Raw genomic sequence first — 112,118 nt, 5'->3', positions numbered from 1 at the left:
AGACAACAGATGGCAACAAGGCTGTTTTCTCGTTTATTCATCGGCAAGGAGTCATTCATGACCATGTGGACCGGTATCGTGCTGATCGTCTTCATCAGCGCACTGTTCGGCTTTCTCAGCAAGCGGGCCCGCTACCAGTTGGGGGATGCCCGCATCACCGATCGTCTCGGCAAACAGGACATGCTCATCAACGAACTGCAGGAGCGCATCGCCAATCTGGAGGCCATCGTCATCGAGGAGGAGAAGCGCCGCCCGTTCAAGGAGCTCTGATCCGGCAAGCCGGGCGGCAAACCGCCAGCCCCCGGGCTGCAAGGGTTTGCCGCCGCCCTCTCTCGCACTCGCCCGCCCTCTGCCTGGCAAAAACTAAATTCACAGCAGGATCAGTCCCCTGCCACTCTAAGACTAAATTTTCGCCAAATTGGCCCGTTCCCTGCTCCGTCATGACATCAGTAGTACGGAGAGTGACATCATGATCGCCATCGGCACCCTGCTTCCCCTCGCCTCCCTCGCCCTCAAGCTCGGCAGCAAGCTGCTTGGGGACAGCACGCCACCGGCCCAGACCGAGCCCCCCGTGCAGGAAGAGCGGCTCGCCCCCACGGTGCAGAGCCTGTTCCAGCGGCTCGGCGTCAAGGAGGCAAACAGCGAGCAGAACCGCCCCGCCATCAACCACTTCATGGGGGCGCTGATGCAGACCCTGGGCCAAGAGTACTCGGGCCAGTCGCTGCCCCAGGCCATCGACGCCGCCCGCACCCAGCTGGCCGACGGCACCCAGAGCACCCGCCTCGACGCGCTGCAGGGCGAGCTCGACACTCTCAAGGGCTCCCTTGGCAACAGCGACCTCAGCCTCGATCAGCTGCTCTTCGCCTTCAAGCAGACCCTGCCCAATGGCAAGGGGGAAGGCGTCGGCAAGCTGCTCAATGCCAGCGCGTGAGTTAAAAATGGCTATTAAAAATGCGATAATTCCAGCGGGTAGTTTTAGTTATCAAACCAAATGTAGTAATGCTGAGTAGGGGCGCTGATATGACTGTTAACCGAAGCTGTGTAGAGATAAGGGAATATAAGGCTGGTGATGAAACTCGATTATTTAGTGTTTTTTTATCGGCAGTGCATGATATAGCATCGCGTGACTATACCGCTGAACAGATTCAAGCATGGGCTCCTGATGATATATCTCCAACACTGTGGGCTAACCACATAAGAACTCTGCGGCCTTTTGTAGCCGAAATTGATGGTGACATTGCCGGGTATGCAGATATTCAGCCAAATGGTTATATTGATCATTTCTTTGTGACTGGACATTACGCTAGGCAGGGTGTGGGAACCAAGTTGATGACGCGCATTCATGAAAGCGCCAAGGAGCAAGGTATTTTAGAATTAACGGCTGATGTAAGCAAAACCGCTGAACCTTTTTTTTCATATCATGGTTTTCAGGTGGAAGAACGGCGATTTCCTGTTCGTCGTGGCGTGACATTGCAAAATGCATTGATGCGGAAAAAACTATTACCAACAGACTAGCTTGGTGAAACTGAAAAGTATCATAAAAATGAATTATCCAATCTAATCTCTCCATTACTTATCCTGAATCGCATACGTTATTTACCATAAAAATGGCAACCATTGGTTGCCATTTTTTGTTCAATGTCAGGTAACGATAATAGTGGCTTAACCCGCCCGCTTGGCCAGCCAGGCTTCGGCGGCGACCAGTGCGCTTTCGATCTGCTCGCGGGCGACGCCGCCTTTGGCAACCCGTTTGGCGAGGGTCGCTTCCAGCTCCAGATTGGGGTAGACATCGAACTCGATCACCGGGCTGAAACGCTGGAACTCGCCGATGGTCAGCTCCTCCAGCGGCTTCTTCACCTGGATCGCGTAGACCACGGTCTCGCCGACGATATGGTGCGCCTCGCGGAACGGAATGCCCTTGGCCACCAGATAGTCCGCCAGCTCGGTGGCGTTGGCGTAGCCGCCCTGCGCCGCCGCCATGGTGCGCTCGCCATTGACCTTCAGATCGATCAACACCAGCGCCGCCATGTCGAGGCAGTCGTGCCAGGTGTCGAGGGCATCGAACAGCCCCTCTTTGTCTTCCTGCATGTCCTTGTTGTAGGCCAGCGGCAGCGCCTTCAGGCTCATCAGCATGCCCAGCTGGGCACCGACCACCCGGCCGGTCTTGCCACGAATAAGTTCCAGCGCATCCGGGTTCTTCTTCTGCGGCATCAGCGACGAGCCAGAGGTGACCGCATCGGAGAGCTCGACAAAGCCCGCCTCGCCGGTGTTGTAGAAGATAAGGTCTTCGGCAAAGCGCGACAGGTGGGTCATGGACAGCGACGCCACGTGCATAAGCTCCACCACGTGATCCCGATCGGAGACCGAATCCAGACTGTTGCGGGTGGCGCCGGCAAAACCCATGTCGAGCGCCAAGGCTTCTCGGTCGATGGCGTAGGCGGTGCCTGCCAGCGCGCCGCAGCCGAGCGGGCTGGTGTCGAGGCGCTTGAGGGCATCCTGCAGCCGGGAGTAATCCCGCTCCAGCATCTCCACATAGGCCAGCGCCCAGTGGGCGTAGGTGACCGGCTGGGCCCGCTGCAGATGGGTGTAGCCCGGCAGCACGGCGGCCTGATTGGCGCGGGCGGAGGCCACCAGCCCCTGTTGCAGGGCGGTGATGGAGCCGAGCAGCAGCTCACCCTGCGCCTTGCACCAGAGTTTGAGGTCGGTGGCGACCTGATCATTGCGCGAGCGGCCGGTGTGCAGCTTCTTGCCAAGATCGCCGACGGCGGCGATAAGCTGGCTCTCGACCCAGGAGTGGATATCTTCAGCGTCCGATCTCAGGATCTGCTGGGGATCCTGCTGCACAGAGGCGAGCAGTACTTCCATCGCCTGCTGCAGCTTGCCCTGTTCACCCTCGGTTAACACGCCCACCTTCACCAGCGCTTTGGCCCAGGCCATGGAGCCCTGAATATCCTGCTCCGCCAGCCGGTAATCGAACCGCAGCGAATCGTTGAACTGCTTGAACCGGCTATCGGCTCCCTGACTGAAGCGTCCACCCCAAAGTGCCATACTGCTCTCCTTGAATGCGAAAAACTCTCCTACCAGAAGAGCCCAAAATTCTTCCAATTAAAAAATTCAATGCAGCAAACTAGCATGAGCCTGCTCAGACATATGTTGCCACTACTGACATTTTGCCGCTTCCAATGCCTGCAATTGTGTCAGACGATCATTTGCCTTCTGCCGTGCTTCGCTCTTTGCCATGCCATTACCGATACCAAAGTCACCTAATGCACCAAGCACTGTCTTGCCATCAAATTCTCCAGTACGTTCGATCTCAGCTTGAACACTATGTGTTTTGGCAATCTCAATCTTGATCGCCTGACAGTCAAATGCAGCTGATTCCTCGGCACTAACCAAAGGAGCCTGGGGGTATTGTTTGGTGGCACACGCAGCGAGAAAAAACGTTGAAAATACAGCCATCCATAGCTTCGAATTCATAGATCTTCATCCTGTGATTAGTCAGCCAATCAGGTACCTTACTGATTGGCTGACAACAAATATCAACCGTGGGTGTGATCACCACCGATGGCCTGATGCTGCTCCTTCATGGCGCGGATCCGGCTGGCCAGGGTGTAGAGACGGATAAAGCCTTCGGCATGGCTCTGGTCGTACACTTCGTCGGAACCGAAGGTGGCGAAGTCTTCGGAGTAGAGGCTGTTCGGCGACTTCTTCTGCACCGCGGTGACCTGACCCTTGTACATCTTCAGCACCACTTCACCGTCGAGATCTTCGGCGATGGCGTTGGCGGAGGCGACAATGGCCTTGCACAGCGGGGTGAACCAGCGACCGTCATAGACCAGGTGGGAGAACTCGGCACCCAGCTTTTCCCGCCAGGCGCGGGTCGGGCGATCCAAGACCAGCTCTTCTACCGCGCGCAGCGCAGCGACCATCACGGTACCGCCCGGGGTCTCGTAGCAGCCGCGGGACTTCATGCCCACCATCCGGTTTTCGGTGATGTCGATACGGCCCACGCCGTGCTTGCCAGCACGCTCGTTCAGGGTCATCAGGATCTGGTGCGGGCTGAGCGGCTGGTCGTCAACGGCCACCACTTCACCCTGGGCCACGGTCAGCTTGACGTACTCCGGCTGATCCGGTGCCTGTTCGGCGGAAACGGTCCACTGCCAGACCGCTTCGGACGGCTCGTTCCAGGTGCTCTCCAGCTCGCCACCCTCGGTGGAGATGTGCCAGGCGTTGGCATCGCGACTGTAGATCTTCTTCAGGGTCGCCTTGCAGGGGATCTGACGGGCTTCCAGGTAGGCCAGCAGATCTTCCCGGGAGCGCATGTCCCACAGACGCCAGGGGGCGATCACTTTCAGCTGGGGCGCCAGTGCGGCGACCGCACCCTCGAAACGCACCTGGTCGTTGCCCTTGCCGGTGCAACCGTGGGAGATGGCGTCGGCCCCTTCCGCCAGCGCGGCTTCGACCATCGCCTTGGCGATCACCGGACGGGCCATGGAGGTACCCAGCAGGTAGGTGCCCTCATAGACGGCGCCGGTCTTCAGGGTCGGGTAGACGTACTCTTTGACGAACTCTTCCCGCAGATCCTTGACGATGCACTTGGTGGCGCCGGAGGCGATGGCTTTTTGCTCGATCCCTTCCAGATCGTCACGCTCCTGACCCACGTCGGCGACGAAGGCGATGATCTCCGCGTCATAGTTTTCCTTCAGCCAGGGAATGATGGCCGAGGTATCCAGTCCGCCCGAGTAAGCCAGTACGATCTTGTTGATTCCGCTCATTTACTTCTCTCCATGATGATTCGATAAAAGGGTGTGATTTGGGGTCGGTTGCCGTTATTTGTGCCCCTGACCATGTCCAAGCAAGGTCAGCAGTACGGCGTTCTGGATATGCATCCGGTTTTCAGCCTCGTCCATGATGAGGGAGCCAGGCCCGTCCATGACCTGAGAGGTGATCTCCAGCTCCCGGTGCGCCGGCTGGCAGTGCAGCACGTGCTGGATGCCGGTGCGGTCGAGCAGGGCCTGGTTGATCTGATAAGGCATAAAGATATCTTTTACCTGCTCCATTGGCGTGTTGTCACCCATGGAGACCCAGGTATCCGTGTAGGCCACGTCAAACCCTTCGATGGCCGCCACGTCGTCGCTGATGTGGATGGTCGCACCGGACTGGGCCGCCAGCGCCTGAGCCTGCAGGAAGATCTGGGTATCCGGGCCGTGGCCTTTCGGGCAGACCAGGGTCACGTCGGTGCCCAGAGTCGCCCCCAGCAGCAGCAATGAGTGGCTGACGTTGTTGCCATCGCCGAGATAGGCCAGCTTCACCTTGGACAGATCCCCGTAGTGCTCGCTGATGGTCATGAAGTCCGCCAGCCCCTGACAGGGGTGGTAGAGGTTGCACAGGCTGTTCACCACCGGCACAGTGCCGTGCTCCGCCAGCTCGACCAGGGTCTGGTGATCGAACACCCGGGCGACGATGGCGTCGCACCAGCGCGACAGGTTGGCGGCGAAATCCTTCACCGATTCGCGCTTGCCGAGCGCGCCGTTCTGCTGATCCAGATAGACGCTGTGGCCGCCCAGTTTGGCGATGCCGATGTCGAAGGTGACCCGGGTGCGCAGGGAGGGTTTCTCGAACAGGGTCACCACGCTCTTGCCCGCCAGTGCCTGGCCGTACTTTTTCGGATCGGCCTTGACTGATTTGCCCAGGGCGATCAGCACCTCGATCTGGGCCTTGCTCAAGTCGCTGTCTTTCAGAAGATGTTGCATCGGATGTTCCTTGTTCCGGTGGAGATCAGAGAGAGACCTGGGTGCCAACCGCACCGCCAGCCAGCAGCTTGAGCAGCTGATCCGGGTAGCGCCAGCTGGCGACACAGACCGGTTTGCCCAGGGTCTCGGCGGCATGCAGGGCGGCTTTCACCTTGACCGCCATGCCGTCGCTGATCACCCCCTTCTCCATCAGATCCAGCGCAGTCACTTTGTCGAGCTGGGGCACCAGCTTGCCCTTGCCATCCAGGATGCCGCTCACGTCGGAGAGCATCACCAGATCGGCGCCGAGCGCCTCGGCAATGGCGGTGGCCGCCTGATCCGCGTTGACGTTCATCAGCTGCCCGTCGGCGGTGATGCCGATGGAGCTCACCACCGGCAGGAAGCCCTGAGCGAGGATCCCTGCTACCAGCGCCGGGTTGCCCGGCTGGCAGTCACCGACCGCGCCGAGTGCCGGGTCGAGCTGGGTCACCTGGCACAGACCGCCGTCCGCCAGACAGAGCCCCACCGCCGGAATGCCGGTGGCGATGGCCTTGGCCATCATCTGCTTGTTGGCGGTACCGGCCAGCGCGCCGGCAATGAACGGGATCTGCTCGAACGGGGTTACCCGCAGACCGTTCTTCTTGGTGGAGGTGAGACCCAGCCCCTTGAGCAAGTCATCCACCAGGCAGCCACCGCCGTGCACCAGCACCAGGGGTCTGTGCTGCTCGTCCAGAAAGCTTTTGAGGGTGGCGAACAGGGCGGTCAGCGCCTCGTCGTTCTCGATCAGTGCGCCGCCCAGCTTGATTACCAGAGTCTGCTTGTTCATCGTTGCGATCCTTCCTTGAGTCCTTAAATCAGGCCGGTGGCCGGTTCAAATCCGAATTTGATATTTATGCACTGCATGGCCTGGGAGGCGGCGCCCTTGAGCAGGTTGTCGATGGCGGATACCACCACCAGCATGTTGCCCTGCTGTTGCCAGGCGAGGTCGCAGTAAGGGGTGCCCGCGACACCGCGGATGGAGGGCATCTGACCGGTCAGACGCACCAGCGGCTTGCCCTCGTAGGCCTTGAGGTAGGCCTGATCCACCTGGGTCGGCGTCACGCCGTCCGCCAACTGCACATAAATGGTGGCCAGGATGCCGCGCACGTAGTTGCCAAGGTGAGGCTGGAACAGCACCTCCTTGCCCAGGTGGTGGCTGATCTCCGGCTGGTGCCTGTGATTGAAGGTGCCGTAGGGGTTGAGGCTCACTTCGCAGAAGCTGGTGTTGATGGCCGCCTTGCGACCGGCACCGGAGACCCCGGAGATGGCGTTGATGATGGGCTGCCACCCCTTGGCGATGAGACCGGCCAGCTGCAGCGGCTTGAGGGCGCAGAGGGAGGCGGTCGGGTAGCAACCTGGCACGGCAATCAGCTGGGCCGCCTTGACCGCTTCGGCATTCCACTCGGCCAGGCCGTAGGCGGCCTGATCCAGCCACTGCTCGCTCTCATGGGTGAAGCCGTAGTAGGAGGCGTAGAACTGCTGATCCCTGACCCGGAAGGCACCGGAGAGATCGAACACCGGCAGCCCCTTGGCGAGAAACTTGGGTGCAAGTTCGGCACTCACCTCATGGGCGGTGGCCAGCAGCACCAGGTCGGCCTGGGTCAGGATCCGGGTCATGCCATCTTCGTCCAGCGGCAGCAGCGGCTGATCCAGCGCGCCAACCCACTGGGGATGCAGAGCAGAGAAACGCTTGTGGGCGTCCTGGCTGCCGGCGGAAACATAGAGGCCGAACAGCTTGAGTTGTGGATGGTTCTGGACCAGGGCGGCCAGCTCGGCTCCCGCGTAGCCACTGGCACCGACGATAACGGTGTTAAGCATGTTGAGTATTCCAAGTCAGAGTTCGAGATTCACAGCATGGTGCTGCGGTGCACAAGGGGGTTCGATGCCCCATGCACAAGTGCGGAGGGGCAATTCAGGCGGGTGTGTGTCGTCGGTTATAGATCAGGTGACAGAACATTAACTTTCCCTTACAACTAGAAGCCTTGTCGATGAGCCACGTATTCAGGCAAACTCACAGAATATTCATGCACTCACTTTGCATTTGTATTTTCTAACAGAAACATTCCGGGGAAGCAAGGAGGAGCAGGTGGCCAATCTGGATTTTTTTTCACTCTACAAGAATATTATTGCGATTCCGTCCATCAGCAGCACGGATCCCCGCTGGGATCAGAGCAATGAGGCGGTGATCCGGCTGCTGGCCGACTGGTTCGGTCAGCTCGGCTTTCAATGCGAGGTGACCGCCCTGCCCGATCTGCCGGGCAAGTTCAATCTGGTGGCGACGATAGGTCAAGGCGAAGGGGGGCTGCTGCTGGCGGGCCACACAGATACGGTGCCGTTCGACGAGGGCGCCTGGCGCAAGGATCCCTTCAAGGTGACCGAAGAGGGCAACCGCCTATATGGCCTCGGTACCATCGATATGAAGGGCTTCTTCGCCTTTATCGTCGAGGCGCTCAAGGAGATCGACCTCAAGACCCTCAACAAGCCGCTGCGGATCCTGGCTACCGCCGATGAAGAGACCACCATGGCGGGCGCGCGCGCCATCGCGGCGGCGGCCGAGCTCAAGCCGGACTACGCGGTGATTGGCGAGCCGACCGGACTGGTGCCTGTGGTGGCCCACAAGGGACACATGTCGGAAGCCATCCGCATCACAGGCAAGAGCGGTCACAGCTCGGATCCCGCCAACGGCGTCAACGCGCTGGAGATCATGCACCAGGCCATGGGTCAGGTACTCAAGCTGCAGCACAGCCTGAAGGAGAAGTACGCCGACCACAGATTCGCCGTGCCGCAACCGACCCTGAACCTCGGCTACATCCAGGGGGGCGACAGCCCGAACCGCATCTGCGGTTGCTGCGAACTGCACATCGACATGCGTCCCACCCCACAGGTCGGCCCCGACGAGCTGATGGGCATGCTCAAAGAAGCGCTCTCCCCCATCGAGATTCACCAGCCTGGCTGCCTGCACCTGCAACACCTGCACGAGCCGATCCCGGCCTATGCCTGCGCAGATGACTCGGAGCTGGTGCGCGAGGCCGAGAGGGCCAGCGGCCGGGCCGCCGAATCCGTGAACTATTGCACCGAGGCCCCCTTCATCCAGCAGCTCGGTTGTGAAACCATAGTGCTGGGCCCCGGCCACATCGCTCAGGCCCACCAGCCGGACGAATATCTCGATCTGTCGTTCGTCAAACCGACCACCAGCGTATTGCAGCACCTGATCCGCCGTTTCTGCCTCTGAACTGACGGGAATGTAAGTAAGTTACATGACATCGCACCTCGGGACAGGTGATGGAAATACATGTTCTGAATCGGCCTGTTATTTGACCTTGCGCAGACAATCTGGGTAGATTGTCACCCTAAGATGACGGAGCATATGTTGTAATCGCACAACAATAAGTGAGGTCGTCTCGCACCCCGGATGGGTGTCAGGCACCAACAAGATAAGGATGTGGAATGAACGAAAAGTACGCCGCACTACGCGCCAACGTAGGCATGCTGGGTCAACTGCTGGGCAAGTCCATCAAGGATCATCAGGGACAGGCCTTCCTCGACAAGATCGAAACCATTCGCCAGCTGGCCAAATCCTCCCGCAAAGGCAATGAGACGGACCGGGAACGTCTGCTCGACACCCTGCGCAACCTGAGCGACGACGAGCTGCTGCCGGTTGCCCGCGCCTTCAGCCAGTTCCTCAACCTGGCCAACGTGGCCGAACAGTTCCACACCATCTCCCGTCGCTGCGAAGAGCAGGTCTGCACCCCGGATCCGCTCGAGCAGATGTTCGACAAGCTGAAAGCCTCCAACCTGTCGCAGGAGGCCATCATCCAGGCCGTGCGCGAGCTGGACATCGATCTGGTGCTGACCGCCCACCCCACCGAGGTGACCCGTCGCACCCTGATCCACAAGCATGTGCAGCTCAACGACTGCCTCGAGGCCCTGGAGCTCTCCGATCTGCTGCCCCGCGAGCGGGACAAGATCCTCAATCGCATCGAACAGCTGGTCAACCAGGCCTGGCACACCAACGAGATCCGCGAACAGCGCCCGACCCCGGTGGACGAGGCCAAGTGGGGCTTCGCCGTGGTGGAAAACAGCCTGTGGCCGGCCATTCCCGAATTCATGCGCAATCTGGACGAGCGGCTGCAACACCACCTGGGTGTGCGGCTGCCGCTGGATGCCGCGCCGGTCAAGTTCACCTCCTGGATGGGCGGTGACCGCGACGGCAACCCCTTCGTCACAGCCAAGGTGACCGCCGAAGTGCTGGAGCTGGGCCGCTGGATGGCGGTGAGCCTGTTCTACAAGGACATCAAGGAGCTCACCTCCGAGCTCTCCATGTCCGACTGCACCGACGCCGTGCGCGAGCGGGTCGGCGATCACCCTGAGCCCTACCGCGCCCTGGTACGCGAGCTGCGCGAACAGCTGCGCGAGACCCAGGAGTTCCTCACCGCCAAGGTGCAGGGCCAGGCGAGCGAGAGCCGGGATCTGGTCAAGACCACCGCCCAGCTGCGCGAGCCACTGGAGCTCTGCTACCACTCTCTGCACGCCTGCGGCATGGGCAACATCGCCGATGGCATGCTGCTGGACGTGCTGCGCAAGCTGGCCTGTTTCGGCATCCACCTGGTCAAGCTGGACATCCGCCAGGATGGCGAGCGCCACGGCCAGGTCTTCTCCGAGCTGACCCGCTACCTCGGCATGGGCGACTACGCCGAGTGGAGCGAGGACGACAAGCAGGCCTTCCTGCTCAACGAGCTGAACTCCCGCCGCCCGCTCATCCCGACCGACTGGGCGCCGAGCGACGAGACCCGCGAGACCCTGGACACCTGCAAGGTCATCGCCCAGCACGATCCCGATGCCTTCGGCATCTACATCATCTCCATGGCTGGCGCGCCGTCCGACGTGCTGGCGGTGCAGCTGTTGCTGAAGGAAGCCGGCTGCAAGTTCCGCATGCCGGTCGCCCCGCTGTTCGAGACCCAGGAAGACCTGATGGCGGGTACCGCCGTGATGGAGCGCCTGCTGTCGGTGGACTGGTATCGCGGCTACATCCAGGGCCGTCAGTACGTGATGATCGGCTACTCCGACTCCGCCAAGGACGCGGGCATGATGGCCGCCGGCTGGGCCCAGTACGCCGCCATGGAATCCCTGGTGGCACTGGCCGAGGCCAACAACCTGCGCCTCACCCTGTTCCATGGCCGTGGCGGTACCGTCGGTCGTGGTGGCGCGCCTGCCCATCAGGCGATCCTGTCGCAACCGCCGGGATCCCTGCGCGGTGGCCTGCGGGTGACCGAACAGGGCGAGATGATCCGCTTCAAGTTCGGCCTGCCGAAGGTGGCCATCCAGAGCCTCAACCTCTACACCAGCGCCGTGCTGGAGGGGAACCTGCTGCCGCCGCCCAAGCCCAAGGAGTGCTGGCGCGCCGTGATGGAGCAGCTGGCGTCCGTCTCCTGCGATCACTACCGCAGTATCGTGCGCGGTCATCCGGACTTCGTGCCCTACTTCCGCGCCGCCACCCCGGAGATGGAGCTCGGCAAGCTGCCGCTCGGTTCGCGCCCCTCCAAGCGCAAACCCAACGGCGGGGTCGAGAGCCTGCGCGCCATCCCCTGGATCTTCGCCTGGACCCAGAACCGGCTGATGCTGCCGGCCTGGCTCGGTGCCCACAAGGGACTGCAGCAAGCCATCGCCGACGGCCAGAAGGGCGTGCTGGAAGAGATGAGCCGCCAATGGCCCTTCTTCCGCACCCGCCTCGAGATGCTGGAGATGGTGTTCCTCAAGGCTGACGTCTGGCTGGCCGAGTACTATGACACCCGGCTGGTGCCCAAAGAGCTGTGGGGCCTCGGCAAACAGCTGCGTCAGGAGCTTGCCGACTCCATCCAGGTGGTGCTGGAGCTGCGCCCGCAGGGCGACTTGCTCGACGACCAGCCCTGGATCAAGGAGTCCATCAAGCTGCGCAACCCCTACACAGACCCGCTCAACGTGCTGCAGGTCGAGTTGCTGGGCCGCTCGCGCAACCATGCCGAAACTCTGCATCCCGAGCTGGATCAGGCGCTGATGGTCACCATCGCCGGCATCGCCGCAGGCATGCGCAACACGGGTTGATAGTCGGGGCTATCAAGCTCCCCTCCATGACAAAGGGCGCCTCGGCGCCCTTTGTCATATCTACAAGGCCCGCTGGAGCCATGTTGCCGGAGAATCCTTGGTCGTTAGGCGTTGCCATGGAATCGCAGGGTCGATTAACTATCAGGGGCAATCGCCCGCTTTACAGCTTTATAGGATGGTGGATGCAAGCCTGCTGGTCTTGAAGGGGTTTCGCCCGCCCTTCGGGCTGGGACGAGTGACTTTGGAAAGACCCAAAGTCACCAAAGGTCTTCTCCCCCGCTTTTTCGCCCGACTACGTCGGGTACCTTCGTCTCACCCTCTTGTCCGACGGCACGCGCCGACGGGCCATCCATGGCCCGGCGCCACTCGCTCGACATCCTGTCTCGCGACCTGGACAAGCGTACTCGCCTCAGCGAATAAGAGGGGGAGCCAATACCGTGCCCGCTCTTGACCAGTCTGTGCGGAAGCAATGCCCGATCATGCTACCTGTGCAAGTCCGGTTATTACCTGACTCCTGCCAGCAACCTGTTGAAGAAGCTAAAAACAGGCCGCTTACGGGATAGGGAAATCAGCCCGTAGACCTAAAAACCTGCCGCTAAACAATAAAAAGAGGCGCCACTGGCGCCTCTTTGACTGAACGGCTTGTCCGCTGTTACAGGCTGGCACAGATCTGCCAGAGGTCGTACTGGATGGCGGCGGCCGTCACTTCCCGGCCGGCCCCCGGGCCCTGAATGACCAGCGGGTTGGTGCGATAGCTGTCGCTCTCGATGGCAAACACGTTGTCGCACGGCAGCAGGTTGGCGAACGGGTGGTGGGGCTCCAGCGCCTCCAGCCCGACCCGCGCCTTGCCGTCGTGCTCGAAGCGGGCGACATAACGCAGCACCTTGCCGACCCGGCGCGCCCCCTCGAAGGCGGTCTGGATCGGGTCATCCAGCTCCTTGAGCCTGTCCATGAACTGATCCGTGCTCACCTTGCGCAGGGAGACGGGCACCAGGTTCTCCAGCTCGATGTCGGCGGAGTCGAGCTCGAAACCCGCCTCCCGCGCCAGAATAAGCAGCTTGCGGCGCACATCCTGGCCGGAGAGATCCTCGCGGGGATCCGGCTCGGTCAGGCCGTGTTGCCACGCCTCGTCCACCAGCTCGGAGAAGGGGCGACTGCCGTCATACTGCTGGAACAGCCAGGAGAGAGTGCCGGAGAAGATGCCGGAGACCCCCTGGATGCGATCGCCGCTCTGGCGCAGCATCTGGATGCTGGACTGGATCGGCAGCCCGGCGCCGACGGTGGCGTTGTAGCGCCACTGCACCTGATGGTCGCGGCAGGTCTGCTTGATGCGCTGGTAGAACTCGCTGTCGGCGGCGCCGGCAAACTTGTTGGCGGCGATGATGTGAATGCCGAGCTGGGCAAAGTCCGGGTAGTAGCGGCTCACCGTCTCGCTGGCGGTCATGTCCAGCGCAATCAGGGTATCGAAGCCGTGCTGCTCCAGCTGGGCCAGCAGCTCGGGCCAGATCAGCGGCTTGGGATTGAAGTTGTCCTGTACCTTGAGGGGATCCAGCCCCTCTTCATCCAGCAGGCCCCCTTCCGAGCTGAACACACCGTAGAGGGTGAGCGCCAGGTTCAGTTCATGCTCGAGCCGCGCCTTCTCGCGGGCATAGAGGTTCAGCCAGTGGCCGCCGATGTTGCCCTTGCCGAACACCACCAGCCCGACCCGGTTCGGGCGGCTGAACAGGGCGCTGTGCAGGGCGATCAGCAGTGGCTCCAGCACCACCTGGCGCAGCACGGCCACCAGGCTCAGGCCATCTTTGGCCACCTGCACGAACTCCAGCGGCTGATCCGCCAGCAGCTGGTAGAAGCGGTGACACTGCTCGGCGTTGTCGGTGACGCCGGCCCCCACCAGCGCCACCAGGCTGTAGCCTTCACGCTGGATAAGACCGGTAAAACTGCCCTGCAGCTGGAAGTCGCGCAGCAGCTCGAACGCCCCCTGCGCCACCTCGAGGGTGTAGGCGAGGCGCAGGATCCGGCGATCCGGCTGGCGCTGCAAGGTGAGCGGGTTGAGGCGATGGCGGGCCAGATAAGCCTCGATGGCCGCCACTGTCTGCTCAAAATCAGTCTGCGGCAGCACCTTGAGTTCGATGAGGGCGATCTGATCCACCGAGGAGACGATGCGGGCGCCGCCGGAGCGCGGTGCACGGCGCAGAATGTGGGTGCAGCCTTCATCCGGGTTGTAGCTGCAGCGCAGGGTGAGGCGCTGGCGGCTGTCGGCCACCGGCTGCAGGGTGCGCGAGTGCAATACCGAAGAGCCTAGGCGAGCCAGCTCGTTGGCTTCGGCCAGGCTCAGGCGCTCCAGCAGGCGCGCTTCCTTCACCCGGCGCGGGTCGGCGCTGTAGACCCCGGCCACGTCGCTCCAGATGGTGGTGGATTCGCCGTCCGCCAGCAGGGCCAACAGGCTGGCGCTGTAGTCGGAGCCGTTGCGGCCGAGCAGCAGAGAGCGTCCCTCCATGTCGGCGGCGATAAAGCCGGTCACCACGATGCGCCCGGCGTGTTCCGCCAGCCGCGCCTTGAGCAGTTCGCTGGAGAGTGCGGTATCCACCTTGATCAGGGCGCCATCCTCGGCGCGCAGGAAACTGCGGGCATCGAGCCAGATGGCCTTGTCACCGCGACTGGTGAGCAGGGCCGCCAGCAGGCGCGCCGACCACACCTCGCCAAAGGCGAGCAGGCCGTTGCGCTCGAAGCGGTCAAACTGCCCCTCCAGGGTCTTGGCGATGAGCTGCATGTCGTCGGCCAGCTGCTGGCTCAGTTCGAGGTGAAGCCCTCCTTCCAACAGACCGTCGATCAGGCTCTGCTGATAGGCCTGCAGGGCCGAGATGGCCTCGCCGGCGGCTTCATCCCCGGCTTCGGCCAGCTCCACCAGCTGGATCAGCCGGTTGGTGGTCTTGCCGGCGGCGGAGACCACCACCAGCTCTCGCCCGCCCCCCTGCTGCTCGGCTTGTTGTTCGAGAATGCTGGCGACCCGGCGGTAACAGACCGGATCCGCCAGGCTGCTGCCACCGAATTTGTGGACGTGACGTCGCTTCAAGCCTGCTTCTGTTGCCACCGCGATCTCTCCTTGTTGCTGCTGTTCCATTACTTCGCCACCTGCTGTGCCTGCTGTGCTTGTGCAAACGCCTGGGCCAGATCGGCCACCAGATCCTCACCGTGTTCGATACCGACCGACAGGCGCAGCAGCTGGCTGCTGATGCCTGCCGCCTGCTGGGCGGCCGGGGTCATGGCCCTGTGGGTCATGCTGGCCGGATGGGCCACCAGACTCTCCACCCCGCCGAGGGATTCGGCCACCGAGAAGAGGGTGAGGGCCGCCAGGAAGGCGCGAATGCTCGCCTCGCCGCAATCGAGCTCAAAACTTAGCATGGCGCCGAAACCGGACTGTTGACGGCGCGCAATATCGTGGCCCGGATGGCTCGGCAGGCTGGGGTGATAGATGCGTTTGACCAGCGGTTGCTGCTGCAGGAAGGCGAGGATGCGGTCGGTGTTCTCCTGATGGGCGCGCAACCTGGGGGCCAGGGTGCGCAGACCGCGCAGGGTGAGGTAGGAGTCGAACGCCCCGGAGGTGAGCCCCAGACAGTTGGCCCACCACACCAGCGACTCGGCCAGCTCGGGTTCCTTGGCGATCGCCACCCCGCCCACCACGTCCGAGTGGCCGTTGATGTACTTGGTGGTGGAATGCACCACCAGATCGGCCCCCAGCGCCAGCGGCTGTTGCAGCAACGGCGACAGGAAGGTGTTGTCCACCGCTACCTTGGCCCCCGCCGCGTGGGACGCCTCGGCGATGGCGGCGATGTCCACCACCCGCAGCAGCGGGTTGGAGGGGGTCTCCACCCAGACCAGCGCCGGTTTTTGCGAGAGCGCCTCGGCCAGTGCCGCCGCATCCCCCTGATCGACGAACTGCACCCGGTAATGGCCCTTGGCCGCCAGGTACTCGAACAGGCGCCAGGTGCCGCCGTAGCAGTCGTGGGGGGCGATCAGCAGATCCCCCGCCTTGAGCAGGGCGGTGGTGACCAGATGAACGGCCCCCATGCCGGTGCCGGTCACCACGGCGCCAGCGCCCCCTTCCAGGGCCGCCAGGGCGTCCGCCAGATTGGTGCGGGTCGGGTTGCCGGAGCGGGCATAATCGTATTGACGGGGCTCGCCAAAGTCGGCAAAGGTGTAGTTGCTGGAGAGGTAGATGGGCGGCACCACGGCACCGTGTTGCTGGTCAGTCTCAATCCCGGTGCGCACTGCCTGGGTGGCCTTGTGGGTCATGTCACTCTCCTTGATGTCTCTTCACACGCTGGCATGCTGTTTCTGCCACGCGCCATCCCGCCATTGCAGGCTCATGGTGACCCACACTACGCCAGCTTAAAAAGGCCGTCAACACTTCTAGACGTCTAAATGGCTTTGCTGTTGGATTGCCATTGATTTCCTTAAGGGTTAAAATCCGCGCTCACGGCTAAACGAGAACAGGTGGATCATGGGTACAGAGTGGAACGGCGACTACGTCAGCCCCTACGCGGAGCACGGCAAGAAGAGCGAACAGGTCAAGAAGATTACCGTCTCGATCCCGCTCAAGGTGCTGAAGGTGTTGACCGATGAGCGCACCCGCCGTCAGGTGAACAACCTGCGTCATGCGACCAACAGCGAGCTGCTCTGCGAAGCCTTCCTGCACGCCTTCACCGGTCAGCCGCTGCCCTGCGACGAAGATCTGCGCAAGGATCATCCGGACAGCGTCCCTGCCGAGGCGCGTGCCATCATGGAAGCGCTGGGCAAAGAGATCGAAGATTTCGACGCCGAGTAATCTGCAGCAGATGCCAGACAGCAAACCCCCTTCGATGACGCGGCCCCAGGCCGCGTCATCGCTATCCGCCCCTTTCAGCCTGCGTCGCTACCAGAGCGACGTCTGCAGCCACAGCCACGACCATGCCCAGCTGGTGATCCCCCTCGACGGTCCCATCGAGATCGAGGTGCAGGGCCAGGGGCGGCGGCTTGCGCCCGGCTTTGCCTGCATCATCGCCCCCGGTGAGCGGCACGACTACGCTGCCGATCCGGCGCTCTCGTTTCTGGTGCAGGAGAGTCACTGGCTGCCCGGCGAGCTGGGCGAGCGCCCCTTCATCGAGCTGGACGAGGCTCAGCGCCACTACCTCGCCTTCCTGCACCGCATGGTGGCCGAGGGGCGCCACGTGGCCGGCATGGAGCAGGTGTGGCTGGGTCTGCTGGCAGAGGCGCAGCAGGTAGGCTCGCGCGGCCGAGCCCGCCTCGCCCCGCGCATCGGAAAGGTGCAGCGCCATATCGAGGCCCATCTCGCCGAGCCCCTCAGCAACGAGCGGCTGGCCGCCATCGCCTGCCTCGGCCAGAGCCAGTTCAAGCACGCCTTCCAGCAGCAGGTGGGGATGAGCGTCTCCCACTACATCCGGGCGCGGCGCATGGCATTGGCGCGTACCCTGCTCGCCCACACCGCCCTGCCCGTCGGCGACGTGGCCAGCCGCTGCGGTTACCAGAATCAGGGGGCCTTCGGCGAGCGCTTCCTGGCCGAAACCGGAGTGACCCCTTCCCTCTGGCGCCAACAAAACGGCCGCTTGCCGTAACCGGGCGGCCGTTTGCCGAAGACGGCGCTGGTGGTTTCGAGGCATGCTGAGGCTCATGCAAGGTATGGGCAACGAGGAGCCAAGATGCAGACCATAAGCTGGCAGGATTTCGAGATGGTGGAGCTCAGGGTGGGCACCCTGGTGCGGGTCGAGCCCTTCCCCGAGGCGCGCCGCCCGGCCTACAAGGTGTGGGCGGATTTCGGCCCCGAGCTCGGGGTGCGCAAGAGCAGCGCCCAGATCACCGACCTCTATCGACCGGAGGAGCTGGTAGGTCGCCAGATCGTCGCCGTGGTGAACTTCCCCCCCAAGCAGATAGGCCCGATCCAGTCGGAGTTTCTGCTGACCGGCTTCTACCGGCCGGATGGCGCCGTGGTGATCGCCATCCCCGAGCAGGCGGTGCAAAACGGCGCCAAGCTCGGCTGAGGCCACCACCGGACGGATACAAGAGAGGCGACCCTGGGGTCGCCTCTCTCTTTTGCGGCTGGTTGCTCGCCGTTACTTCAGCAGGCTGAAGATCAGCGCCGACACCGCCAGCGAGCCGGTCAGCAGGATGAAGCCGTTGGCCCAGCGCTGGCGGAAGCGCGCCAGCGCCTCCACCTTGTAGATGGCCACCACCGGCATGATGAACAGGATCATGGCGATCACCGGACCGGAGAGGGTCTCCATCAGCCCCAGGATCCCCGGGTTGATGATGGCGGCGCCCCAGATGGAGAAGAACATCAGGGCGATGCCGAGCTTGTCCGCCTTGGCCAGCGACAGACCGGTGGGCTTGGCGATCAGGCTTTTCAGGCTCTCGCGGGCCCCGAGGAAGTGACCGAGGAAGGAGGAGCTGATGGCGATGAAGGCGATGAGCGGCCCCAGGGTCACGATCACCGGGTTGTCGGTGATGTTGGCAAGATAGGAGAGTACCGAGACGTTCTGGGCCTTGGCCTCGGCCAGCTGGGCCGGCGAGAGGCTCAGCACGCAGGAGAAGACGAAGAACAGCACGAAGCCCACCAGCATGACGGTGGTGTTGCGCAGGATCAGACTGCTCTTGGCTTCCGCCTGCTCGCCGTACTCCCGGCGCTGCACGTTGGCAAAACCGGAGATGGCGGCGGCGTGGCTGAAGGCGAACACGGTGACCGGCAGCGCCAGCCAGACGGTGTTGAGGAAGCTGCCTCCCTCCAGGCTGCCCAGCTGTGGCCACTGCCACTGGGGAATGAGGTAGCAGGAGAGGGCCGCCAGGATGGCCGCCAGTGGATAGACCATGACGGCAAAGGCGCGCAGCATCGCCTTCTCACCGGCCAGCATCACGGCGATCATGGCGAACACCAGCATGCCGGAGAGCATCACCCGGTTCGGGGTCGCCATGCCGAGCTGATTGATCATGAAGCTCTCCACCGTGTTGGTCAGCCCGACCCCGTAGATGAGCAGGATCGGGAAGATGGAGAGGAAATAGAGCGCCGAGATGAGGCGGCCGGCCATCTTGCCGAAGTGCTCCTGGGCCACCTCGGTGAAGTCGGCGTGGGGGAGCGAAGAGGAAAGCACGAAGCGCGCCAGCCCGCGGTGCGCCAGGAAGGTCATGGGGCCGGCCAGCACGGCGACTATGATGAGGGGCCAGATCCCGCCCAGACCCAGGTTGATGGGCAGGAACAGGATGCCGGCACCGACGGCGGTACCAAACAGGCTGATGACCCAGTGGGTGTCGTGGCGGCGCCAGGGGGTGGCGCTGACGGTGGTGGAGCGGGAACCGGACAGCTCCCCTGTGACGTCTACAGATAAACTCATTACTAATTCACTTTTTGTCAGTATTTTAATCTGAGTTCATTGTGGTTTATCGGGATTTAATTCTCAAAAATCCCCCCTGAAACATATCACTACCATTACGGGCTTCAGCCAGTGAGATTGGGAATGGAATCGGGATCACATAAATGAGTAAAACTAAATTCAGTCAATTTAGTGAAATTTAAAACCAAATTTTCATTCATGGTCAATTTTTTATTTTGACCAAATGATCGTTTACAGAATTACCTGAAAAATCGTGCCATTCCGCCGCCCTCTCTTGTGATGATTCACTGTCATTCCCGCGCTTTGCCAGCGGATATTCCTGTTCATCCCCGATAAAACCAGCGGATCACACCATGCAATCAGGCGGCCATGGGGCCGCCTGATTGCCGTCAACGATAAGATATTCACCCGCTCAGTGAGCCAGAATGCTGCCCCAGGCGAGATCCGGATCCCCCATCACGATGAAGTCCGGGTTCTCCAGCGACTCCGTCTCGTTGTAACGCAGCGGCTGCAGCGCCAGGCTGAGGATGCGACCACCGGCCGCCTCGACGATGCACTGGGCGGCGGCGGTGTCCCACTCGCCGGTGGGGCCGAGCCGCACGTAGCAGTCGGCCGCCCCTTCCGCCACCAGACAGGACTTGAGGGAGCTGGAGCCGAGCGGGATCAGCTCGTAGTTGATGGCCGGGTTGAGGCGGCGGGTCAGGTTCTCCAGCTTCTGGCGGCGACTGATGGCCACCACCAGCGAATCGGGCTGATCGTGTTCGTGGTGCATGGCGCTGATGGGGTGCACCTCGCCGTTCGCCTCCTTGAAGGCGCCATGGCCGCGCACCGCCCAGTAGAGCACGTCCGACTCGGGGGCATAGATGACGCCGAGTACCGGCACGTTATCCTGTACCAGGGCGATCAGGGTGGCGAAGTCACCGCTGCCGGCGATGAACTCGCCGGTGCCGTCGAGGGGATCCACCAGCCAGTACTGACGCCAGTTGGCGCGCTGACTGAAGGGGATGTCGGCCGCCTCTTCGGTCAGCACGGGAACATGGGGAGTGAGCGCCGACAGCGCCTGTTTGAGGTAGGCATCGGCAGCAAGATCGGCACTGGTGACCGGGGTCGCATCCTCCTTCAGCTGACGCTCGAACTGACCGCCGTGATAGATTTCGTGAAGGATCCTGCCCGCTTCGCGCGCGATCTCCTTGACCCCCGGCACCCAGGCCAACAACTCCTGCATCTTGTTATCCTCTGTATTCAAACTGCCCCTGCGGGCTACTCTGCCTGCTCCGCCAGCCAGCGTTGGGCCAGCAGCAGCGCACTGATGCTGCGCGACTCCGTGAAGTCGGGTCGCGCCAGCAATTCGTCGATCCGGTTCAGCGGCCAGGGGATCACCTCGAGGGGCTCGGGCTCGTCACCCACCCGCTGCTCGGGGAAGAGATCCCGCGCCAGCAAGATGTCCATCCGGCTGGAGAAGTAGCCCGGCGCCAGCGACACCTGCTTGAGCAGGGTCAGGCTGTTGGCCCCGAAGCCCGCCTCCTCCATCAGCTCCCGGTTGCCCGCCTCGAAGGCATCTTCGCCCGGGTCGATCAGTCCCTTGGGAAAGCCCAGCTCGTAGGAGTGGGTGCCCGCCGCGTACTCGCGCACCAGCAGCAGGGTGTGGGCATCAAACAGCGGCACCACCATGACGGCGCCCCGGTTGCCGCCACGCATCCGCTCGTAGACCCGCTCCTCGCCGTTGGAAAACTTGAGGTGAAGCGACTCCACCTTGAACAGCCGGCTCTCGGCCACTATCTCGGCATTGAGGATCTCCGGCTTGCTCTTGTCGTGCGCCATGGTGTCGACGCTGAGGTGGACGGGTTTGCGTTGGTGGTGATCACTCATCGGGGCTGGCTGCTCGTTAAAAAATCGTGTTTCAAGAGTAAACGACTCCCCTCTCGAACACCACGGGGCAAGGGTGGGAAAGCGGCGGGAAAAATCCGTTATAATGCCCGCCCGTTTCGACCCGACCACCGAGGCCCCATGCCGACCCCACTGCCCTGGCACCAGATAGACACTGTCCTGCTCGATATGGATGGCACCCTGATCGATCTCCATTTTGACAACCACCTCTGGCAGCAGCTGGTCCCCGAGCGCTATGCCGAGCGACTCGGCCTGCCGCTGGCCGAGGCCAGAGTGCAGATCGAGGCGCACTACCAGGCCGTCAGCGGCACCCTCGACTGGTACTGCGTAGATTACTGGAGCGAGACGCTCGGGCTCGACATCCGCGCCTTCAAGCAGGAGATCCTGGAGAAGATCCAGTGGCGCCCCAACGTCATCCCCTTCCTGGCCGCGCTCAAGGCCGCCGGCAAGCAGCTGGTGCTCTTCACCAATGCCCACCCCGCCAGCCTGTCGGTCAAGGATGCGCACCTCGGCCTCGCCGAGCACCTCGATCTGATGGTGAGCACCCACGAGCTGGGCTGGTCGAAGGAGAGCCAGCACTGCTGGCAGGCACTGGCCGAGCGGCTGGCGTTCGACCCGGCTCGCACCCTGTTCGTGGATGACAGCGAGCGGATCCTGCGCGCCGCCGCCGATTACGGGATCGGCTACCAGCTCGCCATCCAGAACCCGGACAGCCGGCAGCCCGAGCAGCGCATCACCGCCTTTCCGGCGATCCGCGACTACGCCGAGCTGTTGCCCCTCGGCACCTGATACGCTCAAGGCCCTCATCGCGAGGGCCTTGTCATATCGGCTCAGCAGCCAGTCCGCTGATTAAAGCCCTCAGGCCGCATCGCGCGGGACCAGCACCCCCATGCCGGCCAGGTAGTCGAGGGCGCTCGGGGTGAAGCCGATCTCTGCGAGGTGCGCCGCCGTGAAGGGGGCGCGCTGCAGCGGCAGGCCGCGGCTCACCCGTTCCATCCAGTCCGGATTTCCGATCGCCGCCGTGCCCACCGCTACCAGGTCGGCGCCGCCGGCCAGGGCCAGCTCGGCCGAGGCTGCATCGTGGATCTTGCCCGCCACCATGAGCGGCACCCGCCCGGCCAACCCGACCCGCACCGCCTCCAGCAGGGCGCCGCCGTCGGGGTCCCCCGCCACCGCCTTGAAGCTGTCCCCCATGGAGAAGTGCAGGTAGTCGATCCCCTCGTCCGCCAGCAGGTGCGCCACCGCCAGCTGATGGGGCAGCTCTATGCCCTGGATATGGGCATAGCTCTCGGGGGAGAGGCGCACCCCGACCAGAAAGTCCCGGGGCAGGCGGGCGCGGATGCCGCGCACTATCTCCACCAGGATCCGCGCCCGGTTGGCGATGCTGCCACCCCAGCGGTCGGTGCGCCGGTTGTGCAGGGGGTTGAGGAAGTTGCAGAGCAGGAAGTTGTGGGCCCCGTGCAGCTCGACCCCGTGCAGGCCGGCACCATGGGCCCGCTCGGCGGCGCCCACGAAGGCCTCGATCAGCGTAAGAATCCCCTCCTCGCTCAGCCCCTTGACCCCGAGCGGGTAGCGCCCGCCCGGCGCCAGCGCGCACGGACCGACCGGCGCCCCGTCGTTCAGTTCGGGCAAGGCCCGCATCCCGCCGTGATGCAGCTGCACCACCGCCAGTGCCCCGGCCTGCCGCGTACTGTCGGCCAGGGCCGTGAAGGCCTGCTGCTGGGTGTCGGTCATCAGGGCCGGCTGCCCCGCCCAGCAGCGTCCGCCGGGCTGTACCTGGGTAGCGGCGGCGATGAGCAGGCCGAAGCCGCCGCGAGCACAGCGTGCCAGCCAGTCGAGCTCGGCCTGAGCGGGATCGCCGCCTGCACCGCTCATGTTGTGGGTCAAAGGGGCCAGCACGGCCCGGTTTTTGAGCCGCAATCCGGCCCGTTCGAAGTGGAAGCTGTCGCCAAGTGCCTTGTTCATCGCCCTCTCCCGGGATCGCAATGGAATGGCCGCCACTATAAACCGGGACAATCAGGATATAATCAGGCACACAAGCAAGGCATTCATTCCCAGCAAGACACAATAGGTCACCCCTCATGCGTCACCACAAGCTCGACACCCTCTACCTGATGCGCCTGCTGGTCGCCATCGTCCGCTGCGGATCCTTCGCCGCGGCGGCGGCCCAGCTCGGCATCACCCCGAGCAAGGCCTCCAAGGATCTGCGCCACCTGGAGCAGAGCCTCGGCAACACGCTCTTGAGCCGCACCACCCGCCGGGTGCAACTAACCGATGCGGGGGAGCTCGCCTACCGCCAGGCCGACCAGATGATCGCCCTGCACGAGCAGTTGCTGGACGGCCTGCAGCGCCGCCGCTCGGCCCTGTGCGGGGAGCTGCGCATCACGGCGCCGGATCTGTGGGGCGAGGTGGTGCTGACCCCGGTGCTGCTGCGCTTTCGCGCCGACCACCCCGAGGTGCGGATCATCGCCGACTTCAGCAATACCCCGGCCGACCTGCTGCGCGACAACCTGCACGTGGCGTTTCGCAGCACCGAGCTTGGCAGCCAGCCCTATCTGGCGCGCCCCATCGCGGTGGACGATCTGGTGCTCTGCGCCAGCGCCGACTACCTGGACCGCCACCCGCCCTTGAGCGAGCCGCAGGATCTGCAGCAGCACCCCCTCATCACCCGCTGCCAGGAGTACAGCCGTCACGAGTGCTGGACCCTGCTTGCCCAGGGGCGCGAGATCCCGCTGGAAGTGGCGGGCGAGCTGGCCTTCAGCAGCAAGAAGGCGATTCACCAGGCGATGCGCCAGGGGCTGGGGATCGCCCGCCTGCCGCGCTACCTGGTGGCGGCCGAGCTGGCCGAGGGAGTGGTGCGCGAGGTGCTGCCCGACTACCGTCCCAAGGGAACCGGCTTCTACGCCCTCTACACCCAGCGCCGGGCCGAGTCGGCCCTGGTCGGCCACTTCCTCGACTACGTCATCGAGGCGCTCACCCCCTCATGAGCGGATCACCAGGTGGTACTGCTTCTTGCCCCGGCGCAGCAGCAGGTAGCGGCCGAACAACCAGTCGCCGTCGGTCACTGGCCCATCCTGGCGGATTGCACCGTTGAGGCTGACCGCCCCCGCCGCCAGCAGCTCGCGAGCGATGCGCCTGGAGTTCGCCAGGCCGCACTCCACCAGCAGGGTCACCAGATCCGTTTCCCCCTCGATGGGACTGCTCGACAGGCCATCCTGGGCCAGCTGGGCCAGATCGCTCTCGCCAAGGCGGGCCACGTCACCGCTGAACAAGAGCTCGCTGATGCGCCGCGCCGCCGCCAGCGCCCCCTTGCCGTGCACCAGCTCGGTCAGCTCGTCCGCCAGCACCTGCTGGGCCAGCTTGCGCCCCTGCCGCGTGGCATCCTCCACTTCCAGCGCCTCAATCTCGGTCAGCGCCATAAAGCTGTAGTAGCGCAGGAAGCGGTAGACATCCTCGTCCGCGGTGCCGAGCCAGAACTGGTAGAAGGCGTAGGGCGAGGTGAGCGCCGGATCGAGCCAGATTGCGCCCCCCTCGGTCTTGCCGAACTTGGTGCCATCGGCCTTGGTGATGAGCGGCAGGGTCATGCCATAGACCTGGGCCTGATTGAGCCGGCGGGTGAGGTCCATGCCGCTGGTGATGTTGCCCCACTGGTCGTTGCCACCTATCTGCAGGGTGCAGCCGAGGCGTTGGTTGAGCACCGCGAAGTCCTGGGATTGCAGCAGGGTGTAGGAGAACTCGGTGAACGAGATGCCCTGATCCGGTCGGGCGAGGCGCTGGCGCACCGACTCGCGGGCCAGCATGGCGTTGACCGAGAAGTGCTTGCCGATGTCCCGCAAAAAAGCGAGGGCGGACATCTGCCCCATCCAGTCGGCGTTGTTGACCAGCAGCGGCGCCGCCAGCCCGTCGCTCGCCGGTAGCAGGGCACTTATCTGGGCAGACAGGCTGGCTACCCAGCCCTGCACCGTCTCGGCGCTGTTGAGGCTGCGCTCGCTTGCCTTGAAGCTGGGATCGCCGATAAGGCCAGTGGCACCACCCACCAGCGCCACCGGGGTGTGGCCGGCGAGCTGGAAGCGGCGCAGCATCAGCAGCGGCACCAGATGGCCGATATGCAGGCTGCCGGCGGTGGGATCGAAGCCGCAGTAGACGATGCGCGGGGTGGCGAGGTGATCGGCCAGCGCCGCCGGGTCGGAATTCTGGGCCACCAGGCCGCGTTTGGTCAGCTCATCGAGCAGGTGGGGGTTGATCATGGGTACTCCAACAGCAGAGGGAAAAGGCTACATCCTCGCCGCTCCGGCCCGCGCCGAATATGTCCCCCAGGGGACAGTTTTGCCACTCCCGTGCTAGCATCCGGCCATAGTGTGACCATCGCACGACCATCGCGGGGAGCCTGCCCGCCACCCGGAACTTATTGCCATGACCCAACCCCTCACCGCAGATTCGCTGACCACGAACCTCACCGCCGTCGTCGATGCCCTGCATGGCAGCGGCTTCCCGGCAGCCCTAGTGCGCCTTATCCAGCAGCAGGTGGCGTTCGACTGCGCCCTGCTGCTCGGGGTGGGACAGCGCCCCGTCTACCTCTATGACAACCTGCACCACCAGCGGGCGCTGCTGTTCGATCGCTACCTCACCCGCCACTTCAGCCAGGATCCCTTTATGCAGGCGCTGGAACGGGGGCTGGGGGCCGGAGTCTGGACCCTGGCGCAGGTGTCGCGCGGACGGCTCGACCCCGAGTATCGCCACCACTTCTATCAGGCCACCGGCTGGCAGGAGGAGGTGGGGCTGATCCTGCCGGTGCGCGACGGCCTCACCCTGATGCTGTTTCTGGGCCGCCTCGACAAGCGCAGCTCCCTCAGTCGTGACGAACTGGCCCGGCTGGAGGCGCTGTTTCCGCTGGTGCATTCGCTGTGCCGCCAGCACTGGCGGGAGGGAGCCGCGTTGCTGGCCCAGAACCCGATGCTACCGGGTGGCGCCGATCTCAAGGCGACGGTGGAGCAGGCCATCGCCAGCGTGGGGGGCGCAAGCCTCACCCGCCGCGAGCGTCAGGTGGCGGGATTGCTGTTGCAGGGGCTGGATACCGAGGCCATTGCCGGAGCGCTTGGCATCGGCAGCGGCACGGTGAAGAATCATCGCAAGCACCTCTACGCCAAGCTGCACCTGCGCTCACGGGCCGAGCTGTTCCGCTTCTTCCTCAATCACCTCATCACGGCGCCGGCCGGCACCTCCCCATAACGACACCACCCCGCCGAGGCGGGGTGGTGTTGATGCATGCCAGATCAAACGGCAAGACCGTCAGATGCGGCCCTGGTAGCGCAGCGGGAAGCGCCCCTGCCCATCGGGCTGGCCGAGGAAGGGAAGTCCCTGCTTCATCTGCTCCGGCAGATCGGGCCCGGGTTTGAGGGTGCCCTGGAACAGGTACTGGCGATTGGCCTGCAGCTCCAGCTTGCCCTGCACCTGTACCGCCTCCGAGCCCTGCTTGAGCTCGGCCACCAGCCGGGAGTCGATGCAGGTCAGCTTGATCTCGGGATCCCCCAGCACCAGCTTGCCGGCCGGGGTATCGGCATCGGCCCCGTACCAGTAGAGGTTGCCGTAGAGGTTGTCGCACCAGGGGTTGCCCTGGGCAAACTGATCGAGCTTGAGCTGCAACTGGCCAGCCACCGTCACCGGCACGGGCAGTTGCATCGGCACCCGCGCCAGCAGCCAGGGGGCCGGCACGTTGAGGGTGATGTCGCGGCCGAAGGCGGCGCCGCTCCAGCCGACCACCCCCTGCCCGTTGAGGCCGCTGCGCTCGCCAAAGCGCAGGGACACCTCAGGGGCAAAACGCAGCAGCGACCAGCCGTTGAGCTCCCAGCGCAGCTGGGTCAACGACTCGCTGGCGTATTGCAAGCGGGCGACCTGGCCGTTCCAGAGGGTGCCGCTCACCCCTTCCAGCTGCACCAGGGGCGGTAGCGGCAGGTAGCGCACCACCAGAGAGGCCGGCAGCTTGGCCAGCAGGAAAACCAGATAGGCCGCCAGAAACAGCACGGCAATCAGCACTCTTTGCTTCATAGAAAACGACTCGACTGCAAACGCCCGTTCAGGCGCGAGGCCCTGCTCGGGACGCGTTGTTTCATTGGGGACGGCTCAGCTGCAAGCGGCGTACCTTGACCAGACCGGGCGCCAGATTCTCGCTGGCCAGCTCGATCACCTGTACCTGCACGCCATGGCGATCCGCCAGGGTCGCCAGCCAGATCAGCAGATCATCGAACGCTACCGTGTCGATCCACACCTGCAGCTCCTGGCCTTGGGGCTGCAGCCGGGCAATCTTGATCTTCTGGTTGAAGGCGGTGCGGTTGACCACCCCTTCCAGGGTGCCGCTGGTATCGAGCTGGCGGCCCTGGCCACCCTGCAGCGCCAGCACCTCTTCACCCTTCTCTTTCAGCCAGGCGAGGGTCTGCTGCTGGCTCAATACCTGCCGCTCGCGCTCGTCGATGCGGTTGCCGATGGGCTGCCAGATGACCCAGTAGCAGAAGCCGATCAACAGTACGCTGCCACCCACCGCCACCAGCCGCTGCTCGCGGGCGCTGATGCTCCGCCACCAGCCTTGTAGTTTGTCCATCATGATGATTTACCCTTCAGCACCAGTGCCCCTTCGACCTTGCCTTCGGTGCTGCGCACCTCCCCCTGCTGCACCTCGAAGCGCTTGCCGGCCAGCTCGCGAAAACGCTCGATCTCGGCAAAACCGGGGGCCGTCACCTGCAGCCTGAGCTCGCCGCGAGCCGCGTCAAAACGCAGCACCTCGGGCTTGAGGCCAGGTACTTCGGCAAAGGTGGGCGCCAGCTCGGTCAGCACCATCAACACCCCGTCCTGGGGCGTTTGCCCCAGCTGCTGGAGGTGCTGGGTCATCTGGCTGCGCACGTTGACGATGCGGCTCTCCCCCGGGAAGATCCGGGTGTAGACCTGCCGGATCTCCGCCTTGAGCGCCTTGTCCTGCTCCGCCAGCTGATAGAGCTGTACGCCGCGCTGGGCGAACGCCACCACCAGCAGCGCCCCGGCCACCACCGCCACCTTGCGCCACTGCTGCCAGTAGCGGGAGTATTCGGTCTGCGGCCGGTATGGCCCCTGCAGCAGGTTGGCCTGACTGGCGAGCGCGCCCCGGGCCAGCAGCAGCATGGGCAGTTCGGGATCGGCCGCCTGCCAGCTGGCCGCCGCAATGGCCGGCGGCGGGGTATGGCAGTGAATGGTCACCGGCGCCGGCTCCGCCGCCAGCAGCATGGCCAGCAGCGGCTCGTCGGCGACGATGCCCTGACAGGGCCCCTGGCGCAGCAGCCACTCCTTGCCCAGCTGCAGCGCCGACCAGCCCTCGCTCGCCTGCGGCAGCGCCAGCACGTCCGGCAGCAGTTGCCGGCTCTTGAGACCGGCCTGCTCCAGCCAGCCGAGCCAGGTCTGCATCTTCTCCTTGTCGACCGCCATCAGGTCCACCTCGTGACCCTGATGGCCCAGCACCACCAGGTGCAGCTCATCCACGTCGGAGGCGATTTGCTCCTCCAGCAGATAGGGAAGCGCGGCCGCACTCTGGCGGCTGTATTTGCCCGGCAGGCTCACCCGCCGGAAGATAAGATCGCTGCCGGGCACCAGCACCACCGCCGGGCGGCCGCCGGCCCGCTCCTGCAGCTCGCCCAGGGCATGGGCCGAGGCCAGGGTACCGGAGGCAATCACCTCCTCCTCCCCGCCCGACCACACCAGCCACTCGACCGGCTGCTGCGCATTGGTCCCCAGACGGATGACCAGACTCTCGCTCACTAATGTCTCTCCTGCCATGCTCGCTCGCACCCCTCGGGATGGGCGGGCGCGCAGCCATGGGCTGCAGTCCAATCGGGGGATGGCGCGGGCCGGCCAACGACCGTCACCCGCCTCCCTTGTTATTCGGCGCCGCCGTTCAGACGGCGCAGCATCACCAGCTTGTTGTCCTTGCCGCGCACGAAGACGCTCTCCAGCCTGGCCCGGGTGTCACCCACCTCGGCAAGCAGCCTGGCTTCGAAATAGCTGCTCTTGACGTCCAGCGCCGCATCCAGCCCCGGAATGGAGCTCACCTGCAGCGGCATCTGGTCCGTCATCTCCTTCTTGTTCTTCCACCCCTTCTGGGGACGGCTGGTCAGCACCCGCTTGGCATCGTCCAACCCCACCTTGTCCAGATAGAGCGCCACCAGCAGGGCCGACTGCTCCGGCCGGATGGTGTTGACGTTCACCACCAGCTTGTCGTTGGGCAGGGCGCACACATAGGGGGCCAGCCGGGCGTACAGTTTGGCGCTCACCCCGCGCACCGCCCGCAGCTCGTCGGTGCCGAGCATCCACTGGTTGGCGGTCAGATAAGGGGGGGTGAGCCCTTCGTAATAGGCATCCTCGGCGCCGTAGCTCGACACCAGCACGGTATCCTTGTCGGTCCAGTCGCGGATGGCATCGGTCAGCTGCACCGCCTCGTAATCTTCCACCTCGAGCTGCTTGAGCAGCGCCTTGAACACCTTGACCGGATAGGGCTGCTTCTCCAGATCGTCGCCGCTGATCCCGTCCTTCAACGGCACGCTCAGGCTGTTGAGGTTGAAGCAGGATTGCAGGTCTCGCACCCGGCCGGTGAGCTTGCCGTCATCCACCGGGAAGACCGCGTCCTGGCGCGCCCAGTTCTGCCCCAGGCTGACCACGTTGGGGTCGTCCTTGAAATCCTGGGCCAGCACCTTGCTCACCAGCGCCTCCGCCGACATGGCATACCACCAGGCCTGCTTGCCGGCGGTGAGGTTGGCGGTACGACGCAGCTCCAGCTGCAACCGGCCGCTCATGTTGCTGGCGATGATCACCATCACCGACAGGATGAGCAGCACCACCAGCAGGGCCATGCCCCCCTGGCGGCGCGGTGTGGTGCGGGATCGGCCCCGGCCGCGCTTAATTGCCATTGTCCGCTCGCTGGCCGCCGGCGCCGATCAGGAACTGGCGGCGAATGGTGCCGTAGTCTTCAAGATCCAGCTCCACCGCCAGCCCGTAGGGCAGCACGTTGCGCTGGGTCCACTCCTCTTTCCAACTGCCCTTGTCGTAGAAGTAGAGCCGCAGCGCCGTCACCCGATCCAGCATCGGCTGAATGCGCGGCTCGGTGCCGATCACCGGATCCGGGTAGAGGTAGCTCAGCCGCTCCAGCTTGTGATCCTTGAGCCGCCAACCGACCCGCTGCAGGCCGGAGCGCGGCAGCATGCCGTCCGGGTTGAGCCAGCCGCCGCGCATGAAGGCCATGCCCCAGTCGTCGCTCTGCTGGCCGAAGCGGGAGGCCGCCAGCAGCACCTTGTTGCTCTCGCCGTCGATGCGGCCGCTGCGCGGCACCATCTGGGTGACGTCCCGCTCCAGCACGGAGAAGGCCAGCTGCAGCTCGGAGAGACGCGCCTCCTTGCGCTTGGCCACCTCGTCGCTGGTGAGCACCCCTTGCAGCACCTGATAGGCGCCCAGGCTCAGGCCGGCGAAGATGGCGATGGCCACCAGCATCTCCAGCAGGGTAAACCCCGTCTGACGCCGGCTAATGGAGAGACGTTGGTGAATGTTCATCGGCTGATGCCGGCTCCGGCTTATGGAGACACCTTGATGCAGGTTCATCGGCTGATATAGGTCCGGATCATGGCCACCGGGCTGTCGGCCTTGGGCGCAGTGCGCACTTCCATGTCCAGCGCCTTGAAGTTGCTGTCGGCGGTGGCGACGCCGCGATAGCGCCAGTACCAGGTCTGGCCCGCCATCTGCTCGTCCCCCTCCACCCAGCTGTCACCGGGCCACTTGGCTTCGAGCTTCTGCTGCACCAGCTGGTTCTCCACCACCCAGGTTGCCAGGGTCTTCTGTTCCAGATAGTTGAGGCCGGAGAGGTGCTCGCTGGCGGTCTTCATCACCGCCAGCCCGGCGATGGCGAACACCGCCAGCGCCACCATGACTTCCAGCAGGGTCATGCCGCGGGCGTTCATTCCTCTTCCTCCTCGTCCTGCAGCAGGCGCAGGCGGCCGAACTCGTCCGCCTTGACGGTGCGCACATAGCGCTGATCGTCGTCCTGCTGGGTCAGGGTCAGCACGAAGGGGGTCAGCTCGCCACCGGGAAAGATGAACACCTGGGGCGTGCGATCCTTCTCTTCGCGCCCCTTCTCGTACTTCTCGTCGGAGTCGGTCCGCCAGCTGAAGCCCTCGAGCTCGATGGCCAGCTGCATGTTGTCTGGCAGCTCGACCCGATCCAGCAGCTTGTCGCCGCTCATCACCTGCCACTTGCGATCCTTGGCCGCGCGCTGCATGAACTGCCAGCCGTTGTCCTCCACCCGCAGGCCCACCAGCCGGCCATCCATCACCGAGTACTCCTGCGCCTGCTGCAGCACGGCCATGAAGCGGCGCGCCTGCTTGTCGAGCTCTCTATCCCCTCTTGCGCCACCCATGCTGAGGGTGACGGCAGTGGCCACCAGACCCATCAACATGGCCACCAGCAACACTTCCAGCAGGGTAAAACCGGCCTGGCGACGGGCAGAAGAGGCCGCCTTCATTCAGGCAGCCTCGGGATGACTCGGTGAGCGCGGCGCGGCGGGATCACTTATTGGAAGTCCTTCAGGTTCCAGTTGCCGATGTCGTCATCGGTACCGGCTTCGCCATCCAGCCCCATGGAGAAGATGTCGATCTTGCCGAACTGGCCCGGGCTCAGCATCTGGTACGGGTTGCCCCAGGGATCCTGCGGCAGGCGCTTGATGTAACCCCCTTCCCGGTAGCTGCGCGGCTCAGGTGCGGCGGTCGGCTTGTTGACCAGCGCGTCCAGCCCCTGCTCGGTAGTCGGGTAGCGGTTGTTGTCCAGCTTGTACATGTCGAGGGCGTTTTCCAGCGCCACTATGTCGGAGACCGCTTTCTGCTGGTCGGCCTTCTCCTTGTTGCCCATCAGGTTGGGCACCACCAGGCTGGCCAGGATCCCCAGGATCACGATGACCACCATCACTTCCAGCAGGGTAAAACCCGATTGACGACGCTTTTGCATGACTTACTCCCTCACGAAATGAGATGGCATGAACCATCAACGATTAACTGTTAAACCACGATCGTTCGATGACGCCTGTCGGCTAATCGAACCTACGGAGTTGATTGGACTGGTAGGTTCGAATAGCGAAGCATATTCGAACGTCCGAACCTTACAAATTCACCATATTGTTGAGCTCCAGGATCGGCTGCAGGATCGACATCACGATGAACAGCACCACCCCGGCCATGGAGACCACCAGCATGGGTTCGAACACCCCGAGGGCGATGTTCACCTGGGTTTCGAACTCCCGATCCTGGTTGTCCGCCGCCCGCTCCAGCATGTTGTCGAGCTCGCCGCTCTGCTCGCCGGAGGCGATCATGTGCAGCATCATGGGCGGAAAAATTTTGGTTTCATCCAGCGACTTGCGCAGGCTGGTCCCCTCCCGCACCCGCTCGGTGGCCTCACCGATACGCATGCGGGCAAAGTCGTTGGAGAGCACTTCGCCGGAGATCTTCATCCCCTCCAGCAGCGGCACGGCGCTGGCGTTGAGGATGCTTAAGGTGCGGGCGAAACGGGCAGTGTTGAGACCGCGGCTGACCCGGCCGATCACCGGCAGACGCAGGATCAGCTGGTGCCAGTGACGACGACGCTTGTCGTCGGTCAGCCACCAGCGCCAGACAAAGCCGCCCACCAGCAGCAGCAACAGGAACCAGAGGCCGTAGTGCTGCATCAGCTCGCTGGTACCGATAAGGAAGCGGGTGGTGGCCGGCAGTTGCTGGCCCATGTGTTCGAACTGGGCCACCACCTTGGGCACCACGGCGGTGAGCAGGATGGAGATCACGCCGATGGCGACGCAGGTCAATACGATGGGGTAGATCATCGCCTGCAGCAGCTTGGTGCGCATGTGCTGACGCTGCTCTGTGTAGTCGGCGAGGCGGTTGAGCACCTTCTCCAGGTGACCGGACTTCTCGCCGGCCGCCACCATGGAGCGGAACAGCTGATCGAACACATGGGGGAAAGCCCCCAGCGAATCGGCCAGCGAATAGCCCTCCACCACCTTGCTGCGCACCGTGGCCACCATGCTGCGCAGGTGGGCCTTCTCGCACTGCTCGGCGACGGCCTTGAGTGCCTCTTCGATGGTGAGGCCGGCCCCCACCAGGGTCGCCAGCTGGCGGGTGATCATCGCAAGCTCGGCGGTGCTGGCACCACGGCGGAACAACACGAAGCGGTTCGCCTCGCGCTTGGCCTTCTCGGTGGTCTCGTTCACCTCGAGCGGGGTCAGCCCCTGCTCGCGCAACAGCTGGCGTACCTGACGGGCGGAATCCCCCTCCAGTACGCCGCTCTTGTTGCGACCCTTGCCGTCGAGGGCCTTGTATTCAAATGCCGCCATCTCAGTCTTCCCGGGTCACGCGCAGCACCTCTTCGAGGCTGGTCTGCCCCTTGAGCACCTTGTCGATGCCGTCGCGGCGGATGCTGGGGGTATGGCCCCGGATCAACCGCTCGATGGCCAGCTCGCCGCTGGCGCTGTGGATCGCCTCGCGTACCGCCTCGTCCACCACCACCAGCTCGTGGATGCCGGTCCGGCCGCGATAGCCGGTGTGGTTGCACTGCTCGCAGCCCACCGGGCGCCACACCTGCTGATCAGGCGCCAGTTCGATGCCCATGGCAATGCGCTCCTGCTCGGTGATGGGGCGCGGGGCGCGGCAATCGGGGCAGAGGGTGCGCACCAGCCGCTGGGCCAGTACCGCCAGCAGTGACGAGGAGAGCAGGAAGGGCTCGATGCCCATGTCCCGCATCCGGGTGATGGCACCGATGGCGGTGTTGGTGTGCAGGGTCGACATCACCAGGTGACCGGTCAGCGACGCCTGCACCGCAATCTGGGCGGTCTCTAGGTCACGGATTTCCCCCACCATCACCACGTCCGGATCCTGACGCAGGATGGCGCGCAGGCCGCGGGCGAAGGTCATGTCCACCTTGCTGTTGACCTGGGTCTGGCCCACCCCTTCGAGGTCATATTCGATGGGGTCTTCGACGGTCAGGATGTTGCGATCCCGCGAGTTGATCTCGGAGAGGGCTGCGTAGAGGGTGGTCGACTTGCCCGAACCGGTCGGGCCCGTCACCAGAATGATGCCGTGAGGCTTGCGAATGAGTTCGCTGATGATGTTGCGGTTGGCCAGCGTCATGCCGAGCTGCTTGAGCTCCAGCCGCACGTTGTTCTTGTCGAGCAGACGCAACACCACCCGCTCGCCATAGCTGGACGGCATGGTGGAGACCCGCACGTCCACCGCCCGGCCGCCGATGCGCAACGAGATGCGACCATCCTGCGGCACCCGCTTCTCGGCGATGTCCATGCGCGACATCACCTTGATGCGCGACACCAGCAGGGAGGCGAGCTTGCGATGGGGGCGCAGGATCTCCCGCAGCACCCCATCGATGCGAAACCGGATCACCAGGGCCCGCTCGAAGGTCTCGATGTGGATGTCGGACGCCTCTTCTTTTATCGCCTCACTCAACATGGCGTTGATGAGGCGAATGATGGGGGCATCGTCGTCGGCGTCCAGCAGGTCTTCGCTCTGGGGCAGCTCTTCGGCCAGCGCGAAGAAGTCCATCTCGTTGCCGAGGTCCTCCATCAGCTGGCGCGCCTCGGAGGAGTCGCGCTGGTAGTGGGCCATCAGCAGCTCTTCGAAGGCCTCGCCGTCCATCTGCTCCACCGTGAAGGCGCAGCCCGCCACCCGCCGCACTTCCAGTAGGGTTTGCGGCGTCACGCCCTGGCGGCAGAGCAGCACCGGGGCCCCCTGCCGCTCGGTCAGGATCACGCCGAAGTTGCGGGCGAAGGCAAACGGCAGCTCGGGTAGGGCTGCCGGCATGTCGACGCCATCCAGCTGGTATGCCGCCATTACTTGTTACCCACGAATGGCTGCACCGAGTCGATTGTCGTCTGCTGGTGCTGCTTCATCTGTTCAATCTGCTTTTGTGCCTCGGGCGATGTTGTCACACCCTGGCTGTACTCGGGCAGCACCTGGCGCTTGGGCGAGGTGAGGTAGCCCTCCTGCGCCGCCGCCTCCTGCTGCTCGGAGCGGAACTCGGTGTACTTGTTGCTGGAAACACCTGTGTAGATGTTGGCATCCCGCAAAATGGTGGGCCGGATAAAGACCATCAGGTTGCGCTTGGAGGTGCTGTTATTGGTCGAACGGAACAGATAGCCCAGCACCGGGATGTCGCCGAGCAGCGGCACCTTGGAGACGGTTTCGCTGGTTTTCTCATCCATCAAGCCGCCCAGCACCACTGTCTCGCCGCTCTTCACCAGCACGGCGTTCTTGATGGTGCGGGTATCGAAGGTCGGGCCAAGTGTTGCCGTTCCCTCGGCAGGTTTGTTCGCTACGCTGGAGACCTCCTGCTCGATGTTGAGCAGCACGGAATCCCCCTCGTTGATCTGCGGCGTCACCACCAGCTTAGTGCCCACCGTCTTGCGCTCGATGGTGTTGAACACCTGATCGCTGGTGGTGGAGCTCTGGGAGCCGCTCTGCACCGGCACTTCCTGGCCGACGTTGAAGGAGGCTTCCTTGTTGTCCATGGTGACGATACTCGGGGTGGAGAGAATATCGCTCTTGGAGTTGGTCGACAGGGCCGTCACCAGCGCGGCCCAGTTGCCGTGATAGAAACCGGCCGCCATACCGTTGAACTCTTTGGCCAGCGAGGCCAGGCCGGTGGTGGTCCCGTTATCCTTGTAATCCTTGGCCGCGATGGCCACCGAACCTATCGGCAAACCGGTATTGGTGAACTGGGTGCCGCCGCCATTGGTGTTGGCCCACTGCACCCCGAGGTTGAGGCCGTCGCCATCGGCGATCTCGACGATGATCGCCTCCACCAGCACCTGGGCACGGCGGATGTCGAGCTTGGCGACCACCTGCTCCAGCTCGGCCATCACGTCCGGCTGGGCGGTGATCACCAGCGCATTGGTGGTCTCGTCGGCGGAGATGGCCAGCTTGCCACCGCCGATGCTGGCACCGCCACCGCCTGTGGTGGTAGCCGCGCCGCCCTTCTTGTCGGCCTCGATGCTGGAGCTGACGCCCTTGAGCACCTCCACCAGATCCTTGGCCTTGCCGTATTTCAGATAGAAGACCCGGGTGTTGCCCTGGCTCTGCAGGTCACGGTCGAGCTGGTGCACCATCTGGATGATGCGGGCGCGCGCCTTGGGCTCGCCGCTCACCACCACGGAGTTGGTGCGCTCGTCGGCCACCACCTTGGGGGCCAGCAGCAGGGAGGTGTTGGCCCCCTGGTTGTTGCCGTCCTTGTTGAGGTTGGTCACCAGCCGCACCATTTCACCGGCGGAGGCGTACTTCAGCTTGACGATGTCCACTTCCTGGTCGCCCGCCTTGTCGACCCGGCGCACTACTTCCACCAGCCGGTTGACCACGGCGGCGCGGCCGGTAATCAGCAGCACGTTGGAGGGGTCGTAATGGACCACGTTGCCGCCGCCGGCGTTGTCGTTGAGCTGGCGCAGCAGCGGCGCCAGCTCGCGCACCGAGACGTTGCGCACCGGCACGACCCGGGTCACCATCTCGTCGCCGCTACCGGGGTTGCTCTCGTCCACCACCGGGATGGCGGAGGTCTTGGCATCCTTGGAGCGCACCACCTTGAGCACGCCGTTGTCCATCGGGACCACGGCGAAGCCATAGACGTCGAGCACGCTCAGGAAGAACTGGTAGTACTGGTCTTCGTTGAGCAGGTCATAGCTGCGGACGTTGATCTTGCCCCGTACCGACGGCTCTATGATGATGGTCTTGTTCAGGTTCTTGCCGACCGTGTTGATGAACTCTTCGATGTCGGCATTCTTGAAGCTGGCGGAGTATTCGGTGGCCCAGGCTGAGCCTGCCATCATCAACGCCGCGGCCACGGTGGCCAGACGCCAGCCCTTCCCTTTATTTGTCATTCTTGGTGCTACTCCAATTCATTATTCTGACAAGCCGACATAAACGTCGTAGAGCTGTCCTTGCCGCTCGACGGTGACGGTCATTTCCGTTGCGCCAGCCACCTGCTGCATCGCCTGCATGGCCTGAGCGTTATCCCGCAGATCCAGCCCGTTGATGCTGACCGCCATGTCGTTGGCGACCAGCCCGAGTTGATTGAACAGTTCCGGATTGCGACCCGGATTGAGGCGATAGCCGACCATGCGACCATCGACCCGGACCGGGGAAATATTGAGGTAATCGGTGATCTTGCCGGGGTTGCCCATCAGTTCGTTGCGCACCGAGGAGAGCTTGTCGTCCTGCTTGCCCTGCTGGGGCAGCGGCTTGCCGTACTCCTCCCCGTCCAGCATCAGGGTCTCGTCGCGCCCGTCCCGCTCGATGATGACACGGTCGGCAAATACCTGGCGGATCTTGGCCTGGGTGCCGTCGATGAGGTCACCGATGCCATAGGAGTTCTGCAGCCCGTTGTGGGCGATGATGGCGATGGACTTGGCGGGATCCGAGCTCGCCAGCACGCCATTGAGCTGGGCGTTGAGCTGGGTCTTGGGAGCATCGGCTGCGACAACATCGGCCGCCTGGGCCTGCTGCTTGGCCTTGCCGAACAGCGCCAGCCGGCTGACGCCGCTCAGATCGAGGCGGTTTGAACCCTGGCCCTGACTGGCGACCACCGACGGCTGCCAGGGCTGACTGACGGGGCGGCTGCCGAGATCCAGCAGACGCCAGGTGAGACCGGCACACTGGTGGGCCAGCAACAGCAGCAGAAGCCAGAACAGAGGCTGGCTGAAACGGGAGAGTGGCACGGTTTTACAACGGGCCAGAAGGGAGCTCAACAAGTCATCCCTGAACGGTAGCGTCATGTTTATCAATATTTTCTGGCATCCAAATCGGTTGGCTATTGTGTACGGCAATGGACCCAGAGACAACCGACCGGATGGGAGTAAGCTGCGAAAATTGACATTCCGTCACACCCTTGGGCCCCCTGTTTCTATCCCGGGGCCTGCCTCTGGTATAATCAGGCACCCCTTTCAGCCATTCCGGAGTCGATTCATGCCGAACCCCGCAGAAATCCCAACCCGGGTCCGTCTCGACAAGTGGTTGTGGGCGGCACGTTTTTACAAGACCCGCAGCCTGGCCCGCGACCAGATTGAAGGGGGCAAGGTGCACTACAACGGCCAGCGCAGCAAGCCGGGCAAGCATGTCGAGGTCGGCGCCCTCATTCGTTTCTGGCAGGGCCAGGACGAGCGGGAAGTGCGGGTGCTCGAGGTGAGCGAGCAGCGCAAATCCGCCCCGCTGGCCCAGCAGCTCTATGAAGAGACCGAGGCCAGCCTGAAACGACGGGCGGAAAACAGCGAGGCACGCCGCTTCAACAGCCAGTTTGCCCCGAGCCCCGAGCGTCGCCCCGACAAGCAGGAGCGGCGCCAGCTGATCAAGGTCAAGCAATATTGACCCGCCAAGATGGCCCTTTTATGACGACAGATGGCGGAATAAGTTCCTAACCACCTGTTTATTAATGTTTTTATCTATTTACCCCACCGAAGAACCCAGGAATGCATGATGAGTAACCAAGATCTCCTGTATCGCTATCTGTTCGAAGAGTACGAAGTCCGGGGCGAGCTGGTCCAGCTGGACCACACCTACCGCCACGTGGTGGAGGCTCAGAACTACCCGGTACAGGTGCAAAAACTGCTGGGTGAACTGCTGGTCGCCACCAGCCTGCTGACCGCCACCCTCAAGTTCGAAGGCTCCATCACGGTACAGCTGCAGGGCAACGGCCCGGTACGGCTGGCCGTCATCAACGGCGACAACAACCAGCAGCTGCGCGGCGTGGCCCGCTACGAGGGTGAGCTGCCAAGCGACGGCAAGCTGCAGAGCCTGATCGGGGAAGGCCAGCTGGTCATCACCATCACCCCGGAGCAGGGTGAACGCTATCAGGGCATCATAGCGCTGGACGCCGACACCCTGGCCGGCTGCCTGGAGCAGTACTTTACCCAGTCCGAACAGCTGGCGACCAAGCTCTGGATCCGCACCGGCTACCACCAAGGCGCGCCGCGCGCCGCCGGCATCCTGCTGCAGGAGCTGCCCGCCCAGAGCGAGGATCACGGCGACGACTTCGAGCACCTGACCCAACTCACCAGCACCATCAAGGATGAAGAGCTGTTCGGTCTGGAAGCGGAAGAGATCCTCTACCGTCTCTACCACCAGGACAAGGTGCGGGTGTTCGATCCGCAGGCGGTCGAGTTCCGCTGCACCTGCTCCCGCGAGCGTTGCGAAGGGGCCCTGTTGCAGATCGAGAAGGAAGAGGTAATGGAGATGGTGCAGGAGCTCGGCAAGATCGGCATGCACTGTGATTATTGTGGCGCCCAGTACGAATTTGACGGGATCGATGTCGAAACCCTGTTCAGCGGGGCTCCCGGTAATGATGCAAACAAGTTACACTAATTGAAGGCGGGCAAAACCCGCCTTTAACTTAAATAACAAAAAAATACCCTATTTTATAAAGTTTGATGGCGATCGCTAAACTCTACCACCTAAGTGATAGGATGAACGCCAGATAGAACCCTACCAACCTCTGAACCCAGGAGAATACAATGACAATCGTGGCAGAACCCACCCTGGCCCAACAATTAGGACTGGACCAGTACGGTATCAAGAACTCCACTGAAATCCTGCGCAACCCTTCCTACGACCAGCTGTTCGCGGAAGAGACTCGTGCCGACCTGGAAGGGTTCGAGCGCGGCGTGGTGACCGAACTGGGGGCCGTCAATGTCAATACCGGCATCTTCACCGGCCGCTCCCCGAAAGATAAATATATCGTCAAAGACGCCACTACCCAGAATACTGTGTGGTGGTCTGACCAGGGTAAAAACGATAACAAAGCCATCAGCCCGGAAGTGTGGTCACATCTGAAATCCCTGGTGACCAAGCAGCTCTCCGGCAAGCGCCTGTTCGTGGTGGACGGCTTCTGCGGTGCCAACCCGGACACCCGCCTGGCCGTGCGCATCATCACCGAGGTAGCCTGGCAGGCTCACTTCGTGAAAAACATGTTCATTCGCCCGAGCGATGAAGAGCTGAAAACCTTCAAACCGGACTTCGTGGTGATGAACGGTGCCAAGTGCACCAACCCGAACTGGAAGGAGCAGGGTCTCAACTCCGAGAACTTCGTCGCCTTCAACCTGACCGAGAAGATCCAGCTCATCGGCGGCACCTGGTACGGTGGCGAGATGAAGAAGGGGATGTTCTCCATGATGAACTACTTCCTGCCCCTGCGCGGCATCGCCTCCATGCACTGCTCCGCCAACGTGGGTCAGGACGGCGACGTGGCCATCTTCTTCGGCCTCTCCGGCACCGGCAAGACCACCCTCTCCACCGATCCCAAGCGTCAGCTGATCGGCGATGACGAGCACGGCTGGGACGACGACGGCGTGTTCAACTTCGAAGGGGGCTGCTACGCCAAGACCATCAAGCTCTCCAAGGAAGCCGAGCCGGACATCTACAACGCCATCCGTCGCGATGCGCTGCTGGAGAACGTGACCGTGGCGGCCGACGGCACCATCGACTTCGACGATGGCTCCAAGACCGAGAACACCCGGGTCTCCTACCCCATCTATCACATCGAGAACATCGTCAAGCCGGTCTCCAAGGCGGGTCACGCCACCAAGGTGATCTTCCTGACCGCCGACGCCTTCGGCGTGCTGCCCCCTGTCTCCAAGCTGACCAAGGAGCAGACCAAGTACCACTTCCTGTCTGGCTTCACCGCCAAGCTGGCCGGTACCGAGCGCGGCATCACAGAGCCGACCCCGACCTTCTCCTCCTGCTTCGGCGCGGCCTTCCTCTCCCTGCACCCGACCAAGTACGGTCAGGAGCTGGTGAAGCGGATGGAAGCGGCCGGCGCGGAAGCCTACCTGGTCAACACCGGCTGGAACGGCACCGGCAAGCGCATCTCCATCAAGGATACCCGCGCCATCATCGACGCCATCCTGGATGGCTCCATCGAGAAGGCCGAGACCAAGGTGCTGCCGATCTTCAATCTGGAAGTACCGACCGCCCTGCACGACGTGAACCCGGCGATCCTCGACCCCCGCGACACTTACGCCAACAAGGCCGAGTGGGATGCCAAGGCGCAGGATCTGGCCCAGCGTTTCATCAAGAACTTCGAGCGCTTCACCGACAATGAAGAGGGCAAGCGTCTGGTAGCGGCGGGTCCGCAGCTGTAACAGCGACCCCGTTCACAACCCATCTCATACCGGTCAGCCCAGCTGACCGGTATTTTTTTGAGCAGAGCGCGGCGTTTGACTCCCGCCAAACCTTGCCTTGTGGGCCCTTGCGCGTTAGATTCAGCCCAACTTTATACAATATACAATTTTGTAACGATTCCCCTGTGACCCGATCATGACCCCACCCTACAAGACCCGTACCCAAATGGTGATGGAAAACCTCCGTGGCCGGATCCTGCGCGGTGAGTTTCCCGCCGGCGCCCCCCTGCGCCAGGACGCCATCGCCAAGGAGCTGGCGGTGAGCCGCATTCCGGTGCGGGAGGCCCTGATGCAGCTGGAGGCCCAGGGGCTGGTGAAGTTCGAGGCCCACCGCGGCGCCGTGGTCACCATGCTGGACGCCGCGGCCATCGAGGAGCTCTTTTATTTGCGAGCCCTGCTGGAAGCCGATACCCTGTTCCACGCCGTCGACCTGATGACGGAGGAGACCTTCGCCAAGGCGCAGGCGATCCTCGCCCAGTTCGACCAGGCCCTCGAGTCGGGCACCCAGATCGAACGCTGGGCCGAACTGAACCACAGTTTTCACGCCACCCTCTATCAGGCCGCCGGCCGCCCCCAGGCACTGGAGCTGATCGCCCAGATCAATCTGAGCTGTGACCGCTATGTGCGCTTCGAGCTGCTGTTCGCCAGCGATGGCGTCGACAAGGCGGAGCGGGAACACGCCCAGCTGCTGGAGCTGTGCCGCGCCCGCCGCAAGCACGAGGCGGTGGTGCTGCTCAAGCAACATATCGAGGCGGCTGGCCAATCCATCAAGCGGATCCTGGACAGCGGCCACAACCACTGAACACTCACATCACTACAATCTGGCATTAACGACATGAATCATTTCGAGATTATTGAAACCCGCGTCGCCCAGGTCAGGGCCGAACTGGCCATGATGGAGCTGGACGCCTTCATCGTCCCCCACGACGACGAGCACCTGGGGGAGTACATTCCCGCCTACGCCGAGCGACTGGACTGGATCACGGGTTTCAACGGCTCCGCCGGCCTCGCCATCATACTGGCGCAGCGGGCGGCCCTGTTCATCGACGGTCGTTACACGGTGCAGGCCCGCATGCAGGCACCGGCCGAGCTCTTCGAGTTTCTCCACCTGAACGAAGATCCCCACGTGCAGTGGCTGGCCGAGCAGCTGCCTGCCGGTTCCCGGGTCGGCTTCGATGCCCGCCTGCACAGCCTGGCCTGGTATCGACACGCCAAAGAGATCCTGACCGAGCGCGGCATCGAGCTGGTGCGTGTTGATCAGAACCCCATCGATCTACACTGGAGCGATCGCCCCGCTCCCACCAAGAATCCGGCCATCCTCTACAGCGAGGCGCTGGCGGGCCAGTCCAGCCAGGCCAAGCGCGAGCTGCTGGCCAGCGATCTGCGCAAGCGCGGGCTGGATGCGGTGCTGCTGACCCAGGCCGAGCCCATCAACTGGCTGCTCAACCTGCGCGGTCGTGACGTGGAGCGGCTGCCGGTGGTGCTGGGCTTTGCGGTGCTCTACGCCAACGCCACCATGGATTTCTTCGTCGACACCGACAAGATCGACTGCTTCGCCTTCAGCCAGCACGTGGGGCAGGATGTCTCCGTCTACCCCATCGACAAGCTGGGTGACGTGCTCAAACGCATCGGCGAGGATCAGCAGAAGGTGCTGGCCGATCCCAACACCGCCAACGCCTGGACCCAGCTGGTCATGGAAGAAGCGGGCGCCATCCTGGTGGCAGGTCAGGATCCGACCATGCTGCCGAAGGCGTGCAAGAACGAGGTGGAGCTGGCCGGCATGCGTGCCGCCCATCTGCGCGACGGCGTCGCCGTCACCCGCTTCCTGGCCTGGCTGGATCGGCTGATCGCCAGCGGCGAGTTCGACGGCGTGGATGAAGGCACCCTGGCCGACCAGCTGGAAGCCTTCCGCCGCGAGCAGGAGCACTACGTCGAGCCGAGCTTCGACACCATCTCGGCGCTCGGCCCCAACGCCGCCATGTGCCACTACCGCCACACCAACGGCACCCCGCGCACCTTCGGTCAGGACAGCATCTATCTGGTGGACTCTGGCGCCCAGTATCTGGACGGCACCACCGACATCACCCGCACCATCAAGGTGGGTGAGGTCACCGACGAGCACAAGGCGATGTTCACCCGGGTGTTGCAGGGTCACATCGCGCTGGATCAGGCCCGCTTCCCGCGCGGCACCGCCGGCATCCAGCTCGACGTGCTGGCCCGCATGCCGCTGTGGCAGGCCGGTTACAACTACGACCACGGCACCGGCCACGGCGTCGGCCACTTCCTCAGCGTGCACGAAGGCCCGCAGCGCATCGCCCCCAAGGGCAGCCTGGTGGCCCTGCAGCCGGGCATGGTGCTCTCCAACGAACCCGGCTACTACCGGGAAGATGCCTTCGGCATCCGCTGCGAGAACCTGGTGGTGGTCACCGAACAGGAGCAGATCGGCGAGCTGCCGATGCTGGGCTTCGAGCGGCTGACCTATGTACCGTTCGATACCCGCCTCATCGATCGCAGCCTGCTGAGCCCGGCCGAGTTCCGCTGGATCAACGAGTACCACGTCGAGGTCTACCGCCGTCTCAGCCCGCTGCTGGAGGGCGAGGATCTCGCCTGGCTGGAGCAGGCAACCAGCCTCATCTAAGCGCAGACAAGCAGAGTTGTTTGATGAAACAGGGCCCGCGGGCCCTGTTTTTTTGCCCGCCGGTTTGACCTGTATCAAGACCCCGCCGTCCCAGGTCAGGACAATGCCCCTCATGACGACCCATCACTCCCACCCCGCGCGCCCGGCCCGCGCCGACCAGGTGCCCATGCACCCCAGGCTCAAGCGGGAGCAGCAGACGGTCAGCGCCATGATCCGCCTCTACTGCGACCACCATCACCAGGACCCCGCCTGCCGGCACTGCCAGCAGTTGCAGGAGTTCGCCCACCAGCGGCTGCGCCGCTGCCGCTATGGTCACGGCCACAAGCCCACCTGTGCCAACTGCCACATCCACTGCTATGCCCCGGCCATGCGCAAGCAGATCCAGCTGGTGATGAAGTGGAGCGGCCCGCGCATGCTGTGGCATCACCCCTGGCTGGCCCTGTGCCACCTGCTGGACAGCCGCCGCAAGGCCCCCAAGCGGCCGGGCAGCCGCCCCCTGCCGCCCTGAGCCGGGGCCGCCCTGCCGCTCAGAACCCCAGACCCGCTTGCATCAGTCCGGCGGGCCCACTACCCTGTGGCTCCTTTTTGACTGCCGCCCGGCAGCACGTACGACATCACAGGAGCCCGGATGCACCAGCCCCCCGTTTTGAGAGTGGCGCGCCACACCGACATGCACGCCATCTGGCAGATCGACGTCAATGTATTCGGGGAGGATGTCTATCCCGGCTTCTTCTTCCGCCAGGCCATGGATCTGTGGCCCGAGCTGCTGCTGGTGGCCGAGCTGGACGGCAGGCTGCTGGGCTATGCCCTGGGCGGACTGGGACAGGATCGGTCGCAGGGCTGGCTGCTGTCGCTGGCGGTGCTGCCGGAGGCGCGTGGCTTCGGCCTGGCCGAACGCATGATGCTGCAGGTGGAGCAGTCACTGCTGAAACTGGGGATCGAGCGGGTCAGACTGACGGTGGATCCGGCCAATCCGGCCCAGCGCCTCTACTTTCGACTCGGTTATCAGCAACTGGCCGAGGAGCGCGACTATTTCGGCCCGGGGGAGGATCGCCTGCTGCTGGAAAAACGGCTCGACTGAGCCGGTGGGGACGGGGTTTGCAGGGTCCGGGCCTTATAATTGGTTACACTTTGCTGGTTTCATGCTCAATCCGGTTGGCGTAGAGTTGAATCACTGACCGAACAAACCAGATTAGATGCCAGCCCAGGAGGCCCATCATGTTGAAACGCATTACCCTCATCGCCCTGTTGGCCACCACCACCGCCACCACCCTCAGCGGCTGTGCCAACAGCGATGTCTACTCCGGCGATGTCTACACCAAGGATCGCGCCAAGCAGGTACAGACCGTCAGCTACGGCACCATCCTCTCCACTCGCCCGGTCAAGATCCAGGCCGATGAGAACTCGCTGATCGGCACCATAGGTGGCGCCGTGGTCGGCGGCCTGCTCGGCAGCACCATCGGCGGCGGGCGCGGCAGCGACATCGCCGCGGCCGGTGGCGCCATCGCGGGTGCGGCAGCCGGCAAGGCGGCCGGTGACAAGCTCAATCAGGTGGACGGCGTCGAGCTCGAGATCAAAAAAGAGAACGGCGAATCCATCGTGGTGGTGCAAAAGGCCAGCCCCACCTTCGTACCGGGTGCCCGGGTACGCATGACCCAGGGCAACGGCACCATCAACGTGGCCGTGGTCAACTAAGCCCTCCGCCCATGAAAAAGCCCTCGCAGTGCGAGGGCTTTTTTTATTGCCATGTCGGCCGGGAATTACTGACGGATCAGCCGGAAGATAGCGTAGCCAGGGTGCTGGGCGTCATCCATCGGCAGGGTGGACTTGTACTCCAGATCCGCACCGGCCAGCTGCTTGGCCTCCTCGCGGGGCGAGGAGTAGAGCCGCACGTCCACGTTGGCCGGCAGGGCCTTCATGTGCCAGTTGTTGTTGGCCGCCGGGCTGAAGCCGGCCGGGTTCTCGGCAGACTGGGCCTTCAGGTACTGGGCGATGATCTCGCGCGTCTCGAAGGGATCTTCATGGACGATGTTGCTGCCGTCGATGCCCGGGAAGTGGCCGCCGCCGCTGGCGCGGTAGTTGTTGGTCACCACGTAGAACTTCTGGGCCGGATCGATGGGCTGGCCGTTGAAGGTGAGGCTGCTGATGCGCTGGCCGTCGCTGACCTTGGCCCCTTCCTTGTTGTAACGGGCCGGCTGGGTGATATCCACCTCGTAGCTGACCCCGTCGATCACGTCGAAGTTGTAGGTGGGGAACTTCTCGTTCACCAGCCACTGTACCTCGGTCTTGCCGGTGTCGATCTGGTTGAACTGGCCGGCACTCATCTCCAGCCACTCCTTGACTGTGGCCCCGTTCACCTCGACCACCTGCAGGGTGTTCGGATAGATGTAGAGGTCGGAGACGTTGCGCAGGGAGATGTCGCCCTGAGCCACGTAGGTGAAGTCGTTGATGCCGTTGCGACCGCCACGGAACGGCGCCGCCACCGACAGGATGGGATAGGACTCCTTGAGCAGACCGTCTTTTTGCAGCTGCTCGGCGTAGCGGCGCTGGGCATCGCTCACCAGCTGTACCGAGGGATCATCCTGCACCAGGGCGAAGAAGCTGTGGATGGAGGAGGTGATCTTGCCGAGCGGCTCGTCCAGCCACTGGTTGGTGGCGTCGTGGTCGGCCTGTACCAAGTCCACCACCCGCTGATCCACCGCGCTGCCCTCGCTGGAGTCGATCTTGCGCAGGCTGGCCTGGCTCTGTTTCACCTGCCACTTGCCGTCCACCTGCTCCAGCTTGAGGTCGATGATGCCGAGGTGGTTGCCCCAGTAGCCAGGCATCACGGTCGGAATGCCGCTCAGGGTGCCGGCCTTATTGTCCACCTCCGGCAGATCCGGGAAGTCACCCGGGAAGTTCTTGTGGGCGTGGCCCAGCATCAGGGCGTCCACCCCCTTCACCTTGGCCAGGTGCCAGGCGGAGTTCTCCATCATGGCCTCGTAGCTACTGGCGTTGATGCCGGTGTGGGCAACCACGACGACCACGTCGGCACCCTTGGCGCGCAGCTCGGGCACATAGTGGTTGGCGGTCTCGACCATGTCGGCCACCACCACCTTGCCTTCCAGATGGCGCTTGTCCCACTGCAGCACCTGCGGCGGGGTCAGCCCCAGGATGCCGACCTTGACGGTCTGCAGCTGGCCCTTGTCATCCTTCACCTTGCGCTCCAGCAGCAGGTAGGGGGTGAACTTGTTGCCACTCCAGTCTATTTGCCCCTTGGCATCGCGCTTGAAGGCGCCCGCCTCGAACACGTTGGCGTTCACATAGGGGAACTTGGCCCCCTGCAGGGTCTTGGTGAGGTAATCCAGGCCGTAGTTGAATTCGTGGTTGCCCAGGTTGCCGGCGTCGTAGCCGAGCTCGTTCATCGCCTTGAACACCGGGTGGGCCTGCTTGTCGAGGTAGCCGGCACCGGACTGCTCAAAGATGTAGTCAGCCAGCGGCGTGCCCTGGATCAGGTCGCCGTTGTCGAGCAGCAGGTTGTTGGGGTTTTCGGCGCGGGCCGCGCGGATCAGCAGCGCGGTGCGGGAGAGGCCGAACTTGCGATCCTCCTTGTTCTGGTAGTAGTCGTACCCCAGCACGTTGGAGTGGATGTCGGAGGTCTGGATCAGACGCAGGGCAACCTCGCCCGGTTGCGCCTTGCTGTCGTTGTCATTGCTACAGGCAGACAACAGCACGATGGCTGCAATAGCACCCAGCTTCATGGATTTATTCACTGTCTTGTCCCTTTTATTAGAGTGTCGCTTTACCAGCGACGGGAATTTAACAGACGAATATGTCAGCGGATGAAGCCGGGGTGAATTTTTATGAGGTGCGGCACAAAAATAGCCTTATGACGTCAGCAAAGCCCCGCTCGCCAGCTGCAGCGCCAACCCGAGCATGATGAAACCAACAATAGTATCAATAGCTTGCTGTACCCTGCCGCGGGCGAGCCAGGGCGAGAGGGCTGCCGCCCCGAACGCCAGGCTGTAGAACCAGACCAGCGAGGCCAGCATGGCCCCCGCCGCAAAGGCCGGCCGCAGTTCCTCGGCAAACTGGCTGCCGAAGGAGCCGAGCAGCATCAGGGTGTCCAGGTAGACGTGGGGGTTGAGCAGGGTCACCCCGAGGGTCATGGCCAGCACGCTCTTGACCCCCATCAGCTGGGGCGAGTCAGCAAGTGCAGCCCCCTGCCCGCGCCAGGCGCTGCGCAGGGAACGGATACCGAACCAGCCGAGGAACAGCACCCCGCCCCAGGTCAGCAGGGCCAGTCCGATCGGGCTGGCCGCCAGCAGGTTGGCGCCGCCGAACACCCCGATGCCGATCAGCACGAGATCGCACAGGCAGCAGAGGGTCGCCGTCAGCAGATGGTGGTTGCGGTGGATGCCCCGGCTCAGCACGAAGGCATTCTGGGCACCGATGGGGATGATCATGGCAAGGCCGAGGGTGAAGCCTTGCAGGGTGGTAGCAAACATGGATGAACCGTCCAGCAGAGTGATTGGACGGCACTATAAGGGGCGGCCAGACGTTTAGAGAAATTCATTAATCTGCTGAGCAATTTGTTTTGCTAATGACAGAGGGCTCGACCCAACCCCTTCGAGGTAGAAGGGGCTAGACCCGTTCATGGCTGTCAATTGCAGGATCTGACAATTGTTAGCCAGTCACTCTGCCCCGAGAATCATCGGGTTTTATTGCATCAGCTTGGGGAAGTTGGTGACCACGACCTGCTCGAGATTGGGCAGCAAGATGCCACTGCTCACCCCCTTGGCGATGGCCTGGTAGCGATTCATCGACCCCGTTTTACGGGTGACCTGATTGAGGTGGTAGTTCACGGTTCGCTCCGTGATCCCCAGGATGCAGGCGATTTCACTCGACGTTTTCCCTTCACTGGCCCAGAACAGGCATTCGGTCTCCCGGTCAGTCAGGGCCTCCTGAGGGTCATCGTCCCGCAGACTGACCCGCACAATCCGGATCGCCGCCTCGAAGATGTAGTTGGACATCCAGGAGAGGACGGGCGAGGACTCCAGCAGCAGATCGCTCGATGCCCGCTCGGCGGTGATGAACGACAGTATGCCGTTTTCCCCCGCCGCCCCGTGCAACGGAAACGAGATGCCGTTGCGCAGCCCGAACTCCGCCGCCAACCCCATCACGTCCAGACTGCCCTCTTGCAGAAAACGTGCTCGCTCATCCAGCCGGTTCCAGTAAATGGGCAAGGTCTGCTTGCGGGCCAATTGAATGATGGGATCACAGGCCAGCATATGGTTTGCCGTATAGGCCTGCACCCAGGAGTCGGGGCACTGATTGAACAGCACCACCTTGGGTCTTTGCATCGACATGGGAATGATCAGCGCAAACCGGTAGTAGTCGTAACCCATACCGAGCGTGAACCGACTGATCAACTCGGCCAGACGATCCCCGTCCGTTACCGAAGTGAAATGTTCGAGGTACTCAAGCAGTTGGTCTTGTTTCATAGGCTAGCCCCCCTGGCCAGGGCCTCGATTATAGCGCCGAACACTGAAATGGAGACATCTGAATGCTTGTTTTCAAAGGAAAATTAAAAGAACACCCCAGATGGGAGGTAGAAAACGAGCTTTATCGCTTTCGCAATCGCGTCTTCTCCGATCGCCTCGGCTGGGATGTGGAATCTCACCGTGGTCTGGAGCAGGACAGTTTCGATACTCCGGACACTCACTGGGTTCTGATTGAGGACGAAGAAGGCCTGTGCGGCTGCATTCGTCTGCTCAGTTGTGCCCAGGATTACATGCTGCCCAGCATCTTCCCCACCGCCCTCGCCGGCGAAGCCCCGCCACGCAGCAACGACGTGTGGGAACTGACCCGCCTCGCCATCGATGCCGAACGGGCGCCGCGCCTGGGCAACGGGGTCAGCGAGCTGACCTGCGTCATCTTCCGCGAGGTCTATGCCTTCGCCAGGGCGAAGGGGATCCGCGAGCTGGTTGCCGTGGTCAGCCTGCCGGTAGAGCGGATCTTCCGCCGCCTCGGCCTGCCCATCGAGCGGCTCGGTCACCGCCAGGCGGTGGATCTGGGCGCCGTGCGCGGGGTGGGGATCCGCTTCCATCTGGACGAGCGTTTCGCCCGTGCCGTCGGTCAGCCCCTGCAGGGTGCCTATGACGAAGCCCGCGAGCTGGTCACCGAATAAGGGTGACGCAAAAAAATCCCGGGGTAAGACCCGGGATTAAAAGTTCTCGCTATGGCCCGTTTCCACCCCATGCAAAAACGGACGCAAAAGAGTATCCCCTGAATACCTTTTGACCACCACTGTCACATCTCACAGTGACAAACCCGCTTTGACCCCACAGCCCTTGTCCCGCCTGCGCTGCCGACATTTTCAGCGCTCTCAGGTTGTTCTCTCGCCACCACTTGAGTAGCATCCCTTCTCAATCTCCCTGCTGATAAGGAATGCTGATGAAGGCGTTGGACTACAAGCTGCTGCTGGCGCTGGATGCGGTGATGCAGGAGCAGAACTTCGAGCGGGCCGCCCAGCGCCTGCACATCACCCAGTCCGCCATCTCCCAGCGCATCAAGCAGCTGGAGCAGCAGTTTGCCGAGCCGCTGATCATTCGTGGCCAGCCGCTGCAGGCCACCGCGCTCGGACAGAAGCTGCTGGCCCACTACCGCCAGGTACGCCAGCTGGAACTGGAGCTGGCCGGCGAGCTCTCTCCCGCCGAGCCCCAGGCGCCGATCCGGGTCAGTATCGCCGTCAATGCCGACAGCCTGGCCACCTGGTTTCTGCCCGCCCTGGCGCCGCTGCTGGAACAGCACCCCATCGAGCTCAACCTGCTGGTAGATGACGAGAGCCGCACCCTGGACCGGGTGCGCGAGGGGCAGGCGTTCGGCGCCGTCAGCCTGCACGGCCAGCCACTGGCGGGCTGCTGCGTCGACGAGCTCGGCGAGATGCGTTACCTGCTCACCGCCAGCCCTGCCTTCGTCGAGCGCCACTTCCCGCAGGGGTTGACCCTGGCGGCGCTGGCCAAGGCGCCGGCGGTGGCCTTCGATCAGCGTGACGACATGCACGTCAGCTACATGGCCCGCCACTTCGGGCTGGAGCCCGGCGGCTACCCCTGCCACACGGTGCGCTCGTCCGAAGCCTTCGTCGCCATGGCCGAGCAGGGGCTGGCCTGCTGCCTCATCCCGGAACTGCAGATCCGTCGCCAGCTGGCGGAGGGGTCATTGCTCGATCTCAACCCGGAACAGCACCTGGTAGAGCGACTCTACTGGCACCGCTGGGTGCTGGAGCGCGGACTGCACAAACAAATATCCCAGCGCCTGATCGAGCAGGGTCGCCGGGCTCTGCAACGCCCCTGACAAGGCCATTCACCTTGGCTTTGGAGGGGTAAAAACGTATAGTGCTGGGCGATTAACCACCAGGTCTCCACTCAGGTTCCCCATTTATGTTCCAAGACAATCCGCTGCTGGCCCAGCTCAAGCAACAAATCCGCGAAAACATCCCCAAGAAAGAGGGTGTGATCCGCGCCTCCGATCGGGGCTTCGGCTTCCTGGAGGTCGATGAGAAGACCAGCTATTTCGTGCCGCCTCCCTACATGAAAAAGGTGATGCACGGTGACCGGGTGACCGCCCTGATCCGCACCGAGAAAGAGAAAGAAGTGGCCGAGCCGGATGAGCTGCTGGAGCAGTCCGTCACCCGCTTCGTGGCCCGGGTCAAGATGTTCCGCGACCGCCTCAACGTGGTGGCCGATCATCCGCTGATCAAGGATGCCATCAAGGCCCGCGTCAAGAAGGGTCTGGACGAGAAAGAGTTCAAGGAAGGGGACTGGGTGGTCGCCACCCTCAAGCGTCACGCCCTGGTGGACGGCAACTTCTCCGCCGAGATCACCCAGAAGATCGCCGCCCAGGAAGATCACAACGTGCCCTGGTGGGTGGTGCTGGCGCGCCACAACCTGGCCCAGGTCGAGCCGGCGGATCTGCCGGAGTGGAAGGTCATCGAAGAGGAAGAGCTGCCCCGCACCGATCTGACCGAGACCCCTTTCTTCACCATTGACGGCGCCAAGACCAAGGACATGGACGATGCCCTGGCCATCCGCAAGCTGGACAACGGCTGGGAGCTGCTGGTGGCCATCGCCGACCCGACCGCCTATGTGGCCGAAGGGAGCGAGCTGGACAAGGAGGCCGCCCAGCGCGCCTTCACCGTCTACATGCCGGGCCGCAACGTGCCGATGATCCCGCGCACCCTCTCCGACGAGCTCTGCTCCCTGAAAGAGGGGGAGGAGCGCAACACCCTGTGCGCCCGCCTGCTGATCGCCGAGGATGGCCTGCTGCTGGAGGAGACCGAGTTCTTCGCCGCCCGCATCTGCTCCCACGCCCGCCTCAACTATGACGACGTCTCCGACTGGGCCGAACACGGCAAAGCGCTGGATATCGACGCAGGCGTGCTGGCCCAGCTGCCGCTGATGAAGGCGATGACCGAGGCGCGCATCAAGTGGCGCACCGAACACGCCCTGGTGTTCCCGGACCGCCCCGACTATGACTTCGAGCTGGGCGAGAACGGCGCTGTGCTGGCCATCCACGTCGAGCCGCGCCGCATCGCCAACCGCATGGTGGAAGAGTCGATGATCGCCGCCAACATCTGTGCCGGCCGCGTGCTGGGCAAGAGCGTCGGTTACGGCATCTTCAACGTCCACACCGGCTTTGACGAGGAGTCCCTCGACGGTGCCATCGACCTGCTCAAAAGCGCCGAGGCCCCGTTCGAGAAAGAAGAGATCGCCAGCCTGTCCGGCTTCTGCGCCCTGCGCCGCTGGATCGACAGCCTGGACACCCGCTGGCTGGACGGCAAGATCCGCCGCTTCCAGAGCTATGCCCTGATGTCCGCCGAACCGGGTGCCCACTACGGCCTGGGTCTGGATGCCTATGCCACCTGGACCTCACCGATCCGCAAGTACGGCGACATGGTCAACCATCGCCTGCTCAAGGCCGTCATCGCCGGCAAGACCCCGGGTGAGCGCCCGAGTCTGGAGCTCACCGAGCACCTGACCGCCTGCCGTCGCCTGCACCGCATGGTGGAGCGCGACATCGGCGACTGGCTCTATGTCCGCTACCTCAAGGCCGATGCGGGTACCGACAAGGTGTTCAACGCCGAGATCATCGACGTGATGCGTGCCGGCCTCAAGCTGCGCCTGCAGGAGAACGGTGCCGTGGTGTTCATGCCCGCCCGCCACATCCTGGACAACAAGGAGCGGCTGGAGTGCAACTGGGACAACGGCCGCGTCTATCTGGACAAGACCGAGGTGGTCTACGAGCTCGGCCAGATCATCGAGGTCAAGCTGACCGAAGCGGTGGAAGAGACCCGCTCCCTCATCGCCAAGCCGGCGGCAGAGCTGGTGCCGGGCCCGGCGCCGGTCGCCCCGGTGAGCGAAGCCGATGCCGCGCCTGCCGACGAGGCCCCCAAGGCCGAATAAGCCAGGCCAGGCCTCCCCTCCTTGCAAAAGCCCGCACCCTGCGGGCTTTTTTATTGGGTCATGCCGCCCGCCTGGTCAGCAGATCACTTTTTGTACGCACCTGGCTTGCCAGTGGCTCGCCACAGGCATAGAGTGAACCCACAAATGAACGAACGTTCGCTCATATAAAATTTTCAGGCAAGAGGCATCCCCATGGCCACCAACAACCTGCGGCTGGAGCAGCGGCGCGAGCAGATCATCCAGGCGGCGCTCGGCTGCTTCATCGAGCGGGGCTTCCACCAGACCGGCATGCGCGACATCGCCGCCGCCGCCGGGGTGAGCCTCGGCAACCTCTACAACCACTTCGCCCGCAAGGAGGAGCTGATCGCCCTGATCGCCTCGCTGGAGGCGGCCGAGCTGCAACCCTTGCTGGATGAGCTGATTCAGGGGCCGGCCCGGGCGGCGCTGGCCCGCTTCGCCGCCGGCTACCTCGCCTGGTCGCTGACCCCGGAGAACCTGCTGCTCGGCACCGAGATCCTGGCCGAGCTGGCCCGCCACCCCGAGATGGCAGCCACCTTCGCCATCAACCAGCGCCAGCTGTGCGATGCCCTGGCGGCGACGGTGCGCCGTGGCCAGCAGGCAGGGGAGCTGGCAACCCACCTGCAGCCGGACCTCACGGCCCAGCTGCTGCTGGACGCGCTGGAGGGGCAAGCCCTGCGCCACGCCCTGGCACTGCATCCAGAGCTGGCGCCGGTGGAGCAAAGGTTGCCCTCCCTGCTGGAGCAGCTGTTGGGCCCGGCCTGCTGATCACCTCAAGGAGTCACCACCATGACGACCCCGCACCATCGACTGGAAGGACTGGATCTGGCCCGTGCCATGGCCCTGCTCGGCATGGTGCTGGTGAATTTTCGCATCGCCATGGGGGTGTTGGCGGGCGGGCCGGCCTGGCTCAAGCCCCTGCTGGATGCGCTGGAGGGTCGCTCCGCCGCCAGCTTCGTGGTGCTGGCCGGCATCGGGCTGGGGCTGTCGACCCGCAAGCTGGCGTGGTCGGCGGCCATGACCCACACCGCCAGGCGGGCCCTGTTTCTGCTGATCGTGGGGCTGCTCAACTACCTGGTGTTTCCGGCCGACATCATCCACTACTACGCCGTCTACTTTCTGCTGGGGGCCTGCTGTCTCCGGCTTCCCTCCCCCTGGCTGCTGGCCCTGATCCCGCTGCTGGCGGCAAGCTTCGTGGGGCTGCTGTTCCTGCTCGATTACGATCGGGGCTGGCAGTGGCACAGCTTCAGCTATCCCGAGTTCTGGACCCTGGCCGGCTTCGTCCGCAATCTGCTGTTCAACGGCTGGCACCCTGTGGTGCCCTGGCTGGGCTTTCTGCTCTACGGCCTCTGGCTGAGCCGCCAGTCTCTGGCCAATTCGCTCACCCAGCGCTGGCTGCTGGCCGGCGGGGTGAGTGCCATGGCGCTGGCCAGGGGGCTGTCGCTCTGGTTGTCGACCATCTTGCCAAGCCCAGAGCTGGCGCCGCTGCTGGCAACTCAGCCCATTCCCCCGGCGCCGCTCTACCTGCTGTTCGGCATGGGCGCGGCCAGCACCCTGATCGCCCTCTGTCTCTGGCTGGGACGCGCCCTGCCCGAGGCCCGCTGGTGGCGAGTATGGCTGCCGGTCGGTCGGCAGACCCTGACCCTCTATCTGGCCCACATCATGCTCGGCATGGGGATGCTGGAGGTGATCGGCTGGCTGCAGGGACAGGATCTGCCCGAGGTGGTGCTGGCCGCCACCCTCTTCGCCCTGGCGGCGCTGCTGTTTGCCAATCTCTGGAGTCAGCGCTTCGAAAGAGGCCCGCTGGAGTGGCTGATGCGTCGGCTCTGCGGCTGAAGGAGATCATGAAAAACTGAAAGTGGGTTACAAAATAATTGATTCATTGATTATTTGAATGTGGATTCAATCAATCCATCGTCAACACCCTCAGTTTTCAGGTCGGGGGAATTGCTCCAATTGAATACAAATAATGAAAATGAGAAATGGATCACATTGACATCAGGTTTGCGCAAACAGCAAATGGTGACTTGCATCACATAAAAACGATACTGGCGGCAGCAAAGATCGAAATGTAGCCGAAATACAGAGAGTGAATGTGATCCACATCACTATGAAGGTAGGGGGGAGGTCGAGGTATTTGAGAGCTGTGTCACAAGACACCCCGTTTTCAGCCTAATTTGATCACAAGCTGGTAGATTGAAGTTGCTTAGACGACAGGGATGGCGGTTCGGCAAAACCGGCCAGCCCAACTACCACTTTTAATCAAACAGGCTTAAAACGGGGTCCCGACATGTTATCACCGGATACCAAAGTCAAGATACAGAATTTTGGACGCTTCCTGTCCAATATGGTCATGCCCAACATAGGCGCCTTCATCGCCTGGGGCTTTATTACCGCCCTCTTCATCCCCACCGGCTGGCTGCCGAGCGAAACCTTGGCCAAGCTGGTCGGTCCCATGATCACCTACCTGCTGCCGCTGCTGATTGGCTATACCGGCGGCAAGCTGATGGGTGGTGAGCGCGGCGGCGTGGTCGGTGCCATCACCACCATGGGCGTCATCGTGGGGACCGACATCCCCATGTTCATGGGCGCCATGATGGTCGGCCCGCTCGGTGGCTGGGCCATCAAGCGGTTCGACAAGGCGATGGAAGGTCGCGTCAAGAGCGGCTTCGAGATGCTGGTCAACAACTTCTCCGCCGGCCTCATCGGCATGCTGCTGGCGATCCTCGCCTTCTTCGTGATCGGCCCCTTCGTCAAGGTGCTCTCCGGCGTACTGGCCGGTGGCGTCGGCTTCCTGGTGGACAACAACCTGCTGCCGCTCACCTCCATCTTCGTCGAGCCGGCCAAGATCCTGTTCCTCAACAACGCCATCAACCACGGCATCTTCTCGCCGCTGGGGATCCAGCAGGCCACCGAGCACGGCCGCTCCATCTTCTTCCTGATCGAAGCGAACCCGGGCCCGGGCATGGGCGTGCTGCTGGCCTACATGGTGTTCGGTCGCGGCGCCGCCAAGCAGTCCGCTGCCGGTGCCTCCATCATTCACTTCTTCGGCGGCATCCACGAGATCTACTTCCCGTACGTGCTGATGAACCCGCGCCTCATCCTGGCGGTGATCGCCGGCGGCATGACCGGGGTGTTCACCCTGACCCTGTTCAACGCAGGTCTGGTCTCCCCCGCCTCACCGGGTTCCATCTTCGCCGTGCTGTTGATGACGCCGAAAGCCTCCCTGATCGGGGTCGCCCTCTCCATCATCAGCGCCACCCTGGTCTCCTTCCTGGTCGCCGCCGTGTTCGTGCGCGCCCAGCAGCCGGAAGCCGACGAGGCCGATGCACTGGGTGAAGCCACCCGCAAGATGAAAGCCATGAAGGGTGCCAAGCCCGAGACCGCAGCAGCCAAGAAGCCGGGCGGTGAACTGATGGCGGTGCGCAACATCGTCGTCGCCTGCGATGCGGGCATGGGCTCCAGCGCCATGGGCGCCGGCCTGCTGCGCAAGCGGGTGCAGGCCGCCGGCCTCGACATCAGCGTCACCAACCGCGCCATCGATCAGCTTGACGATCAGGTGGACTGGGTCATCACCCACAAGGATCTGACCGAGCGGGCCCGTCGCCACGCGCCGCACGCCCACCACATTTCGCTCACCAACTTCCTCGACAACGGTCTCTATCAGGAGCTGGTACAGAGCCTGACCCAGGCCGCCAACGATGACGTCGCCAACCCGCAGCTGCTGATGGCTGCCAACGACGACAGCTACGAGCCGCAAGCGGCCGAGGTCTTTACCCTGAGCCGTCACGACGTGCACCTGGGGCTCAAGGCCGACAACAAGGAGGCCGCCATCCGGGCTGCCGGCAAGCTGCTGGCGGAGCGGGGCTACGTGGCGCCCGACTACGTCAACGCCATGCTGGAGCGCGAACAGCTGGTCTCCACCTACCTCGGTGAATCCATCGCCGTGCCGCACGGCACAATAGCCGCCAAGGAGTTTGTGAAGCGCACCGGCATCGTCATCTGCCAGTACCCGGCCGGGGTCGCCTTCGGCGAGGCGGCCGATGAAGTGGCGCGGCTGGTGATCGGCATCGCCGCCCGCAACGACGAACACATGCAGGTGATAACCCGCCTGACCAATGCACTGGACGAACCCGGCCTCATCGACCGGCTGGCCAGCACTCAGGATCCCCAGGAGTTCCTGGATCTGCTGGGTGCCGAACAGGCGGCCTGATCGTCCTTCATCGTCTTTGGTTCAAGAGGTTAATATCATGAAAACATTGCATTTTGGTGCCGGTAATATCGGTCGCGGCTTCATCGGGAAACTGCTGGCCGACGCCAGCCACCAGGTCACCTTCGCCGACGTCAACGAGACCCTGATCGACCAGCTCAACCACCGCCAGGAGTACAAGGTGCACGTGGTGGGAGCGGATCAGAAGCTGGACGTGGTGCGCAACGTGGCGGCGGTGAGCTCCGCCGGCCACGAGGTGATCGCCCGCATCATCACCGCCGATCTGGTCACCACCGCGGTCGGCCCCAACATTCTGGACAAGATTGCCAGCACCCTGGCCCAGGGGCTGCAGGCCCGCTTCGATGCCGGCAACCTGACGCCGCTCAACGTCATCGCCTGCGAGAACATGGTGCGCGGCACCAGCCACCTCAAGCAGGAGGTACTCAAGTACCTGCCGGTCGCGTATCATGCCACCCTCGACGCCTGCATCGGTTTCGTCGACTCAGCGGTGGACCGCATCGTCCCGCCGGCCGCAGCCAACGATGATCCGCTGGAAGTGACGGTGGAGAGCTTCAGCGAGTGGATCGTCGACCAGACCCAGTTCAAGGGCGAGCTGCCGCAGGTGGCGGGCATGGAGCCCACCGACAACCTGATGGCCTTCGTCGAGCGCAAGCTGTTCACCCTCAACACCGGCCACATCGTCACCGCCTACCTCGGCAAGCTGAGGGGCTATCGCACCATTCGCGAGGCGATCGAGGATCCGCTGATCCGCAGCAAGGTACGTCGCGCCATGGAGGAGAGCGGCGCCGTGCTGGTGCAACGCTACGGTTTCGACCCGCGCCTGCACGCCGCCTACATCGAGAAGATCCTGGCCCGCTTCGCCAACCCCTATCTGGTGGACGAGATTGACCGGGTCGGCCGTCAGCCGCTGCGCAAGCTGGCGGCGGGAGATCGGCTGGTGAAGCCGTTGCTCGGCACCCTGGAGTACGGCCTGCCCAGCGATCACCTGCAGGAGGGGATCGCCGCTGCGCTGCACTATCGCAATGCCGATGACCCGCAGGCGGTGGAGCTGCAACAGCTGCTGGCGGAGCTGGGCCCGGCCCAGGCCCTGGCGCGCATCACCGGCCTGACCGCCGACAGCGACATCGTCAGCGCCATCGTCACCCGTTATGGCAATTTGAAGTGACCTGATGAGGCGCCACCGTGCCGGCCCGCTCAGGCCGGCCACCAAAGCGCCTCATACGATAAAAACCGGGAGAGAGGCCCACTCTCTCCCAGTCAGCTGGACCCAATGCACTTATGACCACACACCAGGAAGATGAAGTACTGGAACGACTGAACGAGCAGGATGGCCCCCGCGGCTTCTTTCTCGAAGTCGTGACCATCCTGGAAGAGGCGGTCGACTCCCTGATGCGACGCGCGTTCCGTCAGGAGGAGTATGCCGTCAAATACGCCATCGAACCTTTGCTCAACCAGAGCGGCCCCCTCGGCCAGCTGGAGGTACGCCTCAAGCTCATCTTCGCCCTCGGCCTCATCTCCCTCGAGCGCTATCAGGATCTCGAGGCTTACCTGAAGATCCGCGATTTTCTGGTGCGCGACCCCAAGGATTACCGCTTCAGCGACAAGCCGATCCGCGATCTGCTGGCACGCCTGCACGGCGTCAACCAGGGCGGCATGATGCCGCAGGAGGCCCCCGCCAACGAGGAGGACTGGCCCTTCTACCAGATGCAGCTGAACCGGCTCGATCAGGTGGTGCGCTCGGCGCTGGTGCTGGCGGTGGCCGACTGCGTCACCGAACTCCACAAAGAGAGCCCCATCTAATCCGGCTGGTGGCCGCAGCCAGCGGCCACACCCCGCCCCTCTCCCGCGGTCATGCCCCCGTGACGCCCGCTGTCGCGCGACCCGCTTCCCCCCTTGCTCCCGCCGCCGGCTGGTGTCAATCTGACCATCTTCCCCACTACACTTCCTCCAGGTCCATTGCCCCAACCGAGGTCTGCATGATCGCTCTCTCCCTGGCCGGGATCGCCCTGGTCTCAGTGCTGGCCCAGTGGCTGGCCTGGTCGCTGCGGGTACCTGCCATCCTGTTTCTGCTGCTCACCGGCCTGTTGCTGGGACCGGTCGGCAGCCTGCTCGACCCCGACGCCCTGCTCGGCGAGCTGCTGTTTCCGCTGGTCTCCCTGTCGGTCGCCATCATCCTGTTCGAGGGGGCGCTCACCCTGCACCTGGCCGAGCTCAAGGGGATCGGCAAGGTGGTGCGCAACCTCTGCTCCACCGGCATGCTGGTGAGCTTCGCCGTCATCGGCAGCGCCGGCTACTTCCTGCTGGGGCTGGACTGGCGGGTCGCCATGGTACTCGGCGCCGTGCTGGTGGTGACCGGCCCTACCGTGGTCGCCCCCATGCTCAACGTGATCCGCCCGACCCGGGAGGTGGACCGCATCCTGCGCTGGGAGGGGATCGTCATCGATCCCATCGGCGCCCTGTTTGCGGTGCTGGTGTTCGAGGCGGTACGCCTCGGCAGTCAGGGGGATCTGGTCGGTCACACCCTGCTGGCGCTGGCCAAGACGGTGGGGGTGGGCTCGCTCATCGGGGTCGGTGCCGGTTGGCTCACCACCCTGCTGATCCGCAAGGACTGGCTGCCGGTCAGTCTGCACAAGTTCGGGGTACTGGCGCTGGTGCTGGTCACCTTCAGCCTCTCCAACTGGCTCAGCCACGAATCCGGCCTGCTGGCGGTGACCGTGTTCGGCATCTGGCTCGCCAATCAGGAGGGGCTGGATCTGGAGGAGGTGCTGGCCTTCAAGGAGGATCTCGCCGTCATCCTCATCTCCTCCCTGTTCATCCTGCTGGCGGCCCGCCTCGATTTGGCCCAGCTCTGGCAGCTCGGCCCCATGGTGCTGGCGCTGTTGTGCGTGGTGCAGTTCGTGGCGCGTCCGCTCTGCATCCTGGTCTCCACCTGGGGATCCGATCTCTCCTGGCGGGCCCGCGCCCTGCTCGGCTGGATCGCGCCGCGCGGCATAGTGGCGGCGGCGGTCAGCGCCTCCTTCGCCATCAGCCTGCATGAGGCCGGCATTGCCGATGCGGACAAGCTGGTGCCGCTGGTGTTTGCGGTGATCATCTCCACCGTGGTGCTGCAGAGCCTCACCTCGGCGCCGCTGGCCGGGCTGCTCAAGATGCGCCAGAGCGCCCCCAACACCTGGCTCATCATAGGAGCCAACTCGGTGGCACGGGCCATCGGCCGGGCGCTGGCGGATCAGGGGGTGCCGGTTCAGCTCTGCGATCCGGCCTGGGAGTTCTGCCGTCAGGCGCGGATGAGCAACCTGCCCTGCTACTTCGGCAACCCGCAATCCGAGCACGCCGAGCTGCACCTGCCGCTCACCAGCATCAGTACCGTGCTGGCGCTCTCCCCCAACCGCCACAACAACGCCCTCGGCGTGCTGCACTTCGCCCACCTCTACGGCGAGGAGAAGGTCTACTCGTTGCGCTCCAGCGAGCAGCACGGCAAGGCCAACCGGGAGAGCGCCACCTTTCGCGCCCGTCAGAACCTGTTCGGCCCCGAGGTCAACTATGCCCGCCTGAGCGGCCTGCTGAGCCGGGGCGGCCAGATCAAGGCAACCCGGCTGAGCGAGGCGTTCGACTGGGCCCAGTACCAGGAGGCCAACCCGGGCGCCATCCCGCTGTTCGTGCTGGACGGCAAGGGGCGGACCCGCATCGTCACCGGCCCCGTCGAGCCGCTGGCCGGGGAGCTGCTGATCGCCCTGCAGCCCCCCAAAGAGGGGGCCGGCCAGTGAACTCTGCCAATTCGACCGCCGAGCCGAGCGCCAACCCGCTGCTCGCCCCGCTGCTGGCACTGCTCAGGCAGGCCAGCGGCAGCTACAAGGTGCACGAGCTGCTGGCCGAGCTGCGCCGCCAGGAGCTCATCCCGCCTCTGCCGGGGGACGAGCAGCAGCAGCTGTTTCGGCTCAACTTCCTCATCATGAACGCCCTTTATCAGCTGCAGGCCGAGCTCCACGATGAAGGGTGGTGGCTGGTGATCAGCACCCTGGATATCCGGCTCGAACCGCTCACTCCTTGCAACGCGGGAAGCGCCCTCACCCGGAGCGAGGCGCTGCGCAGTTACTACCTCGACTGGCAGGTGTTCTGGCAGACCGACCGGGAGGAGGTGGAAGCCCTGCTCGGCAGCTTCTGGCAGGCCTGTGAGCGGGATGAACACAGGGCCGAGGCGCTGACCCTGTTCGCCCTGCCGGCCGGGGCGGGGCCTGACGCCATTCGCCGCCGCTGGCGTGAGCTGGCACTGCAACACCATCCGGATCGGGGGGGCGACGCCGACACCTTCATCCGCCTGCGCTGGGCCTGGGAACACCTCAAGACGGCCAAATGAGCCGCCTGATGGCGGCCGCAACCACTAGACTTGAAGTGGCATCAAGCGTCACGGGAGGATGTCATGACAGTCAATGAACTTCGTCTGCTCTACCAGCAACAAGCCTTCAAGGAAGCCGAGATCCTGCAGGATGCCATCCTGCCCGGCTGGATCGTGGAGTTCAGGGGACAGGACGGCAAACTGTACGAGATGACCGACACCCTGGGTTGCCCCCTCAGCTTCGGCTCGGTCGAAGAGGCCCGCCAGCATGTGCATCTGGTGGCGGACTGCCCGATCCAGATCGAGCACCTCTACCGCTTCTTCGAACGCTGAGAAGCTGGCAGGCGCAAAAAAGGCTCCCACGGGAGCCTTTTCTCATTCCGGTTGCAGGGGTTCAGCCCCCTTGCCCTCCAGCCGTCTGACCGGCTTTTGCAGGATCAGGTTGGCCGGATAGGTGACCAGATCGCCGTTGTCATCGCGCACCCGCACGTAGAAGAGGCCGATCTCGGTGATGACGCCGGTGACCGAGTCATCTTTGTCGAGGATCCGGATCCGATCGCCAATCCGGTAGGGGAAGGCGAAGAAGATGGTGATGCTGGCGGTGATGTTGGAGAGGATCGACCACTGCGCCACCATGGCGACCCCCAGCACCGCGAAGAAGGAGGAAGCCAGCACCACCAGCCGCGAGAAGTCGAGCCCCCACACCCCGGCCAGGATCAGCAGGGTGGCGCAGCCGAGCAGGAAGTGGAACACGTGCTCCACGTATAGCACCCGGTTCTCGCTCACCTGCCGGCTCTGGCCGAGGGCCATCAGGCTCTTGTGAATGAGGCCGCGAATGAGGGTGTGGCCCAGCAACAGCAGCAGAGTCACGCCAAAAGATTCCCATGTGGTCATGTCGGCTCCTTACCACCAGCGTCTGTGTTTGAGCCAGACCGCCAGCCCGGTCGCCAGCGCCACCAGGGATCCGCAGAAGATCCAGAAGGCGGTCGGGCTCTCGGCCCCGGGAATGCCTCCCAGGTTGATGCCGAACAGGCCGGTCAGGAAGCTGGCGGGCAGAAAGAGCAGCGCCATCACCGACATCTGATAGGCGCGGCGGTTGGTCGCCTCCGCCATCAGGTTGTTGATCTCGTCCGCCAGCACGGCAGTGCGCGCCACCCCGGCATCCAGATCGTCCAGCCAGCGCCGCAGCCGATCGGCGATGTCGAGCAGGCGTCGCCGGTCGTCCTCGTCCAGCCAGCTGATCTTCTCGTTGGCGAGGCGCGCCACCAGATCCCGCTGCGGCGAGAGGTAGCGGCGGATCATGATGAGCTGCTTGCGGATCAGCGCCAGCCTACCGTTGGCGGGCAGGTCGCGCATCAGCACCTGCTCTTCCAGATCCAGGATCTGATCGTGCAGCTCCTCGACGAACTCCCCGGCCCGATCGGTCAGGGCGTCGCAGATCTCCACCAGCCAGTCGGCCGGGGTGTCGGCGCCGCCCCCCAGCTTCAGCTGCTCGAAGACATCTTTTTCCGACAACAGCGGCCGCCGCCGGCTGCTGATGATGAGATCCGGCGTGATGAAGATCCGCAGCGCCACCATCTCTTCGGGCCTGTGATCCTTGTTGTGGTTGATGCCGCGCAGGATCAGCAGCACCGTCTCGCCCATCCGCACCAGCTTGGGGCGATTGCTCTGGCCGAGCAGGGATTCGCGTGCCGCATCACCCAGCAGCGGCGTCTGCAACAGCCAGCGCGCCGCCTCCGGGTTGCCATAGTCCAGATGCAGCCAGCCTGGCTGCGCTGCCGGAATCTCGCTGCCCGCCGCCAGCGGCTGCATGCCCCCCCTGCCATCCAGGGTCAGGCCATAAATCACGTCACTGGGCACCCGATCCATCTGCTCGTCCTTCTCGCTCATGTTCATCGGCCCAGCTTACACCAAAGCCGGACCCGACTCAGCCCCGGGGCAGCCGGCCGCCCCCGGCCGTGCTAAGATGCGCCACTCGTTTCAGACACAGGAAACCATGCCATGCCCATCTGGGTTGATGCCGATGCCTGCCCCATTCCGGTCAAGGAGATCCTCTATCGCGCCGCCCACCGTGCCCAGGTGGTGACCACGCTAGTGGCCAATCAGGGGCTGCGGGTGCCTCCCTCCCCCTTCATCAAGACCCAGCAGGTGGAGAAGGGCTTCGATGTGGCAGATCATGTCATCGCCCAGCAGGTCAAACCCGGCGATCTGGTGATCACCGGTGACATCCCCCTCGCCGCCCTGGTGATCGATGCCGGCGGCGAGGCGCTCAATCCCCGCGGCGAGATCTACACCCGCGAGACCATCAAGGCGCGGCTCGGCATGCGCAACTTCATGGAGGAGCTGCGCTCGGCCGGGGTCCAGACCGGTGGCCCGGCCCCCCTCAACGCGGCCGACAAGCAGCGCTTCGCCAACGCGCTGGACAAGTGGCTGGTCAGGGGCAAGCTGAGCTGAGCCCGCTCTCCGGCGCCCTGCCGGGGAGACCCATTCATTTCCTTTTGCGCTTAATTCTTTCTTAAGGGAGCTGAACTAACCTTGTGGCTGTTGACCCAACCACCCGCAAGGAGCAAGCAATGAAACTGACCCCCCTGTTGTTACTGATCCCTCTGTTGAGCGGCGCAGCCCTGGCCGATCCCCAATGTACCCAGGCCGACAAGAGCAAGTGGATGAGCGAAGCCGACGCCCAGCAGCAGATCAAGGCGATGGGCTATGACATCAAGAAGTTCAAGGTCACCGAGACCAACTGCTACGAGATTTACGGTTGGGACAAGGATAAGCGCAAGGTCGAGATCTACTTCGACCCGACCGATCTGAAGAAAGTGAAAGAAGAGATCGACGAATAACGCCGCGTTGGGCCGGCAATGCGCCGGCCCCAGCCTTGGAGCCTTGCCATGACCCCTACCTCTGAAGTGAAAGTCTGGGATCCCCTCATCCGGGTGTTTCACTGGGCTACCGTCACCCTCTGCCTGCTCAACTTCTTCATCCTGGAAGAGGGGAGCAAGCTCCACAAGTACGCCGGCTACGCGGTGGGCATCCTGCTCATCATCCGCCTGCTGTGGGGACTGATCGGCCCTCATTACGCCCGCTTCGGCCAGTGGTGGCCGACCCCGGCCCGGGTGCGCTACTACCTGCGCCAGCTGGCCAGCGGGCATCACCCCTACTACCTCGGCCACAACCCGGTCGGCGCCCTGATGATCTGGCTGCTGCTGCTGTCGCTGGTCGGCACCGTGGTCACCGGCTGGCTCACCACCTGGGATGCCTTCTGGGGCGAGGACTGGCTGGAGGAGCTGCACGGCATCCTCGCCAACACCCTGATGGCCGCCGTCGGTGTCCATGCGGCCGTGGTGATCCTGACCGATCGCCTCACCCGCAGCGACCTGGTGCGCGCCATGGTGCTGGGCAAAAAACGGGTGCCCGCCGACACCAAGGTGGAAGATCCGCGCAGTTAATGACCGGGCCGCCCGCCGGGCCCCGGTTTTTTGCTGCAATGGCCCGCGACACTGGTAAGATGCGCCGCCATTTTCCCATGTCGTAGCCATCATGACCGCCCAAGGGCACCTGCTGTTTTCCGTTACCTGCACCCTGGTCGCCCACAAACTCCAGCTGACGCCGGCCCTGGCCGACGCCAGCTTGTGGCAGACCGTACCCGCCGCCCTGGCCAGCGCCCTGCTGCCCGACCTCGACCACCCCAAGTCGGTATTGGGGCAGCGGCTGCCCTGGATCTCGAAACCCCTCTCTCGCCTGTTCGGTCATCGCGGCTTCACCCACAGCCTGCTGGCGGTGGCGGTCGCCATCTGGGGGCTCAACCAGCAGTTGCCGCCCGATACCCTGCCGGTCGGGGTCAAGGATGCCCTCATCATCGGCTACCTCAGCCATCTGCTGGGGACTGGCTCACCCCGGCCGGCATCCCGCTCTTCTGGCCCAGCAAGCGCCGCTACCGGCTGCCGGGCTGGCCACTCAGAAGCGGCGGCGCCCTCGAGACCGGCTTTTGTACCCTCACCCTGCTGGCCGCCGGTTACTGGGCCCACTGGCCCGGCTAGGTAGTCAGCCGCCAAAAAAACAAACCCCTGCCGAGGCAGGGGTTTGTCGTGGTGAGGGCGGGTGGATGGCTTACAGCATCACACCGGCGATCACGGCGGAGAGCAGGCTAACCAGGGTGGAGCCATAGACCAGCTTCAGACCGAAGCGGGAGACCATGTTGCCCTTCTCTTCGTTCAGCGCCTTCACCGCACCGGCGATGATGCCGATGGAGCTGAAGTTGGCGAACGACACCATGAAGATGGAGAGGATGCCGACGGTGCGCGGAGAGAGCTGGGCCGCGATCTTGCCCAGATCCATCATGGCCACGAATTCGTTGGTCACCAGCTTGGTCGCCATGATGGAACCGGCCTGCAGCGCTTCACTGCCCGGGATGCCCAGGATCCAGGCGATGGGGTAGAAGATGTAGCCCATGACGTGCTGGAAGTTGACGCCGAACGCCATCTCGAACAGGTAGTTGATGAGGGCGATCAGGGCGATGAAGCCCACCAGCATGGCACCCACGATCACCGCCACGGTGAAACCGGCCATGATGTACTCGCCCAGCATCTCGAAGAAGTTCTCTTTCTTCGGGGTGTGGTGCTCGTCACCCTCGGACAGCGCCTTGGCGTCGGTCACGGTATTGTCCGGCTCGTAGGGGTTGATGAGGGACAGCACGACGAAGGTGCTGAACATGTTGAGCACCAGGGCGGCGACCACGTAGCGCGGCTCGATCAGCTGCATGTAGGCACCGACGATGGACATGGAGACGGTGGACATGGCGGTGGCGGCCAGGGTGTACATCTGCTTCTCGTTCAGGTGCGGCAGTATGTTCTTGAGCGCGATGAAGTTCTCGGACTGGCCGACGATCATGGAGCTGATGGCGTTGAAGGATTCCAGCTTGCCCATGCCGTTGATCTTGGCCAGCACGGTACCGATGCCGCGGATCACCAGCGGCAGCAGACGGATGTACTGCAGGATACCGATCAGCACGGAGATGAAGACGATGGGCATCAGCACCATCAGGAAGAAGGAGAAGGCCCCTTCATTGACCAGGCCGCCGAACACGAAGTCGGTCCCCTGCTTGGCAAACTCCATCAGCTTGGTGAAGCCGGCGGCAAAGCCACCCACTACTGCCAGACCCACTTCGGAGTTCAGCATGAACCAGGCCAGCGCCAGTTCGACCACCAGCAGTTGGCCGATATAGCGCGGCTTGATCAGTTTCCAGTTGCGGCGGTTTGCCAGCAACGCCAGAGCGAGGACCATGACGAGTCCGAGCACAAAGTGAACGTATTCCATACCTGTAGCACCTGAGTGAATTGTAATTTTTGACCGGCGCCATCATAGACATTTGCATATTTAAAAATTCAGATAGCCATCACAATCTGCGGTAAAAATATGCATGTTGGATAATACAAACGTTTTTAAATTAATTAAACGCTCACGAGAACATCCAACCATTGTTCAATAAATAACAAAGCCTAGCATAAACAATCACTTAAAAATAAATCATGTATTTGTAAACTCCTGTTTTCACAGCTTAATTACATTCACTTAATACTCGCAAGGCCGCACGGAAGTGGTCAGAGCAAATTTACGAAAAATTTATTTAATCAAGGCAGGGTGAAAAACGTTTATCTTATTTGCGATGAATGTTGACGGTGCCAAATACATATTTCCGCGACCGCGAACCGCTGCTCCGGATTGCCAGGGGGCGATCGGTGAGCCGACCCCTTGCCGCCGGGCTGACAGTCACGAACAGAAGCAGCCGCTCAAATTTGCAGCACATCCAACAGCGGATTCTGGTACAATGCGCGCCCTTGCGCCCGGCGCAGCCCGTTTTCTCCCATATAGAGTCCTTTTGTGAACAACGAATTTAGCAGCCTGAACCTCTCCCCCGCCCTGCTCGAGAACCTCGCCAGCCTGGGTTATCTGCAGATGACCCCGATCCAGGCCCAGAGCCTGCCCCTGGTACTCGACGGCAAAGACTTGATCGCCAAGGCAAAAACCGGCAGCGGCAAGACTGCGGCCTTCGGCCTCGGCCTGCTCTCCCGCCTCGACGTCAACCGGCTCGAGGTACAGGCGCTGGTGCTCTGCCCGACTCGCGAGCTGGCGGATCAGGTTGCCACCGAGATCCGTCGTCTCGCCCGTACCCTGCCCAACGTCAAGCTGGTGACCCTGTGCGGCGGCACCCCGACCGCACCGCAATCGGCCACCCTGAGCTTCGGTGCCCACATCGCCGTCGGCACCCCGGGCCGGATCCTCAAGCACCTGGAGCAGGGCACCCTGGCGCTCGACAGCCTCAAGACGCTGGTGCTGGACGAAGCGGATCGGATGCTGGACATGGGCTTTGGCGAAGACATCAACCGGGTCATCAGCCACGCCCCGCGCGACCGGCAAACCCTGCTCTTCTCCGCCACCTATCCGGAGGGGATCGCCCAGATGAGCCGCGGCGTGCAGCGCAACCCGGTCGAGGTGAGCGTGGAGTCCCTGCACGAGGAGAGCGCCATCGAGCAGAAGCTGTATGAAGTGCCGGCCGGTCAGCGCCTCGAGGCCCTCGGCTGGCTGCTCAGCCACTATCAGCCGGGCTCCTGCGTGGTGTTCTGCAACACCAAGCGCGCCTGCAACGACGTGGCCGATCATCTGGCCGCCAAGGGCTTTTCGGCGTTGGCGCTGAACGGCGATCTGGAGCAGCGCGAGCGGGATCAGGTGCTGGTGCGCTTCGCCAACGGCAGCGCCACCATACTGGTGGCCACCGACGTGGCCGCCCGCGGGCTGGATATCAAGGAGCTGGGCGCCGTCATCAACTACGAGCTCACCTATGACCCCGAGGTGCACGTGCACCGCATCGGTCGGACCGGCCGCGCCGGCCAGCAGGGCCTGGCCCTGAGCCTCTATCAGCCGAACGAGGCCCAGCGCGTCAACATCATCGAGGAGTACCAGCAGGCCCCGCTGCCGCTGGGAGATCTCGACATCATCGGTCGCGCCATCAAACCCATAGCCCCGCAGATGGTGACCCTCTCCATCGATGCGGGCCGCAAGAGCAAGGTGCGCGCCGGTGACATCCTGGGCGCCCTGACCGGTGAAGGCGGCATTGCCGGGGCCGATGTTGGCAAGATCCAGATCGCCGAGCAGTACTCCTACGTGGCGGTCAAGCAGGAGGTGGCCAAGGCGGCGCTCAAGCGACTGCAGGAAGGCAAGATCAAGGGGCGCAGCTACCGTGCCCGCAAACTGGGCTAAGGTTCAGACCACAGGCGCCCCAGCGGCGCCTGTTTCATATTTATCCGTGCCCATGAGAACAAGGCAGGTGCCATGACGACCCCAGAAGTGAGCTGCCAGAACTGCGAGGCCTGCTGCTGCCGCCTCGAGGTGATGCTGTTTACCGATACCGGCGTGCCGGATCGCTATGTGGAAGAGCGGGAAGGCGAGGTGCCGGTAATGCACCGGCTGGAAGATGGCTGGTGCGCGGCGCTCGATCGCAACACCATGATGTGCCGCATCTACGAGGTACGCCCCCTGATCTGCCGTGAGTTCGAGATGGGTGAACCGGACTGTATCGACGAGCGGGACAAGTGGTTTATCAAGCTGGATTGAGCCGCCCCTCGATCGCACTCACCGCGATGATGTGCCGCATCTACGAGGTGCGCCCCCTTATCTGCCGTGAATTCGAGATGGGTGAGCCGGGCTGTATCGACGAACGGGACAAGTGGTTTATCAAGCTAGATTGAGCCGCCCCTCGATCGTACTCACCGCGATGATGTGCGGTCAGACTAGCCCGGCCAGTTGCTGCTCCAGCCAGTGCAGCGCCTCGTCGGTCTGCTCGAAGTAACGGATCCCCTGAAACGGCAAGCCACTGAACACCTGATCCGCCAGATACTGCTTGAAACTGCCCGCCAGCACCACCGCCAGAAAGGCGCAGCCGTTGTTGGCGCACCACTCGAACTGACGGCGAAAACGGGCAAGCACCTCGGGCCCGGCCGCCTCGAACTCGGTCGCCACCTCGACTATGCCCCAGGGCCCGGCACTCAGGCTGGCGATCTGCTGGCTGAACTGCGCCTCATAGGCCATGGCCCCCGCCAGATTGAAGGGGCCGCTCGGCCGGCAGATCAGCACCTGGCCCTGTCGCTGCATCTCGAAATGGCCGTGGGGTCGCAACTTCACGTCTGCCTCCTTCCCTGGATTCTTCGCCGTGCAAGCACTCTCTTATGTTGCAACAAGGTAATGATCTCTCTGCCAAAAGTCCATTTTGACAAGGTTCGCCCAGAGGGGGTTGAGCCACCTTCTGACCGGCGGCAAACCGGTTCGGCGTGCACTCGGCTACCTCCACGGACAGCCCTCATGTTCTGTTGCAGTTAACAAAACGTTGCTGTTATCATCCGCGCCGCCACCAACATTCCACCAACTGAAACGTTAACCCAAGGCGCAAGGAACAGAGATGAAAAATCGGGACGCGAACCACTATCAGCGCATCTGGCGCTGGCACTTCTATGCGGGTCTCTTCGTCGCCCCCTTCCTGATCCTGCTCTCGCTGACCGGGATCGTCTATCTGTTCAAGCCCCAGCTCGACAACCTCATGTATCCCGAGCTGATGAAGGTCGCCCCCGTCAGCCAACCGCTCAGCGCCGACCAGCTGCTGGTCAAGGCGATGGCGGCCATGCCGGACGCCAGCCTGAGCAAATACTTGCCCCCCACAGGCCCGGAGGCCAGCGCCCAGTTCATCGTCCGCCAGGGGGGCAGCGAGCTGACCCTGTTCCTCGATCCCGCCAGCGGCGCCCTGCTCGGCACCATGGACAACAAGTGGAATCTGCAGGCGGTGGCGCGCACCCTGCACGCCGAGCTGATGATAGGCACCGTGGGGGATAGGCTGATCGAGCTGGCCGCCGGCTGGGGCATAGTGCTGCTCCTGAGCGGGCTCTATCTCTGGTGGCCACGCAAGGGGCCAGGGGTCGGCGGCATCCTGTGGCCGCGCTGGAGCCAGCGTGGCCGGCTCTGGTGGCGCGACCTGCACGCCGTGGTCGGCTTCTGGGGCGCCGGTTTCCTGCTGCTGCTGCTCTTGAGCGGCATGACCTGGACCGGTTTCTGGGGCGATCAGTTTGCCGCCGTCTGGAACCGCTTCCCGGCCGCCATGTGGAACGAGGTGCCCAAGTCGGCGCCCCTGGCCCGCAGCCTCAACCATGCCCACCAGCAGACCGTGCCCTGGGCGGTGGAGAACACCCCCATCCCCAGCTCGACCGAGCCCAAGGCCCACGACCACAGCGCCATGGGACACGGTGGCGAGCACGACGGCATGGTGATGGCGGAGCACCGCATCCCGCTGCAGCAGGTGGTGGAGATCGCCGCCGCACGCCGGGTCACGCCGGGCTACAGCATCACGCCGCCGGCCGGGGCGAGCGGTGTCTACACCATCGCCATCTTTGCCGATGATCCGCGCAACGACGCCACCCTGCACATCGATCAATACAGCGGCAAGGTGCTGGCGGACGTGCGCTGGCAGGACTACGGCCCGGTCGCCAAGACGGTGGAAACCGGCGTCATGCTGCACATGGGCAAGCTCTACGGCTGGCCGCATCAGCTCGCCATGCTGCTCATCTGCCTGCTGGTGTTGCTGAGCTCGGTGAGCGGGCTCTGGATCTGGTGGAGCCGTCGTCCGCAGGGCCGCCTCGCCGCCCCGCCGCTGCCGACCACCCTGCCCCCCATGCGCGGCGCCCTTGCCCTGCTGATCCTGCTCGGCATCTGCTTCCCGCTGGTGGGCGGCTCCATGCTGGTGATCTGGCTGCTGGACAGCCTGCTCTTCGCCCGCCGTCGGGCGCCCCGACTGGCACGGGCCAGCTAACCTGACACACCAGCCAGCGGGCTCCCGAACGGGAGCCCGCTGGTTTTCAACCCGTCTTTACTCCTGCTCCACCAGCTGGAGGATCTTCCTCGCCTTCTCGAAGTGATCGAGGCGCTGGGTCTGGATCCACCAGGTCGCCGCCTCCATCAGCAGCTCAGGGTCGTCATTGCGGTTGGCAAAAAACGCATAGAAGGAGACCCCGACCGTCTCCCCCTTCTGGGCAATCTTCTGCTGGCACACCTGGATGATTTTCTGCTTGAGCGAGTCGCGCATGGCGGCCCTCCTGCCCGATGAGTGAATGGCCGGACAGCATACCCCAACCAGCAAAAAGGCTCCCCTGCGGGAGCCTTTCTTCATTGCCAGACAAGGTTGCGACTCAGGAGAGCGCCAGTCCGATGGAGAGCAGCAGGCTGTAGAGGAAGGCGCTGATGGCGGTCTTCTTGAGCGAACCGGTCAGCACCTCGCCATCGAAGCTCTGGCGCAGGGTTCGGGCGGCGTCGGTGAGCGGCTTCATGGCGGGCAGGAAGATCCAGGGCCAGAAGCTGGCAGGCTGGGTCAGGATGAAGGCGATGGTCGCCAGCAGCGCCGCTCCCAGCAGCACCCAGTGATAGGCGATGGCCCGGTTGCGGCCGAGCCGCACCGCCAGGGTGATCTTGCCGCTGGCGGCGTCGGTCTCGATGTCGCGCACATTGTTGATGTTGAGCACGGCGGTGGCCAGCAGGCCGCAGGCGGTGGCCGGCAGCAGCAGATCCCACTGCAGGGTTTTGGTGAACAGGTAGTAGGAGCCGAGTACCCCCAGCAGGCCGAAGAACAGGAACACCGAGATGTCACCGAAGCCGCGATAGCCGTAGGGAGTCTTGCCCACCGTGTAGGTAACGGCGGCCACGATGGCGGCACCGCCCAGCAACACGAAAGTGAGGATCTGCAGCCACTGATCGCCGAAGGCACAGCCCAGCAGGGCGAGGCCGCTGACCACGGCGGCCAGCGCGGTCAGCGCCATGGCCACGCACATCTGCTTGCGGGTGATGAGGCCAGAGACCACGGCGCGCTGGGGGCCGATCCGCTCGCCATTGTCCGCCCCGGATACCGCATCCCCATAGTCATTGGCCAGATTGGAGAGGATCTGCAGCAGAATGGCGGTCAGCAGGGAGAGCGCCATGATGGTGCCGTCGAAGGCGCCGCGGCTGGCCGCCAGCCCGGATCCCAGCAAAATGGAGGAGCACGCCAGCGGCAACGTTCGCAAACGCGCCGCCAGCAACCAAATAGATAAGGTATTTGTCATATTGTGATGGCCAAACAATCAGATATTGATCGTGTTAAGGGTTATCGAACCGGATTTCGGTATACTTGGCCCCTCGGGAGTTGGCTCCCCGGGCGATTTACATGGACGAATGGGCAGATAATATATAGGAATAATCGCTCCTTTGGCATAAACCAACGGCATCCTTCTGCAGGATGGACCGTCACTATCGGCTCATAGACGAAATCCATGTTGGCTCAGACCCATATCAAGCAACAACTGGACGCCCTGCGTCATGGCAATGCCAGCGGCTTCGTGCGACTGCGCGTCGCGATCGAGGTTCGCTCCTTCCTGGGCTGGCTGGCGGCGCAGACTCTCTATCCCCGCATCTATTGGCATGCCAGAGGACAGGACAAACCCGAATACGTGGCACTGGGCTGCCTGCGCGAGCTGACCGAGCCCAGGGCGATCCGCCAAGTCTGCGAGCACACCAGCCAGCCCCATGACGACAGCCCCCGCTACTATGGCGGACTGGCATTCGACCCGACCCAGCCCGGCTGGCAGGGGTTTGGCCCCTGCCGTTTCGTGCTGCCCCGCATCGAGCTGGTGCGCCGTGGCGAGTGCGTCACCCTCTGCCTCAACCTCTGGCTGTCGGAGCAGACCGGCGGCGATGCCTTCGAGGCCGAACTGCAGGCCGCCGCCGCCGCCCTCGACGCCCTCCAGCCGGAGGCGCCCCTGCCCCAGCTGGCCCGCCACCCGTGGCAGCGGGAAGATTGCCCGAGCCAACCCCAGTGGCAGACCCTGGTCGAGCAGGTGACCGCCCCCGACTTCCAGGCCCACACCCCCAAGGTGGTGCTGTCGCGCCAGAGCCGGCTCACCCATGAGGGTGCGACGAATGCCAACGAGCCGCAGGCCGCCCCCCCTTGGTCGCTGCTGGCCCGCTGGGCACAGCACGGTCAGGACTGCTTTCACTTCGGCTTCCAGTTTTCCCCCGAGCAGAGCTTCATCGCCTGTTCCCCCGAGCGGCTCTATCGCCGCGAGCAGCAGCACCTCTTCACCGAGGCGCTGGCGGGCACCATCCGCCGCTCCGGCGACGAGGCGACCGACGCTGCACTGGCCGCCGAGCTGCTGGCCGACAGCAAGAACCGGCTGGAAAACCGGCTGGTGCACGCCGATATCCTCAGCCGGCTGGCACCGCTCACCACGGACGCCACCCTGACCGAGCCGCGCATTCTCAAACTGCGGCTGCTGCAGCACCTCAAGTGCGACATCGAGGCCGAACTCAAGCCCGGCGTCTGCGACTGGCAACTGCTGGAGGCGCTGCACCCCACCCCGGCGGTGGGTGGCGCTCCGCGCGAGGCGGCGTTGGCCTTCATCCGCGAACGCGAGCCCTATGATCGCGGCTGGTATGCCGGCGCCTGCGGCATGCTGAGCCGAGAGACCTCCGAGTTCTCGGTCGCCATCCGCAGCGCCCGCATCACGGCGCAGGCCATCACCCTGTTTGCCGGCGCCGGTATCGTCGCGGGATCCGAGCCTGCCGCCGAGTGGGCCGAACTCGACAACAAGATCGCCAATGTGCTCTCCCTGCTGGGATAGCGTTTCTCATCGACTCCTCACCACGAGAGCCTCATGTCTGCCAGCCAAGCGTTCGCCAGTCACCATGCCACCTTCAACCACGTCTGGTCTTCCCTCTTGCTGGAGGAGCTCTTTCGCCTCGGCGTGCGCGATATCGCGCTGGCCTCCGGCTCCCGCTCGGCACCGCTCACCATGGCGGCTGCCGCGCACCCCGGCTTTCGCCGCCATCTGCACTTTGACGAGCGCGGCCTCGGCTTCATGGCGCTGGGGCTGGCCAAGGGCAGCGGCCGCCCGGTGGCGGTGATCATGACCTCGGGCACCGCGGTGGCCAACCTCTGGCCGGCGGTGGCCGAGGCCCAGCTCACCGGCGTGCCGCTCATCATTCTCTCGGCCGACCGGCCGCCCGAGCTCATTGACAACGGGGCCAACCAGGCCATCGACCAGCAGGGGATCTTCGGCCGCTACCCCGTCTATCAGCAGAACCTGCCGAGCCCCACCGCCACCATCCCGGCCGCCTTCGTGCTGAGCTCGGTGGATCAGGCGCTGGCCCAGCAGGCACGCACGCCGGGGCCGGTGCACTTCAACTGCATGTACCCGGAGCCCCTCTATCCGGGCGATGAGTACCTGGATTTCTCCGCCTACCTGGCCCCCCTCGGCGACTGGATCCGCTCGTCCGAGCCCTGGAGCCCCTGGCAACTGGCGCAGGCCCCCTGCCCGTGTCAGCCAGACTGGGACGAGCTGCAGGGCAAGCGCGGCCTCATCGTCGCCGGCCGCATTCAGGATCCCACCCAGGCCAAGGCAGTCGCCGCCCTGGCCGAGCGGCTCGGCTGGCCCCTGCTGGCAGACCTGCAGAGCCAGCTGCGCTTCGATGGCCGCAACCTGGTGCACGCCGATCTCGCCCTGCAACACAGCGGCTTCGTGGCCGAACTGGCCCGCGCCGAGGTGCTGCTGCAATTTGGCGCCCGTCTCATCTCCAAGCGGCTCGGTCAGTTCATCAAGCAGCACTCCTGGCAGGATTACTGGCTGGTGGATCCGCAGCCGGCCCGACTCGACCCGGACTACCGGCTGCGCCGCCGCCTGCTGTGCGAACCCGACGCCTTTGCCGCCGCCCATCCGGTGGCGCATTCGCACCTGCCCTGGCACCGGCTGGCGGAGCGCCAGCAGTCCGTCAGCCAGCAGGTGCGCAGCGCCTGCGAGCGCTTCTCCGAGCTCGGGGTGTGCCATCGCCTGAACCAGCTGATCAGGGGCCAGCTGTTCGTTGGCAACAGCATGCCGGCCCGGCTGATGGACATGCTCGGCGAAGCGGGCAAGGGCCCCAGCCGGGTGATGACCAACCGCGGCGCCTCCGGCATCGACGGCCTCATCGCCACCGCTTACGGCTTCGCACAATCGGTCGAACCAGGCAGTGACGAGCCCACCACCTTGCTGCTCGGCGATCTCAGCGCCCTGCACGATCTCAACAGCCTGGCGCTGCTTGGCAAGGCGAGCCGGCCGCTGGTGGTGATCCTGCTCAACAACGACGGCGGCAGCATCTTTCGCATGCTGCCGGTGCCGACCCAGGATGCGCTGCTGGAGACCTACTACTGCCTGCCCCACGGCCTGCACTTCGAACACGCCGCCGCCATGTTCGGCCTCCACTACCGGGCGCCGGCCACCCTCGCCGACTTTGAGCGGGACTACGCCGCCGCGCTGGAAAAGGGGGTAACGCTGATTGAAATCAAGGTCCCCAGCAGCGAAGTCGCCGAGGATCTGAAGGCACTGGGAAGCGCGATCCGTGGCAGCTAGTGCCGACCAGCCGACGCTGGTGCTGCTGCACGGCCTGCTCGGCGATGCCAACGACTGGCAACCCGTGCAGGCAGCCCTGGCCGACCTCCCCAGCCTGGCGCTGGATCTGCCGGGCCACGGCAGCAACCAGGCTGTGCGGGTAGCAGGGTTCGAGCAGGCCCATCGCTGGCTGTGCGACGAGCTGGCCGCGCGCGGCATCGGTCGCTACCAACTGGTGGGCTATTCGCTGGGGGGGCGGCTCGCCCTCTATCACGCCAGCCAGACGCCGGTGGGGCTGCAGGCCCTGCTGCTGGAGAACTGTCACCCCGGCCTGCCCGCCGAAGAGCGCGCTGCGCGCCTGACCCACGACGAAAGCTGGGCCCGGCGCTTCGAGCAAGAGCCCCTGGCCAGCGTGCTGGCGGACTGGTATCGGCAGGGGGTGTTCGCCGATCTGGACGACGCTGCCCGCGTCCACCAGATAGCCCGCCGCCTTGGCAACGACGGCAAGGCCGTGGCCGCCATGCTGCGCGCCACCTCCCTTGGCAAGCAGCCGAACCTGGCCCCCTGGCTGGCGCAAGGCACGCTGCCGGTCACCTGGGTGAGCGGCAAGCGGGATCACAAATTCCATCAGCTGGCTTGCCTCATGGCGAGTCAGCAGAGCAAAATCAACCACTTGGAGCTGGATGGCGGCCACAACCTGCATGCCCACCAGCCTGAGGCCTTTGCCCGGCTCCTCGCGGAGTGGGTCAACCAACAACAAGAAGAGAAGCGTCATGATTGAAGCAATGACTGAAGCGGAACTCTATGCCCCCGTCGAGTGGCGTGATTGCTCCGCCGGTTACGAGGACATCCTCTATCACAAGTCCGGCGATGGCATTGCCAAGATCACCATCAACCGCCCCCAGGTGCGCAACGCCTTCCGCCCCCGCACCGTCAAAGAGATGCTGCAGGCGCTGGCCGATGCCCGCTACGACGATCAGGTCGGCACCATCATCCTGACCGGCTTCGGCGAAAAAGCCTTCTGCGCCGGTGGCGACCAGAAGATCCGTGGCGACTACGGTGGCTACCGCGATGACGAGGGCACCCATCACCTCAACGTGCTCGACTTCCAGCGCGACATCCGCACCTGCCCGAAACCGGTCGTTGCCATGGTGGCCGGCTATGCGGTCGGTGGCGGCCACGTGCTGCACATGATGTGCGATCTGACCATCGCCGCCGACAACGCCCAGTTTGGCCAGACCGGCCCGAAAGTGGGCTCCTTCGACGGCGGCTGGGGTGCCTCCTACATGGCCCGCATCGTCGGCCAGAAGAAGGCCCGCGAGATCTGGTTCCTCTGCCGCATGTACGATGCCAAGCAAGCCCTCGACATGGGGCTGGTCAATACCGTCGTGCCGCTGGCAGAACTGGAGCGTGAAACCGTGCGCTGGTGCCGCGAGATGCTGCAGAACAGCCCGATGGCGCTGCGCTGCCTGAAGGCCGCCCTCAACGCCGACTGCGACGGCCAGGCCGGCTTGCAGGAGCTGGCGGGGAATGCCACCATGCTGTTCTACATGACCGAAGAGGGTCAGGAAGGGCGCAACGCGTTCAACGAGAAACGCCGTCCCGACTTCTCCAAATACAAGCGGAATCCCTGATGACACTCGCTCTCTATCGCTACCAACTGCCTTTTACCCAGCCCCTGACCTTTCACGGCAAGGTGGAGGTGGCGCGAGAGGGCCTGCTGGTCCGCGTTGACGACGGCTGGGGGGAGATAGCCCCCCTGCCAGGCTTCTCCCGCGAGAGCCTGGCCGAGGCGCAAGCCGAGGCCATCGTCTGTCTGGAACGGCTGGCGGCGGGGCAGGAGATAGCCCCGCAGCTCCCTTCGGTGCAATTCGGGCTGGACTGTGCCCGCCGCTGCTGGCCTGCCCAGACAGCCCCGCTGCCCGAACCCTATCCCCTTATTCAGGGCTCCCCCCAGGAGCTGCTGAAGAACTGGAAGAACTGGCTGCACAAGACCCCGAACAAGGCCAAGCTGAAGGTGGCCCGTTACCCCATGCGCGACGAGCTGGCGCTGATCCGCCTGCTGTGCGACCGCATTCCCACCCTCAAGCTGGTGCTGGACGCCAACCAGGGCTGGACCCGCGAGGAGGCCTGGGCCTTCTGCGGTCATCTGGATCCAAACCGGATCGAATATCTGGAAGACCCCTGCGCCGACTTTGCCGACATCGCCTTCGTGGCCAATCGCACCAGCATGCCGGTAGCCATCGACGAGCTGCTGGCCCAGGGCAAGCCGTGGGAACCCATTCCCCAGCTGCGCGCCCTGGTGCTCAAGCCGACCCTGCTCGGCTCGCTGGCCCATTGCGAGGCGCTGGTAGCCCGGGCCCACGAGTTGCGCCTCAAGGTCATCGTCTCTTCCTGTTTCGAATCCGGCGTCGGTCTGAACCAGCTGTTCCATCTGGCCGGCGAATGGGCACCGGAGCAGGCCCCCGGCCTGGATACCCGGCGCTGGCTGGCCGCCGATCTGCTGGACGCCGCCGGCAAACCCGATCCAAGCCTGCTGGAGCCCCTGTTTCACCACGATTGAAGGTGCCTGCATGCCACCCTTGTCTGACCATCACTCCCATCCCGAACCCTGCCCGGTGCGTCACTGGGCGCGATCCGCTCCCGCTCGCATCGCCATTCACGCCACAGTCCAGCTCACCTACCGGCAACTGGACGCCAGGCTCAACAGCCTGTGCCAGCAGCTGGCCATGGCCGGCCTGCAACCGGGAGATCGCCTCGCCGCCGTGGTACGCGGTGCGCTGGAAGATGTGCTGCTGGCCTGGGCCTGCGTGCGCAGCGCCATCGTCTTCTGCCCGCTCAACCCCGCCTTTCCGCTGACCCGGCAAACGGAGCTGGCGACCCTGCTCGACGTCAGGGCCTGCTGGTCGGCGAGCGAGATCCCGGCCGGCAGCTGGCAACCGCTACGGCTCGACTTCACCCGTGAGCTGGCGGCGGACGAAGGCGACTGCATGCTGGATCCTGCCTGCCTCAACAACATGATCCTCACCTCGGGTTCCAGCGGCCCCCCCAAGGCGGTGGTGCACCGGCTGGCCAACCACCTGGCCTCGGCGCGAGGCTCCACCAGCCAGATCCCGCTCGATGCCGAGTGCGGCTGGCTGCTCTCCCTGCCGCTGTTTCATGTCGGCGGCTACGCCATCCTGTTCCGGGTCTTTCTGGCGGGCGCAGCCCTGGTGCTGGACGATCGCAGCCGCCCGCTCAGGGAGCGGCTCGAGCAGCAACCCATCACCCATCTATCCCTGGTGCCGACCCAGCTCTGGCGACTGCTGGCGCAGGGCTTCGATCCCGCTCGCACCCGATTGCGCGAGCTGCTGCTCGGCGGCGCCGCCATCCCCCAGCCGCTGGTGCACAGGCTCACCGCCATGGGGCTGGTGCCCAAGGTGAGTTACGGCCTCTCCGAGATCGGCAGCCAGGTCTGCACCGGCAGGCCGGCCGCCGCCGGCGTGGTGGGCAAGGCGCTGCCGGGGCGGGAGGTCTGCATCCGCCAGGGGGAGATCTGCGTGCGCGGCGAGACGCTGTTTGCTGGCTATTTCAAGGAAGGGGGGCTGGCGCGGCCGCTCGATGAGGACGGCTGGTTCCACACCCGCGACAAGGGGCATTTCACCGCGGATGGCGAACTGGTGGTGGAAGGGCGGCTCGACAACCTCTTCATCTCGGGTGGCGAGAACATCCAGCCCGAAACCATAGAGCAGCGGCTGGTAGACCACCCCGCCGTGGCACAGGCACTGGTGGTGCCGGTACCGAGCGACGAGTGGGGGCAGAGGCCGGCAGCTTTTATCGACTGGCATGGCGAGCCACTATCTTATACCGAGCTGGCGACCTGGATCCGGCAGACCCTGCCCGGCTTCATGGTGCCGGACCAGTGGCATCCCTGGCCCGATCTCGGGGGGCAACTCAAGCCGCAGCGCAGGCAATATCAACGCATGCTGCAGGAACAATGATCAGCCATGCGACAATTTCAGACATGGTGGAGCCATCCAAATACACACTTTATTCGAAAGAAAATGCTGGGGGCGTCAAAATGCCCCTCACAGGCAGGGGGAAGTGAGAACGATTACATACACGACCCTCTTTTTGCGTGTTTTTTGAACTGAACGAGCCGCCTGTAGTACCATATTCCCCGCCATGCATTTAAACGCAAAGGTAACTAGTTGATAGTTAAAGATATTGCTAATTTCCCATTATTTGAACAAAGACTGCATGGTGGTAAAATGCTCTCCTTGGCAGTAAGACGAGTCACACATGAGTAACAAAAATTATAAAATTGCAGAGGATATCTTTTTCTCCGCTGCAATATTCCGACTCTCGAAAGGAGACAAGGACATCAAGCTCAGCAACAAGGAAGCCGAGCTGCTCGAGATGCTGTGTGATGAGGCAGGTACTGTCATTGCCAGAAGCAAGCTGCAGGATGCCTTGTGGCCGAACCAGGACAATACCGACACCAACCTGAACCGGCAGATCCTCTCGTTGAGACGAAAGCTGGAATCATTCGGTTTGATGGATGCGATCGATACTATCCCGCGGGTGGGATATATCTTCTGCGCCCCCATTGAAGTGGCCGGAGAGACCGAGGAGGCAGTGCCGAATGAAGAAATTCAGACGGTCGCAACCGCCAATGTGCCCCAGGTCAGACGGCAATATACCCGCCGTAAATATGATCGCTATTTCAGCCCGCAGCGTATTTTGCTGGTTGCACTCTTGCTGGTATCGCTGACCGCGCTGGTCATCAGCATATATCACTATGCCACGGCCAATACGCTGCGCACCATCAATCTTGGCCATGTTTCTCTTTATATGACCAGTGATACCGAGCAAGCATTGAAGGTAAAGATCGATGCGCTCTCACCGTTGGTCCAGAAAATTTCGCGCAAGGATGATGAACAGGTATCCCTGCTGGTCGGAAAAGAAGCCATCAGCTATTTTTCCATCGACAACAACAGTCGCCAGCTGTCAGAAAATGTCTTTTTATTGCGCAATGGTCATCCGCTTGCCGAAGAGGTGCAATGCGTTATTTCCACCATGGCTCAGCAGGGAAAGAATGTTTCCCACAACTATTACAACAATACCGACACCACAGTTCGATATCACAGCAATTGCCAGGCGCCGGACAACTGGGTTGAGCTGACAAGAAAAAACAAGTTCATTGTTACGCTGAGCCGAGAAATAGTCGTGGCAACCATTATAGCTACCGACAGCCAGGGTCAGACGCTGTTCAATCTGGATTCCGTCGGGGATCTGGAGCGGGATGATGGCGATATTTCGGTAGAGGTAAAAAATACCATCGTCAATTACATCGATCAAAAGGCACTGACCAATAACGGCATGGTGGCAACCCTGGTGGCCGCCTTGACCCCCCCTAAACAGAAAGCACAGTTTGTGCAGTTGCCGGGGGGCATTTACCTCTCCAGTTATCTGGGCGGCGTCATCAACTGGCCCAGTCTGGGTAATTCAAAGGTCATTCAGCGCAATGACTTCTGACCTTATTCATAGGCAACGATAAAGTTGGCCACGGCGGAATAATCCCCGGGCTGGATGGTCTTGGCAGCCAGCGCGTCCGGATGCGCTTCCACCCTGGCAAAGAACTGCAGCTCATTGTCTGCCGCACCGCCCAGCAGATAACCGCGGGAGGGGGTGCCCAGATCCAGCGGTGACTGGGTCACGTCATAGAGGCGGATCCCGGCGCCCTTGGCCATCCCGGCGGTAAACGCCAACCCGCCGCTGAGCTGGGGATCCTGCGAGCCGGTAAAGGTCACCTTGGCCATGCGAAAGATCCCCGGCTTGCAGTTGGTCAGCCGGATGGAGAAAGGCACCTGGACCCCGGCCCCGTTGGCATAGAGCTCCTTCACGTCGACCACCCCCATCTCGACCTCCTGCTCGATGGATTCGGGAGCAATCTCGCACGGCTGATCGATGATCCGGCCATGGAGGTGGACCGTGTTGCCAAGCAACTCCAGATCATTGCTGGCACGGGGAGCTGCCGTTACCGCCAACAGCGGGCACAGCGCCAGGCCTATCCACAATGTCCGCAACATATGACAACTCCTCACTGAAATTCGGCAACTATGGTGGCGGTGGCGTAGAAGTCACCCGCAGGAATATCAGCGCCTACCGGTGTTATCGGCGCGGCAATAAAGCCCCAGTCACCAATGTTTCCTTGCATGGAAACCGGATAAAATGTATTCAAATTCAGCTGAGAACCATCCAGCTGCTTGAACTTTATGCCCAAATCGGAAATGACATTTCCACCCTGATAGCCATCCCGAGTTGTCCGCAGATAGTCTTGGTTGAAAGAGGTTGGTTTTCCAGAAATACCAAGATTGATCTTCAAGGCATCCCCTTCGAAAACACCACCGCGACATTGAAATGTCAGAGGGACCGTCTTTTCAAAATTGTTCCCATCCAATCCCGAGCCTGGCAAATCACCAAATTCCACTTCAATAGTCTGCCCACCGTTAATCACGCATTCTTCCGGCACATATAAAATTGCAGATGTAATCGTAATTCGAGACATTGGCAAATTATTGAAATCTGTAGTGGTAGACCCTAGGCGGCCATACATCTCTACGACTTGACGATCCGATATTTGCACACCATTAATTATTTGTTTTCTTACACGGAAGGTTACTCGCCCACGGCTACCACTTTCGAAATTATTTATTCTTGTCTCTTTTCCTTTAGTACAAGAGTAATTTGGGTAATCATTACTTTCATTCGGAAATGGGGCCGTAACAAACTTTTTCTTCCAACCTGCTATCCAAATTTCGACCTTCATATCCAGAAAGTCATTTAGTTTTACAAAACCGTCACCGGCTTGAGGCAAGCCATCCGTCATGGTCGCCTTATAATACACTGGAGATTGTGGAATGCTTCTATCCGGGCAGGTAACGATACCCGAATATTGCCCCCCCAAGTTCCACTCAAACGCCTTGGTAGTAAAACCAGGTTTGTTTTGAATATCAGCCTTATCCAACGATATATAGTAATCATGGGTTGGGTTGGGCGTCACATAGCCATTTGCCAATGCCGTTCCTGCAAACAGCATAAGGCTTGAACAGAAGATGGAACGTAGCATAGGCCTTACTCGCTCTTCACGGCTTTACAGGCATTGCCTGTGCACTGGTATTTGATATCCATATATCCGCCGTAGTCATTGACGTAGCTGATCACAAATTCATTGCCCAGCGCTTCCGGGATGTTGACCGTCTGCTCGGACTTGGGTGCCACCATAAAGGCGGAGAAGCCCTTGATGGCGGTTCTCCCCTTGCCCTGCGGATGGCCGAGACCCACGTAGGTGATGTAGTAAGGGGTGGGGTTGTTCACCTGCAGGGCCTTGCCCTGCTTGGTGATCAGCACCTGATCCTGCCAGATGGCGCCGCGCTCGGGCAAAATGGCCTCGGGGCGGTAGAACAGCTTGATCTTGGACTGCACGGCAATCTGCATCACGTTGCTCTTCTCGCTCTTGGGCGGGATCTCGCGCAGGTTGAAGTAGTAGATCGACTCGCGATCCTTGGGCAGGCTGTCGATGGCCGGCACGCTGGCGATGCGCACGATGGACTTCTGGTTGGCATCCACCCGCTGTACCGGCGGCAGCACCACGAAGGGTGAAGAGATCTTCTGCCCCTGGGCATCTTCAATCCAGGACTGCGCCAGATAGGGCAGCTTCTGGTTCTCGTTCTTGATGTTGAGGCTGATGGACTTGGCACCACCCGGATAGACGGCGCGAGTACGGTCCAGCACGATGGCAGCGCTGACGTTGAGCGAAGTCATGCCCAGCACGGCCAGACAGGTATAAGAGAGCAGCTTTTTCATCGGTATCCCATTACTTGCAAGTGAGAGTCTTCATCGACAGATCGGTTACTTGTTGCGGTGCCACTATCTTGCACTGGCGGGCGCCGCCCCAGGAGAGTTCAAACGCTTCATTCGGTTTCACCCCGGTCAGATAGACCAGGCCATCTTCATCCACCACCGAGAGCACCCGGCCGGAGTCCCTGACGACGGTGGCACCAAACGGCGGCACCGAGCCATCGGACAGCTTGACGTTGGCCAGCAGCTTGAATCCTTCGGCGATTTCGAAGGCATTATACCCAATTGCCCCCTCGGTCAGGGTCCCCTGCTTGATGGCGTTCATCGCATCGATGTCGTCGCTCAGCTGATCCACGTCGACCCGGGTGTCGCTCTTGCGATAGTCGGTCATGTCGCTGATCACCGCGACGCCAAAGCGGTTGGTCACGGCGCGGCCGTTGTTGAAGGAGACGCCGGAGGTCTTGTCGGTATCCACCATCATGCGGGTGCCGCCACGACGGGTCGCCTGATGCAGGGCCGCCCCGTGCTCGGTCGCCGTCAGGCCGCCGCGCAGGCTGGCACCGACCGAGGTGTACTCGCTCTGCACGCTGTAGGCATTGAGGCTGACCGCCCCGATGTCGCTGTTGTGGTTGTAGTAACCCCGCGCCACGGCGTGACCATTGCTCTGCACGCCCGCCCCCAGCTGATAGGTATCATCCGGCCGGCTGTAGTCCTGATAGGTGGCCAGGTGGGTCACCTTGCCGTTGGAGGACTGCACGCTGTATCCCGCGCTCTTTCTGTCCCCGATCGGCATGCTCAGGGTCAGCATGACGCTCTTGTCATCCTCGTAGTTCTCGGTCTTGGTCTTGTAGGCCGACACATAGACGGAGACATCCTTGAAGCTGCCGATGTTCACGTTCTTGTTGATGGTGAGGCCGTAGCGATCCTCGGCGTCATGTTCCCAATAGGTTCTGTGGGTGTAGTCCAGGTAGACGGTCAGCGCCTTGGCCGCATCGTCCGCCCAGAAGGTCTTGTTGGCGGTGATGGTGTAGAGCTCCTTGTCACCCCAGTTGTTGTAGTCATCGCTCGAGGTGTTCTCGTTCTTCTCCAGCCGATCCTTGTTATTGAGGAACTGCGACATGGTCATGAAGTCATGCTGGGAGAAGCGATAGCCGGCGAAGGTGATCGAGCTGTTGTATTCATCGAACTGCTTGGCGTAGTTCACCCGCACCGACTGGCCAATCTTGGTCGACAGGCCGGGCAGCTTGGAAATGGATTGGGTCAGGTCGGCGGAAATGGCACCGAAGGCATAGAGATCGCGACCGATACCCAGCCCCATGGAGTTGTATTCACCCGCAACCAGACTGCCGCCATAGAGCGACCAGGAGTTTGCCACCCCCCAGGAGAAATCACCGGTGACGAAGGCAGGGCCGTGCACGTCATGCACCGAGTCCGTCTGTTCGGAAGGGGCGCCGACCGCCAGGTTGTATCTGACATAGCCGGGACGGGTCAGATAGGGCACGGTCGCCGTGTCGACCTGGAACGAGTTGACGCTGCCATCCTGCTCTTCCACCCGCACATCGAGACGGCCGCGCACCGAGCTGTCCAGCCCCTGGATGCGAAACGGACCGGCCGGTACGTTGGTCTCATAGAGGATGCGGCCAGACTGGGAGATGGTCACCTTGGCATTGGTCTTGGCGATGCCGCTCACTTCCGGCGCATAGCCCTGCAGGCTCGGCGGCAGCATGCGCTCATCGTTGGCCAGGTTGACGCCGGTATAGCGAAAACCGTCGATCAGCTGGGAGTTGAGCTGCTGCTCGCCCACCGTCAGCTTGGCGGCCATGTTCGGCAGCGGACGATAGGCGTAGATGCGGTTCAGCTCGGAAGTGGTCCGATCGTTGTCGCCCCAGTAGGCATTGGCCTGATAGTCGCCGCGCAGGCGCCAGGCACCGTAGTTGAACCCCAGGGTGCCGTAGCTGCTGATGTTACGGTTGGAGTAGCCATCGCCCTCGTTGATCTGGGCGTTGATGTTGTAGTCCAGCATCATCCCCGGGATCCCTTCATCCCACTGCTCGGGCGGAATCCAGTTGGGATCGCTGTACTTCATCCACGCCTGGGGCACGGCGATGCGCAGCAGGCCGTTGCCGATGTCGTTGGCGATCACCACGCCGTCCAGCGCCAGCAGGTTGGCACACTGACCGTCGTGCCAGCTGTCGATCTTGGCGATGGCCTCGTCGGTCAGAGCCAGCTTGGGGATCACCTCTTGCGGCAGGCAGGCCACCCCGCCCTTCCCCTTGCCGGTATCGGTCTCGTAGAAGGGGATTTTCTGCAGGGGCAGCTTGTTCTTGTTGACCTCGATCTCGAGGTAGTAGTCGCCGGGCAGGATGTAGCCTTCGTCGGCAAACTGGGAGAGGTCAATCTTGGTCCGTTCGTCCAGATCGAGCGCATCAATATTAAACTCCGTCTCTGCCCATGCATGATTCGCCACCGCCATCAGGCCGGGCACGCACAGCATAAAAGCCATTTTGGAATAATGTTTTTTTCTCACAGAGTCTGATGTTGAAACGCTCATATATTTACTCTAGGAATTGCATAACGGTCTCACGTAATGAGGTATCTACACTAAGCAATTGGCTTGCTTACATATAATTGAGTTCAAACAGCGTCGTACTGTCAGGAAAAAACAGTTGACTGCTGGTCAGACCCAAATTGAATTCCAGATCACTGTTGACGATATCCGAAATAATAAAGCTCTCGCCGGACACCTTGTGATATTGGCCGTTGTTGAGAATGCCAAGCTCATCGCTCATGGCACCGCGCACGGACATGGAAATAAAAGGCAGTGATGCCTCTGCTGCTCCTTCAACCTGACAGCCGCTGATTTTCAACGTGCCCGGTTGCCTGGCCTGCAAAGGAATGCTGCGCTGCACGTCCAGCGTACAGCCCGACTCGGCCAGCCCATCCGAAATCTCGTTGGCGTGGACTGATCCCGCCATCATCACCAGCTGCAGCACCATGGCTGCCATCATTGAAGTTTTCATGATCAAGGTTCGATGTGAGGAGACAGAAGGTGTGAAGTTGTGGTGGCATCAGCCACCACAACCCTGGTCACACGTTAAGGCAGTCGATTACTCGTAGGAGAGAGTAAAGTTGGTCACTGCAGTGAAAGCGCCGGCTTTCAGCGGGTTGGCGGTCTGATCGGCATAACCTTTCAGCACGGCACTGAAGGGCAGCTCGTTGTCACCGTTGACCAGGCCGAAGGCGGCAGTCGGGGTACCCAGTACGATAGCGGCACCACCCGGAGCGGTCATCTTGATACCGGCACCAGCGGCGTCACCACCACCGATAACCAGCAGGCTGGAATCTACCGGGTCTTTGGCACCGCTGAAGGTAACCTTGACGGCATCTTCGGTGTCGGAGATTTCACAGTTCAGCAGCTTGATGCTGAACGGCTTGGAGTTGGACTCGCCACCGTTGGCCAGCTCTTTGGTGCTGATCTGACCCATTTCAACTACCTGGTCAACAGACTCAGGAGCAACGGAGCAAGGAGCGTTGATGATTTCACCGTTGAAGGTGACTTTGCCTGAACCAGCGCCACCGGCAGCAAAAGCGGTGCCGCACAGCAGCATGGAACCAACACCCATAGCAACCAGAATTTTGTTAGCTTTCATTCGTTTATACCTACATTAACGTGTGTTGTACTGCATCACTCCAATCATGCTGGAGTCACGATCTTCAGTGATGCCGCGATATACTGCACAGCATGCCGGTGCCTGTTCTCTCATTAAGCCGGTGAGAGGCGGCATCAATAACTTGCTGTGCCTTTATGGTTTATCTAAATAAGCAAAAGCAGCTCACCGCATAAGGAGCAGTTCCCGCTACACCTCAACTGCACAACTACATACATCCCTGTCGTCTGTGCAGAAAGCCGTGCTCCGCTTTTGCTTGATGAACAAATTAACGACTCATATGATGCACATCAAATACATTTTGATTTTTATAAATTCTTTTATAAACACTTAAAAAACAATCACTTACAGCCATGACGACACATTTATGAATGCCGTAAAATAAATATCGTTCATATAGCAAACACGGATTGGATTATTTTAAATCAGACAACTTCAACCGCTTAACAGCAATTAACAAAAACACAACAATAAAATAATTCCAGGTCACGTTCTTTGTTTCTTGAATACCCCTGACCTCATACATAAAACAGCTCAGGCAATCAGGTAATCAGGTAATCAGGTAATCAGGTAATCAGGTAATCAGGTAATCAGGTAATCAGGTAATCAGGTAATCAGGTAATCAGGTAATCAGGTAATCAGGTAATCAGGTAATCAGGTAATCAGGTAATCAGGTAATCAGGTAATCAGGTAATCAGGTAATCAGGTAATCAGGTAATCAGGTAATCAGGTAATCAGGTAATCAGGTAATCAGGTAATCAGGTAATCATTCTAACTAGGTTCCGCTTGTGAAGGGAAACACCAACAAGCTTCCTTTTATTATCCCCTTGTTCACTCCCAAGGTCATGCTGAACCATATTTGTGATCGACATAGAACTACTGAGCTCGCCCGTTATCCATAATGGCAAGGGAGATAAGAATGAATTTTTCAGGATATTCATTCAAAAAAAACATTAAGGAAAACCAGCCGTTTATCCTGAGCCGCGGAGAATAAAAAACTATTTGTGACCGATACCTCACACTTTTTTATGGTGATTGATTTCTCAAAGTGCGATGTTATCATCTAGACATAGAGTAAAGGGCAAACCGATCGAAAGGTCGGGACGCAAAGCCACCGGTCTAAGGGTTCATAACCTAAGACAGCGGAGCTGCCATCTGAGAAGAGCGATGTCATCAGCTGTATCTGTGTCATTCTCTTTGATTGCGTTGCCCTTTTCGTACAACGACATGTGACGAAAAGGACATAAAAATGAACACTTCCACCGCTTCCGTTCGCAACAGCGCCATCCGTTTTGCCTCTTCTGCCGCCGCAGCCATGCTGCTGGGTGCCACTTTGTTGCCAGCTACTGCCTCCGCCTACGATGGCAGCGTCACCTTCACCGGTACCATCTACGAAGCCCCCTGTGACTTCGCCGACAACAGCGTGACCTGCTACTCGGGCACCCAGCGTCAGACCATGGATCTGGCCAGCCTGCAGCAAGCCGGCAGCCTCAATACCATCAGCAGCACCATGCAGTACAAGCTGTCTGCCGGCAGCAGCAACATGGCCATAGTGACCGTCAGCTACCTCTGAGCCCGTCACTTCCGTCACCCGCCCGAGGTTGTTCATTGCCTCGGGCGGATCTGCTCGCACCGTGAAGGGTGAGCACCCACTGCCATACTCAGGCAGCGGCTGATAACGCCTGCCCGCGACTCCCCATCACTTTTCCTCCTATTTTTTTCTGCGTCCATACCGAGCGCAGCCAACTGCCTTCTCACTACGCCCCCAACTTTCTGCTCAGACAAGTCAGCGCTTTTTCTGCGGGTTTGCCGGCTTCGCATTGTCGCGACGCCACATGACCAGCACATCTCAAACGAGACTTTGATCACAGTTGCCAGCCTCAGACTGAGATCCCCCCCAGATGGCAGATGAGTCCTTGCTATCAACCAGGCCCCCAATGGGGCTCACTTTGTTTTGATTCAATCTAAATAAATGATTTATATGGCCTGATTGGTGGGTTGATATCCTTTTGGAGCTGAATAGATTGCACGCGTCAATCACGCAGACAATCAAGCAAAGGGATAAAAATGAACAATCTGGGTACCAGGTTGCTGCTGCTGGCAGCACCGGGCCTGCTTGCCACTTCGGCGCTGGCCAACTACTCCCCCTCCGACTGGCAACAGTATCAACTCAAAGGTGAATCCAGCCGTCAGCTGGGGGATCAGCTCACCGAAGTGACCTACGAGCTGAGCGCCCGCAGCACCGACGCCCCCTATCAACAGCTGAGGGTGTATCGTCGCTTCGACTGGAGCGAAGCCAACCTGGCTGCGCTGGCAGAACAGCAGTGCGGCGAGCCGCAGCTCAAGATCGAACAGGGCTGGCAGATCCGCTACCTCAGCTGTGAAGAGGTGGTGCCGGCCGGCAAGGCCGTCCCGGCCAGCAGCTATGACTATGGCTACGGCATGAAGCAGGGCCGCTGGGAGCCGCTGGCAGGCACCCCGACCGCGCCGCGTCAGGATCGTCTGCCGCTGGCGGAGCGGGTCATCCTGGGTCATAGCGAGCAGGAGCTGGATCGCTGCGAGCTCAACGCCGAAGGTCGCTGCGCCGAGCAGGCATGGCAGTACCAGCCGCAAAACTGGCAGCAATTGAAGGTGCTGGAAGAGACCCCCAATGAACGGGATGGCCGCCTCGAGCAGATCTTCTTCCGCCTGCAGCCCATCGCGGGCAGCCAGGCCGCCAAGCAGGTGAGCGAGCTGCACGTCTGGCGCCAGTACACCTGGTTGCTGGACGAGATCAAGACCCAGCAGGAGTGCGATGAACCCCAGACCCGTCAGGAAGGGGACAAGACCATCAGCTACCGGGTGTGCCGTCAGACCCTGCCCGCCGGCAGCGAAGTGCAGGTGGTCTTGAAGGACACCGGCTATCAATACCCGGTGGGGGGCAGCGAATGGCAGACCCTGCCGGAAACAACCGAGTGGCAGGAGAGCCGGGTACTCAACCGCCCCATCGTGCTGGCCAGCAAGGAAGAGCAACTCGACTGTCGCCGTGCCGACGGCCGCGCCTGCTCCGAGCCGGATCTGCCGGGCACCGAGCTGCTGGACGCCGAAGCGGCCAAGATAGTGCAGGATGCCAGTGGCCAGCCTGCGCCGGTCTGGCGGGAGAACTATGGTCACGATGACACCAAGCTGCTGGCCGTGTCGCGCGGCATCCAGAGCCTGCTGGCGGCCAATCAGCCGGCCCATCCGGCCATGAAGCTGCTGCTGGAATACGTGCGCGCCCACAACTACCACAACTACGGCAAGCACAAGGAAGACGGCCCGGCCGCCGCCGAGGCGCTGGCCGAGGCATTGACGGCGCTGGGCGCCCATCCGCTGCTCTTCCCGGAGCAGGCCAGCGACGAGGTTGGTGCCGTCATGGGTGCCTGGAGCATCGCCCTGCACGGCCAGTTCAAGAGCCCGGCAGTGCAGGGCCGCTTTGGTACCCTGCTCGGCGAGTTCAACCAGATGCTGGCCTACAGCACCCGCCATGCCAGCGAGATCAACGGTCAGCACGCCTGGGCAACCGGCCTGTTCGATTTGCTCAACTTCCTCGACTTCGCCAGCGACTACAGCGACCCCTTCGCCAATGACTTCCGCCAGCAGGATGGCGAGCTACGCAAGCAGCTGCACGCCCTCGGCATGAGCGAACTCGCGTTGTGGCAAGGAAGGGATGGCGCCGATCTGTTCCTGCTCAACAACGTGCTGGATGCCTACACCCGTCTCTACCGGGTTGCCCGCTATACCCGCCCGGACGAGCTCGACGGCTACCGCAAGCTGCTGGATGACTCCGTCATCGCACTGGTTCGCCACCACGACCTGATCCCCGGTGGCCAGCAGAGCCAGGATCTGCTGGAAGACATGTCGCTGACCCTCTCCACCTACTACCTGACCTACACGGACCGCACCAGCGAGGCCTGCATCAGCGGTGACTTCGCCGGCCTCTGCACCCCCGTCCGGGTGGAGGACGTGCTGCCGTTCGAGCACACCTGCTCACCGACCCTGCGCCTGCGGGCCCAGGATCTGACCATGGATCAGGCCGAGGGGATCTGCCGTGAACTGGGTGCCGAAGAGCAGCAGTTCCACCAGCAGATGGAAACCGGCTGGCAGCCGGTGGCGGACGATCACAACGAGGCGCTGGAACTGGTGGTCTTCAACTCCTCCGCCGACTGGAAACGCTACGGCAGTGCCCTGTTCGGCGGCGTCTCCACCGACAACGGCGGCATCTACCTCGAAGGGGATCCGGCTCGCCCCGGCAACCAGGCGCGCTTCTTCGCCTACGAGGCGGAGTGGAAGCGCCCTGCGTTCCAGGTGTGGAACCTGCGCCACGAGTACGTCCACTACCTGGACGGCCGCTTCAACCAGTACGGCAGCTTCGGCCACTACCCGCTCAACCGCACCACCTGGTGGTCGGAAGGGCTGGCGGAGTTCGTCGCCCACGGCCAGTGCTTCGCCCGCGGTCTGGACAACGTCGCCGGCCGCCCGGCCAACGACCGTCCGGCCCTGGCCGACATCCTGCACCTGGATTACGACAAGGGTGGCGAGATGGTCTACTCCTGGTCCTACACGGTACACCGCTTCCTGAACGAGACCGGTCGCGGCGCCAGCTGGCTGGCCATGGCCCAGGCCCTGCGCAACCCGGATCAGCAGCAGGCCATGAGCGCCTTCGAAGCCGAGCTGGACCAGCTGATTGCCAATGACAGCGAGGCCTACCAGCAGTGGCTCGGCCGCGAGCTGCTGCCCTGGTGGGAAGCCAACAAGGACTCCGACGAGTGCAAGGCCAACGACTCCTCCCACTGAGGACGAGACGGGTATGACAAGGGGCGGCCATGGCCGCCCCTTGTTTATGGCGCCGTTTGATAAGCCCGGGATCCTGGCGCGCACTGCGACAACCTCTGCCCGAGTGAGACCCTGCGCCGCCATCAAACCTGACGCGCCACAACAACTTGTAATAGAATGGCCCCCTGTCTTCTCTTACTTCAGACCCGAACCGCACCGCGCATGAAGAAGTTTGCCAAGATCCTGCTCGCCTGCCTCTGCCTGTTGCTGGCCTCCATCGCCGCCCTGCTTGGCTACAGCGAGTGGACCGTCTCGGACGCCCGTCACTACACCTACGACGACGTCAACGCGGTGCCCTACAACCGGGTCGCCCTGGTGCTCGGCACCTCCAAATACCTGATTGGCGGCAGCCCGAACCACTACTTCAAATACAGGATCAAGGCCGCCGCCGAGCTCTACAACAACGGCAAGGTGGACTACATCCTGGTCTCCGGCGACAACGCCACCGTGCAGTACAACGAACCGCGCCAGATGCGGCGGGCCCTGATCCAGGCCGGCATTCCGGCCAGCGCCATCTACAGCGACTACGCCGGTTTTAGGACCCTGGACTCCATCGTGCGTGCCAAGGAGGTGTTCGGTCAGGCCCACTTCACCGTGGTCTCCCAGGCCTTTCACAACGAGCGTGCCATCTTCATCGCCCGCCATTTCGGCATCGAGGCGGTCGGCTTCAACGCCGTGGATCCCAGCGCCTATCAGGGCATCAAGACCCGGGTGCGCGAGGTGTTCGCCCGCCTGATGGGGCTGCTCGACCTCTACGTGCTGGACAAGGGTCCCAAGTTCCTCGGAGAGCCCATCGTCATCGGCGCTCCCGTACCCTGCCAGGCGTTGAGCACCATAGGGGCAAGCCAGCCCTGCCTGCCCATTGCACCGCCCCCCCATCAGCCGAAAGCCAAGCAGGCAGCGGCCGTGAGCGCGGCAACCGCCACCAGTGCAGCGGCTGCAACCAGCAGTGCCTTGGCCACCAGCGCAGCCGTGCCGAGCGAAGCTACGCCCGTGGATAATCCGGCGGCCGCCAGTGCGGCAAAGCCAACCGGCAGCACACTGACTCCTCAATAGCAGAGACCCGCCAACAGGCGGGTCTCTTTCATTGGGCTCGGTATTTCCGGCGATCAGGCCAGCGCCGCCACGTAACGCCGTGCTACCTCGTCCCAGTCGATCACGTTGTAAAACGCAGCGATGTAATCGGGACGCTTGTTCTGGTACTTGAGGTAGTAGGCATGCTCCCACACATCCAGCCCGAGTATGGGGGTGAGCCCCTCCATCAGGGGGCTGTCCTGGTTCGCGCTGCTCACCACCTGCAACTTGCCGCGCCCATCGACCACCAGCCAGGCCCAGCCGCTGCCAAAACGGCTCAGCGCCGCCTGGGTAAAGGCCTGCTTGAAGGCCTCCAGCCCACCCAGATCCCGCTCGATCGCTGCGGCCAGCTCGCCGTCCGGCTCGCCGCCACCCTGCGGACTCATCACCTGCCAGAACAGGCTGTGGTTGGCGTGACCGCCGCCGTGATTGCGCACCGCCCCCTGAACCTGTGCCGGCAGGCTGTCGATACGGGCAAGCAGCGCCTCCAGCGGCAGAGCAGCCAGCTCCGGCAGATCGGCCAGGGCGGCATTGAGGTTGTTGATGTAGGTCTGGTGATGGCGACTGTGGTGGATCTCCATGGTCAGCGCGTCGATATGGGGTTCCAGTGCGTCGTAGGCATAGGCAAGGGCAGGCAGGGTATGGCTCATGGTCACCTCTGTTTATTGTGATTAATGCAGTTGCGGGGCTGGCTCGGTCTGGCACAGACACTGGCCGAGGCAGCGGCGGATGCCGTCGTGGCTGCCGTGCTTGCGCACGAAGGCGAGCAATTCGGTATGGGTGCTGCGGGTGTGGCGCAGGGCGGCATCCCGCAGGGCGCCGGAGCTGGCGGGGGACTGGCTGGTGGCGAGCAGGCAGTCGTGGATGTGACACAGCAGGTCGGCGGCCCGATCCGGCAGCGCCATCGCCACCAGCAGATCCGCCAGGTTGTGGTGGGCCACCACCAGCGCGGCCACCGCCTCGTCCACATCGTGCCAGTCGGCAAACTGCTGGCGGGCCAACCACAGCGCCTGTTGATAGCAGGAGAGCGCCTTGGCGTGCTCACCGGCATCGAAATGGCGGTTGCCGCTCATGGTCTGCACCTTCCAGTGCACCATGCTGCTGTCGCTCTCCCCCGTCCCTACCCAACCTCTTACCCAGCTTGCCGACATAGGCTCCAACACCACAAATGATAATAATTATTATTTAACTTATGTAAGGGGCGAACACAAGGGATAGTTGTGCCGGCATAACCAACAATCCTGCCCATATGGGTAGGGCTTTTTTGAATCTGTCTGTTTGGTGATCATTTGCACAGATGCAAACGTCCCGTTCCGCCATGCTGGTCGGTATCGGCATGATGCCGGTGGCTGCCGCTGCGGCAGTCTCTCTTCACAAGGATGAACAAGATGAAAAAATGGCTATTGGTGCTGTTGTGCGCCCTGCCCATACTGGGCCAGGCGGCAGGTTATACCCAGACCCGCTACCCCATAGTGCTGGTGCACGGTCTGTTCGGCTTCGACAAGCTGCTCGGGGTCGACTACTTCTACGGCATCCCCCAGGCGCTGACCCGGGATGGCGCCAAAGTTTACGTGGCCCAGGTCTCCGCCACCCAGAGCTCGGAACTGCGCGGTGAGCAGCTGCTCAAACAGGTGCAGCAGGTGCTCGCCATCACCGGGGCGGAGAAGGTGAACCTCATCGGCCACTCCCACGGTGGCCCCACCATTCGCTACGTCGCCTCGGTCGCTCCCGAGCTGGTCGCCTCCGCCACCAGCGTGGGCGGGGTCAACTACGGCTCGGAGATCGCCGATCTGGTGCGCGCCAACGTGGCACCGGGCTCGGTGGCCGAGAAGCTGGCGGTAGCCGCCGCCTCGGCCCTGTCCGGGGTCATCTCGCTGCTCTCCGGGGGCAGCCAGCTGCCGCAGGATCCCCTCGCCGCCCTCGACGCGCTCACCAGCGCCGGTGCCCAGCGCTTCAACCAGCGCTACCCGGAAGGGCTGCCCAGCCAGTATTGCGGTGAAGGGCCCATGCAGGCCGCCAACGGGGTCTATTACTTCTCCTGGAGCGGGCGTGGCACCATGACCAACATCCTAGATCCGGTGGATCCGGCACTGGCGCTGACCGGCAGCTTCTTCAAGGAGCCCAACGACGGCCTGGTCGGGGTGTGCAGCAGCCACCTCGGCAAGGTGATCGGCACCGACTACCGGATGAACCACCTGGACGAGGTGAACCAGTCGTTCGGCATTCGCCACCTGTTCGAAACCGACCCGGTCAGCCTCTATCGCCAGCACGCCAATCGCCTGCAGGGTCTGGGGCTATGAACAAGGCCTGGTTGATGGCCGTTCCGCTGGGGGCGGCCCTGCTGCTGGGGGGCTGGCAGCTGTGGCCCGCCCCGAGCCCCGACTCGGCCGCCCCCATGACGCAAGAGACCGGGCCGGCCTCACCCCTGGCTCAGCAGACCGCCCCCTCGCCCGCTGAGCACTCGCTGCAGGCTCGCTATGAGGCCTTTCTTGCCGCCGAAAGCAGCCTGACGGTGCCGACCGATCCGGGCCTGGCCAGTCTGCAGGTACTGTTCGACGAGCGCGAGCAGTTGCGCCAGCAGAGCTTCACCCCGGCCGAGCAGGAGCAGCTGTTTGCCGAGGATCGGCTGATGGAGCAGTGGACCCTGCGCCGCAAGGCGCTGGCGGAGGCCAGCGATGCCGACAAGCCGCTGCTGGCGAGCGAGCTCGAGCTCTGGCTGGCGGAGCAGCCCCAGTGGTTTCGGGAGGCGGAGGCCAACAGCCGCCTGCTCGGCGATCTGCTGAGTCTGGAGCGACTGCCGGCGGCCGAGCGTGACGCCGTGCTGCGCGAGCAGCTGGGGCCGGAGGCGGTGGACCGGCTGCACCAGCTGGCGGAGAGTCAGCAGGGGTTCGAGCAGCAGCTGGCCGGCTATCTGGCCGAACTCAAGCCTCTGCCCGCCGAGCGGCGGGCCGAGCAGCAGTCGGAGATCCTGGCGCGCTGGTTCGAGCCCGGCCAGTGGCGACGGGTAGAAGCCCTCACCCGGCTCAGGCTGGGCGAGTAACCGCCAAAATAACCAAAATAAAAAAGGGGCCCACATCTGGGCCCCTTGCTTTGCTGCAACCGTGCTTACAGCGGCTTGTTGGCACCTGGCAGCGGCTGCCAGGTGAGGCGGGTCACCTGGGGACCCTGCACCTCGCACTTGAGGCTCAGATCCTGCCACCCCTTATCCTGGCGCAGGGAGACTTCACCCTCGATGCCCTCGGCGTGGCTCTTGAGTTTGGCCGGCTCGAAGGTCACCTTGTCCCCCCCGGCCAGCGCCATCAGCTTGCCGTTGCAGAGCCAGTGGGCGAGCTCCGCCCCCTTGAGCTTGACGCCCCCCTTGGCCGCCTTCTGTTCGGCGGCGCTCGGTGCAAACAGCTGGCCCAGCTCGGCCGCCCGTTTGGTGAGCCAGGCTTCCCGCTGCTGCATGCTCATCTTGCTGACGAACTCGGCGGGCTGTCCCTTCTCGTCCAGCCATTGGGTCAGCTTGCCGCCGTCGTCAAAGGCGAACTGGGCGGCGGGCTCCTTCACCCCGAACAGCTTGCCGCCCTTGAAGTAGTAACGGCTCTCCCCTTCCTGCTTGCCCTGCTCGTTCATGATGGGCACGGCGATGATAACGGGAGCGCCATCCACCCAGGCCTTGATGTCTATGCCGTCGTGGCTGAACAGACGGGTATCGAGGGCACTCTCGGCCCCCTTTTCCATCAGGGAGAACTGCTCGGCGAGGGAGGCCGCCATCGAAGGCAGGGAGCAGAGCCCCAGTCCCAGGCCGAGGCTCAGGGCGATCACGGTATTGCGCATAAGTGTCCTGTGATTGGCCGAAGGGCCAAGGTTAGCTTTCTATCAGCCAGGCCCGCAGCTCCTCCCGGTGGCGATCGCTCAAAGGAATGGACTGGCGGGACTGGTAGTCAAAATGGATCAGGGTGGTTTCGGCGGTCACCGCCAGTTCGCCCTCCTGCCAGGCTTCCTGCCAGAGCGTGAAGGAGCTGGAGCCGATGCGGCGTACCCCGGTCTTGATCAATACCTGCTGGCCGTAGAACAGCTCCCGTTTGAACTGCACCGTGTAGCCCGCGATGATCAGATGCCAGTTGTGCACATCCAGCTCGGGGGAGAAGATGCGAAACAGCGGGTCGCGGGCCGATTCAAACCAGACCGCCGGCACCGTGTTGTTGATGTGGCCGAGGGCATCTGTCTCTTGAAAACGGGGTTGGATCTGCATTTCCAGCATGGATATCGACTCCTTGTCGTTGGACCGCGCTCAGGCTAACGCGGCCCGCCTCTGGACTCAAGCTCCCCCGTCGTATCGCCGGCGCCGACGGCCAGCTCCGGGCGCAGCCAGGCGCTGCGAAAATCGAACCAGCCGAGCGCCGTCATCCGCACTCCGTGCACCCCGACCCGGCTCTCCAGCTCCAGCCAGTGGTGAAACAGCGGCACAAACCAGCCCCGCCGCTGCACATTTGCCAGCAGCGCCCGCGGCCCCGGCTCCTCGCCGCTGGCACGCCACTGCGTCAGCCCCTGCCACAGGCCATGCTGGCCGCCCCACACCTTGCGCAGCAGCGGGGTCCCCTGCAACCAGGCGTAGGGGGCGAAGTCGTGTTCGTGCTCCAGGTTGAGGGTGCCGAGCCAGAGATCCACGTCCTCGTCCGCCCCGCTCACCCAGCGGCCGTAATCCAGGGTGCGTACCTCGAGCTCGATGCCCTGCTCGGCCAGCAGGCTGCTCATGGCGTTGGCACACTCGTTGAACTCCAGGTGCTGGTTGAAGCAGGCCAGCACCAGCTGACGCGGCCGCCCGGCCGGCGCCGGCAACGAGGCTGGCTGCGCCTCGCGCCAGTGGGGCAAGAGACCCAGCGCGCTGGTCCAGCCCCGCTGCAGCTCGGGGGCGACCCGAGCCATCAGGGCGATGGGGTTGAGCAGGCCCGCCAGCCATTGGCGCAGGGCGGGATCCTGCAGGGCGCCGGAGCGCTCATCCTGCAGCAGGAAGTAGCAGCCGGATTCGAGCTCGGACTCGCCACGCATGGTGCCGAGCTCCGGGCTGTCGCGCCCCAGTTGCAGGTGGCTCTCCAGCCGCTCCGCCAGCTCCGGCAGCATCCAGATGTCGATCTCGTCGAGCAGGGCGCGCAGGCCGAAGTAGTCGTCGAATGCCTCCAGGCACAGGTGCATGGGATCGTTGGCGGTCACCCGATAGGGGCCGGTGCCCACCGGCTGCAGGGCAAAGCCCGCCTCCCCCTTGAGCTCGCGCGGCAGGATGACGGCCACCGGCTCGGCCAGCAGGTGGGGCAGCAGGGGATCCGGGCTGTCGAGGTGCAGATCCAGGGTGCGCGGCCAGGGGCTCTCCAGCCGCGCCAGATGGGCGAACAGCGGACGATCCCGCAGGCTCTGCAGGCTCTCCGTCACGTCCTCCAGCGTCAGGGTGCGGCCGTGGTGAAAGCGCACCGCCGGCCTCAGGTAGAAGCGCCAGTGACAGGGGCCGAGGCACTCCCAGTGGTGGGCGAGATCCCCCTCGATTTCCCCATTTTCCTCATTTCGCCGGGTTAGGCCGTTGAAGATCTGGCGGCTCAGGTGGATTTCGGATCGGCGCAGCGGGCCGGTGGGCAGCAGCTGGGGCAATGGCCGGTAGTAGGGCACCCGCAGGATCTGGCGCCCTTCCCGGGTGGCCTGGCCGAGCTGCTCGATCAGCAGCGGGGTGAGCAGATCGAGGCGATCTTCCGCCAGCCGCACCGCCTGAGCCAGCTGGCCCTGGCTCAGCAGCTCCCGCAGTCGGCGCCGGGTCAGGCTCTCCTGGTTGTCCAGCAGGGTGAGGCGGGAGCGCCGCCCCCGCCCAGCCTCGGCGGACCAGCCGAGCCAGCCCTGCTCCTGCATGCGGCGCAGCAGCAGGCGGGCGTTGCGCGGGGTACAGCAGAGCAGATCCGCGACCTCGGCGAGGCTGATTTCCCGCTCGTCGCAGCCAAGCTGCTGGGCGAGCCGTTGGAATTGCTGGTAGAGGCGGCTGGTGGGCATAAAAGAGGAAATCCTTGCTCTAAAAGTCATCAGTTTTTACTTCCGCATTTTAGCTCAATACTGCTGACGAACGTGAGAACCACAGCGCAGGAGCCCCATCATGAGCCACGCCAACCCCATCAAACCGAACCGGATCCAGCAGATCCTGCGCCGTTACTTCAAGCGGATCCTGCCCCGCCCGCTGCCGCTGATCGAGGATCCCATGAGCCAGCTCAACCGTCTGATGCAGTGGGACATGCACCAGATCGACGACAAGGAGTATCGCCGCCGCCTCTGAGCCGGCCTCCCTCACGCCCCGACGAGATTGCTTTGCCGGATCTGATGGTTTACATCGGCCAAGGGCCTGATAGATTGGACGTCTATCCATCTATGACTGCTATCCAGCAACATCCAACAAGGAGTGTGTGATGAAAGATGCGACCCTGGCCCTGCACCACGGCTTTGCCAACGACCCCACCACCAAGGCCGTCGCCGTGCCCATCTACCAGACGGTGGCCTACGAGTTCGAGAGCGCCCAGCACGGGGCGGATCTGTTCAACCTAGCGGTGCCTGGCAACATCTACACCCGCATCATGAACCCCACCAACGATGTGCTGGAACAGAGGATGGCCGCACTGGAGGGCGGGATTGCCGCGCTGGTGGTCTCGGCGGGTTCTGCCGCCATTACCTACGCCATCCAGGCGCTGACCGCCGCCGGCGATAATATCGTCTCCACCCCCCAGCTCTATGGCGGCACCTACACCCTGTTCGCCCACATGCTGCCAAGCTTCGGGGTCGAGGTGCGCTTCGCCAAGGATGACAGCGCCGAGGCCATCGCCGCCCTCATCGACGACAAGACCAAGGCGGTCTACTGCGAGAGCATCGGCAACCCGGCCGGCAACATAGTGGACATTGCCGCCCTGGCCAAGGTGGCCCACGCCCGCGGCGTGCCGCTCATCGTCGACAACACGGTCGCCACCCCGGTCTTGTGCAAACCCATCGAGCACGGCGCCGACATCGTGGTGCACAGCCTGACCAAATATGTCGGCGGCCACGGCAACTCGCTGGGGGGCGTGGTGGTCGACTCGGGCAAGTTCCCCTGGGCGGATCACGCCGAGCGTTTCCCCCAGCTGACCCAACCCGAACCTTCTTATCACGGGGTGGTCTACACCGAGGCGTTCGGGCCGGCCGCCTTCATCGGGCGGGTGCGCACCGTGCCGCTGCGCAATACCGGCGCGGCGCTGGCGCCGATGAACGCCTTCCTGCTGCTGCAGGGGCTGGAGACCCTGAGCCTGCGCATGGAGCGCCACGTGGACAACGCCCTGCAGGTGGCTCACCACCTCAAGCACCATCCCAAGGTAGCCTGGGTCAGCTACGCCGGGCTGCCGGGTCACCCCCACTACCTGCTGGCGGAGAAGTACATGGCCGGCCGCCCCTCCGCCATCCTCTCGTTCGGCCTGAAAGAGGGCTACGAGGCGGGGGTGCGCTTCTACGATGCACTCAAGATCTTCAAGCGGCTGGTCAACATCGGCGACGCCAAGTCGCTGGCCTGCCACCCCGCCTCCACCACCCATCGCCAGCTCAGCGAAGAGGAGCAGACCAAGGCCGGGGTGAAACCTGAGATGATCCGGCTGTCGGTAGGGATCGAGGCCATCGAGGACATACTGGCGGATCTGGATCAGGCGCTGGAGGCCTGAGTCAGGCGTTGAACGAGCGGGCATCAGCCCGCTTTTTTTAGCTGCAGCGGTGAACCCGTCGCCGCGCCGCTGCGTACTACCGCTTCTTGTCACTGCGTCGAGGTATTCATGATAGTCCTGCACCACCTGAACAAATCCCGCTCCCAGCGCATCATCTGGCTGCTCGAAGAGCTGGGCCTGCCCTATGAGATCAAGGCCTACCAGCGCGATGCCGCCACCTTTCTGGCGCCCCCCGAGCTCAAGGCCGTCCACCCCCTCGGCAAGTCGCCGGTCATCGAGTTTGACGGCCAGGTGCTGGCGGAATCCGGTGCCATCACCGAGTACCTGATCGCCCGCCACGCCCCGCAGCGGTTGGCACCGGCCGCCGACAACCCGGACTATGCCGAGTACCTGCAGTGGCTCCACTTCGCCGAGAGCTCCGGCATTTTGCCGCTGTTGCTCGATATGTTCGTGCGCAAGGACGGCAGCCCGATGCGCTTCCTGCCGGACTACGCCAAAGCCGAGTGCGCCAAGGTGCTGGGCTATCTCGACGAGGTGCTGGCAAGCCGCCGCTATCTGGTGGCCGATCGCCTCACCGGCGCCGACATCCTGAACTCCTTCCTGGTGGATCTGCTGGCGCAAAGCGGACAGCTGACCCAGTTCCCGCATTTGCAGGCCTACTGGCAGCGCCTCAACACTCATCCGGCCCGCCAGAAGGCGGCGGCGCTGGAGCGCGAGCTGGACCGCAGCGCCGGATAAGTGGCCAAGCGCCCGGCGCCACCATGCAAAACGCCCCTATGATCGGGGCGTTTTCTTTTCCGTTGGTCAGCCGGTAAGCAGAGGGCGTGGGAGAGGATCCGCGCCACTATGGTTGCCAGGATGACTTACAGCGCGTGGGAGAGGATCCTGGCGACCTTGTCCGGATCTATGTCCTGCTGCTCCCCGAGGGCGGTCAGGCCGAACAGCTTGAGGTTGGAGCAGATCCCCGGGATGCAGCGCGCATCCAGGCCATAGTCGGCGAGACAGGTGCCCACCCCCATCTGCTGGAAGAACTGCTCGGTGCGGATGATCGCCTCCTCGATGCGCAACGCCTTGTCCTCGCGGCTGGAGTGCCACACCCGCTCGGCGAACTGGGCCAGCTTCTCCTGCTTCTGGGCCGCTTGTTCGCGCAGCAGGGAGGGCAACACCACCGCCAGACTCTGGGCATGATCCAGTCCGTGCAGGGCGGTGAGCTGGTGACCGATGGCGTGGGTGGACCAGTCCTGAGGCACGCCGCGACCGATGAGGCCGTTGAGGGCCAGGCTGGCCGCCCACATCAGGTTGGCGCGCACCTGGTAGTTGGTGGGCTCCGCCAGCGCCCGCGGGCCGTTGTCCACCAACACCTGCAGCAGGCCTTCCGCCAACCGGTCCTGCACCTCGCCCCCCACCGGGAAGGTGAGGTACTGCTCGAGGATGTGGACGAAGGCATCCACCACCCCGTTGCCCACCTGGCGCGGCGGCAAGCTGTAGGTGGTGGTGGGATCCAGCACCGCAAACACCGGCTGCACCAGCGGGTTCATGAAGGAGAGCTTCGCCTCCCCCCGGCTCACCACGGCGGCCGGGTTGCTCTCCGAACCGGTGGCCGGCAGGGTCAGCACGCAGCCGAGCGGCAGCGCCGCCTTGATGGGGGCCTTGTGCAGCAGGATCTCCCAGGGATCGTCCCCCTCGAAGCGGGCCGCGGCGGCCACGAACTTGCTGCCGTCCACCACTGAGCCGCCACCCACCGCCAGCAGGAAGTCGATGCGCTCGCGCTTGACCAGATCCACCGCCTCCATCAGCTGGTCGTACTGGGGATTGGCGCCGATGCCGGGGAACTCCAGCCACTCCCGGCCTGCCAGCGCCTGGGTCAACTGGTCATAGACCCCGTTCTGCTTGATGCTGCCGCCGCCGTAGAGCACCAGCAGGCGGCTGCCGGCCGGGATCAGTTCGGGCAGTTTGGCGATCTGGCCTTCACCGAAACAGACGCGGGTGGGATTGGCATATTGGAAGTTGTACACGGCAGAGCCCTCGGTTGAATGCATGCAGAGGGATTGTGCGCCTGTGGCCCCCACAGGTCAAAGAACGCGGGCACGCCCTCACATTGCACCGCGGATGCGGGTTGCCGGCAGGGCCGCTCATCCACTGTGGTCAGCGGGGGCAAGGGCTTGCCCCCGCTGACCATGGATTGCCGTTCGAGTCATTCCGCTGCTCAGGCGCTCTTGCTCTCTTCCTTGCTGCTCTTCTTGCCTGTGAGGCGGTCCATGGCGTCTTGCAGCATGGCGTCCCGCTGCTCGTTCAACGGCTTGCTCTGCTCCGCCCGCTCCTTGGCGCTCAGCTGCTTGTTGTCGGCAATCGCCTTGAGCTTCTCTTCTATCTCGTTGAACTGCTTGCGATCAAAGCCGAGCGCCTTGTCCACCAGCTGCTGCAGCACGCCCCCCTTGTCGGAACTCATGTCGAGCGCCGGCGGCAGCTTGCTGTTCTTGGCCAGGTGTTCATAGGTCAGCGCCTGCTGGGCCTGGCCGGTTATCCGTTGGGAGGAGAGGTTGACCAGATCTTCCCAACCGCCGCCACCCTGACCGCTGTCGGCGCTGCTGAGGGTCGCGAGGGCGCGATTGTTGGAGGCGCTCTGGGCAAGCTGCTGGCTGTAGGGTTTGATATCCATGGGGGCTCCAGTCTGCATGCCAAACCGGCATGACGAGGTCGCTGATTCGATGGTATGAGGCGCCTGGCCCCATCATTGGCAATAAAACCAGCAAGTTGCAGGCCAACTTGTCAGGGTGAACGAGATCCCCACCGTGGCGAGCCTGCCGCCGGTCACGGACCTGATGTGGCGTCAGAATCATGACTCATCCGCTGCTTTTATCCCGATTTTCGACACATACAACTACCTATAAAACTCCTCGCCACATAAACAGCAGGAACGCCTTGTCGATCACAAAACAAACAACCAGTGAGGCATACAATTTTGGCGCACCATCGGGCAAGCAAGCAGCGTTATGGATGATATGTTTGCGAAATCAAGCAGATGCAGACCTGTCTACCGTCGGATCCCCGACCCAGTCCGGTCACTCCCGGCCGCTTCTCCCGCCCCCTGACGCGCATCCACCGCAACCTTTCGGGCATAACTATGAAAAAACACACCTTGAGTCTTCTCTCCGCCACCCTGCTCACCCTGCTTGGCACCAGTGCCGACGCCTGTACCGGCCTCATCGTCGGCAAGGGCGCCAGTGCCGATGGCAGCGTGATGATCGCCAGAAACGAGGATTTTGGCGTCAACAACTGGAACAAATACCTGGCCTTCCGACCCGCGCAGCAGAACGAGGGCAAGGTCTGGAAGCTGGGCAACGGTCTGGAAGTGCCCATGCCCAAGGCCTTCCTCGCCTACTCAGCCATTCGCGACTGGGACGCCGCCACCAGCGACCCGGATGGCAAGTATTACGAGGAGCGCGGCATCAACGAAGCCAACGTCGCCATCTCGGCCACCACCAGCGCCGAGGTCAACGACAAGGCCCAGAAGGCCGATCCGCTGATCGAGAAGGGGGTCATCGAGGCCATCATCCCGACCCTGATCCTGCCGCAGGCCAGGACGGCCAAAGAGGGGGTAGAGCTGCTCGGCCGCTATGTGGAGCAATATGGCGCCGGTGAGGGCAACAGCCTCTATCTGGCGGATGTGAACGAGGCCTGGCTGATGGAGATCGGCTCCGGCCACCACTGGATAGCGGTACGGGTGCCGGACGACAGCTACGCCATGGTGGCCAACGGCCTGCGCATCCACGGCGTCAATCTCGACGGCGCCGATGTGCTGCACTCGCCCAGACTGCTGGAGTTCGTGCGCGAGCACAAACTGCTGGATAAGGCCGACCCGAAAGAGTTCAACTTCGCCAAAGCATTCGGGGTGATTGCCGACCCCTACAACGTGGATCGGGAGTGGCTCGGCCAGAAGATGCTGACCGCCAGCCACCCGCAGCCGACCCGCCAGGCGCAATATCCGCTGTTTATGAAGCCGGATGCCCCCATCGCCGTGCCGGACGTGGCCAGGCTGCTGAGCGCCACCTATGACGGCACACCGCTGGCGGGCAAGGCAGAGCGGCCGATCCGCATCGATCGCCAGCTCGAATCCCACGTCATCCAGCTGCGCAAGGAGATGCCCAAAGAGCTGCAGGGGCTCATCTGGCAGAGCTACGGCGTGCTGGCCGAATCCGTGATGGTGCCGCTCTACAACACCCTGGAGTCCTATCCCCTGCCCTACCGCACCGGCAGCGACAGCTACTCCGATGATTCCGCCTACTGGCAGTTCCGCAGCCTGACCGCGCTGGCCAGCGCCGATCCGGACAAATACCTGCCGCTGCTGCGCGGCGTCTGGAGCAAGGAGAGCAGCAAGCTCTACAAGGAGGTGGCCCTGCTCGACCAGAGCCTGAAGCAGGCCTATGCCGGCGACAAGGCCACCGCCATCGGGCTGGCATCCGACTACTCCTATGGCCAGCTGGAGAAGAGCTATCAGATGGCCAAAGAGCTGCGCTACAAGCTGATGACGGATCTCACCAAGCGCACCGAGCAGAAGTATTCGCCGGAGGAGTTCAAGAAGATCATGAGCCTGTAAACAGGCCCCAAAACAGAGAGGCTCCCAGGGGAGCCTCTCTTGTTTCATCCGCAGCAGCCATCAGCGACGGCTGATATGGAGCGGGCCGAAGGTCTGCGCCACCGGCATGATCTCGATGCTGTTGATGTTGACGTGAGCCGGCTGCTGGCTGATCCAGAGCACGGTATTGGCGATGTCTTCCGGCTGGATCGCCTGCACCCCCTGATAGACGGTGGCCGCCTTGGCGTCGTCACCGTGGAAGCGCACGTTGGAGAACTCGGTGCCGCCGCACAGACCCGGCTCCACGTTGGTGACGCGGATGGCGGTGCCCGCCAGGTCGGCGCGCAGGTTGAGGCTGAACTGCTTCACGAACGCCTTGGTGGCGCCGTAGACGTTGCCGCCCGGATAGGGGTAGGTGCCGGCGATGGAACCGATGTTGATGACGTGACCGCGATTGCGCTCGACCATGCCCGGCAGCAGCAGGCGGGTGAGCAGGGTCAGACCGCTGATGTTGGTGGCGATCATCTGCTCCCAGTCTTCCAGGTCTGCCTTGTGGGCCGGCTCCAGCCCCAGCGCCAACCCGGCGTTGTTGACCAGCAGATCCACCTCGCGCCACTCGGCCGGCAGCCCATCGATGGCGGCGCGGGTGGCCGCCTTGTCCTGCACGTCGAACACCAGCGGCAGGAACTGGGCGCCCAGCTCGTCGGCCAGCGCGGCCAGCCGTTCGGCGCGGCGGCCGGTGCCGATCACCTTGTAGCCCGCCTGCACCAGCTGACGGCTGATGGATTCACCAAAACCGGACGAGGCGCCCGTTACCATTGCAATCATCTGAACCTCCATTTCTACAGCGCTATTGTTATTTATCTGTTTGAAATCAATCTTATTCATCGCTCAATTCACGCCCGCTTGCCTTGCGCCAGATGAACACCAGCAGGTGGAGCAAAAACAGGCCCGATCCCCCCAGCGCAAACAGCAGGCCGGTGAGGGCATTGACCGAGGTGTCGGCGCCACACCACCACCAGACCAGCCAGCCGACCAGGCCGATGGCGAAGGTCTGGCCGGCGCAGACCGGGCAGCGCCCCAGCTTGGCCCTGATGGCGGTGGCGAGGCAGTTGTCGCAGCTCATCCCCTCTCCTCTTCTCTCCTCTCTCCAGCCAGCTTCAGCACCAGCCGGTGGGCATGCTGACCGTGGCCATAATAATCCGGCAGCTTCTGCCTTGGCCGAAAACCCAGCCCGCGGTAGAGGGCCTGCGCCTCTTCATTGGCATCGCCCACCTCCAGCCGGATCGCCCCCCAGCCGGCCTCTTTGCCCTCCCGGATCACCTGCTCCAGCAGGCGGCGGGCCCAGCCCTGGCGGCGGATGGTCCAGCGGATGGCGAGGGTCTGGATGATCAGCCGATCCCAGCCCCTGTGCTCCAGCAAACAGAGGTAGCCCATCAGCTGCTCCTGCTGGTCCAGCACCAGCAGGGTGCGCCCCTTGGCCTGGGTCAGCAGATAGTGCCAGCGGCAGCGCCCAAAGGCGACTTCGGGGGGAAAACAGTAGCGTTCCAGCTTAACGATGGCGCCCAGATCATCGGTCCGGGCCGCGCGCACGGTCAACACGGGGAATCCTTGTTCGGTTATTTATCTTCATCACCAAAAATGCGACTTGTATCACAAGTTACCAAGGCGGCATATTAGGCACTGTAACCTCTTGTTTCCCCTCGCGCCATTGTCGTGCTTGTCGGTGCATCGAAGCCCACTGGGGATCCTGCCGCTTAAGGCAGTTTCATCTGTGGAGCCGAAAAAATGAGTACCTACGTCATCGTCGAAGAGCTGGGCGACTGGCCTTGCCATGCCGATTATCTGCTGACCGCCCGCACCTACCTGCAACACGGGGTGCCCACCACCGGCGGCCGTCCCCGCATCATCAACCTCTGCCGCAACCTGGAACACCTCGGTGCCGGCTACTACTGCTCGCTGCTGGCCCAGGCCCGCGGCCACCACTGCCTGCCGGGTTTGCAGGCCATCAGCCAGCTGCAACCCCAGCAGCCGCCGGCCAAGCTGTGGCGCAAGCTGCAGGGCTGGCTGGCTCAGCAGAGCGAGGATCGGATCCGGGTGCGCGCCATCTTCGGCCAGTGCGAACAGAGCGAGCTGGCCGGCCTGGCCCGCTACTACTACGGCCTCAGCCAGCTGCCGCTGCAGGAGCTGACCCTCAAGCGCGGCCGCCACGGCTGGTCGGTGCGCCAGCAGCAGAGCCTCTCCCCGTTGGAGCTGAGCCCAAGCGAGCAGACGCTGATGCTGCACCACGCCCAGGCGCTGGTGGGCACAGGTGACGAGGAGCAGGCGGCGCCGCTCTACCAGCTCGCCATCCTGGTCGACCCCAACGACGGTCGCGCCAGCAGCGATACGCTGGCGCTGGAGCGCTTCATCCAGGCGGCCGCGGCGCAGGGGATCCGGGCCGAGATCCTGGCACCGTCCGCCATCGAGCGGCTGCCGGAGTTCGATACCCTCTGGCTGCGCTCCGAGACCGCGGTGGGCCACTACACCTTCGAGTTTGCCCGCCGCGCCGAGCAGCTCAAGATGCCGGTGATCGACAGCTCCCGCGCCATCCTCGCCTGCAGCAACAAGCTCTACCTCTACGAGCTGATGGTACGCAGCGGCGTGCCCATGCCGCCCACCATGGTGGTGACCCGCCGCGGCCGCCACCACGTGGATGAGCTGGTGCAGCGGCTCGGCCTGCCGCTGATGGTGAAGGTACCCGACGGGGCGCAGGGGCGCGATCTGGCCATGGCCAGCGACGAGCAGCAGCTGGCTCGCCTGCTGGACGAGGGGCTGGGCCGCTCCGCCCTGCTGCTGGTGCAGAGCCGGATCCCCGCCGAGTTTGACTGGCGCATCGGCTTTCTCGACGGCTCGCCGCTGTTTGCCTGCCGCCGCTTCCGCCCCGAACCCGGCAACCGCATCCGCCGCCGCAAACACCCCCTCGACATGAGCCGCATCGAGGCGTTGCCGCTCAACGAGGTGCCGGAGCGGGTGTTGCAGACCGCCCGCCGCGCCGTTCATCAGCTCGGCAACGGCCTGTTCGGGGTCGATCTGCGCCAGCAGGGGCGTGACTGCGTGCTGCTGGAAATCATCGACAATCCCTGGATACGTGGCGATATTGAGGACAGAGAGGCAAAGGACCTCTACGAGCGTCTCGCCCGGGCCTTCCGCCAGCGGCTGGAAAACCGGGGGCAGAGCGCGGCCGGATAACAAGCATCGAGAGCAGAGGTGGATATGATGACGACTGATTGGTGGGACATAGCGCCCCTTGGCTGGGAGAACATCCTGGTCTGTCTGGTGTGCGGCACCCTGGTGGGGCTGGAACGGCAGCTGCGCGGCAAGCCGGTCGGCATCCGCACCTCCTCGCTCATCATCCTCGGCACCTACTGTTTTCTTGCCATCGGTGCCGCCGTCAGCCCCCAGAGCGCCGATCAGGCGCGGGTGCTGGGCCAGCTCATCACCGGCATCGGCTTTCTCGGCGCCGGGGTGATGATGACCCGGGATGGCCAGGTACTGGGGGTCACCTCCGCCGCCACCGTCTGGATGCTGGCGGCCCTCGGCGCCCTCATCGGCATGCAGATGCTGCACCAGGCGCTGCTGCTCACCGGCGTCACTCTCTCCATCCTGGTGGGGGTGGACTACCTGGAGACCAGCTTCAAAGGCCTGCGCCGCGGGGTACACAACCGGCTGGAGAGCTGGCGGCACGGCAACGGCCGGGCCGATCCCCATCAGGACGAGCTCGGCAGCGGCATCGAGAAGTAACGTCCCAATGAACAAGGGCTCCATCACGGAGCCCTTGTTGTTTACCAGCCTCAGCGCACCAGCAGGAAGCGACCGGTGAGCGGCGGCAAGTCCACCGTCACGCTGCTGCCGCCGATGGCCAGGCGCTCGCCGCTCTGCAGATCCACCAGGGCGCTGCCACTGCGCAACTTGCTGGCCGGCACCGCATAGCTCTGGGGCGTGGTGGAGACGTTGAGCAGGTAGACTACTTGCTCGCCCGCCGTCTGCTTGATGTCGCCATAAACGCTGCCCTCGGCCACCAGCTTGACCCGTTCCCCCTGATAGAGGGCGGGGTGGGCGGCGCGCAGGCCCAGCAGCTGGCTAAGCCACTGTTTCAGCTCGCTCTGCTCGCTGCTCGGCACGAAACCGGTGACACCGGGCACCTTGCCATCGCTGCGGGCCACGTGATCGTCACAGAGCCCCTGGGCGGCGCAGTCGCCGCCCACCTGCTTGGCAAAGCCAGGCACCTCGTCGCCAAACTCCTCGCCGTAGTAGAGGGTGATGGGGCCGGAGCGGGCCGCCAGGAAGCTGAAGGCCGCCTTGTGGCGCTGCCAGTAGTCCGCCGGATTGAAGTTGCCGCGTTCCAGCAGATCGCCGAAGCGCACCAGATCGTGGTTGCCCAGCATCAGGTTGGGCATGGCGTGGTCCGGGTAGTTCTCCACCTTGTTCCAGCTGGCATCGAGCACGCTGGCCCCCTGCCCACCCTTGCCGGACTCCTCCACCGCCAGTGCCTGCACCAGGCCGTAGCGCAGCGGGAAGTCGAACGCCGAGGAGAGCGCCGGATTGTCGCTCGGCCCGTACGCCTGGGCGCGGATCTCGTCGGCCCCTTTCCACACTTCCCCGACCATATAGCCGAGGGTGCCCCACTGCTGACCGGCGGCCTTGCGCGCCGCGCTGGCCCGCTCCACCTCGCTGCGAATGGCACGCCAGTCGTCAAGATCGAGCTGATAGGCCTGATCGAGGCGCCAGCCGTCGATGCCGTACTGCTCGACCCAGTAGCGGGCCACCTCCTTGAAGTAGGCCAGGCTCTCGGGCTGGCTGTAATCCACCAGCTGGCCCGGGTAGCCGGCACCGCCACTCTTGAGGGCGGGCAGCCGTCCCTCGGGCGAGGGCTTGCTCACCCCCACCTTGTTGACGTGACCGAACACCCCGTCTAGGAAGACGTAGAGACCGCGCTGGTGCGCCCCGTCCACCAGCTTCTTGAGCTGGGCGTTGCTGCCGAAGTTGGGATCCACGTTGAAGAAGTCGCAGGCGAAGTAGCCGGTGGCATCCAGTCTGTCATCCCCGCTCTGGCCGGCGCAGGAGTCGAACACCGGGGTCAGCCAGATGGCATTGACGTTGAGGCTCTTGATGTGATCCAGGCTGTCGATGATCCCCTGCAGATCGCCGTTGTGCTGGGAGGGGCCGTAGCCGACGCCGTAGTTGGCGCTGCCGTCACCATCGACGAAGGACTCCACCATCACCTGATAGGTGCGCAGGTTGCAGGCCGGCTGGTCATTGCCGTAGCAGGCGCGGCTGGCGGTGGCCGGCGGCGGGTTGATGACCGGGGGCTGGGGCTCGCTGGAACCGCTCCCGCCTCCGCTGCCGCAAGCCGTCAGTAACAGGGCGGCCCCGATGAGGCCGCCACGACGCAACGTTCCTTGTTTCATTGTTATGTTCCCGCTGTGGTGGTATCGACGCCCAAAGCGCCGCACTGGGGCCATGATAGCGACCCAGCCCGCACGGGTCTGTGACTGAAAACGTTACCCGATTCAGCCGGTTAGCTAATCCCCGCTCAGAGCACGCCGGCCGAGGCGAAGCGATAGCTGAGGGAGAGCCAGTAGGCACGGCCCGGCTCCGGAATGCGCCCCACCTGCTCGTAGCCCAGCCCGGCCTGACTGGCGTGCACCGACTTGGAGAGGTGCTCGTAGTAGAAGGTGTCGAACAGGTTGTCCACCCCGGCCGACAGCTGCCAGCCCGGGTGGAACTGCCAGGCGGCGCTCAGGTTCATGGTGAAGAAGCCCGGGGTCTCCCCCTGATCCTGGCCGGCCACGGTGCCGGAACCCACATCCACCCGATCCTGGGCGGCCACGGCGCGGCCCAGCAGGGTCAGGCTCCACGCCTCGGCCGGCTGCCAACCCAGCGCCAGCTTGCCATCGAGGGGCGGCATCTGGGCCAGCGGCTTGTTGTCGCTGCGGTTTTCACCGTAGACCA

The 112,118-nt window shown here is 63.2% G+C and carries 107 protein-coding genes, 1 pseudogene and 1 riboswitch (1 of these 109 running past the window's edge); of the genes and pseudogenes, 56 read left to right on the top strand and 52 right to left on the bottom strand.

Features of this window, described 5'->3' with window-relative positions; translation table 11 throughout:
• Positions 1–57 precede the first annotated feature (57 nt).
• The 3 genes from CK627_RS06805 to CK627_RS06795 all read left to right on the top strand — a co-directional run bounded on the left by CK627_RS06805 (position 58) and on the right by CK627_RS06795 (position 1,515).
• The gene (locus CK627_RS06805; protein WP_005308557.1) at positions 58–270 is read left to right on the top strand and encodes a hypothetical protein; all 213 of its coding nucleotides are present in this window, start codon (positions 58–60) and stop codon (positions 268–270) included.
• 199 nt (positions 271–469) lie between these two features.
• Positions 470–931, top strand: a complete 462-nt coding sequence (locus CK627_RS06800) for a hypothetical protein (RefSeq protein WP_095591970.1) — start codon at positions 470–472, stop codon at positions 929–931.
• A gap of 89 nt (positions 932–1,020) precedes the next feature.
• Positions 1,021–1,515 (top strand): GNAT family N-acetyltransferase, encoded by a 495-nt coding sequence (locus CK627_RS06795; protein WP_095593467.1) that lies wholly within the window; start codon positions 1,021–1,023, stop codon positions 1,513–1,515.
• A 147-nt stretch (positions 1,516–1,662) separates the two neighbouring features.
• Here the strand turns inward: CK627_RS06795 and argH are convergent, their stop codons facing one another.
• From argH to argC, 6 genes are all read right to left on the bottom strand, one after another.
• Positions 1,663–3,048, bottom strand: a complete 1,386-nt coding sequence (gene argH, locus CK627_RS06790) for an argininosuccinate lyase (protein ID WP_095591969.1) — start codon at positions 3,046–3,048, stop codon at positions 1,663–1,665.
• Between the two features lie 111 nt (positions 3,049–3,159).
• On the bottom strand, positions 3,160–3,477 hold the full coding sequence (locus CK627_RS06785; RefSeq protein WP_005308543.1) for a hypothetical protein: 318 nt from the start codon (positions 3,475–3,477) through the stop codon (positions 3,160–3,162).
• A 62-nt stretch (positions 3,478–3,539) separates the two neighbouring features.
• Positions 3,540–4,775 (bottom strand): argininosuccinate synthase, encoded by a 1,236-nt coding sequence (locus CK627_RS06780; RefSeq protein WP_095591968.1) that lies wholly within the window; start codon positions 4,773–4,775, stop codon positions 3,540–3,542.
• A gap of 54 nt (positions 4,776–4,829) precedes the next feature.
• The gene (locus tag CK627_RS06775) at positions 4,830–5,753 is read right to left on the bottom strand and encodes an ornithine carbamoyltransferase (RefSeq protein WP_167385296.1); all 924 of its coding nucleotides are present in this window, start codon (positions 5,751–5,753) and stop codon (positions 4,830–4,832) included.
• A 25-nt stretch (positions 5,754–5,778) separates the two neighbouring features.
• A complete protein-coding gene (gene argB, locus CK627_RS06770) occupies positions 5,779–6,558 on the bottom strand; it encodes an acetylglutamate kinase (protein WP_005308537.1) in 780 nt (259 codons plus the stop codon).
• Between the two features lie 23 nt (positions 6,559–6,581).
• Positions 6,582–7,589: an N-acetyl-gamma-glutamyl-phosphate reductase gene (argC, locus tag CK627_RS06765; protein WP_095591966.1), complete on the bottom strand. Its 1,008-nt coding sequence runs from the start codon at positions 7,587–7,589 to the stop codon at positions 6,582–6,584.
• Positions 7,590–7,857: 268 nt separating this feature from the next.
• Between argC and argE the strand changes: the two genes are divergently transcribed.
• Positions 7,858–9,003, top strand: a complete 1,146-nt coding sequence (argE, locus tag CK627_RS06760) for an acetylornithine deacetylase (protein WP_024943617.1) — start codon at positions 7,858–7,860, stop codon at positions 9,001–9,003.
• Between the two features lie 215 nt (positions 9,004–9,218).
• Complete coding sequence (gene ppc / locus CK627_RS06755; protein ID WP_095591965.1) at positions 9,219–11,852, top strand: phosphoenolpyruvate carboxylase; 2,634 nt, start codon at positions 9,219–9,221, stop codon at positions 11,850–11,852.
• Positions 11,853–12,504: 652 nt separating this feature from the next.
• Here ppc and CK627_RS06750 read toward each other — a convergent pair.
• Together CK627_RS06750 and metB are read right to left on the bottom strand one after the other, a co-directional pair.
• Positions 12,505–14,973, bottom strand: coding sequence for a bifunctional aspartate kinase/homoserine dehydrogenase II (locus CK627_RS06750; RefSeq protein ID WP_095591964.1), 2,469 nt, complete (start codon positions 14,971–14,973; stop codon positions 12,505–12,507).
• A complete protein-coding gene (metB, locus tag CK627_RS06745; protein ID WP_095591963.1) occupies positions 14,973–16,145 on the bottom strand; it encodes a cystathionine gamma-synthase in 1,173 nt (390 codons plus the stop codon). Before metB ends, CK627_RS06750 begins: the two co-directional genes overlap by 1 nt.
• Positions 16,146–16,353: 208 nt before the next feature.
• Between metB and metJ the strand changes: the two genes are divergently transcribed.
• The 3 genes from metJ to CK627_RS06730 all read left to right on the top strand — a co-directional run bounded on the left by metJ (position 16,354) and on the right by CK627_RS06730 (position 17,887).
• On the top strand, positions 16,354–16,677 hold the full coding sequence (gene metJ, locus CK627_RS06740; RefSeq protein WP_005308521.1) for a met regulon transcriptional regulator MetJ: 324 nt from the start codon (positions 16,354–16,356) through the stop codon (positions 16,675–16,677).
• Between the two features lie 34 nt (positions 16,678–16,711).
• A complete protein-coding gene (locus CK627_RS06735; protein ID WP_095591962.1) occupies positions 16,712–17,464 on the top strand; it encodes an AraC family transcriptional regulator in 753 nt (250 codons plus the stop codon).
• A gap of 84 nt (positions 17,465–17,548) precedes the next feature.
• Complete coding sequence (locus CK627_RS06730; RefSeq protein ID WP_095591961.1) at positions 17,549–17,887, top strand: tRNA-binding protein; 339 nt, start codon at positions 17,549–17,551, stop codon at positions 17,885–17,887.
• Between the two features lie 72 nt (positions 17,888–17,959).
• Here the strand turns inward: CK627_RS06730 and CK627_RS06725 are convergent, their stop codons facing one another.
• The 3 genes from CK627_RS06725 to nudE form a co-directional block, all read right to left on the bottom strand.
• A complete protein-coding gene (locus CK627_RS06725; protein WP_095591960.1) occupies positions 17,960–19,231 on the bottom strand; it encodes an SLC5/6 family protein in 1,272 nt (423 codons plus the stop codon).
• A gap of 412 nt (positions 19,232–19,643) precedes the next feature.
• A complete protein-coding gene (cysQ, locus tag CK627_RS06720; RefSeq protein WP_005308514.1) occupies positions 19,644–20,456 on the bottom strand; it encodes a 3'(2'),5'-bisphosphate nucleotidase CysQ in 813 nt (270 codons plus the stop codon).
• 35 nt (positions 20,457–20,491) lie between these two features.
• A complete protein-coding gene (nudE, locus tag CK627_RS06715; protein ID WP_010635219.1) occupies positions 20,492–21,100 on the bottom strand; it encodes an ADP compounds hydrolase NudE in 609 nt (202 codons plus the stop codon).
• Positions 21,101–21,238: 138 nt separating this feature from the next.
• On the opposite strand from nudE, the gene yrfG reads away from it, so the two are divergent.
• A complete protein-coding gene (gene yrfG, locus CK627_RS06710; RefSeq protein ID WP_017787456.1) occupies positions 21,239–21,907 on the top strand; it encodes a GMP/IMP nucleotidase in 669 nt (222 codons plus the stop codon).
• A gap of 69 nt (positions 21,908–21,976) precedes the next feature.
• Here yrfG and CK627_RS06705 read toward each other — a convergent pair whose 3' ends face one another.
• Positions 21,977–23,083, bottom strand: a complete 1,107-nt coding sequence (locus tag CK627_RS06705) for an NADH:flavin oxidoreductase (protein ID WP_095591959.1) — start codon at positions 23,081–23,083, stop codon at positions 21,977–21,979.
• 116 nt (positions 23,084–23,199) lie between these two features.
• Between CK627_RS06705 and CK627_RS06700 the strand changes: the two genes are divergently transcribed.
• Complete coding sequence (locus CK627_RS06700) at positions 23,200–24,105, top strand: LysR family transcriptional regulator (protein WP_095591958.1); 906 nt, start codon at positions 23,200–23,202, stop codon at positions 24,103–24,105.
• Here CK627_RS06700 and tyrS read toward each other — a convergent pair.
• Positions 24,100–25,365, bottom strand: coding sequence for a tyrosine--tRNA ligase (gene tyrS / locus CK627_RS06695; protein WP_095591957.1), 1,266 nt, complete (start codon positions 25,363–25,365; stop codon positions 24,100–24,102). The two genes, CK627_RS06700 and tyrS, sit on opposite strands and share 6 nt — an antisense overlap.
• Positions 25,366–25,531: 166 nt before the next feature.
• On the opposite strand from tyrS, the gene CK627_RS06690 reads away from it, so the two are divergent.
• A complete protein-coding gene (locus CK627_RS06690) occupies positions 25,532–26,347 on the top strand; it encodes a helix-turn-helix transcriptional regulator (RefSeq protein ID WP_095591956.1) in 816 nt (271 codons plus the stop codon).
• Between the two features lie 60 nt (positions 26,348–26,407).
• On the opposite strand, the gene exeN is transcribed toward CK627_RS06690, so the two are convergent.
• From exeN to exeC, 12 genes are all read right to left on the bottom strand, one after another.
• Positions 26,408–27,163, bottom strand: a complete 756-nt coding sequence (exeN, locus tag CK627_RS06685; protein ID WP_095591955.1) for a GspN family type II secretion system protein ExeN — start codon at positions 27,161–27,163, stop codon at positions 26,408–26,410.
• A 61-nt stretch (positions 27,164–27,224) separates the two neighbouring features.
• On the bottom strand, positions 27,225–27,716 hold the full coding sequence (gene exeM, locus CK627_RS06680) for a GspM family type II secretion system protein ExeM (RefSeq protein WP_005308496.1): 492 nt from the start codon (positions 27,714–27,716) through the stop codon (positions 27,225–27,227).
• Positions 27,713–28,897 (bottom strand): GspL family type II secretion system protein ExeL, encoded by a 1,185-nt coding sequence (gene exeL, locus CK627_RS06675; RefSeq protein ID WP_017780399.1) that lies wholly within the window; start codon positions 28,895–28,897, stop codon positions 27,713–27,715. The genes exeM and exeL overlap by 4 nt, the downstream gene beginning before the upstream one ends.
• 119 nt (positions 28,898–29,016) lie before the next feature.
• On the bottom strand, positions 29,017–30,042 hold the full coding sequence (gene exeK, locus CK627_RS06670; protein ID WP_095591954.1) for a GspK family T2SS minor pseudopilin variant ExeK: 1,026 nt from the start codon (positions 30,040–30,042) through the stop codon (positions 29,017–29,019).
• Complete coding sequence (gene exeJ, locus CK627_RS06665; RefSeq protein WP_095591953.1) at positions 30,032–30,679, bottom strand: GspJ family T2SS minor pseudopilin variant ExeJ; 648 nt, start codon at positions 30,677–30,679, stop codon at positions 30,032–30,034. The genes exeK and exeJ overlap by 11 nt, the downstream gene beginning before the upstream one ends.
• A 44-nt stretch (positions 30,680–30,723) precedes the next feature.
• The gene (exeI, locus tag CK627_RS06660) at positions 30,724–31,083 is read right to left on the bottom strand and encodes a GspI family T2SS minor pseudopilin variant ExeI (RefSeq protein WP_005308487.1); all 360 of its coding nucleotides are present in this window, start codon (positions 31,081–31,083) and stop codon (positions 30,724–30,726) included.
• Entirely contained in the window at positions 31,080–31,643 is a 564-nt protein-coding gene (gene exeH / locus CK627_RS06655; protein ID WP_017783588.1) for a GspH family T2SS minor pseudopilin variant ExeH, read from the bottom strand. Before exeH ends, exeI begins: the two co-directional genes overlap by 4 nt.
• 47 nt (positions 31,644–31,690) lie before the next feature.
• Positions 31,691–32,122 (bottom strand): GspG family T2SS major pseudopilin variant ExeG, encoded by a 432-nt coding sequence (gene exeG, locus CK627_RS06650; protein ID WP_005308483.1) that lies wholly within the window; start codon positions 32,120–32,122, stop codon positions 31,691–31,693.
• Between the two features lie 151 nt (positions 32,123–32,273).
• Positions 32,274–33,494, bottom strand: a complete 1,221-nt coding sequence (gene exeF / locus CK627_RS06645; protein ID WP_017765226.1) for a GspF family T2SS innner membrane protein variant ExeF — start codon at positions 33,492–33,494, stop codon at positions 32,274–32,276.
• Position 33,495: 1 nt separating this feature from the next.
• On the bottom strand, positions 33,496–35,001 hold the full coding sequence (gene exeE, locus CK627_RS06640) for a GspE family T2SS ATPase variant ExeE (RefSeq protein WP_017787449.1): 1,506 nt from the start codon (positions 34,999–35,001) through the stop codon (positions 33,496–33,498).
• Positions 35,001–37,037, bottom strand: coding sequence for a GspD family T2SS secretin variant ExeD (gene exeD / locus CK627_RS06635; RefSeq protein ID WP_010635231.1), 2,037 nt, complete (start codon positions 37,035–37,037; stop codon positions 35,001–35,003). The genes exeE and exeD overlap by 1 nt, the downstream gene beginning before the upstream one ends.
• 21 nt (positions 37,038–37,058) lie before the next feature.
• Positions 37,059–37,907 (bottom strand): GspC family type II secretion system variant ExeC, encoded by an 849-nt coding sequence (gene exeC / locus CK627_RS06630; protein ID WP_005308474.1) that lies wholly within the window; start codon positions 37,905–37,907, stop codon positions 37,059–37,061.
• A gap of 214 nt (positions 37,908–38,121) precedes the next feature.
• Between exeC and hslR the strand changes: the two genes are divergently transcribed.
• The 8 genes from hslR (at position 38,122) to CK627_RS06590 (ending at position 45,660) form a co-directional block, all read left to right on the top strand.
• Positions 38,122–38,520, top strand: coding sequence for a ribosome-associated heat shock protein Hsp15 (hslR, locus tag CK627_RS06625; RefSeq protein WP_167385295.1), 399 nt, complete (start codon positions 38,122–38,124; stop codon positions 38,518–38,520).
• A gap of 108 nt (positions 38,521–38,628) precedes the next feature.
• Positions 38,629–39,513, top strand: a complete 885-nt coding sequence (hslO, locus tag CK627_RS06620) for an Hsp33 family molecular chaperone HslO (protein WP_010635234.1) — start codon at positions 38,629–38,631, stop codon at positions 39,511–39,513.
• 149 nt (positions 39,514–39,662) lie between these two features.
• Entirely contained in the window at positions 39,663–41,288 is a 1,626-nt protein-coding gene (gene pckA / locus CK627_RS06615; RefSeq protein WP_005308470.1) for a phosphoenolpyruvate carboxykinase (ATP), read from the top strand.
• 175 nt (positions 41,289–41,463) lie between these two features.
• Positions 41,464–42,129 carry a GntR family transcriptional regulator gene (locus tag CK627_RS06610; RefSeq protein WP_010635235.1) on the top strand — a complete coding sequence of 222 codons (666 nt, stop codon included), beginning with the start codon at positions 41,464–41,466 and terminating at the stop codon, positions 42,127–42,129.
• Positions 42,130–42,162: 33 nt separating this feature from the next.
• Positions 42,163–43,965 carry an aminopeptidase P family protein gene (locus CK627_RS06605; protein WP_017787445.1) on the top strand — a complete coding sequence of 601 codons (1,803 nt, stop codon included), beginning with the start codon at positions 42,163–42,165 and terminating at the stop codon, positions 43,963–43,965.
• Between the two features lie 112 nt (positions 43,966–44,077).
• The gene (locus CK627_RS06600) at positions 44,078–44,473 is read left to right on the top strand and encodes a nitrous oxide-stimulated promoter family protein (protein WP_065018358.1); all 396 of its coding nucleotides are present in this window, start codon (positions 44,078–44,080) and stop codon (positions 44,471–44,473) included.
• 120 nt (positions 44,474–44,593) lie between these two features.
• Complete coding sequence (locus CK627_RS06595) at positions 44,594–45,046, top strand: GNAT family N-acetyltransferase (RefSeq protein WP_095591950.1); 453 nt, start codon at positions 44,594–44,596, stop codon at positions 45,044–45,046.
• A 137-nt stretch (positions 45,047–45,183) separates the two neighbouring features.
• On the top strand, positions 45,184–45,660 hold the full coding sequence (locus tag CK627_RS06590; RefSeq protein WP_005308463.1) for an outer membrane lipoprotein: 477 nt from the start codon (positions 45,184–45,186) through the stop codon (positions 45,658–45,660).
• Between the two features lie 65 nt (positions 45,661–45,725).
• On the opposite strand, the gene CK627_RS06585 is transcribed toward CK627_RS06590, so the two are convergent.
• From CK627_RS06585 to CK627_RS06575, 3 genes are all read right to left on the bottom strand, one after another.
• Complete coding sequence (locus tag CK627_RS06585; protein WP_167385294.1) at positions 45,726–47,705, bottom strand: bifunctional 2',3'-cyclic-nucleotide 2'-phosphodiesterase/3'-nucleotidase; 1,980 nt, start codon at positions 47,703–47,705, stop codon at positions 45,726–45,728.
• Positions 47,706–47,831: 126 nt separating this feature from the next.
• Complete coding sequence (gene lysE, locus CK627_RS06580; RefSeq protein ID WP_095591948.1) at positions 47,832–48,452, bottom strand: L-lysine exporter; 621 nt, start codon at positions 48,450–48,452, stop codon at positions 47,832–47,834.
• A gap of 213 nt (positions 48,453–48,665) precedes the next feature.
• Positions 48,666–49,448: a LuxR family transcriptional regulator gene (locus tag CK627_RS06575; protein WP_095591947.1), complete on the bottom strand. Its 783-nt coding sequence runs from the start codon at positions 49,446–49,448 to the stop codon at positions 48,666–48,668.
• Positions 49,449–49,510: 62 nt separating this feature from the next.
• On the opposite strand from CK627_RS06575, the gene CK627_RS06570 reads away from it, so the two are divergent.
• From CK627_RS06570 to CK627_RS06520, 11 genes are all read left to right on the top strand, one after another.
• Complete coding sequence (locus CK627_RS06570) at positions 49,511–50,134, top strand: acyl-homoserine-lactone synthase (protein WP_017765215.1); 624 nt, start codon at positions 49,511–49,513, stop codon at positions 50,132–50,134.
• A gap of 266 nt (positions 50,135–50,400) precedes the next feature.
• A complete protein-coding gene (locus CK627_RS06565; protein WP_095591946.1) occupies positions 50,401–51,300 on the top strand; it encodes a LysR family transcriptional regulator ArgP in 900 nt (299 codons plus the stop codon).
• Between the two features lie 86 nt (positions 51,301–51,386).
• Positions 51,387–53,408 (top strand): exoribonuclease II, encoded by a 2,022-nt coding sequence (locus CK627_RS06560; protein ID WP_095591945.1) that lies wholly within the window; start codon positions 51,387–51,389, stop codon positions 53,406–53,408.
• 192 nt (positions 53,409–53,600) lie between these two features.
• On the top strand, positions 53,601–54,194 hold the full coding sequence (locus tag CK627_RS06555) for a TetR/AcrR family transcriptional regulator (protein WP_095591944.1): 594 nt from the start codon (positions 53,601–53,603) through the stop codon (positions 54,192–54,194).
• Positions 54,195–54,215: 21 nt separating this feature from the next.
• Positions 54,216–55,262, top strand: coding sequence for a DUF418 domain-containing protein (locus tag CK627_RS06550; protein ID WP_095591943.1), 1,047 nt, complete (start codon positions 54,216–54,218; stop codon positions 55,260–55,262).
• Between the two features lie 454 nt (positions 55,263–55,716).
• Positions 55,717–57,639, top strand: coding sequence for a PTS mannitol transporter subunit IICBA (locus tag CK627_RS06545; RefSeq protein ID WP_095591942.1), 1,923 nt, complete (start codon positions 55,717–55,719; stop codon positions 57,637–57,639).
• A 37-nt stretch (positions 57,640–57,676) separates the two neighbouring features.
• Positions 57,677–58,822, top strand: a complete 1,146-nt coding sequence (locus tag CK627_RS06540) for a mannitol-1-phosphate 5-dehydrogenase (RefSeq protein ID WP_054544001.1) — start codon at positions 57,677–57,679, stop codon at positions 58,820–58,822.
• A gap of 113 nt (positions 58,823–58,935) precedes the next feature.
• Positions 58,936–59,457: an MltR family transcriptional regulator gene (locus tag CK627_RS06535; protein WP_017787436.1), complete on the top strand. Its 522-nt coding sequence runs from the start codon at positions 58,936–58,938 to the stop codon at positions 59,455–59,457.
• Positions 59,458–59,633: 176 nt separating this feature from the next.
• Positions 59,634–61,421: a cation:proton antiporter gene (locus tag CK627_RS06530; RefSeq protein ID WP_167385293.1), complete on the top strand. Its 1,788-nt coding sequence runs from the start codon at positions 59,634–59,636 to the stop codon at positions 61,419–61,421.
• Positions 61,418–62,011, top strand: coding sequence for a DNA-J related domain-containing protein (locus tag CK627_RS06525; RefSeq protein ID WP_095591939.1), 594 nt, complete (start codon positions 61,418–61,420; stop codon positions 62,009–62,011). Before CK627_RS06530 ends, CK627_RS06525 begins: the two co-directional genes overlap by 4 nt.
• Before the next feature lie 63 nt (positions 62,012–62,074).
• Positions 62,075–62,323, top strand: a complete 249-nt coding sequence (locus CK627_RS06520; protein ID WP_005308429.1) for a Rieske (2Fe-2S) protein — start codon at positions 62,075–62,077, stop codon at positions 62,321–62,323.
• A gap of 42 nt (positions 62,324–62,365) precedes the next feature.
• On the opposite strand, the gene CK627_RS06515 is transcribed toward CK627_RS06520, so the two are convergent.
• On the bottom strand, positions 62,366–62,884 hold the full coding sequence (locus CK627_RS06515) for a mechanosensitive ion channel domain-containing protein (protein ID WP_017780379.1): 519 nt from the start codon (positions 62,882–62,884) through the stop codon (positions 62,366–62,368).
• Between the two features lie 9 nt (positions 62,885–62,893).
• Positions 62,894–63,886, bottom strand: coding sequence for a zinc transporter ZntB (gene zntB / locus CK627_RS06510; protein WP_065018365.1), 993 nt, complete (start codon positions 63,884–63,886; stop codon positions 62,894–62,896).
• A 105-nt stretch (positions 63,887–63,991) separates the two neighbouring features.
• Here zntB and CK627_RS06505 point away from each other — a divergent pair, with 105 nt between their 5' ends.
• From CK627_RS06505 to CK627_RS06490, 4 genes and pseudogenes are all read left to right on the top strand, one after another.
• A complete protein-coding gene (locus CK627_RS06505; RefSeq protein ID WP_005308419.1) occupies positions 63,992–64,444 on the top strand; it encodes a YaiI/YqxD family protein in 453 nt (150 codons plus the stop codon).
• 119 nt (positions 64,445–64,563) lie between these two features.
• Positions 64,564–64,833, top strand: coding sequence for a PepSY domain-containing protein (locus tag CK627_RS06500; protein ID WP_017785821.1), 270 nt, complete (start codon positions 64,564–64,566; stop codon positions 64,831–64,833).
• Between the two features lie 48 nt (positions 64,834–64,881).
• Positions 64,882–65,439 (top strand): cytochrome b/b6 domain-containing protein, encoded by a 558-nt coding sequence (locus tag CK627_RS06495; protein WP_005308410.1) that lies wholly within the window; start codon positions 64,882–64,884, stop codon positions 65,437–65,439.
• 91 nt (positions 65,440–65,530) lie between these two features.
• A pseudogene (locus tag CK627_RS06490) lies at positions 65,531–66,030 on the top strand (metal-dependent hydrolase).
• 70 nt (positions 66,031–66,100) lie between these two features.
• Here CK627_RS06490 and CK627_RS06485 read toward each other — a convergent pair.
• A complete protein-coding gene (locus CK627_RS06485; RefSeq protein ID WP_005308404.1) occupies positions 66,101–67,306 on the bottom strand; it encodes a NupC/NupG family nucleoside CNT transporter in 1,206 nt (401 codons plus the stop codon).
• Positions 67,307–67,870: 564 nt separating this feature from the next.
• Here CK627_RS06485 and dbpA point away from each other — a divergent pair.
• The 3 genes from dbpA (at position 67,871) to CK627_RS22505 (ending at position 69,735) form a co-directional block, all read left to right on the top strand.
• Positions 67,871–69,247 (top strand): ATP-dependent RNA helicase DbpA, encoded by a 1,377-nt coding sequence (gene dbpA, locus CK627_RS06480; RefSeq protein ID WP_095591938.1) that lies wholly within the window; start codon positions 67,871–67,873, stop codon positions 69,245–69,247.
• A gap of 72 nt (positions 69,248–69,319) precedes the next feature.
• Positions 69,320–69,601, top strand: a complete 282-nt coding sequence (locus CK627_RS06475) for a YkgJ family cysteine cluster protein (RefSeq protein ID WP_017765205.1) — start codon at positions 69,320–69,322, stop codon at positions 69,599–69,601.
• Positions 69,598–69,735 (top strand): CxxCxxCC domain-containing protein, encoded by a 138-nt coding sequence (locus tag CK627_RS22505; protein WP_157737154.1) that lies wholly within the window; start codon positions 69,598–69,600, stop codon positions 69,733–69,735. The genes CK627_RS06475 and CK627_RS22505 overlap by 4 nt, the downstream gene beginning before the upstream one ends.
• A gap of 37 nt (positions 69,736–69,772) precedes the next feature.
• Here CK627_RS22505 and CK627_RS06470 read toward each other — a convergent pair whose 3' ends face one another.
• Entirely contained in the window at positions 69,773–70,168 is a 396-nt protein-coding gene (locus CK627_RS06470) for a hypothetical protein (protein ID WP_017765203.1), read from the bottom strand.
• Between the two features lie 274 nt (positions 70,169–70,442).
• On the opposite strand from CK627_RS06470, the gene CK627_RS06465 reads away from it, so the two are divergent.
• On the top strand, positions 70,443–71,840 hold the full coding sequence (locus tag CK627_RS06465) for a PepSY-associated TM helix domain-containing protein (RefSeq protein WP_095591937.1): 1,398 nt from the start codon (positions 70,443–70,445) through the stop codon (positions 71,838–71,840).
• A 57-nt stretch (positions 71,841–71,897) separates the two neighbouring features.
• Here the strand turns inward: CK627_RS06465 and CK627_RS06460 are convergent, their stop codons facing one another.
• Together CK627_RS06460 and CK627_RS06455 are read right to left on the bottom strand one after the other, a co-directional pair.
• Positions 71,898–72,113 (bottom strand): DUF6500 family protein, encoded by a 216-nt coding sequence (locus tag CK627_RS06460; protein ID WP_010635255.1) that lies wholly within the window; start codon positions 72,111–72,113, stop codon positions 71,898–71,900.
• 103 nt (positions 72,114–72,216) lie between these two features.
• Entirely contained in the window at positions 72,217–73,122 is a 906-nt protein-coding gene (locus tag CK627_RS06455; RefSeq protein ID WP_005308387.1) for a 1,4-dihydroxy-2-naphthoate polyprenyltransferase, read from the bottom strand.
• A gap of 207 nt (positions 73,123–73,329) precedes the next feature.
• On the opposite strand from CK627_RS06455, the gene CK627_RS06450 reads away from it, so the two are divergent.
• The 7 genes from CK627_RS06450 (at position 73,330) to CK627_RS06420 (ending at position 81,936) form a co-directional block, all read left to right on the top strand.
• Positions 73,330–74,676 (top strand): isochorismate synthase, encoded by a 1,347-nt coding sequence (locus tag CK627_RS06450; protein WP_095591936.1) that lies wholly within the window; start codon positions 73,330–73,332, stop codon positions 74,674–74,676.
• Between the two features lie 33 nt (positions 74,677–74,709).
• A complete protein-coding gene (gene menD / locus CK627_RS06445; RefSeq protein ID WP_095591935.1) occupies positions 74,710–76,440 on the top strand; it encodes a 2-succinyl-5-enolpyruvyl-6-hydroxy-3-cyclohexene-1-carboxylic-acid synthase in 1,731 nt (576 codons plus the stop codon).
• Entirely contained in the window at positions 76,430–77,200 is a 771-nt protein-coding gene (gene menH, locus CK627_RS06440; protein ID WP_095591934.1) for a 2-succinyl-6-hydroxy-2,4-cyclohexadiene-1-carboxylate synthase, read from the top strand. The genes menD and menH overlap by 11 nt, the downstream gene beginning before the upstream one ends.
• Positions 77,193–78,053, top strand: coding sequence for a 1,4-dihydroxy-2-naphthoyl-CoA synthase (gene menB / locus CK627_RS06435; protein WP_005308376.1), 861 nt, complete (start codon positions 77,193–77,195; stop codon positions 78,051–78,053). The genes menH and menB overlap by 8 nt, the downstream gene beginning before the upstream one ends.
• The gene (menC, locus tag CK627_RS06430; RefSeq protein ID WP_095591933.1) at positions 78,053–78,982 is read left to right on the top strand and encodes an o-succinylbenzoate synthase; all 930 of its coding nucleotides are present in this window, start codon (positions 78,053–78,055) and stop codon (positions 78,980–78,982) included. Before menB ends, menC begins: the two co-directional genes overlap by 1 nt.
• Positions 78,983–78,992: 10 nt before the next feature.
• Positions 78,993–80,399 carry an AMP-binding protein gene (locus tag CK627_RS06425; RefSeq protein ID WP_095591932.1) on the top strand — a complete coding sequence of 469 codons (1,407 nt, stop codon included), beginning with the start codon at positions 78,993–78,995 and terminating at the stop codon, positions 80,397–80,399.
• Positions 80,400–80,700: 301 nt separating this feature from the next.
• On the top strand, positions 80,701–81,936 hold the full coding sequence (locus CK627_RS06420; RefSeq protein WP_005308366.1) for a winged helix-turn-helix domain-containing protein: 1,236 nt from the start codon (positions 80,701–80,703) through the stop codon (positions 81,934–81,936).
• Between the two features lie 2 nt (positions 81,937–81,938).
• On the opposite strand, the gene CK627_RS06415 is transcribed toward CK627_RS06420, so the two are convergent.
• The 6 genes from CK627_RS06415 to CK627_RS06390 all read right to left on the bottom strand — a co-directional run bounded on the left by CK627_RS06415 (position 81,939) and on the right by CK627_RS06390 (position 87,911).
• The gene (locus tag CK627_RS06415; protein WP_017785834.1) at positions 81,939–82,490 is read right to left on the bottom strand and encodes a fimbrial protein; all 552 of its coding nucleotides are present in this window, start codon (positions 82,488–82,490) and stop codon (positions 81,939–81,941) included.
• 11 nt (positions 82,491–82,501) lie between these two features.
• Complete coding sequence (locus tag CK627_RS06410) at positions 82,502–83,530, bottom strand: fimbrial protein (protein WP_005308359.1); 1,029 nt, start codon at positions 83,528–83,530, stop codon at positions 82,502–82,504.
• Between the two features lie 5 nt (positions 83,531–83,535).
• Positions 83,536–84,267, bottom strand: a complete 732-nt coding sequence (locus tag CK627_RS06405) for a fimbrial biogenesis chaperone (RefSeq protein WP_017785836.1) — start codon at positions 84,265–84,267, stop codon at positions 83,536–83,538.
• Positions 84,268–84,277: 10 nt separating this feature from the next.
• Positions 84,278–86,812 (bottom strand): fimbria/pilus outer membrane usher protein, encoded by a 2,535-nt coding sequence (locus tag CK627_RS06400; protein ID WP_017779285.1) that lies wholly within the window; start codon positions 86,810–86,812, stop codon positions 84,278–84,280.
• A gap of 67 nt (positions 86,813–86,879) precedes the next feature.
• Positions 86,880–87,269, bottom strand: a complete 390-nt coding sequence (locus CK627_RS06395; RefSeq protein WP_010635268.1) for a hypothetical protein — start codon at positions 87,267–87,269, stop codon at positions 86,880–86,882.
• 99 nt (positions 87,270–87,368) lie between these two features.
• Entirely contained in the window at positions 87,369–87,911 is a 543-nt protein-coding gene (locus CK627_RS06390; RefSeq protein ID WP_017787419.1) for a fimbrial protein, read from the bottom strand.
• 1,088 nt (positions 87,912–88,999) lie between these two features.
• Positions 89,000–89,085: riboswitch (cyclic di-GMP riboswitch) on the top strand.
• 93 nt (positions 89,086–89,178) lie between these two features.
• Between CK627_RS06390 and CK627_RS06385 the strand changes: the two genes are divergently transcribed.
• The 3 genes from CK627_RS06385 (at position 89,179) to CK627_RS06375 (ending at position 93,839) form a co-directional block, all read left to right on the top strand.
• Positions 89,179–89,502, top strand: a complete 324-nt coding sequence (locus CK627_RS06385; RefSeq protein WP_167385292.1) for a YmdA family protein — start codon at positions 89,179–89,181, stop codon at positions 89,500–89,502.
• A 494-nt stretch (positions 89,503–89,996) separates the two neighbouring features.
• A complete protein-coding gene (locus CK627_RS06380) occupies positions 89,997–92,744 on the top strand; it encodes a collagenase (protein ID WP_095591930.1) in 2,748 nt (915 codons plus the stop codon).
• A gap of 156 nt (positions 92,745–92,900) precedes the next feature.
• A complete protein-coding gene (locus CK627_RS06375) occupies positions 92,901–93,839 on the top strand; it encodes a SanA/YdcF family protein (protein WP_095591929.1) in 939 nt (312 codons plus the stop codon).
• Between the two features lie 53 nt (positions 93,840–93,892).
• Here the strand turns inward: CK627_RS06375 and CK627_RS06370 are convergent, their stop codons facing one another.
• Together CK627_RS06370 and CK627_RS06365 are read right to left on the bottom strand one after the other, a co-directional pair.
• Positions 93,893–94,507, bottom strand: a complete 615-nt coding sequence (locus CK627_RS06370) for a superoxide dismutase (RefSeq protein WP_095591928.1) — start codon at positions 94,505–94,507, stop codon at positions 93,893–93,895.
• 21 nt (positions 94,508–94,528) lie between these two features.
• Positions 94,529–94,954, bottom strand: coding sequence for a DUF2753 family protein (locus tag CK627_RS06365; RefSeq protein WP_010635274.1), 426 nt, complete (start codon positions 94,952–94,954; stop codon positions 94,529–94,531).
• 291 nt (positions 94,955–95,245) lie between these two features.
• Here CK627_RS06365 and CK627_RS06360 point away from each other — a divergent pair, with 291 nt between their 5' ends.
• On the top strand, positions 95,246–96,157 hold the full coding sequence (locus CK627_RS06360) for a lipase family alpha/beta hydrolase (RefSeq protein ID WP_095591927.1): 912 nt from the start codon (positions 95,246–95,248) through the stop codon (positions 96,155–96,157).
• The gene (locus tag CK627_RS06355) at positions 96,154–96,897 is read left to right on the top strand and encodes a lipase secretion chaperone (RefSeq protein WP_095591926.1); all 744 of its coding nucleotides are present in this window, start codon (positions 96,154–96,156) and stop codon (positions 96,895–96,897) included. Before CK627_RS06360 ends, CK627_RS06355 begins: the two co-directional genes overlap by 4 nt.
• A 65-nt stretch (positions 96,898–96,962) precedes the next feature.
• Here CK627_RS06355 and CK627_RS06350 read toward each other — a convergent pair whose 3' ends face one another.
• Genes CK627_RS06350 through sgrR form a run of 3 tightly spaced genes read right to left on the bottom strand, consistent with a single transcriptional unit; the run spans position 96,963 to position 99,872 of the window.
• Positions 96,963–97,676, bottom strand: a complete 714-nt coding sequence (locus CK627_RS06350; RefSeq protein ID WP_095591925.1) for a hypothetical protein — start codon at positions 97,674–97,676, stop codon at positions 96,963–96,965.
• Between the two features lie 31 nt (positions 97,677–97,707).
• On the bottom strand, positions 97,708–98,103 hold the full coding sequence (locus tag CK627_RS06345; protein ID WP_017783630.1) for an acyl-CoA thioesterase: 396 nt from the start codon (positions 98,101–98,103) through the stop codon (positions 97,708–97,710).
• Positions 98,104–98,138: 35 nt separating this feature from the next.
• Positions 98,139–99,872 carry an HTH-type transcriptional regulator SgrR gene (gene sgrR, locus CK627_RS06340; RefSeq protein WP_167385291.1) on the bottom strand — a complete coding sequence of 578 codons (1,734 nt, stop codon included), beginning with the start codon at positions 99,870–99,872 and terminating at the stop codon, positions 98,139–98,141.
• Positions 99,873–99,972: 100 nt separating this feature from the next.
• Here sgrR and CK627_RS06335 point away from each other — a divergent pair, with 100 nt between their 5' ends.
• The 3 genes from CK627_RS06335 (at position 99,973) to CK627_RS06325 (ending at position 102,286) form a co-directional block, all read left to right on the top strand.
• Positions 99,973–100,149: a hypothetical protein gene (locus tag CK627_RS06335; RefSeq protein WP_017764594.1), complete on the top strand. Its 177-nt coding sequence runs from the start codon at positions 99,973–99,975 to the stop codon at positions 100,147–100,149.
• Positions 100,150–100,279: 130 nt separating this feature from the next.
• Positions 100,280–101,548 (top strand): O-acetylhomoserine aminocarboxypropyltransferase/cysteine synthase family protein, encoded by a 1,269-nt coding sequence (locus CK627_RS06330; RefSeq protein ID WP_017781004.1) that lies wholly within the window; start codon positions 100,280–100,282, stop codon positions 101,546–101,548.
• 108 nt (positions 101,549–101,656) lie between these two features.
• On the top strand, positions 101,657–102,286 hold the full coding sequence (locus CK627_RS06325; protein ID WP_167385290.1) for a glutathione S-transferase family protein: 630 nt from the start codon (positions 101,657–101,659) through the stop codon (positions 102,284–102,286).
• A 125-nt stretch (positions 102,287–102,411) separates the two neighbouring features.
• Here the strand turns inward: CK627_RS06325 and CK627_RS06320 are convergent, their stop codons facing one another.
• A complete protein-coding gene (locus CK627_RS06320; RefSeq protein ID WP_095591922.1) occupies positions 102,412–103,587 on the bottom strand; it encodes an iron-containing alcohol dehydrogenase in 1,176 nt (391 codons plus the stop codon).
• 167 nt (positions 103,588–103,754) lie between these two features.
• Positions 103,755–104,207 carry a hypothetical protein gene (locus tag CK627_RS06315; RefSeq protein WP_095591921.1) on the bottom strand — a complete coding sequence of 151 codons (453 nt, stop codon included), beginning with the start codon at positions 104,205–104,207 and terminating at the stop codon, positions 103,755–103,757.
• A 465-nt stretch (positions 104,208–104,672) separates the two neighbouring features.
• On the opposite strand from CK627_RS06315, the gene CK627_RS06310 reads away from it, so the two are divergent.
• Entirely contained in the window at positions 104,673–106,145 is a 1,473-nt protein-coding gene (locus CK627_RS06310) for a C69 family dipeptidase (RefSeq protein WP_157737153.1), read from the top strand.
• A 60-nt stretch (positions 106,146–106,205) separates the two neighbouring features.
• Here the strand turns inward: CK627_RS06310 and CK627_RS06305 are convergent, their stop codons facing one another.
• Genes CK627_RS06305 through CK627_RS06295 form a run of 3 tightly spaced genes read right to left on the bottom strand, consistent with a single transcriptional unit; the run spans position 106,206 to position 107,726 of the window.
• Positions 106,206–106,952: an SDR family oxidoreductase gene (locus tag CK627_RS06305; protein WP_010635286.1), complete on the bottom strand. Its 747-nt coding sequence runs from the start codon at positions 106,950–106,952 to the stop codon at positions 106,206–106,208.
• A 52-nt stretch (positions 106,953–107,004) separates the two neighbouring features.
• A complete protein-coding gene (locus tag CK627_RS06300) occupies positions 107,005–107,250 on the bottom strand; it encodes a DUF3624 domain-containing protein (protein ID WP_005308310.1) in 246 nt (81 codons plus the stop codon).
• Entirely contained in the window at positions 107,247–107,726 is a 480-nt protein-coding gene (locus tag CK627_RS06295) for a GNAT family N-acetyltransferase (protein WP_095591919.1), read from the bottom strand. Before CK627_RS06295 ends, CK627_RS06300 begins: the two co-directional genes overlap by 4 nt.
• A 186-nt stretch (positions 107,727–107,912) precedes the next feature.
• Here CK627_RS06295 and CK627_RS06290 point away from each other — a divergent pair, with 186 nt between their 5' ends.
• Complete coding sequence (locus CK627_RS06290) at positions 107,913–109,355, top strand: RimK family ATP-grasp domain-containing protein (protein WP_095591918.1); 1,443 nt, start codon at positions 107,913–107,915, stop codon at positions 109,353–109,355.
• Between the two features lie 24 nt (positions 109,356–109,379).
• Positions 109,380–109,907 carry an MgtC/SapB family protein gene (locus CK627_RS06285; RefSeq protein WP_010635289.1) on the top strand — a complete coding sequence of 176 codons (528 nt, stop codon included), beginning with the start codon at positions 109,380–109,382 and terminating at the stop codon, positions 109,905–109,907.
• Between the two features lie 50 nt (positions 109,908–109,957).
• On the opposite strand, the gene CK627_RS06280 is transcribed toward CK627_RS06285, so the two are convergent.
• Both CK627_RS06280 and CK627_RS06275 read right to left on the bottom strand, forming a co-directional pair.
• A complete protein-coding gene (locus tag CK627_RS06280; RefSeq protein ID WP_167385289.1) occupies positions 109,958–111,574 on the bottom strand; it encodes an alpha-amylase family protein in 1,617 nt (538 codons plus the stop codon).
• Between the two features lie 125 nt (positions 111,575–111,699).
• Positions 111,700–112,118 carry the final stretch of a TonB-dependent copper receptor gene (locus CK627_RS06275; RefSeq protein ID WP_095591916.1) on the bottom strand. It continues 1,549 nt past the right edge of the window, so 419 of the gene's 1,968 nt are visible here — the last part of the coding sequence; its start codon lies off the right edge, out of view — the gene reads right to left on this strand; its stop codon occupies positions 111,700–111,702.

The organism is Aeromonas dhakensis (assembly GCF_002285935.1).
GTDB classification, from domain to species: Bacteria; Pseudomonadota; Gammaproteobacteria; order Enterobacterales; family Aeromonadaceae; genus Aeromonas; species Aeromonas dhakensis.
Note: the sequence above shows the minus strand (reverse complement) of the source record. Positions and strands in the feature narration are given on the sequence as shown.

What these genes read in the sequence shown, in the direction of transcription:
- CK627_RS06805 (WP_005308557.1), top strand. Translation starts at nt 58, where the DNA reads ATGACCATGTGGACCGGTATCGTGCTGATCGTCTTCATCAGCGCACTG.
- CK627_RS06800 (WP_095591970.1), top strand. Translation starts at nt 470, where the DNA reads ATGATCGCCATCGGCACCCTGCTTCCCCTCGCCTCCCTCGCCCTCAAG.
- CK627_RS06795 (WP_095593467.1), top strand. Translation starts at nt 1,021, where the DNA reads ATGACTGTTAACCGAAGCTGTGTAGAGATAAGGGAATATAAGGCTGGT.
- argH (WP_095591969.1), bottom strand. Translation starts at nt 3,048, where the DNA reads ATGGCACTTTGGGGTGGACGCTTCAGTCAGGGAGCCGATAGCCGGTTC.
- CK627_RS06785 (WP_005308543.1), bottom strand. Translation starts at nt 3,477, where the DNA reads ATGAATTCGAAGCTATGGATGGCTGTATTTTCAACGTTTTTTCTCGCT.
- CK627_RS06780 (WP_095591968.1), bottom strand. Translation starts at nt 4,775, where the DNA reads ATGAGCGGAATCAACAAGATCGTACTGGCTTACTCGGGCGGACTGGAT.
- CK627_RS06775 (WP_167385296.1), bottom strand. Translation starts at nt 5,753, where the DNA reads ATGCAACATCTTCTGAAAGACAGCGACTTGAGCAAGGCCCAGATCGAG.
- argB (WP_005308537.1), bottom strand. Translation starts at nt 6,558, where the DNA reads ATGAACAAGCAGACTCTGGTAATCAAGCTGGGCGGCGCACTGATCGAG.
- argC (WP_095591966.1), bottom strand. Translation starts at nt 7,589, where the DNA reads ATGCTTAACACCGTTATCGTCGGTGCCAGTGGCTACGCGGGAGCCGAG.
- ppc (WP_095591965.1), top strand. Translation starts at nt 9,219, where the DNA reads ATGAACGAAAAGTACGCCGCACTACGCGCCAACGTAGGCATGCTGGGT.
- CK627_RS06750 (WP_095591964.1), bottom strand. Translation starts at nt 14,973, where the DNA reads ATGGAACAGCAGCAACAAGGAGAGATCGCGGTGGCAACAGAAGCAGGC.
- metB (WP_095591963.1), bottom strand. Translation starts at nt 16,145, where the DNA reads ATGACCCACAAGGCCACCCAGGCAGTGCGCACCGGGATTGAGACTGAC.
- metJ (WP_005308521.1), top strand. Translation starts at nt 16,354, where the DNA reads ATGGGTACAGAGTGGAACGGCGACTACGTCAGCCCCTACGCGGAGCAC.
- CK627_RS06735 (WP_095591962.1), top strand. Translation starts at nt 16,712, where the DNA reads ATGACGCGGCCCCAGGCCGCGTCATCGCTATCCGCCCCTTTCAGCCTG.
- CK627_RS06730 (WP_095591961.1), top strand. Translation starts at nt 17,549, where the DNA reads ATGCAGACCATAAGCTGGCAGGATTTCGAGATGGTGGAGCTCAGGGTG.
- CK627_RS06725 (WP_095591960.1), bottom strand. Translation starts at nt 19,231, where the DNA reads ATGAGTTTATCTGTAGACGTCACAGGGGAGCTGTCCGGTTCCCGCTCC.
- cysQ (WP_005308514.1), bottom strand. Translation starts at nt 20,456, where the DNA reads ATGCAGGAGTTGTTGGCCTGGGTGCCGGGGGTCAAGGAGATCGCGCGC.
- nudE (WP_010635219.1), bottom strand. Translation starts at nt 21,100, where the DNA reads ATGAGTGATCACCACCAACGCAAACCCGTCCACCTCAGCGTCGACACC.
- yrfG (WP_017787456.1), top strand. Translation starts at nt 21,239, where the DNA reads ATGCCGACCCCACTGCCCTGGCACCAGATAGACACTGTCCTGCTCGAT.
- CK627_RS06705 (WP_095591959.1), bottom strand. Translation starts at nt 23,083, where the DNA reads ATGAACAAGGCACTTGGCGACAGCTTCCACTTCGAACGGGCCGGATTG.
- CK627_RS06700 (WP_095591958.1), top strand. Translation starts at nt 23,200, where the DNA reads ATGCGTCACCACAAGCTCGACACCCTCTACCTGATGCGCCTGCTGGTC.
- tyrS (WP_095591957.1), bottom strand. Translation starts at nt 25,365, where the DNA reads ATGATCAACCCCCACCTGCTCGATGAGCTGACCAAACGCGGCCTGGTG.
- CK627_RS06690 (WP_095591956.1), top strand. Translation starts at nt 25,532, where the DNA reads ATGACCCAACCCCTCACCGCAGATTCGCTGACCACGAACCTCACCGCC.
- exeN (WP_095591955.1), bottom strand. Translation starts at nt 27,163, where the DNA reads ATGAAGCAAAGAGTGCTGATTGCCGTGCTGTTTCTGGCGGCCTATCTG.
- exeM (WP_005308496.1), bottom strand. Translation starts at nt 27,716, where the DNA reads ATGATGGACAAACTACAAGGCTGGTGGCGGAGCATCAGCGCCCGCGAG.
- exeK (WP_095591954.1), bottom strand. Translation starts at nt 30,042, where the DNA reads ATGGCAATTAAGCGCGGCCGGGGCCGATCCCGCACCACACCGCGCCGC.
- exeJ (WP_095591953.1), bottom strand. Translation starts at nt 30,679, where the DNA reads ATGAACATTCACCAACGTCTCTCCATTAGCCGGCGTCAGACGGGGTTT.
- exeI (WP_005308487.1), bottom strand. Translation starts at nt 31,083, where the DNA reads ATGAACGCCCGCGGCATGACCCTGCTGGAAGTCATGGTGGCGCTGGCG.
- exeH (WP_017783588.1), bottom strand. Translation starts at nt 31,643, where the DNA reads ATGAAGGCGGCCTCTTCTGCCCGTCGCCAGGCCGGTTTTACCCTGCTG.
- exeG (WP_005308483.1), bottom strand. Translation starts at nt 32,122, where the DNA reads ATGCAAAAGCGTCGTCAATCGGGTTTTACCCTGCTGGAAGTGATGGTG.
- exeF (WP_017765226.1), bottom strand. Translation starts at nt 33,494, where the DNA reads ATGGCGGCATTTGAATACAAGGCCCTCGACGGCAAGGGTCGCAACAAG.
- exeE (WP_017787449.1), bottom strand. Translation starts at nt 35,001, where the DNA reads ATGGCGGCATACCAGCTGGATGGCGTCGACATGCCGGCAGCCCTACCC.
- exeD (WP_010635231.1), bottom strand. Translation starts at nt 37,037, where the DNA reads ATGACAAATAAAGGGAAGGGCTGGCGTCTGGCCACCGTGGCCGCGGCG.
- hslR (WP_167385295.1), top strand. Translation starts at nt 38,122, where the DNA reads ATGCCGAACCCCGCAGAAATCCCAACCCGGGTCCGTCTCGACAAGTGG.
- hslO (WP_010635234.1), top strand. Translation starts at nt 38,629, where the DNA reads ATGAGTAACCAAGATCTCCTGTATCGCTATCTGTTCGAAGAGTACGAA.
- pckA (WP_005308470.1), top strand. Translation starts at nt 39,663, where the DNA reads ATGACAATCGTGGCAGAACCCACCCTGGCCCAACAATTAGGACTGGAC.
- CK627_RS06610 (WP_010635235.1), top strand. Translation starts at nt 41,464, where the DNA reads ATGACCCCACCCTACAAGACCCGTACCCAAATGGTGATGGAAAACCTC.
- CK627_RS06605 (WP_017787445.1), top strand. Translation starts at nt 42,163, where the DNA reads ATGAATCATTTCGAGATTATTGAAACCCGCGTCGCCCAGGTCAGGGCC.
- CK627_RS06600 (WP_065018358.1), top strand. Translation starts at nt 44,078, where the DNA reads ATGACGACCCATCACTCCCACCCCGCGCGCCCGGCCCGCGCCGACCAG.
- CK627_RS06595 (WP_095591950.1), top strand. Translation starts at nt 44,594, where the DNA reads ATGCACCAGCCCCCCGTTTTGAGAGTGGCGCGCCACACCGACATGCAC.
- CK627_RS06590 (WP_005308463.1), top strand. Translation starts at nt 45,184, where the DNA reads ATGTTGAAACGCATTACCCTCATCGCCCTGTTGGCCACCACCACCGCC.
- CK627_RS06585 (WP_167385294.1), bottom strand. Translation starts at nt 47,705, where the DNA reads ATGAAGCTGGGTGCTATTGCAGCCATCGTGCTGTTGTCTGCCTGTAGC.
- lysE (WP_095591948.1), bottom strand. Translation starts at nt 48,452, where the DNA reads ATGTTTGCTACCACCCTGCAAGGCTTCACCCTCGGCCTTGCCATGATC.
- CK627_RS06575 (WP_095591947.1), bottom strand. Translation starts at nt 49,448, where the DNA reads ATGAAACAAGACCAACTGCTTGAGTACCTCGAACATTTCACTTCGGTA.
- CK627_RS06570 (WP_017765215.1), top strand. Translation starts at nt 49,511, where the DNA reads ATGCTTGTTTTCAAAGGAAAATTAAAAGAACACCCCAGATGGGAGGTA.
- CK627_RS06565 (WP_095591946.1), top strand. Translation starts at nt 50,401, where the DNA reads ATGAAGGCGTTGGACTACAAGCTGCTGCTGGCGCTGGATGCGGTGATG.
- CK627_RS06560 (WP_095591945.1), top strand. Translation starts at nt 51,387, where the DNA reads ATGTTCCAAGACAATCCGCTGCTGGCCCAGCTCAAGCAACAAATCCGC.
- CK627_RS06555 (WP_095591944.1), top strand. Translation starts at nt 53,601, where the DNA reads ATGGCCACCAACAACCTGCGGCTGGAGCAGCGGCGCGAGCAGATCATC.
- CK627_RS06550 (WP_095591943.1), top strand. Translation starts at nt 54,216, where the DNA reads ATGACGACCCCGCACCATCGACTGGAAGGACTGGATCTGGCCCGTGCC.
- CK627_RS06545 (WP_095591942.1), top strand. Translation starts at nt 55,717, where the DNA reads ATGTTATCACCGGATACCAAAGTCAAGATACAGAATTTTGGACGCTTC.
- CK627_RS06540 (WP_054544001.1), top strand. Translation starts at nt 57,677, where the DNA reads ATGAAAACATTGCATTTTGGTGCCGGTAATATCGGTCGCGGCTTCATC.
- CK627_RS06535 (WP_017787436.1), top strand. Translation starts at nt 58,936, where the DNA reads ATGACCACACACCAGGAAGATGAAGTACTGGAACGACTGAACGAGCAG.
- CK627_RS06530 (WP_167385293.1), top strand. Translation starts at nt 59,634, where the DNA reads ATGATCGCTCTCTCCCTGGCCGGGATCGCCCTGGTCTCAGTGCTGGCC.
- CK627_RS06520 (WP_005308429.1), top strand. Translation starts at nt 62,075, where the DNA reads ATGACAGTCAATGAACTTCGTCTGCTCTACCAGCAACAAGCCTTCAAG.
- CK627_RS06515 (WP_017780379.1), bottom strand. Translation starts at nt 62,884, where the DNA reads ATGACCACATGGGAATCTTTTGGCGTGACTCTGCTGCTGTTGCTGGGC.
- zntB (WP_065018365.1), bottom strand. Translation starts at nt 63,886, where the DNA reads ATGAACATGAGCGAGAAGGACGAGCAGATGGATCGGGTGCCCAGTGAC.
- CK627_RS06505 (WP_005308419.1), top strand. Translation starts at nt 63,992, where the DNA reads ATGCCCATCTGGGTTGATGCCGATGCCTGCCCCATTCCGGTCAAGGAG.
- CK627_RS06500 (WP_017785821.1), top strand. Translation starts at nt 64,564, where the DNA reads ATGAAACTGACCCCCCTGTTGTTACTGATCCCTCTGTTGAGCGGCGCA.
- CK627_RS06495 (WP_005308410.1), top strand. Translation starts at nt 64,882, where the DNA reads ATGACCCCTACCTCTGAAGTGAAAGTCTGGGATCCCCTCATCCGGGTG.
- CK627_RS06485 (WP_005308404.1), bottom strand. Translation starts at nt 67,306, where the DNA reads ATGGAATACGTTCACTTTGTGCTCGGACTCGTCATGGTCCTCGCTCTG.
- CK627_RS06475 (WP_017765205.1), top strand. Translation starts at nt 69,320, where the DNA reads ATGACGACCCCAGAAGTGAGCTGCCAGAACTGCGAGGCCTGCTGCTGC.
- CK627_RS06465 (WP_095591937.1), top strand. Translation starts at nt 70,443, where the DNA reads ATGAAAAATCGGGACGCGAACCACTATCAGCGCATCTGGCGCTGGCAC.
- CK627_RS06460 (WP_010635255.1), bottom strand. Translation starts at nt 72,113, where the DNA reads ATGCGCGACTCGCTCAAGCAGAAAATCATCCAGGTGTGCCAGCAGAAG.
- CK627_RS06455 (WP_005308387.1), bottom strand. Translation starts at nt 73,122, where the DNA reads ATGACAAATACCTTATCTATTTGGTTGCTGGCGGCGCGTTTGCGAACG.
- CK627_RS06450 (WP_095591936.1), top strand. Translation starts at nt 73,330, where the DNA reads ATGTTGGCTCAGACCCATATCAAGCAACAACTGGACGCCCTGCGTCAT.
- menD (WP_095591935.1), top strand. Translation starts at nt 74,710, where the DNA reads ATGTCTGCCAGCCAAGCGTTCGCCAGTCACCATGCCACCTTCAACCAC.
- menB (WP_005308376.1), top strand. Translation starts at nt 77,193, where the DNA reads ATGATTGAAGCAATGACTGAAGCGGAACTCTATGCCCCCGTCGAGTGG.
- menC (WP_095591933.1), top strand. Translation starts at nt 78,053, where the DNA reads ATGACACTCGCTCTCTATCGCTACCAACTGCCTTTTACCCAGCCCCTG.
- CK627_RS06425 (WP_095591932.1), top strand. Translation starts at nt 78,993, where the DNA reads ATGCCACCCTTGTCTGACCATCACTCCCATCCCGAACCCTGCCCGGTG.
- CK627_RS06420 (WP_005308366.1), top strand. Translation starts at nt 80,701, where the DNA reads ATGAGTAACAAAAATTATAAAATTGCAGAGGATATCTTTTTCTCCGCT.
- CK627_RS06415 (WP_017785834.1), bottom strand. Translation starts at nt 82,490, where the DNA reads ATGTTGCGGACATTGTGGATAGGCCTGGCGCTGTGCCCGCTGTTGGCG.
- CK627_RS06410 (WP_005308359.1), bottom strand. Translation starts at nt 83,530, where the DNA reads ATGCTACGTTCCATCTTCTGTTCAAGCCTTATGCTGTTTGCAGGAACG.
- CK627_RS06405 (WP_017785836.1), bottom strand. Translation starts at nt 84,267, where the DNA reads ATGAAAAAGCTGCTCTCTTATACCTGTCTGGCCGTGCTGGGCATGACT.
- CK627_RS06400 (WP_017779285.1), bottom strand. Translation starts at nt 86,812, where the DNA reads ATGAGCGTTTCAACATCAGACTCTGTGAGAAAAAAACATTATTCCAAA.
- CK627_RS06395 (WP_010635268.1), bottom strand. Translation starts at nt 87,269, where the DNA reads ATGATGGCAGCCATGGTGCTGCAGCTGGTGATGATGGCGGGATCAGTC.
- CK627_RS06390 (WP_017787419.1), bottom strand. Translation starts at nt 87,911, where the DNA reads ATGAAAGCTAACAAAATTCTGGTTGCTATGGGTGTTGGTTCCATGCTG.
- CK627_RS06385 (WP_167385292.1), top strand. Translation starts at nt 89,179, where the DNA reads ATGAACACTTCCACCGCTTCCGTTCGCAACAGCGCCATCCGTTTTGCC.
- CK627_RS06380 (WP_095591930.1), top strand. Translation starts at nt 89,997, where the DNA reads ATGAACAATCTGGGTACCAGGTTGCTGCTGCTGGCAGCACCGGGCCTG.
- CK627_RS06375 (WP_095591929.1), top strand. Translation starts at nt 92,901, where the DNA reads ATGGCCCCCTGTCTTCTCTTACTTCAGACCCGAACCGCACCGCGCATG.
- CK627_RS06370 (WP_095591928.1), bottom strand. Translation starts at nt 94,507, where the DNA reads ATGAGCCATACCCTGCCTGCCCTTGCCTATGCCTACGACGCACTGGAA.
- CK627_RS06365 (WP_010635274.1), bottom strand. Translation starts at nt 94,954, where the DNA reads ATGGTGCACTGGAAGGTGCAGACCATGAGCGGCAACCGCCATTTCGAT.
- CK627_RS06360 (WP_095591927.1), top strand. Translation starts at nt 95,246, where the DNA reads ATGAAAAAATGGCTATTGGTGCTGTTGTGCGCCCTGCCCATACTGGGC.
- CK627_RS06355 (WP_095591926.1), top strand. Translation starts at nt 96,154, where the DNA reads ATGAACAAGGCCTGGTTGATGGCCGTTCCGCTGGGGGCGGCCCTGCTG.
- CK627_RS06350 (WP_095591925.1), bottom strand. Translation starts at nt 97,676, where the DNA reads ATGCGCAATACCGTGATCGCCCTGAGCCTCGGCCTGGGACTGGGGCTC.
- CK627_RS06345 (WP_017783630.1), bottom strand. Translation starts at nt 98,103, where the DNA reads ATGCTGGAAATGCAGATCCAACCCCGTTTTCAAGAGACAGATGCCCTC.
- sgrR (WP_167385291.1), bottom strand. Translation starts at nt 99,872, where the DNA reads ATGCCCACCAGCCGCCTCTACCAGCAATTCCAACGGCTCGCCCAGCAG.
- CK627_RS06335 (WP_017764594.1), top strand. Translation starts at nt 99,973, where the DNA reads ATGAGCCACGCCAACCCCATCAAACCGAACCGGATCCAGCAGATCCTG.
- CK627_RS06330 (WP_017781004.1), top strand. Translation starts at nt 100,280, where the DNA reads ATGAAAGATGCGACCCTGGCCCTGCACCACGGCTTTGCCAACGACCCC.
- CK627_RS06325 (WP_167385290.1), top strand. Translation starts at nt 101,657, where the DNA reads ATGATAGTCCTGCACCACCTGAACAAATCCCGCTCCCAGCGCATCATC.
- CK627_RS06320 (WP_095591922.1), bottom strand. Translation starts at nt 103,587, where the DNA reads ATGCATTCAACCGAGGGCTCTGCCGTGTACAACTTCCAATATGCCAAT.
- CK627_RS06315 (WP_095591921.1), bottom strand. Translation starts at nt 104,207, where the DNA reads ATGGATATCAAACCCTACAGCCAGCAGCTTGCCCAGAGCGCCTCCAAC.
- CK627_RS06310 (WP_157737153.1), top strand. Translation starts at nt 104,673, where the DNA reads ATGAAAAAACACACCTTGAGTCTTCTCTCCGCCACCCTGCTCACCCTG.
- CK627_RS06305 (WP_010635286.1), bottom strand. Translation starts at nt 106,952, where the DNA reads ATGATTGCAATGGTAACGGGCGCCTCGTCCGGTTTTGGTGAATCCATC.
- CK627_RS06300 (WP_005308310.1), bottom strand. Translation starts at nt 107,250, where the DNA reads ATGAGCTGCGACAACTGCCTCGCCACCGCCATCAGGGCCAAGCTGGGG.
- CK627_RS06290 (WP_095591918.1), top strand. Translation starts at nt 107,913, where the DNA reads ATGAGTACCTACGTCATCGTCGAAGAGCTGGGCGACTGGCCTTGCCAT.
- CK627_RS06285 (WP_010635289.1), top strand. Translation starts at nt 109,380, where the DNA reads ATGATGACGACTGATTGGTGGGACATAGCGCCCCTTGGCTGGGAGAAC.
- CK627_RS06280 (WP_167385289.1), bottom strand. Translation starts at nt 111,574, where the DNA reads ATGAAACAAGGAACGTTGCGTCGTGGCGGCCTCATCGGGGCCGCCCTG.